This is a genomic window from Heyndrickxia sp. FSL W8-0496, from assembly GCF_038007825.1.
In the GTDB taxonomy this organism is placed as follows: domain Bacteria; phylum Bacillota; class Bacilli; order Bacillales; family Bacillaceae_C; genus Heyndrickxia; species Heyndrickxia oleronia.
In genome coordinates this window covers 4860001-4975343 of sequence record NZ_JBBOXX010000001.1, presented here as the reverse complement: position 1 = coordinate 4975343, position 115343 = coordinate 4860001, and the positions used below count along the sequence as shown (strand labels likewise).

The 115343-nt window shown below is 36.1% G+C and carries 105 protein-coding genes, 11 tRNA genes, 2 rRNA genes and 1 other annotated feature (2 of these 119 only partly in view); of the genes, 103 read left to right on the top strand and 15 right to left on the bottom strand.

What is annotated here, in order from left to right:
• The 3 genes from NST63_RS25230 to argS (NST63_RS25220) all read left to right on the top strand — a co-directional run.
• On the top strand, positions 1–310 hold the 3' end of the coding sequence (locus NST63_RS25230; RefSeq protein ID WP_341044028.1) for a sulfite exporter TauE/SafE family protein. Its footprint begins 437 nt before the window's first position; only the last 310 of its 747 coding nucleotides appear in the window; its start codon lies off the left edge, out of view; the stop codon is at positions 308–310.
• A gap of 82 nt (positions 311–392) precedes the next feature.
• Positions 393–827: a DUF1934 domain-containing protein gene (locus tag NST63_RS25225; RefSeq protein ID WP_242598261.1), complete on the top strand. Its 435-nt coding sequence runs from the start codon at positions 393–395 to the stop codon at positions 825–827.
• 6 nt (positions 828–833) lie between these two features.
• Complete coding sequence (argS, locus tag NST63_RS25220) at positions 834–2504, top strand: arginine--tRNA ligase (protein WP_341044027.1); 1671 nt, start codon at positions 834–836, stop codon at positions 2502–2504.
• Positions 2505–2747: 243 nt separating this feature from the next.
• Here the strand turns inward: argS (NST63_RS25220) and cls are convergent, their stop codons facing one another.
• Positions 2748–3944 (bottom strand): cardiolipin synthase, encoded by a 1197-nt coding sequence (cls, locus tag NST63_RS25215; RefSeq protein ID WP_341044026.1) that lies wholly within the window; start codon positions 3942–3944, stop codon positions 2748–2750.
• A 189-nt stretch (positions 3945–4133) separates the two neighbouring features.
• Here cls and NST63_RS25210 point away from each other — a divergent pair, with 189 nt between their 5' ends.
• The 9 genes from NST63_RS25210 (at position 4134) to NST63_RS25170 (ending at position 18022) form a co-directional block, all read left to right on the top strand.
• On the top strand, positions 4134–6248 hold the full coding sequence (locus tag NST63_RS25210) for a 4Fe-4S dicluster domain-containing protein (RefSeq protein WP_341044025.1): 2115 nt from the start codon (positions 4134–4136) through the stop codon (positions 6246–6248).
• A gap of 244 nt (positions 6249–6492) precedes the next feature.
• Positions 6493–7680: an acetyl-CoA C-acetyltransferase gene (locus NST63_RS25205; protein ID WP_212945078.1), complete on the top strand. Its 1188-nt coding sequence runs from the start codon at positions 6493–6495 to the stop codon at positions 7678–7680.
• 123 nt (positions 7681–7803) lie between these two features.
• The gene (locus tag NST63_RS25200; RefSeq protein ID WP_341044024.1) at positions 7804–8655 is read left to right on the top strand and encodes a 3-hydroxybutyryl-CoA dehydrogenase; all 852 of its coding nucleotides are present in this window, start codon (positions 7804–7806) and stop codon (positions 8653–8655) included.
• Between the two features lie 17 nt (positions 8656–8672).
• The gene (locus NST63_RS25195) at positions 8673–9803 is read left to right on the top strand and encodes an acyl-CoA dehydrogenase (protein ID WP_341044023.1); all 1131 of its coding nucleotides are present in this window, start codon (positions 8673–8675) and stop codon (positions 9801–9803) included.
• 27 nt (positions 9804–9830) lie between these two features.
• Entirely contained in the window at positions 9831–10970 is a 1140-nt protein-coding gene (locus tag NST63_RS25190; RefSeq protein ID WP_341044022.1) for an acyl-CoA dehydrogenase, read from the top strand.
• A gap of 61 nt (positions 10971–11031) precedes the next feature.
• Positions 11032–11667: a TetR/AcrR family transcriptional regulator gene (locus NST63_RS25185; protein ID WP_373312667.1), complete on the top strand. Its 636-nt coding sequence runs from the start codon at positions 11032–11034 to the stop codon at positions 11665–11667.
• A gap of 96 nt (positions 11668–11763) precedes the next feature.
• Positions 11764–15030: a fused isobutyryl-CoA mutase/GTPase IcmF gene (gene icmF / locus NST63_RS25180; RefSeq protein WP_341044021.1), complete on the top strand. Its 3267-nt coding sequence runs from the start codon at positions 11764–11766 to the stop codon at positions 15028–15030.
• 616 nt (positions 15031–15646) lie between these two features.
• The gene (gene rpoE, locus NST63_RS25175; protein ID WP_373312668.1) at positions 15647–16225 is read left to right on the top strand and encodes a DNA-directed RNA polymerase subunit delta; all 579 of its coding nucleotides are present in this window, start codon (positions 15647–15649) and stop codon (positions 16223–16225) included.
• A 198-nt stretch (positions 16226–16423) separates the two neighbouring features.
• A complete protein-coding gene (locus tag NST63_RS25170) occupies positions 16424–18022 on the top strand; it encodes a CTP synthase (RefSeq protein WP_058006760.1) in 1599 nt (532 codons plus the stop codon).
• A 159-nt stretch (positions 18023–18181) separates the two neighbouring features.
• Here NST63_RS25170 and NST63_RS25165 read toward each other — a convergent pair whose 3' ends face one another.
• Positions 18182–18697 carry a DUF2529 domain-containing protein gene (locus NST63_RS25165; RefSeq protein ID WP_212945084.1) on the bottom strand — a complete coding sequence of 172 codons (516 nt, stop codon included), beginning with the start codon at positions 18695–18697 and terminating at the stop codon, positions 18182–18184.
• Positions 18698–18929: 232 nt separating this feature from the next.
• On the opposite strand from NST63_RS25165, the gene NST63_RS25160 reads away from it, so the two are divergent.
• The 17 genes from NST63_RS25160 (at position 18930) to NST63_RS25080 (ending at position 36761) form a co-directional block, all read left to right on the top strand.
• On the top strand, positions 18930–19298 hold the full coding sequence (locus NST63_RS25160; RefSeq protein WP_058005247.1) for a response regulator: 369 nt from the start codon (positions 18930–18932) through the stop codon (positions 19296–19298).
• A gap of 212 nt (positions 19299–19510) precedes the next feature.
• The gene (locus tag NST63_RS25155) at positions 19511–20368 is read left to right on the top strand and encodes a class II fructose-bisphosphate aldolase (protein ID WP_058005248.1); all 858 of its coding nucleotides are present in this window, start codon (positions 19511–19513) and stop codon (positions 20366–20368) included.
• A gap of 111 nt (positions 20369–20479) precedes the next feature.
• Positions 20480–21127, top strand: coding sequence for a fructose-6-phosphate aldolase (gene fsa / locus NST63_RS25150; RefSeq protein ID WP_341044019.1), 648 nt, complete (start codon positions 20480–20482; stop codon positions 21125–21127).
• 223 nt (positions 21128–21350) lie between these two features.
• Positions 21351–22637 carry a UDP-N-acetylglucosamine 1-carboxyvinyltransferase gene (locus NST63_RS25145; protein WP_341044018.1) on the top strand — a complete coding sequence of 429 codons (1287 nt, stop codon included), beginning with the start codon at positions 21351–21353 and terminating at the stop codon, positions 22635–22637.
• A 133-nt stretch (positions 22638–22770) separates the two neighbouring features.
• Positions 22771–23733, top strand: a complete 963-nt coding sequence (gene glpX, locus NST63_RS25140; protein WP_078109478.1) for a class II fructose-bisphosphatase — start codon at positions 22771–22773, stop codon at positions 23731–23733.
• A gap of 455 nt (positions 23734–24188) precedes the next feature.
• Complete coding sequence (rho, locus tag NST63_RS25135) at positions 24189–25472, top strand: transcription termination factor Rho (RefSeq protein WP_212945153.1); 1284 nt, start codon at positions 24189–24191, stop codon at positions 25470–25472.
• A 210-nt stretch (positions 25473–25682) separates the two neighbouring features.
• Complete coding sequence (gene rpmE / locus NST63_RS25130) at positions 25683–25889, top strand: 50S ribosomal protein L31 (protein WP_058005253.1); 207 nt, start codon at positions 25683–25685, stop codon at positions 25887–25889.
• Positions 25890–25966: 77 nt separating this feature from the next.
• Complete coding sequence (locus NST63_RS25125) at positions 25967–26584, top strand: thymidine kinase (protein ID WP_058005254.1); 618 nt, start codon at positions 25967–25969, stop codon at positions 26582–26584.
• Between the two features lie 401 nt (positions 26585–26985).
• Positions 26986–28221 (top strand): aminotransferase class I/II-fold pyridoxal phosphate-dependent enzyme, encoded by a 1236-nt coding sequence (locus NST63_RS25120; protein WP_341044017.1) that lies wholly within the window; start codon positions 26986–26988, stop codon positions 28219–28221.
• Between the two features lie 912 nt (positions 28222–29133).
• The gene (locus NST63_RS25115) at positions 29134–29541 is read left to right on the top strand and encodes a hypothetical protein (protein WP_341044016.1); all 408 of its coding nucleotides are present in this window, start codon (positions 29134–29136) and stop codon (positions 29539–29541) included.
• 328 nt (positions 29542–29869) lie between these two features.
• Complete coding sequence (prfA, locus tag NST63_RS25110) at positions 29870–30940, top strand: peptide chain release factor 1 (protein WP_071977528.1); 1071 nt, start codon at positions 29870–29872, stop codon at positions 30938–30940.
• The gene (prmC, locus tag NST63_RS25105; protein WP_341044015.1) at positions 30940–31803 is read left to right on the top strand and encodes a peptide chain release factor N(5)-glutamine methyltransferase; all 864 of its coding nucleotides are present in this window, start codon (positions 30940–30942) and stop codon (positions 31801–31803) included. The genes prfA and prmC overlap by 1 nt, the downstream gene beginning before the upstream one ends.
• Positions 31804–32021: 218 nt before the next feature.
• Positions 32022–32816 carry a stage II sporulation protein R gene (gene spoIIR / locus NST63_RS25100; protein WP_341044014.1) on the top strand — a complete coding sequence of 265 codons (795 nt, stop codon included), beginning with the start codon at positions 32022–32024 and terminating at the stop codon, positions 32814–32816.
• Positions 32817–33068: 252 nt separating this feature from the next.
• Positions 33069–34115: an L-threonylcarbamoyladenylate synthase gene (locus NST63_RS25095; RefSeq protein ID WP_212945090.1), complete on the top strand. Its 1047-nt coding sequence runs from the start codon at positions 33069–33071 to the stop codon at positions 34113–34115.
• Positions 34116–34207: 92 nt separating this feature from the next.
• Positions 34208–34762, top strand: coding sequence for a manganese efflux pump MntP (locus NST63_RS25090; protein WP_341044012.1), 555 nt, complete (start codon positions 34208–34210; stop codon positions 34760–34762).
• Between the two features lie 191 nt (positions 34763–34953).
• Positions 34954–35391: a low molecular weight protein arginine phosphatase gene (locus NST63_RS25085; protein ID WP_341044011.1), complete on the top strand. Its 438-nt coding sequence runs from the start codon at positions 34954–34956 to the stop codon at positions 35389–35391.
• Between the two features lie 86 nt (positions 35392–35477).
• Positions 35478–36761, top strand: coding sequence for a methyl-accepting chemotaxis protein (locus NST63_RS25080; protein ID WP_212945092.1), 1284 nt, complete (start codon positions 35478–35480; stop codon positions 36759–36761).
• Positions 36762–36799: 38 nt separating this feature from the next.
• Here the strand turns inward: NST63_RS25080 and NST63_RS25075 are convergent, their stop codons facing one another.
• Positions 36800–38293 (bottom strand): DHA2 family efflux MFS transporter permease subunit, encoded by a 1494-nt coding sequence (locus NST63_RS25075; protein ID WP_058005261.1) that lies wholly within the window; start codon positions 38291–38293, stop codon positions 36800–36802.
• A 186-nt stretch (positions 38294–38479) separates the two neighbouring features.
• Here NST63_RS25075 and NST63_RS25070 point away from each other — a divergent pair, with 186 nt between their 5' ends.
• The 29 genes from NST63_RS25070 to NST63_RS24930 all read left to right on the top strand — a co-directional run bounded on the left by NST63_RS25070 (position 38480) and on the right by NST63_RS24930 (position 65302).
• Positions 38480–39376, top strand: coding sequence for a TetR/AcrR family transcriptional regulator (locus NST63_RS25070; RefSeq protein WP_341044010.1), 897 nt, complete (start codon positions 38480–38482; stop codon positions 39374–39376).
• Between the two features lie 94 nt (positions 39377–39470).
• Positions 39471–39917 carry a ribose 5-phosphate isomerase B gene (gene rpiB, locus NST63_RS25065; RefSeq protein WP_212945094.1) on the top strand — a complete coding sequence of 149 codons (447 nt, stop codon included), beginning with the start codon at positions 39471–39473 and terminating at the stop codon, positions 39915–39917.
• A 57-nt stretch (positions 39918–39974) separates the two neighbouring features.
• A complete protein-coding gene (locus tag NST63_RS25060; RefSeq protein WP_341044009.1) occupies positions 39975–40559 on the top strand; it encodes a TIGR01440 family protein in 585 nt (194 codons plus the stop codon).
• Positions 40560–40757: 198 nt separating this feature from the next.
• Entirely contained in the window at positions 40758–41999 is a 1242-nt protein-coding gene (gene glyA / locus NST63_RS25055; protein ID WP_341044008.1) for a serine hydroxymethyltransferase, read from the top strand.
• A gap of 130 nt (positions 42000–42129) precedes the next feature.
• The gene (gene upp / locus NST63_RS25050) at positions 42130–42759 is read left to right on the top strand and encodes a uracil phosphoribosyltransferase (RefSeq protein ID WP_071977532.1); all 630 of its coding nucleotides are present in this window, start codon (positions 42130–42132) and stop codon (positions 42757–42759) included.
• Positions 42760–42835: 76 nt separating this feature from the next.
• Complete coding sequence (gene wecB, locus NST63_RS25045; protein WP_212945097.1) at positions 42836–43984, top strand: non-hydrolyzing UDP-N-acetylglucosamine 2-epimerase; 1149 nt, start codon at positions 42836–42838, stop codon at positions 43982–43984.
• Between the two features lie 100 nt (positions 43985–44084).
• Positions 44085–46328 (top strand): S8 family serine peptidase, encoded by a 2244-nt coding sequence (locus tag NST63_RS25040; protein WP_341044007.1) that lies wholly within the window; start codon positions 44085–44087, stop codon positions 46326–46328.
• Between the two features lie 518 nt (positions 46329–46846).
• The gene (locus NST63_RS25035) at positions 46847–47224 is read left to right on the top strand and encodes an ATP synthase subunit I (RefSeq protein WP_071977535.1); all 378 of its coding nucleotides are present in this window, start codon (positions 46847–46849) and stop codon (positions 47222–47224) included.
• A 21-nt stretch (positions 47225–47245) separates the two neighbouring features.
• The gene (atpB, locus tag NST63_RS25030; protein WP_058005270.1) at positions 47246–47956 is read left to right on the top strand and encodes a F0F1 ATP synthase subunit A; all 711 of its coding nucleotides are present in this window, start codon (positions 47246–47248) and stop codon (positions 47954–47956) included.
• Positions 47957–48021: 65 nt separating this feature from the next.
• Positions 48022–48240, top strand: coding sequence for a F0F1 ATP synthase subunit C (atpE, locus tag NST63_RS25025; RefSeq protein ID WP_058005271.1), 219 nt, complete (start codon positions 48022–48024; stop codon positions 48238–48240).
• Positions 48241–48445: 205 nt separating this feature from the next.
• On the top strand, positions 48446–48970 hold the full coding sequence (gene atpF, locus NST63_RS25020; protein WP_071977536.1) for a F0F1 ATP synthase subunit B: 525 nt from the start codon (positions 48446–48448) through the stop codon (positions 48968–48970).
• Positions 48967–49503, top strand: a complete 537-nt coding sequence (locus NST63_RS25015) for a F0F1 ATP synthase subunit delta (protein ID WP_212945099.1) — start codon at positions 48967–48969, stop codon at positions 49501–49503. Before atpF ends, NST63_RS25015 begins: the two co-directional genes overlap by 4 nt.
• Before the next feature lie 156 nt (positions 49504–49659).
• Positions 49660–51168, top strand: a complete 1509-nt coding sequence (atpA, locus tag NST63_RS25010) for a F0F1 ATP synthase subunit alpha (RefSeq protein WP_058005274.1) — start codon at positions 49660–49662, stop codon at positions 51166–51168.
• 99 nt (positions 51169–51267) lie between these two features.
• Positions 51268–52125, top strand: a complete 858-nt coding sequence (locus NST63_RS25005; RefSeq protein WP_058005275.1) for a F0F1 ATP synthase subunit gamma — start codon at positions 51268–51270, stop codon at positions 52123–52125.
• A 69-nt stretch (positions 52126–52194) separates the two neighbouring features.
• The gene (gene atpD, locus NST63_RS25000; protein ID WP_058005276.1) at positions 52195–53616 is read left to right on the top strand and encodes a F0F1 ATP synthase subunit beta; all 1422 of its coding nucleotides are present in this window, start codon (positions 52195–52197) and stop codon (positions 53614–53616) included.
• Between the two features lie 22 nt (positions 53617–53638).
• Complete coding sequence (locus NST63_RS24995; protein WP_058005277.1) at positions 53639–54043, top strand: F0F1 ATP synthase subunit epsilon; 405 nt, start codon at positions 53639–53641, stop codon at positions 54041–54043.
• Positions 54044–54167: 124 nt separating this feature from the next.
• Entirely contained in the window at positions 54168–54419 is a 252-nt protein-coding gene (locus NST63_RS24990) for a DUF1146 family protein (protein WP_071977538.1), read from the top strand.
• Between the two features lie 276 nt (positions 54420–54695).
• Positions 54696–55439, top strand: a complete 744-nt coding sequence (locus NST63_RS24985) for a YwmB family TATA-box binding protein (protein WP_212945100.1) — start codon at positions 54696–54698, stop codon at positions 55437–55439.
• Positions 55440–55471: 32 nt separating this feature from the next.
• Positions 55472–56779, top strand: coding sequence for a UDP-N-acetylglucosamine 1-carboxyvinyltransferase (gene murA, locus NST63_RS24980; RefSeq protein ID WP_071977539.1), 1308 nt, complete (start codon positions 55472–55474; stop codon positions 56777–56779).
• Positions 56780–57118: 339 nt separating this feature from the next.
• Positions 57119–58129, top strand: a complete 1011-nt coding sequence (spoIID, locus tag NST63_RS24975; protein WP_212945101.1) for a stage II sporulation protein D — start codon at positions 57119–57121, stop codon at positions 58127–58129.
• A gap of 363 nt (positions 58130–58492) precedes the next feature.
• Positions 58493–59329: a M23 family metallopeptidase gene (locus NST63_RS24970; protein ID WP_341044005.1), complete on the top strand. Its 837-nt coding sequence runs from the start codon at positions 58493–58495 to the stop codon at positions 59327–59329.
• A 391-nt stretch (positions 59330–59720) separates the two neighbouring features.
• Positions 59721–59984, top strand: a complete 264-nt coding sequence (gene spoIIID / locus NST63_RS24965; RefSeq protein WP_058005282.1) for a sporulation transcriptional regulator SpoIIID — start codon at positions 59721–59723, stop codon at positions 59982–59984.
• 316 nt (positions 59985–60300) lie between these two features.
• On the top strand, positions 60301–61302 hold the full coding sequence (locus NST63_RS24960; protein ID WP_058005283.1) for a rod shape-determining protein: 1002 nt from the start codon (positions 60301–60303) through the stop codon (positions 61300–61302).
• Between the two features lie 33 nt (positions 61303–61335).
• Entirely contained in the window at positions 61336–62148 is an 813-nt protein-coding gene (locus tag NST63_RS24955; protein WP_278890818.1) for a flagellar hook-basal body protein, read from the top strand.
• Between the two features lie 27 nt (positions 62149–62175).
• Positions 62176–63009, top strand: a complete 834-nt coding sequence (locus tag NST63_RS24950; protein ID WP_212945104.1) for a flagellar hook-basal body protein — start codon at positions 62176–62178, stop codon at positions 63007–63009.
• 28 nt (positions 63010–63037) lie between these two features.
• A complete protein-coding gene (locus NST63_RS24945; RefSeq protein ID WP_058005286.1) occupies positions 63038–63310 on the top strand; it encodes a DNA-directed RNA polymerase subunit beta in 273 nt (90 codons plus the stop codon).
• A gap of 271 nt (positions 63311–63581) precedes the next feature.
• A complete protein-coding gene (gene fabZ, locus NST63_RS24940) occupies positions 63582–64007 on the top strand; it encodes a 3-hydroxyacyl-ACP dehydratase FabZ (RefSeq protein WP_058005287.1) in 426 nt (141 codons plus the stop codon).
• A gap of 341 nt (positions 64008–64348) precedes the next feature.
• On the top strand, positions 64349–64699 hold the full coding sequence (locus tag NST63_RS24935) for a hypothetical protein (protein ID WP_212945105.1): 351 nt from the start codon (positions 64349–64351) through the stop codon (positions 64697–64699).
• A 219-nt stretch (positions 64700–64918) separates the two neighbouring features.
• The gene (locus NST63_RS24930; protein WP_058005289.1) at positions 64919–65302 is read left to right on the top strand and encodes a hypothetical protein; all 384 of its coding nucleotides are present in this window, start codon (positions 64919–64921) and stop codon (positions 65300–65302) included.
• A 200-nt stretch (positions 65303–65502) separates the two neighbouring features.
• On the opposite strand, the gene NST63_RS24925 is transcribed toward NST63_RS24930, so the two are convergent.
• Entirely contained in the window at positions 65503–65937 is a 435-nt protein-coding gene (locus tag NST63_RS24925; protein WP_341044003.1) for a YwpF-like family protein, read from the bottom strand.
• A gap of 231 nt (positions 65938–66168) precedes the next feature.
• Here NST63_RS24925 and NST63_RS24920 point away from each other — a divergent pair, with 231 nt between their 5' ends.
• Positions 66169–66519 (top strand): single-stranded DNA-binding protein, encoded by a 351-nt coding sequence (locus tag NST63_RS24920; protein ID WP_058005291.1) that lies wholly within the window; start codon positions 66169–66171, stop codon positions 66517–66519.
• Positions 66520–66536: 17 nt separating this feature from the next.
• Positions 66537–66695: a hypothetical protein gene (locus NST63_RS24915; RefSeq protein ID WP_158022243.1), complete on the top strand. Its 159-nt coding sequence runs from the start codon at positions 66537–66539 to the stop codon at positions 66693–66695.
• A gap of 195 nt (positions 66696–66890) precedes the next feature.
• On the opposite strand, the gene NST63_RS24910 is transcribed toward NST63_RS24915, so the two are convergent.
• The 5 genes from NST63_RS24910 to NST63_RS24890 form a co-directional block, all read right to left on the bottom strand.
• The gene (locus tag NST63_RS24910) at positions 66891–69683 is read right to left on the bottom strand and encodes a DEAD/DEAH box helicase (RefSeq protein WP_341044002.1); all 2793 of its coding nucleotides are present in this window, start codon (positions 69681–69683) and stop codon (positions 66891–66893) included.
• Complete coding sequence (locus tag NST63_RS24905) at positions 69676–71241, bottom strand: SWIM zinc finger family protein (RefSeq protein ID WP_341044001.1); 1566 nt, start codon at positions 71239–71241, stop codon at positions 69676–69678. Before NST63_RS24905 ends, NST63_RS24910 begins: the two co-directional genes overlap by 8 nt.
• Before the next feature lie 43 nt (positions 71242–71284).
• Positions 71285–72946, bottom strand: a complete 1662-nt coding sequence (locus tag NST63_RS24900; protein WP_341044000.1) for an alkaline phosphatase — start codon at positions 72944–72946, stop codon at positions 71285–71287.
• Positions 72947–73062: 116 nt separating this feature from the next.
• A complete protein-coding gene (locus NST63_RS24895; protein WP_212945110.1) occupies positions 73063–74277 on the bottom strand; it encodes an efflux RND transporter periplasmic adaptor subunit in 1215 nt (404 codons plus the stop codon).
• Positions 74278–74291: 14 nt separating this feature from the next.
• Positions 74292–74951 carry a hypothetical protein gene (locus NST63_RS24890; protein ID WP_212945111.1) on the bottom strand — a complete coding sequence of 220 codons (660 nt, stop codon included), beginning with the start codon at positions 74949–74951 and terminating at the stop codon, positions 74292–74294.
• Between the two features lie 149 nt (positions 74952–75100).
• Here NST63_RS24890 and NST63_RS24885 point away from each other — a divergent pair, with 149 nt between their 5' ends.
• From NST63_RS24885 to argS (NST63_RS24845), 9 genes are all read left to right on the top strand, one after another.
• Entirely contained in the window at positions 75101–76144 is a 1044-nt protein-coding gene (locus tag NST63_RS24885) for a nitronate monooxygenase (protein WP_436580366.1), read from the top strand.
• A gap of 312 nt (positions 76145–76456) precedes the next feature.
• Positions 76457–77080: a YhbD family protein gene (locus NST63_RS24880; protein WP_212945113.1), complete on the top strand. Its 624-nt coding sequence runs from the start codon at positions 76457–76459 to the stop codon at positions 77078–77080.
• A gap of 15 nt (positions 77081–77095) precedes the next feature.
• Positions 77096–77812, top strand: coding sequence for a polymer-forming cytoskeletal protein (locus tag NST63_RS24875; protein ID WP_058005299.1), 717 nt, complete (start codon positions 77096–77098; stop codon positions 77810–77812).
• Between the two features lie 29 nt (positions 77813–77841).
• Positions 77842–78546, top strand: coding sequence for a hypothetical protein (locus tag NST63_RS24870; RefSeq protein WP_058005300.1), 705 nt, complete (start codon positions 77842–77844; stop codon positions 78544–78546).
• A gap of 18 nt (positions 78547–78564) precedes the next feature.
• On the top strand, positions 78565–80088 hold the full coding sequence (locus tag NST63_RS24865; RefSeq protein ID WP_341043998.1) for an MDR family MFS transporter: 1524 nt from the start codon (positions 78565–78567) through the stop codon (positions 80086–80088).
• 95 nt (positions 80089–80183) lie between these two features.
• Positions 80184–80333 carry an Lmo0850 family protein gene (locus tag NST63_RS24860; protein ID WP_169792996.1) on the top strand — a complete coding sequence of 50 codons (150 nt, stop codon included), beginning with the start codon at positions 80184–80186 and terminating at the stop codon, positions 80331–80333.
• 309 nt (positions 80334–80642) lie between these two features.
• Entirely contained in the window at positions 80643–81626 is a 984-nt protein-coding gene (locus NST63_RS24855; protein ID WP_341043997.1) for an ABC transporter ATP-binding protein, read from the top strand.
• A complete protein-coding gene (locus tag NST63_RS24850) occupies positions 81604–82377 on the top strand; it encodes an ABC transporter permease (RefSeq protein ID WP_212945116.1) in 774 nt (257 codons plus the stop codon). Before NST63_RS24855 ends, NST63_RS24850 begins: the two co-directional genes overlap by 23 nt.
• A gap of 65 nt (positions 82378–82442) precedes the next feature.
• Positions 82443–82656: a binding site (T-box leader), on the top strand.
• Positions 82657–82913: 257 nt separating this feature from the next.
• Positions 82914–84599, top strand: a complete 1686-nt coding sequence (gene argS / locus NST63_RS24845; protein WP_341043994.1) for an arginine--tRNA ligase — start codon at positions 82914–82916, stop codon at positions 84597–84599.
• A 35-nt stretch (positions 84600–84634) separates the two neighbouring features.
• Here argS (NST63_RS24845) and NST63_RS24840 read toward each other — a convergent pair whose 3' ends face one another.
• From NST63_RS24840 to NST63_RS24825, 4 genes are all read right to left on the bottom strand, one after another.
• Entirely contained in the window at positions 84635–85993 is a 1359-nt protein-coding gene (locus NST63_RS24840) for a hemolysin family protein (RefSeq protein ID WP_212945118.1), read from the bottom strand.
• Positions 85994–86038: 45 nt separating this feature from the next.
• Positions 86039–86440 (bottom strand): MerR family transcriptional regulator, encoded by a 402-nt coding sequence (locus NST63_RS24835; protein ID WP_212945156.1) that lies wholly within the window; start codon positions 86438–86440, stop codon positions 86039–86041.
• Positions 86441–87102: 662 nt separating this feature from the next.
• The gene (locus tag NST63_RS24830; RefSeq protein WP_212945119.1) at positions 87103–88284 is read right to left on the bottom strand and encodes an FtsW/RodA/SpoVE family cell cycle protein; all 1182 of its coding nucleotides are present in this window, start codon (positions 88282–88284) and stop codon (positions 87103–87105) included.
• Positions 88285–88401: 117 nt separating this feature from the next.
• On the bottom strand, positions 88402–89697 hold the full coding sequence (locus NST63_RS24825; protein ID WP_212945157.1) for a hemolysin family protein: 1296 nt from the start codon (positions 89695–89697) through the stop codon (positions 88402–88404).
• A 304-nt stretch (positions 89698–90001) separates the two neighbouring features.
• On the opposite strand from NST63_RS24825, the gene NST63_RS24820 reads away from it, so the two are divergent.
• The 6 genes from NST63_RS24820 (at position 90002) to NST63_RS24795 (ending at position 97912) form a co-directional block, all read left to right on the top strand.
• On the top strand, positions 90002–90769 hold the full coding sequence (locus tag NST63_RS24820) for a hypothetical protein (protein ID WP_212945120.1): 768 nt from the start codon (positions 90002–90004) through the stop codon (positions 90767–90769).
• 428 nt (positions 90770–91197) lie between these two features.
• Entirely contained in the window at positions 91198–92262 is a 1065-nt protein-coding gene (locus tag NST63_RS24815) for a D-alanine--D-alanine ligase (protein WP_212945121.1), read from the top strand.
• 132 nt (positions 92263–92394) lie between these two features.
• A complete protein-coding gene (locus NST63_RS24810; RefSeq protein ID WP_341043993.1) occupies positions 92395–93771 on the top strand; it encodes a UDP-N-acetylmuramoyl-tripeptide--D-alanyl-D-alanine ligase in 1377 nt (458 codons plus the stop codon).
• 429 nt (positions 93772–94200) lie between these two features.
• Positions 94201–95664, top strand: coding sequence for a DEAD/DEAH box helicase (locus NST63_RS24805; protein ID WP_212945123.1), 1464 nt, complete (start codon positions 94201–94203; stop codon positions 95662–95664).
• Positions 95665–96000: 336 nt separating this feature from the next.
• Entirely contained in the window at positions 96001–96483 is a 483-nt protein-coding gene (locus NST63_RS24800; protein ID WP_212945124.1) for a PH domain-containing protein, read from the top strand.
• Positions 96476–97912, top strand: a complete 1437-nt coding sequence (locus NST63_RS24795) for a PH domain-containing protein (protein WP_212945125.1) — start codon at positions 96476–96478, stop codon at positions 97910–97912. The genes NST63_RS24800 and NST63_RS24795 overlap by 8 nt, the downstream gene beginning before the upstream one ends.
• Positions 97913–97934: 22 nt before the next feature.
• Here NST63_RS24795 and NST63_RS24790 read toward each other — a convergent pair whose 3' ends face one another.
• Positions 97935–98525, bottom strand: coding sequence for a rhomboid family intramembrane serine protease (locus tag NST63_RS24790; RefSeq protein WP_212945126.1), 591 nt, complete (start codon positions 98523–98525; stop codon positions 97935–97937).
• A gap of 77 nt (positions 98526–98602) precedes the next feature.
• Between NST63_RS24790 and acpS the strand changes: the two genes are divergently transcribed.
• From acpS to NST63_RS24720, 14 genes are all read left to right on the top strand, one after another.
• The gene (acpS, locus tag NST63_RS24785; RefSeq protein WP_058005314.1) at positions 98603–98956 is read left to right on the top strand and encodes a holo-ACP synthase; all 354 of its coding nucleotides are present in this window, start codon (positions 98603–98605) and stop codon (positions 98954–98956) included.
• A 204-nt stretch (positions 98957–99160) separates the two neighbouring features.
• Positions 99161–100177, top strand: coding sequence for a LolA family protein (locus NST63_RS24780; protein ID WP_058005315.1), 1017 nt, complete (start codon positions 99161–99163; stop codon positions 100175–100177).
• Positions 100178–100544: 367 nt separating this feature from the next.
• Complete coding sequence (gene alr, locus NST63_RS24775; protein ID WP_341043992.1) at positions 100545–101720, top strand: alanine racemase; 1176 nt, start codon at positions 100545–100547, stop codon at positions 101718–101720.
• Positions 101721–101889: 169 nt separating this feature from the next.
• Positions 101890–102171 (top strand): CopG family ribbon-helix-helix protein, encoded by a 282-nt coding sequence (locus NST63_RS24770; RefSeq protein WP_058005316.1) that lies wholly within the window; start codon positions 101890–101892, stop codon positions 102169–102171.
• A gap of 4 nt (positions 102172–102175) precedes the next feature.
• Positions 102176–102526, top strand: a complete 351-nt coding sequence (gene ndoA, locus NST63_RS24765) for a type II toxin-antitoxin system endoribonuclease NdoA (protein WP_055741345.1) — start codon at positions 102176–102178, stop codon at positions 102524–102526.
• A 536-nt stretch (positions 102527–103062) separates the two neighbouring features.
• The gene (locus NST63_RS24760; protein ID WP_058005317.1) at positions 103063–103893 is read left to right on the top strand and encodes an RsbT co-antagonist protein RsbRA; all 831 of its coding nucleotides are present in this window, start codon (positions 103063–103065) and stop codon (positions 103891–103893) included.
• Complete coding sequence (locus NST63_RS24755; RefSeq protein WP_058005318.1) at positions 103890–104246, top strand: STAS domain-containing protein; 357 nt, start codon at positions 103890–103892, stop codon at positions 104244–104246. The genes NST63_RS24760 and NST63_RS24755 overlap by 4 nt, the downstream gene beginning before the upstream one ends.
• 4 nt (positions 104247–104250) lie before the next feature.
• Positions 104251–104652 carry an anti-sigma regulatory factor gene (locus NST63_RS24750; RefSeq protein WP_058005319.1) on the top strand — a complete coding sequence of 134 codons (402 nt, stop codon included), beginning with the start codon at positions 104251–104253 and terminating at the stop codon, positions 104650–104652.
• An 11-nt stretch (positions 104653–104663) separates the two neighbouring features.
• A complete protein-coding gene (locus NST63_RS24745; RefSeq protein WP_212945129.1) occupies positions 104664–105671 on the top strand; it encodes a PP2C family protein-serine/threonine phosphatase in 1008 nt (335 codons plus the stop codon).
• Positions 105672–105746: 75 nt separating this feature from the next.
• Complete coding sequence (locus NST63_RS24740; protein WP_058005321.1) at positions 105747–106076, top strand: anti-sigma factor antagonist; 330 nt, start codon at positions 105747–105749, stop codon at positions 106074–106076.
• On the top strand, positions 106076–106549 hold the full coding sequence (rsbW, locus tag NST63_RS24735) for an anti-sigma B factor RsbW (protein WP_212945130.1): 474 nt from the start codon (positions 106076–106078) through the stop codon (positions 106547–106549). The genes NST63_RS24740 and rsbW overlap by 1 nt, the downstream gene beginning before the upstream one ends.
• Positions 106527–107324, top strand: coding sequence for an RNA polymerase sigma factor SigB (sigB, locus tag NST63_RS24730; RefSeq protein ID WP_212945131.1), 798 nt, complete (start codon positions 106527–106529; stop codon positions 107322–107324). The genes rsbW and sigB overlap by 23 nt, the downstream gene beginning before the upstream one ends.
• Positions 107321–107917, top strand: a complete 597-nt coding sequence (locus NST63_RS24725) for a PP2C family serine/threonine-protein phosphatase (RefSeq protein ID WP_212945132.1) — start codon at positions 107321–107323, stop codon at positions 107915–107917. Before sigB ends, NST63_RS24725 begins: the two co-directional genes overlap by 4 nt.
• A gap of 90 nt (positions 107918–108007) precedes the next feature.
• Positions 108008–110179, top strand: a complete 2172-nt coding sequence (locus NST63_RS24720) for a Tex family protein (RefSeq protein WP_341043990.1) — start codon at positions 108008–108010, stop codon at positions 110177–110179.
• Positions 110180–110370: 191 nt separating this feature from the next.
• Here the strand turns inward: NST63_RS24720 and cmpA are convergent, their stop codons facing one another.
• Positions 110371–110484 carry a cortex morphogenetic protein CmpA gene (cmpA, locus tag NST63_RS24715; RefSeq protein ID WP_139254833.1) on the bottom strand — a complete coding sequence of 38 codons (114 nt, stop codon included), beginning with the start codon at positions 110482–110484 and terminating at the stop codon, positions 110371–110373.
• 91 nt (positions 110485–110575) lie between these two features.
• Here cmpA and NST63_RS24710 point away from each other — a divergent pair, with 91 nt between their 5' ends.
• The 14 genes from NST63_RS24710 to NST63_RS24645 form a co-directional block, all read left to right on the top strand.
• Entirely contained in the window at positions 110576–111043 is a 468-nt protein-coding gene (locus NST63_RS24710; RefSeq protein WP_212945134.1) for a SprT family protein, read from the top strand.
• A gap of 76 nt (positions 111044–111119) precedes the next feature.
• Positions 111120–111194 (top strand) — tRNA-Asn (locus tag NST63_RS24705).
• Between the two features lie 3 nt (positions 111195–111197).
• Positions 111198–111288, top strand: a tRNA-Ser gene (locus NST63_RS24700).
• 17 nt (positions 111289–111305) lie between these two features.
• Positions 111306–111377 (top strand) — tRNA-Glu (locus tag NST63_RS24695).
• 19 nt (positions 111378–111396) lie between these two features.
• Positions 111397–111473 (top strand) — tRNA-Asp (locus NST63_RS24690).
• Between the two features lie 35 nt (positions 111474–111508).
• A tRNA-Gln gene (locus NST63_RS24685) sits at positions 111509–111583 on the top strand.
• 207 nt (positions 111584–111790) lie between these two features.
• A tRNA-Lys gene (locus NST63_RS24680) sits at positions 111791–111866 on the top strand.
• A gap of 37 nt (positions 111867–111903) precedes the next feature.
• Positions 111904–111988, top strand: a tRNA-Leu gene (locus NST63_RS24675).
• A gap of 59 nt (positions 111989–112047) precedes the next feature.
• A tRNA-Leu gene (locus tag NST63_RS24670) sits at positions 112048–112133 on the top strand.
• A gap of 60 nt (positions 112134–112193) precedes the next feature.
• Positions 112194–112270: transfer RNA gene (locus NST63_RS24665), tRNA-Arg, on the top strand.
• 13 nt (positions 112271–112283) lie between these two features.
• Positions 112284–112360 (top strand) — tRNA-Pro (locus NST63_RS24660).
• A 19-nt stretch (positions 112361–112379) separates the two neighbouring features.
• A tRNA-Gly gene (locus NST63_RS24655) sits at positions 112380–112453 on the top strand.
• A gap of 135 nt (positions 112454–112588) precedes the next feature.
• Positions 112589–114141 (top strand): 16S ribosomal RNA (locus tag NST63_RS24650).
• Between the two features lie 422 nt (positions 114142–114563).
• A 23S ribosomal RNA gene (locus NST63_RS24645) occupies positions 114564–115343 on the top strand (it continues 2163 nt past the right edge of the window).
• Together the 16S and 23S rRNA genes with 11 tRNA genes alongside form the textbook arrangement of a ribosomal RNA operon.

Here is a 115343-nt window from a genome sequence, read left to right as displayed (position 1 = left end):
TATACTATCGGGTACGTTTGGTATTGGCTCAACGCCATTTATTCAATTAGGGCTGCTAACTTTTCTTGGACTTACTCTTCGTCAATCCATCGGTACCACAATGCTTGTAATTGTTCCTATCGCAGTTGGTGGAGGAGTCGGGTTTTCAACAGAAGGATTTTTAGATGTCACTTTATTAATTCAAGTTTTAATAGGCACGATGCTGGGAGCATATATTGGGGCTAAATTTACGAACCTTGTACCGAAGGTGGTCTTAAAAGCTGCAATGATCTTAACACCAATTACAAGTGGATTGATTCTTATGTTTTAAGGAAACACCAGTTTAATTTTTATTCCAATAAGGTTATAATGAGAAAATTAAAGATACATAAAAATTAAAGGATGTGGATCATTTGGCAGAGGAAATCGGTCATCAAATGCCTGTCAAAATTCACTTAAAGACAACAATCACACAAGATCGGGAAAACGAGAAGTATGAGTTAATGCTTTTAGGTGAGTATTACCAAAAGGGCGATGCAGCTTTTTTGAAATATAATGAAGAACTAGAAGAGGGAACTGTACAGACGATTGTAAAAATGTCGGAGGAAAGTGCAGTTATTTTACGTAGTGGGGCACTTAAGATGCGATTGGGTTTTCATAAGGATGTAGAAAAAAATGGGTCATATGAGAGCCCATACGGCACATTATTGCTATCCACGAAGACGAAAAAAATTGAACATAAAAATATAGGAAATAATGAAGGTCAATTTTTATTAGCATATGATCTGATGATGCAAGGAGCTTCTTCAGGTAAGTATGAAATGTTGATCACATATAAGGAGGCATAAATATTCATGAATATAGTCGAACAAATTCAAATGAATGTCAAAAATGAAATAAAAAATGCAATAATCAAAGCTGGCCTTGCAACAGAAGAACAAATTCCTGATATCATTCTTGAAACACCAAAGGATAAGGCTCATGGAGATTATGCAGCAAATATAGCGATGCAGCTTGCACGTGTTGCAAAAAAAGCACCTCGTATGATAGCAGAAGAGATTGTTGCTCATTTTGCCCCCTCTAAAGCTTCAATTGAGAAAATTGAAATTGCTGGCCCTGGATTCATTAACTTTTATATGAATAATAGCTATTTAACTGACTTAATTCCAACGGTGCTTTCTGCAGGAGATAAATACGGTCAATCTGATGCAGGAAAAGGCCAAAAAATACAAGTAGAATTTGTTTCTGCCAATCCAACGGGTGATCTTCACTTAGGACATGCACGTGGTGCTGCTGTAGGGGATTCTCTATGTAATATACTTGAATCGGCAGGGTATGAAGTGAGCCGTGAATATTATATTAATGATGCAGGAAATCAAATTAATAATTTGGCATTATCAGTAGAGGCACGCTATTATCAAGCACTTGGACAAGATAAAGAAATGCCTGCAGATGGCTATCACGGAAAAGATATCGTAGAAGTTGGTAAACAGCTTGCTAATGAATATGGTGAAAAGCTCCTTGAAAAAAGTGATGAAGAACGTTTTGAGTTCTTTCGCCAATATGGTTTAGAGTATGAAATGGCAAAATTGAAAACCGATTTAGAAAATTTCCGAGTTCCATTTGATGTCTGGTATTCTGAAACATCATTGTATAAAAACAATAAAATTGATGAAATGTTAAAGACCTTACGTGAACGTGGACATGTGTATGAATTGGACGGTGCCACATGGTTCCGCTCTACTGCTTTTGGTGATGATAAGGATCGCGTATTGATCAAAAATGATGGTTCGTATACGTATTTAACACCAGATATTGCTTATCACAATGATAAATTTGAACGTGGTTTTGAAAAGATAATTAATGTCTGGGGTGCTGATCATCATGGTTATATACCGCGTATGAAGGCGGCTATGGAGGCATTAGGCTATAATCCTGAAAATCTTGAAGTGGAAATCATTCAGCTTGTTCATTTATTTAAAGACGGGGAAAAAATGAAAATGAGCAAACGGACAGGAAAAGCTGTAACAATGCGTGACTTAATTGAGGAAGTAGGACTTGATGCCACTCGTTACTTTTTTGCAATGAGAAGTGCAGATACTCATCTTGACTTCGATTTAGATTTGGCTGTTTCGCAATCAAATGAAAACCCTGTTTATTATGCACAATATGCACATGCTCGAATTTGCAGTATCCTCCGCCAGGCAGAAGAACAAGGATTAACTGTAGATGAAACCGCTAATCTTAGTCTCATTAAGGCAGAAAAAGAAATAGAAGTATTGAAGAAAATAGGTGATTTCCCTGCAATAATAGCTGAGGCAGCTGAAAAACGAATTCCGCATCGCATTACTAACTATATCTATGATTTGGCATCAACATTCCATAGTTTTTATAATGCTGAAAAAGTATTAGATAAGGAAAATGCTGAATTAACAAAAGCACGTCTAGCCTTAATAAAGGCTGTTCAAATTACCTTGAAAAATGCACTAGCTTTAATTGGTGTTTCTGCACCTGAAAAAATGTAAAACAAAGGGTTGTCTGATATTCAGACAACCCTTTATTTTAGAAATGAGCTGTTTTCGTCTAGTTTATTGCTTGTGTAAAAGCCTAACCACGGCTTTATCATCCAATAAAGGATTCAGCGATTCTTATGGAGATTGCATCTAGCTCTATTCTCAGTGAAATGACAGATGTAGAAGTTTTTTAAAAGATATTTACTCGTTAAAACTCTACTTTAAAAGCAATAATCTTTGAGAAAAGAGCCTTTATTAAAGTATATCAGCAATAATTCTTGCGCCGATTTCCTTTGCCTTTGTTAGTAGAGAAGTACGAGCCAGCTCCTCCTTATAAAGCTTATGCGAGTCTAGTATATCCTGTTCTACCACTTTAATCATACGTTCAATAAAATCCTGATCATAAATATAACAATTTAATTCATGATTTAGAAATAAACTCCTTCGATCAAAATTTGCTGTTCCAATTTGGCAAACAGTGGTATCGATAATGATAACCTTAGCATGGTAAAAGCCATTTAAATATTGGTAGACATTTGCTCCCTGAGCTAACAATGTACGAAAATATCGAAAGGATGCTTCTTTTACTAATAAATGATCCGACTTTTTAGGAACAATAATTTTGATAGTAATGCCTCTATTTAACGCAGCAATAAGTCTTTTCATAACTTTAGCTGAAGGGATAAAATAAGGTGTACCAATATAAATGATATGTTGAGCTGAATCTATTAGTTGACATATTTGCTCCTCTAAGCGAATTCCTTCGGTCGGAAAGAGGCGATGCTTCATTGTTCCATTTATATTTTTTGGTTGGAGCTTTTCAGAGGATTCCCCTGTTGCCCTGTACCAATTAACAAAAAACTCTTCATGTAAATCCTGTAAACTTTCTCCTTTAATACGTAGGTGATAATCTCGCCATGGTGATAAGACTGGGTCATTATCAATATATTCCTTACCAACATTATATCCACCTAAATAACCGATTTCTCCATCGATAATGGCACATTTCCGGTGATTTCTTTGCTGCAAAGTGAAAAAAAAGAAGGGTAAACGCGGACGGTGACAAAAGGAAACTTCTACACCAGCTTGTTTAATTCGATAAATTAAGTCTTTCGATGTATTATGGCTACCTAACCAGTCAAGAAGCAAACGGACCTTAACCCCTTGGAGAGCTTTTTTTTCAAGAAGTTTTAAAAACTCCTTGCTTATTTGATCATTTTTTACAATATAAAAAAGAATATTGATACTCTTTGTTGCTTGATTAATATCTGAAAAAAATGATGAAAATAAATCCTTTCCACAATTGATAAGATGAATATCTCCTTGGCGTTTCGGATAGCTTCTTTTTCGGCAATGAAGTTGGTAATTTCTTTTACCCAAGAAATAATCTGCTGCACATAAAGCAATGATTATGAAAAGTACACTCAATGATATCCAAAGCCATGTCAGCATAGATTCCCTCTCCTATTTGAAAGAATGACGTTACAGTAGTATCTCCATAAATTAAGTAAACATGTAGGGGAAAACTTTTTAAAGAAAAACATTGACTGAATGCTCATTCATTATATAATGGTAAGTAAGCAACATTCAGAAAATTAGGGGTTTTTTAGACAAAGGGATCAATGGAGAGGAGTGTATATGATGTCGTGGTTACTATGGGTTAATTGGATAGCCTTTCTTTTTGTAACCGTTTACGGAGTATCGTTATTCGTATACGTGGTTAAAACGAGGATTAAATATATTAAACTTGGAAAAAAAGTAGAGTTTGACCATCGAGTAAAAGAAAGATTAAACAAAATTTGGGTGAACGTATTTGGGCAAAAAAAATTATTAAAGGATAAAAAGAGTGGGGCTATTCATGTCATGTTCTTCTATGGCTTTATTCTTGTTCAATTTGGTGCAATTGATTTTATTTGGAAAGGGCTTGCTCCTGAATCACATTTACCATTAGGACCACTCTATCCTGCATTTACATTCTTCCAGGAGATCGTCACCTTAATCATTTTAGTTGCAGTTGTTTGGGCATTTTATCGACGTTATATTGAAAAATTGGTACGTTTAAAAAGAGGATTTAAAGCAGGTCTCGTCCTTTTATTTATCGGCGGACTCATGATATCAGTACTGATTGGGAATGGAATGGGGATTATCTGGCATGGTGAGGAAGCAGCATGGACAGAGCCTGTTGCATCACTTATTTCATTGGCATTTGGTTGGATTGGTGAAACAGCCTCGATTGTTGTTTTTTATATGGCTTGGTGGATTCATCTCATCTTCTTATTATCTTTCTTAGTCTATGTTCCACAAGGAAAGCATGCTCACTTAATTGCTGGTCCTGCAAATGTTTACTTAAATCGTCTTGATGGAGTAGGGAAATTAAAAACAATTGATTTTGAGGATGAGTCACAAGAGTCCTTCGGTGTGGGGAAAATCGAGGATTTTAGTCAATTACAACTAGTTGATTTATATGCTTGTGTTGAATGTGGACGTTGTACCAATATGTGTCCTGCAACAGGTACTGGGAAAATGCTATCACCAATGGATTTGATTATTAAATTGAGAGATCATTTAACCAACTATGGAGCAGCAGTAACTTCGAAGCAACCATGGGTGCCGAAATTTGCCTTTTCAAATACAACAGGAAATCAATTAGCACTTGCTAGTGCGGGAAAAGGAGTAGAAGAGGCAGCGGCATCACTAGCATACAATCCAAGCTTAATCGGAGATGTTATCACTGAGGAAGAAATATGGGCTTGTACAACCTGCCGTAATTGTGAAGATCAATGTCCAGTAATGAATGAGCATGTAGATAAAATTATTGACTTGCGTCGTTATTTAGTATTAACAGAAGGTAAGATGGATGCAGATGCGCAACGTGCGATGCAGAATATTGAAAGGCAAGGAAATCCTTGGGGGTTAAACCGTAAAGAACGTGAAAACTGGCGTGACGCACGTGAAGACGTACATGTACCTACAGTTAAAGAGATGAAAAAATCAGGTGAAGAGTTTGAATATTTATTCTGGGTTGGATCAATGGGATCATTTGATAATCGCAGTCAGAAAATTGCCTTATCTTTTGCAAGACTTCTAAATGAGGCAGGCGTAAAATTTGCGATTTTAGGTAATAAAGAAAAGAACTCTGGGGATACCCCACGTCGATTAGGGAATGAATTTTTATTCCAGGAGCTTGCTGGTCAAAATATTGCAGAGTTTGAAAAGAATGAAGTGAAGAAGATTGTAACAATAGATCCGCATGCTTATAACATTTTTAAGAAGGAATATCCTGATTTTGGTTTAGAGGCAGAGGTTTTCCATCATACAGAACTCCTATATGAGTTAGTAAAGGAAGGGCGTTTAAAACCGAAATTTGATGTTAGAGAAAAAATAACATTCCATGATTCATGTTATTTAGGTAGATATAATGATGTATATGATCCGCCAAGGGAAATTTTAAAAGCTATTCCTGGTGTTCAACTTATTGAAATGGACAGAAATCGGGAAAAAGGGATGTGCTGTGGTGCAGGTGGCGGGCTCATGTGGATGGAAGAAGATACTGGCCACCGTATAAATGTATCACGAACTGAGCAGGCATTAGCAGTTAACCCATCTGTTATCAGTTCAGGATGTCCGTACTGCTTAACTATGCTATCTGACGGTACAAAGGCTAAGGAAGTCGAAGAGACAGTAAAAACGTATGATGTAGCAGAGTTATTAGAAAAAGCAGTATGTGGTGAACCAGAGCAAACAATAGCATCATAAAAGAAATGAATTAATTCAGTAAATAGCAGAGATTGAACATAAATATAATTTAGAATTTTTTATAAAATGTTTCAATTTCTGCTATTTTTAGTTTAAAATAAACTTAAAATTAAAAAGATTGAGTGTACTAGGGGACGATTGTCCCTATTTATGAAGTTAGTCATCGAGCGAGCGTTCAGTCAATATTCTGTAAGCGGTTTCTAATAGGTAGAAATCTTCGATTTTACTAAAGGAGAGGATAGAGATGACAAAAACAGTCATTGTTAGTGGGGCAAGAACACCGTTTGGAAAATTTGGAGGAGTGTTGAGCACTTTTTCAGCATCAGAGTTAGGTGGAATGGTGATCAAAGAGGCTTTGACCCGTGCAAATATTGAACCCAAGACAGTCGAGGAAGTTATTCTTGGCTCTGTACTGCAAGGTGGTCAAGGTCAATTGCCTTCAAGGCAGGCAGCTCGAAATGCTGGTATTCCTTGGGAAACGAAAACCGAAACAATCAATAAAGTTTGTGCTTCTGGAATGAGAAGTGTCACACTAGCAGATCAACTGATTCGTTTAGGTGAAGAAGAAATTATTGTCGCTGGTGGAATGGAATCAATGTCAAATTCTCCTTATTTTCTACCTAAGGCTCGTTGGGGTTTAAAAATGGGTGATACTGCTTTGAAAGATATGATGACACATGATGGTCTAACCTGTTCATTCACCGGTGTACACATGGGAACCTATGGAAATAATACTGCAGTAGAATTTGAGATTACTAGAGAAGAACAAGATCACTGGGCATTACGGAGCCATAGAAGGGCCGTTCAAGCAATGGATGATGGAAAATTTGCTGAAGAAATTGTGCCAGTATTCGTACCCCAGAAGAAAGGAGATCCAATTACTGTTACGAAGGATGAGGCACCAAGAGGTGATACAACATTCGAAAAGCTTTCTACACTGCCGTCAGTTTTTGATAAGGATGGAACAATTACAGCAGGAAATGCTCCAGGTGTCAATGATGGCGCTTGTGCCATGGTCTTGATGAGTGAGGAAAAGGCGAAATCATCAGGAGTTGAACCATTGGCATATATCCTTGGGCATACAGCTATTGCGGTTGAAGCAAAAGACTTCCCGCAAACTCCTGGCCTTGTCATTAATGAATTATTAAAGAAAACAGGGCGAGCCTTAGATGAAATAGATTTGTTTGAAATCAATGAAGCATTTGCAGCTGTATCCCTTGCTAGCAGTAAGATCGCAGGATTAGATCCAGAGAAGGTTAATGTTAATGGAGGAGCAATTGCACTTGGCCATCCTATTGGAGCGAGTGGGGCTCGAATTATTTTGACCTTAATTTATGAATTGAAGCGACGTGGTGGAGGCATCGGGATTGCTGCAATATGTTCGGGTGGTGGTCAAGGGGATGCCATCATGGTTGAAGTGAAAAGAAATTAGGTCGATTTCGTGCGAAACTTAGTAAATTTCGTGCGAATCACCTATGAATTTACGTGAATCGATCTAAGTTTCGTGCGGAATGACTCATTTTACACGGGTTCATTATACAAGGGGGTTTTTTTAATGGAAATTAAGTCAGTAATGATAATTGGGGCTGGGCAAATGGGATCAGGAATTGCTCAAGTTTGTGCTCAAGCAGGTTATACTGTGTATTTAAATGATTTAAAAGAGGAATTTATTGAAAAAGGAATGGCAGTTATTTCAAAAAATTTAACGAGACAAGTGGAAAAAGGACGAATGACAGAAGAAGAAAAGAATGAGATCCTCTCGAAATTTATTCACTCAACAACACTACAAGATTCGCAAAATGTAGATATTGTTATTGAAGCTGCTGTAGAAAATATGGAGATAAAAAGTAAGATTTTTAAAGAATTAAACGTGTATGCTCCTACCCACGCAATTTTAGCCTCTAATACTTCTTCATTGCCGATTACAGAGATTGCAGCTGCAACCAGTCGACCAGAGAAAGTGATTGGAATGCATTTTATGAATCCTGTGCCTGTAATGAAACTTGTTGAGATCATTCGTGGATTGGCAACTGCTGATGAAGTTTATCAGGCAGTAGAGGATATGACGAAGACTTTGAAAAAGGTTCCTGTAGAAGTGAATGATTTTCCAGGTTTCGTTTCAAACCGCGTATTAATGCCAATGATTAATGAAGCCATTTTTACTTTATATGAAGGCGTGGCAACAAAGGAAGCAATTGATGAGGTGATGAAACTCGGGATGAATCACCCGATGGGTCCGCTAACCTTGGCTGACTTTATTGGTTTAGATACGTGCTTGTATATTATGGAAACCTTACATGAAGGTTTTGGTGATGATAAATACCGCCCATGCCCATTACTAAGAAAATATGTAAAGGCCGGATGGCTTGGCAAGAAATCCGGTAGAGGATTTTACATCTACGAATAGTTTAAGGGGAGACTATGATGAATCTACTATTCAGCGAAGAGCATGCAATGATGCGTAAAATGGTTCGCGACTTTGCAGAAACGGAAATTACTCCGTATATAGGCAAAATGGAGGCAGGGATGTTTCCTAAGGAAGTACTTAAAAAAATGGCAGAGATAGGACTTATGGGCATAACCATTCCCGAGAAATATGGTGGGGCAGGGATGGATTTTACATCGTATATTATTGCCATTCACGAGCTATCAAGAGTGAGTGCAACGATTGGTGTTATTTTATCTGTTCATAGCTCAGTGGGAACCAATCCTATCCTGTATTTTGGATCGGAGGAACAAAAGCAAAAATATATTCCGAAGCTGGCAACGGGTAAATACTTAGGTGCATTTTGTTTGACTGAGCCGAGTGCTGGTTCCGATGCAGCAAATCAAAAGACAAAGGCGACTAGAAATAATGATCATTATGTCATAAATGGGTCAAAGGTGTTTATTACCAATGGTGGTGAAGCAGATACATATATAGTATTTGCTGTGACAAACCCAGAGGCTGGAAAAGAAGGTATTTCTGCCTTTATTGTTGAAAAGGACACGCCGGGATTAATCATAGGAAAAGATGAACAAAAGATGGGGCTGCATGGATCTAGGACCGTTCAACTAACGTTTGAAGATATGAAGGTACCTGCTGAAAACCTTTTAGGTAATGAAGGGCAAGGATTCAAAATTGCTATGGCAAATCTGGATGTTGGCAGGATAGGTATAGCCGCCCAAAGCTTAGGTATAGCCGAAGCTGCATTAGAAAAATCAGTTGAATACTCGAAACAACGGGTACAATTTGGAAAACCAATCGCTGCTCAGCAAGGTGTGGGTTTTAAACTTGCAGATATGGCAACTCAAGTTGAGGCTGCAAAGCTATTAGTTTATCGTTCTGCTAATTTACAAACAGAGGGGCTTCCTTGTAAGTCAGAAGCATCGATGGCTAAACTTTTTTCCTCACGAACAGCAGTCGAAACGACAACCGATGCCATTCAAATATTTGGAGGATACGGATACACCGAAGATTATCCTGTAGAAAGATATTTTCGAGATGCAAAAATAACGGAAATCTATGAAGGTACTAGTGAAATACAGAAATTAGTCATTAGTAAGCGGCTATAAATCAAACAATTATTGGGGGAAATGAGTATGAATTTCAAACTATCGGAAGAGCATGAAATGATACGTAAAATGGTTCGGGACTTTGCTGAAAATGAGGTGGCTCCTACAGCTGCAGAGCGTGATGAAGAAGAACGTTTTGATCGTGAAATTTTTGATAAGATGGCTGAATTAGGGCTTACAGGGATTCCTTGGCCAGAGGAATATGGCGGAATTGGTAGTGATTATTTGGCTTATTGCATAGCGGTGGAGGAATTATCAAGAGTATGTGCTTCGACAGGTGTCACCTTATCTGCTCATACGTCGCTTGCTGGATGGCCCATTTATAAATTTGGATCAGAGGCGCAAAAACAAAAATACTTACGTCCGATGGCACAAGGGGAAAAGATTGGTGGTTATGGCTTAACAGAGCCAGGTTCGGGATCTGATGCTGGCGGAATGCGAACCACTGCTCGATTAGAAGGGGATCATTACGTTTTAAATGGATCAAAGATATTTATTACAAATGGTGGTATAGCTGATATTTATGTAGTGTTTGCTTTAACTGATCCAGCAAGCAAACAAAAAGGCACTAGTGCTTTTATTATTGAAAAGGATTTTCCAGGTTTCTCTGTGGGGAAAAAGGAGAAAAAGCTTGGGATTCGTTCCTCACCAACTACAGAAATTATTTTTGAAGAATGTAAAGTCCCTAAAGAAAATTTACTAGGTGAAGAGGGGCAAGGATTTAAAATTGCAATGATGACACTTGATGGTGGAAGAAATGGGATAGCAGCTCAAGCCGTTGGCATTGCGCAAGGTGCTCTTGATGCATCTGTAGCTTATGCAAAAGAGCGTCAGCAATTTGGAAAACCTATTGTGGCAAATCAGGGGATTTCATTTAAATTAGCGGATATGGCGACAAGCATCGAAGCTTCGCGTCTGTTGACATATCAGGCTGCATGGTTAGAATCAAATGGCCTTCCATATGGAAAAGAATCGGCGATGTCTAAGCTTTTAGCAGGTGATACAGCAATGAAGGTTACGACAGAGGCTGTGCAAATCTTTGGAGGGTATGGTTACACCAAGGATTACCCTGTCGAAAGATATATGCGCGATGCTAAAATCACTCAAATCTATGAAGGTACACAAGAAATTCAACGTCTAGTCATTTCTAGAATGCTCACTAAATAAGATAGCCATTGAAAAGGGGATAGCTTGAATGGCTTAAAGGGTTTGGATGGGAGAGAAGGTGATGATTGTGAATAAGAAAAGAACAGTGCATGCTTCTGTGAAGGATGAACGGTTAATCAATATGCGTAGGACGCAAATGATACGAGGTGCAGTGGCTCTTTTTAAGGAGAAGGGGTTTCACCGCACAACTACAAGGGAGATTGCTCAGGCTGCGGGTTTTAGTATCGGTACATTGTATGAGTATATCCGAACGAAGGAAGATATTCTTTATCTTGTCTGTGATAGTATATATGACCAAGTACGTGATCGCTTACAGGGGATGGATGTAGAAAAGGGGACTCTTGAAAGTCTAAAACTGGGGATTGCCTATTATTTCAAGATTATGGACGAAATGCAAGATGAAGTGTTAGTCATGTACCAGGAGGCAAAGTCCTTATCCAAAGATGCGTTACCATATGTTCTAAAAAAAGAGATGGAAATGGTAGGAATGTTTGAAACATTGATCCGTCGTTGTATTGAAAATGGTGAATGGATGATGGATGATCCTCATATCGATTTATTAGCACATAATATTTTTGTTCAGGGACAGATGTGGGGATTTAGAAGGTGGGCTCTTAGAAAGAAATATTCTCTTGAAGAGTATATCGAACTACAAACGAATCTACTTTTAAAGGGAATTAGTGGTTTTAACATTTAGCTTATAAGTATAAATGAAAATCATCAATCTCATATGAGAGAGCTAACATCTAAAATGGAAAGACAAAACAAACAATGAAGAACAGGGGGAGAGAAATTGAGTACGGTCGAAATTTATAAGCCTAAACACTCTGTGCGCTTTGTTACTGCATCTAGCTTATTTGATGGACATGATGCGTCGATTAATATTATGAGAAGGATTATACAATCAAGTGGTGCTGAGGTGATACATCTTGGCCATAATCGTTCGGTTGAAGAGGTAGTCAATGCGGCCATACAGGAGGATGTACAAGGGATTGCGATATCATCCTATCAAGGTGGACATGTTGAATATTTTAAATATATGTACGATCTTCTTCAGGAAAAAGGTGCTTCCCATATACGTATTTATGGCGGTGGCGGCGGTGTTATTATCCCGAGAGAAATAAAGGAGCTCCATGATTATGGGATCGCCTGGATTTTTTCTCCTGATGATGGCCGAAAGTTTGGTCTCCAAGGAATGATTAATATTATGTTAAAAGAATGTGATCATCCAACAATTGAAGGGAATATTAATGATGAGGTGACCAAACTAAAAGAAGGAAATATTCGATCCATAGCTAAGATGATTACACTTGCAGAGAATCAAGTAGGGATAAAAGATGAAGTCGCATCGGCGGCTGAAATGGCTTTTCAAGAGATCAAAACGTTGAACTCAAATGCACCGGTCATTGGTATTACTGGTACAGGGGGAGCAGGGAAAAGTTCTTTAACTGATGAGTTAATTCGTCGATTTTTGAATGAAATACCCGAAAAGAAGGTTGCTATATTATCTATTGACCCTACAAAGCAAAAAACTGGTGGAGCACTTTTAGGGGATCGAATTCGGATGAATGCCATCTTTGATTCACGTGTGTATATGCGAAGCTTAGCAACAAGGGGATCGAGATCAGAGCTAAGCTTAGCAATCCGTGATGCAATTAATGTAGTAAAGGCTGCAGGGTATGATTTAATCATCGTTGAAACGAGTGGTATTGGTCAAGGGGATGCAGAAATTGCAGAGATTAGTGATATTGCGATGTATGTCATGACTAGTGAGTTCGGGGCTCCATCTCAGCTAGAGAAAATTGACATGATTGATTACGCTGATCTTATTGTGATTAACAAGTTTGAACGGAAGGGCTCAGAAGATGCAAAGAGTCAAGTACAAAAGCAATATCAACGCAGTCATCTATTATTTGATCAAGAACTTGGGAATATGCCCGTTTATGGTACAATTGCAAGTCAATTTAATGACCCAGGTACGAATGCGTTGTTTGCTGCATTGATTGAAAAAATTAATGAGAAGATGGGAACCGATTGGGAGGTTTCTTTTTCAAAAAATGCTAAAGTAGAAAAGCAAAATGTCATTATTCCAAATAGTCGTCGCTATTATTTACGTGAAATATCAGAAACAGTCAGAAATTATCATAAAAATGCTGAAAAACAGGTTCAATTAGCAAGAAGGCTTTTCCAATTAGAAGGTGCAATTCAGGCAGTAACCGATAAAAAAGCAAATGAAGAGGTACTAAATTCGCTACAAACTATTAAAGATGAGATCTATGAAAACCTTACTAACGAATCAAAACGTATCATCCAAACTTGGGAACAGACTAAGGAAAAATATACTTCCAAGCAATTTGTAACAAAAATTCGGGACAAAGAAATTATTACGGAATTAACAACTAAGAGTTTGTCAGGATTAGATATACCAAAGGTTGCTCTACCGAAATACGAGGATTATGGAGAAATTCTTCGTTGGGTTTATAAAGAAAATGTTCCTGGTTCATTTCCTTATACAGCTGGGGTTTTCCCTTTTAAACGAGAAGGTGAGGATCCGAAACGTCAATTTGCTGGTGAAGGAACACCTGAAAGAACAAATCGCCGCTTCCATTATTTGTCTGAAAATGATCCTGCCAAGCGGCTAAGTACAGCCTTTGATTCTGTCACTCTTTATGGTGAGGATCCAGATTATCGCCCTGATATTTATGGAAAGGTTGGAGAATCTGGTGTAAGTATTTGTACCTTGGATGATATGAAAAAATTATATGCAGGTTTTGATTTATGTCACCCATCAACATCTGTTTCAATGACTATCAATGGTCCTGCACCTATTATTTTAGCTATGTATATGAATACTGCCATCGATCAACAAGTGCAGTTAAAGGAAAAAGAGCTTGGTAGAGTGCTATCTGTAGAAGAATTTACACAGGTGAAAGAACAGACCTTACAAGTGGTAAGAGGAACGGTTCAAGCAGATATTTTGAAAGAGGATCAAGGTCAGAATACATGCATCTTCTCAACGGAATTCGCATTACGAATGATGGGAGATATACAACAATATTTTATTGATCATAAAGTACGAAATTATTACTCAGTATCCATATCTGGCTACCATATAGCAGAAGCAGGTGCTAACCCAATATCCCAATTAGCCTTTACATTAGCAAATGGCTTCACATATGTTGAATACTATTTAAGTCGTGGAATGGATATTAACGCTTTCGCACCTAATCTATCCTTTTTCTTTTCTAATGGTTTAGATCCGGAATATAGTGTTATTGGTCGTGTGGCACGTCGAATTTGGGCTACAGTCATGAGGGATAAATATGGAGCGAATGAAAGAAGTCAAAAGTTAAAATATCATATTCAAACTTCTGGGCGTTCGCTGCATGCGCAGGAAATTGATTTTAATGATATACGAACCACATTACAAGCATTAATGGCTCTACATGATAATTGTAACTCCCTTCATACGAATGCATATGATGAAGCGATAACAACGCCGACTGAGGAATCAGTAAGAAGAGCAATGGCTATTCAAATGATTATTACGAAGGAACATGGATTAACGAAAAATGAAAATCCGTTACAAGGATCATTTATCATTGAAGAATTAACCGATTTGGTTGAGGAGGCAGTCCTTGCTGAATTTGATCGCTTAAATGATCGCGGTGGGGTACTAGGTGCAATGGAAACGCAATATCAACGTGGAAAAATCCAAGAGGAGTCCATGTTTTATGAAATGAAAAAGCATAGTGGAGAATTACCTATTATTGGTGTGAATACGTATTTAAATCCAAACCCACCTTCAGAAGAGGAAATGAATAGCATTGAACTAGCCCGTGCAACAAAGGAAGAGAAGGAATCGCAAATCCAACATTTAAACCAATTTAAGGAAAGAAATTCAGATAATATTGAGCAAGCATTGCTGAGATTGAAAGAAACAGCTGTAAGTGGTGGAAATATATTTGCTGAATTAATGGAAACAGTTAAAGTGGCAAGTCTTGGCCAGATTACAAAAGCCCTATATGAAGTAGGAGGGCAATATCGTAGAAATATGTAAGTTGTTGTTTTAGGGACCAACAACATTATATATTCAAATAAAGAAAATAGGTAAAACCAAAGAAATTAATGCTGGCGATAAAAGCCAGTTTCTTTGGTTTACGAAGAAAGCTTTGAAAACTGTATTAGGATTGTTTTGACTTAGAAGAGAAGTGACATTGACGATTCATTCTTGTTGGGAATTTGAGGGAAAAATTTATTTAGACTTGAATTTATTGAATGGTAGGGCAAAATAAAGGTAGAATCAAATAAGAGGTTCATTCTTTAGTATGAGAGTGCCTAAATAGGATGTGTAAACATGTCATTTAAAGCCTTGTTGAAATATATAGGTTTTATCCTTTTTGTGATAATTGGATATGTATTGTATACAAAACAGTTAGGTGCTATCCCTTTATTGCTTTTGTCATTCATTCTTTTCTATTTAGGGTTTCGCTATTTAAAACGTTCTAATGAATGAATTAATTTTATTTGTAATTAAAAAACGTTGAAAAAGGGATATTAAAGCTAGCATAAATGTTTTAGATTTGTTTATAATGATAAATATGTATTTTGCTATTATTTATTGATTTCTGCCCTTTTCACTCCAAAAATTTAGGAGTGTGAAATAGTGAAAGGAAGTGCGAAATTTGAGTTTACAGCAATTATCAAAAGAAGATTTACGTGAGATGTCTCTTATCGAGTTAGCGCATCAATATCTAGAAGAAAGTAAACAAGCAATCTCATTTTCTGATTTAGTAGATGAATTAGCAAAGCTTCTAGATCTATCTACAGAAGAAATAAAAGCAAGAATGGTGCAATTTTACACAGATCTAAATATTGATGGCCGATTTATTAGTCTTGGTGAAAATAGATGGGGGCTACGTACGTGGTATCCTTATGATCAAATTGATGAGGAAGTAACTGCACCAACTAAGTCCAAGAAGAAAAAGGCGAAAAAAGTCGTTGATGAAGACGAAGACGATCTATTAGAAGATGACGATCTTGATTATGATGACCTTGATGACTTTGAAGATGAAGATGATCTCCTTGATGAAGATGAAGATGAAATTGATGAAGACGATTTCGAGGATCTTGATGATGAAGAAGATGATGATGAAGTCTTTGAAGAGGATGATTTAATTGGTGAAGATGAGTATGATCTAGACGAAGATGATGATGAAGAACTAGATGTGGAAGAGGAAGAAGAGGATAAATAATCCGCTTGACTTCTTTTCGTTAGGCAGGTAGTATTTTATTTGGGCTCCTTTAAAAAGGAACGAATAAGTATACGATGCTCCCCTTTGTTATTTGAGGGGGAGCTTTTTTATTTTTATATACGAAAATCCCAATCGTTTTTCAGACTAACTGAATCTATATTGTGTAACAATAACTGTATGTTGAAGGGGGAAAAAATTGTGACAAAATACATTTTTGTAACTGGTGGAGTTGTATCTTCACTTGGAAAAGGAATTATCGCAGCATCCTTAGGGAGATTATTGAAAAACCGAGGATTAAAAGTAACTACACAAAAGTTCGATCCTTATATCAATGTGGATCCTGGAACAATGAGTCCATATCAACATGGTGAGGTTTTTGTAACAGATGATGGTGCTGAAACGGATTTAGATTTAGGACACTATGAACGTTTTATTGATATTAACGTAACAAAATACAGTAGTGTGACAACAGGTAAAGTGTATTCGGAAGTTCTTAGAAAAGAGAGACGTGGCGAGTATCTTGGTGGTACCGTTCAAGTTATCCCACATATTACAAATGAAATTAAAAGTAGAGTATTCCGAGCAGGTGAAGTGACTGATTCTGACGTAGTCATTACGGAAATAGGTGGAACTGTCGGAGATATCGAGTCTTTACCGTTTCTAGAAGCCATTCGCCAAATTAAAAGTGATGTTGGTCGTGACAATGTTATGTACATCCATTGTACACTTGTACCATACATTAAAGTTGCTGGCGAAATGAAAACTAAACCAACTCAACATAGCGTAAAAGAATTACGAAGCCTAGGAATTCAACCAAATATTATTGTGGTTCGTACAGAAATGCCAATATCTCAAGATATGAAGGATAAAATTGCACTGTTCTGTGACATTGATGAAAAGTCAGTTATTGAATCAAGAGATGCAGATACATTATATTCCATTCCATTATCCTTAAGAGATCAAAATCTTGATCAAATTGTTTGTGATCATTTAAAACTTCAATGTCATGAACCTGATATGACAGAATGGATGGGCTTAGTTGAAAAGGTACGAAACTTATCTAAAGTCACAAAGATCGCTTTAGTAGGGAAGTATGTTGAATTACCTGATGCCTATCTTTCTGTTGTCGAAGCACTAAAACATGCAGGCTATGCATATGATTCAGATATTGATATTAATTGGATCAATGCTGAGAATGTTACAGAGGAAAATGTGAAAGATCTTCTAATGGATGCAGACGGTATTTTAGTGCCTGGTGGATTTGGAGATCGTGGTGTTGAAGGTAAAATTCTTGCTATTCAATATGCTCGAGAAAACAAGGTACCTTTCCTTGGAATTTGTCTAGGTATGCAGTTGGCATCTGTTGAATATGCTCGAAATGTTCTTGGACTTAAAGGAGCACATTCTTCTGAATTAGATCCGAATACTCCGTATCCAATTATCGATCTTCTTCCTGAGCAAAAGGAAATTGAAGATTTAGGTGGTACATTACGCTTAGGTTTATACCCATGTAAAATTGAAAAGGGATCAAAAGCATTTGATGTATATCAAAATGACATGATTGAAGAACGCCATCGTCATCGTTATGAATTTAATAATGAGTATCGCGAACAAATGGAAGCAGCTGGATTTGTTTTCTCTGGTACAAGCCCAGACGGAAGACTTGTCGAAGTGATTGAAATTGAGGATCATCCTTGGTTTGTTGCTGCACAATTCCATCCAGAATTCACATCAAGACCTACTCGTCCACAACCACTATTCCGTGGATTTATTGAATCAGCTTTAAATAATAAATAAAATAATGACACAGTGACTGGTTGTTATACATTATTTTCTTTAATAAATAAACCCCCTAGCAATAAAATTCGCTAAGGGGTTTATTTTATTTTGCGCTATAAGCTGTGAATGGGCGTTTACAAAAGCAATAAACTATATGAAAACAGCGTGAATGTGTTTCTAGTATTCCTCCATGATGTCATCAAAGGCAAGCTTTATACAATGGTAAATAAATAGAGCAGTCATTGAAGAAGGGAAACAGACTCTATCACCAGTTTCTGTAGGCAGCATCGGTTTGAGTAGAGATGTATGGATATGTACATCTGCTAAATTTTGCAGATCATTGGTTTCACTCTTCAATTTTCCTGAAATTGCAGCAAAAGGGATATGGGATGCTACTAATTTTTCGGCAAGATTTATTGCTTCTTTATCATTGGAAAATCTTGTGATTAATAATACTCGATCCGCATCAGTAACTTCGTTTATGTCTGTTAAGAGTTGGGCATTTAAAAATGGTTCTGCACCATATAATGCTTCAATGGTCACTGACTCCATCTCATTAAAACCTTTAATATATATGTTTCCTTCCCCGACAGCAGCTTGTGCCAATAATCTTGCACAATCTTCAATGGAGAATTGTTCTTGTTCGTAAATTCTAGAAAATAAACCGTTTGTTTGGGTTAAAAACATTTTCATTAGTTTGCACTCCTTCAAAATTTAGGTAGATTGATTCAATATTCTGCTTAATAAAACGATATGGCAGGAAAATAGTATGGAAAAATAGAATATATTTCAAGGTGGAATTAAAAACTTTATATATAGTAGTCTATAATAAGATCAGTAACATTCATTTTATCCTAATACATATTTTACATAATATAAGAAAGTTAGAAAAAAGCACAAGACATATACTTTGGGGGGAAAAAAGATGGAAGAAAAAATATTAATTGTTGATGATCAATTTGGAATTCGAATCCTTTTAAATGAAGTACTACAAAAGGAAGGATATCATACATTCCAGGCAGCAAATGGCGTTCAAGCATTGGAAATCACAAAGAAGCATTCTCCAGATCTCGTCTTGTTAGATATGAAAATACCAGGAATGGATGGTATCGAAATTTTAAAAAGAATGAAAAGTATTGATCCAGATATTCGAGTGATTATTATGACTGCGTATGGAGAATTGGACATGATCCAAGAGGCGAAAGATTTGGGTGCACTTACACATTTTGCTAAGCCCTTCGATATAGACGACATTAGAAAAGCTGTGAGAGAGCATTTACCAGTAAAAGGGTAGAAGGTAAAATTTTTTAAAAAATTTTATTATTTTTATCCGATTATGTTCATTGGTAAAAGAAAAGCGAATTTGATATGATGAAAATGTTATTTTAACCTGTATGATGTTAAATTGTTTGTTTAATCTATAAGGGAAAGGATTGTAGAATACGTCCTAACTTTTGTACTTGAAATACGGACAATTTGACTGTAATTAAAGGAGGAAATTGTATCATGCCATTAGTCTCTATGACTGAAATGCTCAATAAAGCTAAAGAAGGCCATTATGCTGTTGGTCAATTCAATATTAATAATTTAGAATTTACACAAGCGATTCTTCTTGCCGCAGAAGAAGAAAAGTCACCAGTTATCCTTGGGGTTTCTGAAGGTGCTGGTCGCTATATTGGTGGTTTTAAGACAGTAGTAAAAATGGTAGAAGGTTTAATGGAAGACTATAAGATTACAGTACCAGTCGCTATTCATTTGGATCACGGTTCAAGCTATGATAAATGTAAAGAAGCTATTGATGCTGGATTTACTTCAGTGATGATTGATGCTTCACACCATCCATTTGAAGAAAATGTGGCGATTACATCTAAAGTAGTTGAATATGCACATGCTAAAGATGTTTCTGTAGAAGCAGAACTTGGAACAGTTGGTGGACAAGAAGACGATGTGGTTGCAAATGGTGTCATTTATGCAGATCCGAATGAATGTCAAGAACTAGTGAAGCGTACAGGTATTGATACACTTGCTCCAGCATTGGGTTCTGTTCATGGTCCTTACAAAGGTGAACCAAATCTTGGTTTCAAGGAAATGGAAGAGATAGGTAAAGCTACAGGTCTTCCTTTAGTTTTACATGGAGGAACAGGTATCCCAACAAAAGATATTCAAAAGGCGATTTCTTTAGGAACAGCTAAAATTAATGTAAATACAGAAAACCAAATTGCATCAGCAAAAAAAGTGCGTGAAGTACTTGCTGCAGACGCAGAAATGTATGATCCTAGAAAATATTTAGGACCTGCTCGTGATGCCATAAAAGAAACTGTAATTGGTAAAATACGCGAATTTGGTTCTTCTAATAAAGCTTAATATAATTACTACTATAATTTTTAAACAACTTAGACATACAACTTGTGAAACCGCCTTATCCTAGGCGGTTTCGGTGTATATATATAAATTATTTATGCAGAGGTGAGTAAAATGAAATTTTTTATTGATACGGCAAATTTGGAAGAAATTAAACAAGCATTTGAACTTGGTATTATAGCAGGTGTAACAACTAATCCGTCACTAGTAGCAAAAGAGAATGTTTCTTTTCCTGAACGCTTAAAGGAAATCACTAGTTTCGTTACAGGTTCTGTTAGCGCTGAGGTAATTGCCTTAGATACAGAAGGTATGGTTAAAGAAGGACGCGAACTTGCTAAAATTGCCCCAAATATTACGATAAAGGTTCCAATGACCCCAGAAGGCTTAAAAGCTGTACATATTTTCTCGAAAGAGGGAATAAAAACCAATGTAACGTTAATTTTTAGTGCAAATCAAGCATTGATGGCTGCCCGTGCTGGAGCATCATATGTATCTCCATTCTTAGGAAGACTAGATGATATCGGTCATAATGGAATTGAGCTTGTATCTACGATAGCAGAAATTTTTGAAACTCATCAAATTAATACAGAAATTATTGCTGCATCTATTAGGCACCCCCAACATATCACGGATGCTGCATTAGCGGGTGCACATATTGCAACGGTTCCTTTTAAAGTAATCATGCAATTATTTAAACATCCACTAACGGACAAAGGAATTGAACAATTTTTGCAAGATTGGGATTCACATCTGCAAAAATAAGAGAAAACAATTTACAGAATGGTAAAAAGGTATGAATTAGGAAGGCATATGGTAAAACTTAATGATATTGACATCATTCTCTATTTAACCTCAATGATGAAAGTGGTATCGTAGAGGATATGAGTATGTAGAAAAGCATAATTTCTATATACAGCCCATTCATCTGGTTGATTGTATAAAGCTGTTTTTGGTCAAAACCCAGATCTACGGAAGGGAGTATAAAATGGAAAAACTAAAGATTGCAGGGGGATATTCATTAAAAGGAACAATTAAAGTAAGTGGCGCTAAAAACAGTGCGGTTGCTTTAATACCTGCCACGATCCTAGCAGAAACCCCTGTGACGATAGAAGGTTTACCCAATATTTCAGATGTTGGAATTTTGAAAACTTTATTGGAAGAAATCGGCGGGGCGGTTACATTTGAAGACGGTGAAATGGTAGTAGATCCAACACAAATGGTTTCGATGCCACTACCAAATGGAAAGGTCAAAAAACTTCGTGCATCCTATTATTTAATGGGAGCTATGCTTGGAAGATTTAAAAAAGCTGTGATCGGATTGCCTGGTGGTTGTCATTTAGGTCCAAGACCTATTGATCAGCACATTAAAGGATTTGAGGCTTTAGGTGCAAAGGTGACAAATGAGCAAGGTGCAATATACTTACGAGCAGATGAATTGCATGGTGCAAGAATTTATCTGGATGTTGTTAGTGTAGGTGCGACCATTAATATAATGTTGGCTGCAGTCAAAGCAAAAGGGAAAACTGTCATTGAAAACGCTGCAAAGGAACCAGAAATTATTGATGTAGCGACCTTACTTACAAATATGGGAGCAAAAATAAAGGGAGCCGGAACCGATGTCATACGAATCGAAGGTGTAGAATCATTAAATGGTTGTCGCCATACAATTATTCCCGATCGTATTGAAGCAGGGACATTTATGTTACTAGGTGCAGCTGCTGGTGATGGTGTATTAATTGATAATGTAATCCCGCATCACTTAGAATCATTGACTGCAAAGCTTCGTGAAATGGGCGTACCAATAGAGGTCGGCGATGAGCAAATCTTCATTGGCAAAGGCGAACATTTGAAAGCAGTTGATATAAAAACCTTGGTATATCCTGGTTTTCCAACTGATTTGCAACAACCTTTTACTTCACTTCTTACTAAGGCAGAAGGAACTTCTGTAGTAACAGATACGATTTATTCTGCACGATTTAAGCATATTGATGAATTAAGAAGAATGAATGCGAACATCAAGGTTGAAGGTCGTTCCGCAATCATTAATGGAGCTACTACTCTACAAGGAGCAAAGGTAAAAGCAAGTGACCTACGGGCTGGTGCTGCCCTTGTAATTGCCGGTTTAATGGCAGAAGGAATTACTGAAGTAACTGGTTTAGAACATATTGACCGGGGATATAGTAATTTAGTTGAAAAACTAGAAGGTTTAGGGGCCACTATTTGGCGTGAAAAAATGACTGAAGAAGAATTGGAACAGCAAAAGAGCCTGTGAGAAATCAACCTAAATGTGAAATCGATAAATAGTAAACACAATTTTCGTTAATTGTGCTACAATATAAAAGAAATGTGTTATACCATTTATGGATTAGTCAACAATATATGTTGATCACATAGGGGGAAGAAAGATGGAAAGAAGTTTATCGATGGAATTGGTCCGTGTAACGGAGGCTGCTGCTCTTGCTTCTGCTCGATTAATGGGAAGAGGGAAAAAGCCAGAAGCAGATGATGCAGCTACTTCAGCAATGCGTGATGTATTTGATACCATTCCAATGAAAGGTACAGTAGTCATTGGAGAGGGAGAGATGGACGAGGCTCCAATGTTATATATCGGTGAAAAACTTGGTACAGGATATGGACCACGTGTCGACGTAGCTGTGGATCCTCTTGAAGGAACAAATATTGTTGCATCTGGGGGTTGGAACGCATTAGCTGTGTTAGCGGTTGCAGATCATGGAAATTTATTACATGCTCCCGATATGTATATGGATAAAATTGCTGTTGGTCCAGAAGCTGTTGGCCAAATCGATATTAATGCTTCTGTTCTAGATAATTTAAAAGCTGTAGCGAAAGCAAAAAACAAAGATGTAGAGGATGTTGTAGCAACAGTTTTAAATAGACCAAGACATGAGCATATTATTGCGCAACTTCGTGAAGCAGGAGCAAGAATTAAGCTTATCAACGATGGGGATGTAGCAGGAGCAATAAATACGGCTTTTGATCATACAGGTGTTGATATTCTATTCGGATCTGGCGGTGCACCAGAAGGTGTGATTGCTGCGGTTGCCTTGAAATGTCTTGGTGGAGAGTTACAGGGAAGATTGTTACCACAAAATGATGCCGAACTTGAACGCTGTATTAAAATGGGATTGGATACGAATAAAATTTTATTAATGGAAGACTTAGTCCGTGGTGATGATGCAATCTTCTCGGCAACAGGTGTTACAGATGGAGAACTTTTAAAAGGGGTTCAATTTAAAGGCTCCTACGGTTCTACTCACTCGGTGGTTATGCGAGCTAAATCGGGAACTGTTCGGTTTATTGATGGACGACATAGCCTAAAAAAGAAACCAAATTTAGTAATCAAATAAGATTTTTTGAAGATCTATGAGAATAGTGTTTTAAATAGATGATAAAAAGATATGAATAATTTCCTATCAACTCAATAAATTTGTACAGGTCAATTGCCTGTACAAATTTATTTCCTTCCTTCTTATTGATTCTTTCTCGAAAATATGGTTAAAATAGATATTGTTTTTGCTTTCTTTATTTTTAAAGTTCTTCCGAGGCTTCTGAATCTTCAATATTTTAAATATTCTTTTCTTCGGCGCCCTTAATACTATTTTGGTGCTAAAAGTACTCTTATCGACAGAGATATACCTCTTTCAATGATCTTTTTTAAAGAAAGATTAAATACCACTTTCTTTAAAGAAATTCTTTCCTCAGAACACGATAGTACTTTCATGAAGATCTGATTAGAAATGAAAAAAACAATTTTAATAATAATAATAATTTAGCATTGAAAAAAACAAAGTGTGGTGTAGATATGGAAGGTTTATCAATTTCAAGTCTTGATAATATGACGCTTAAGGAGCTCTATGCTTTAGCACGAGAGTATAAAGTTTCATACTATAGTAAATTAACAAAAAAAGAACTTATTTTTGCGATTTTAAAAGCACGTGCTGAACAAGAAGGCTATTTCTTCATGGAAGGTGTTCTTGAAATCATCCAATCGGAAGGTTTTGGTTTCTTAAGACCAATAAATTATTCCCCAAGTTCAGAGGATATTTATATTTCAGCTTCCCAAATTCGACGTTTTGATTTAAGAAATGGTGATAAGGTTTCAGGTAAAGTTCGTCCTCCTAAGGAAAATGAACGCTATTATGGATTACTTCATGTTGAAGCAGTAAATGGGGATAATCCAGAATCTGCAAAGGAACGTGTGCATTTCCCTGCACTAACACCATTATATCCAGACAGACAAATAAAATTAGAAACAGCTCCCAATAAATTATCCACAAGGATTATGGATCTAATTGCCCCTGTTGGTTTTGGTCAACGTGGTTTAATTGTCGCTCCTCCTAAAGCAGGAAAAACGATGCTTTTAAAGGAGATAGCTAATTCCATAACAACGAATAACCCTGATGCCGAGCTAATTGTTCTATTAATTGACGAGCGTCCTGAAGAGGTAACCGATATCGAGCGCTCAGTTAATGCAGAGGTTGTAAGTTCAACTTTTGATGAGGTACCAGAAAATCATATTAAAGTAGCAGAATTAGTACTGGAAAGAGCCATGCGTTTAGTTGAGCATAAGCGTGATGTTGTTATTCTGATGGATAGCATTACTCGTCTAGCCCGTGCATACAACTTAGTCATTCCCCCAAGTGGACGAACTCTTTCAGGTGGTATTGATCCAGCTGCATTCCACCGTCCTAAGCGTTTCTTTGGTGCAGCTAGAAATATTGAAGAAGGTGGTAGCTTAACTATATTGGCGACTGCACTTGTTGAAACTGGCTCACGGATGGACGATGTTATTTATGAAGAATTTAAAGGAACCGGTAATATGGAACTCCATCTTGACCGTTCACTATCAGAAAAACGAATCTTCCCTGCTATCGATATTCGTCGATCAGGAACGCGTAAAGAAGAATTACTTATTCCGAAGGAGCATTTAGACAAACTATGGGCAATAAGAAAGTCAATGTCTGATACACCTGATTTTGTAGAAAGATTTTTACGCAAATTAAAGAAAACGAAAACGAATGAGGAATTTTTTGAGGTTTTAACTGCTGAAATGAAAAGCAGTACAACTGGAAGAAGAACGGTTTAATATAAGGGAAAAAGTGGATAGTAAATATTAAACTGTAATATTGCATTTCAAAAAATAGCTTGTTATAATATACCCATGTGTTTGTAAATTCTAATGGAGAAAATCAGAAATCAAGATTTTCTAAAGATCGTTATTATTATAACTTTCTTTGAACCCATAGAAATATATAACTCTGTTTCGAAATGACTCAGGGCAAAGGAGATGAAAAGAATGAAAGCAGGTATTCATCCAGGATACAAAAAAGCAATGGTTAAATGCGCTTGCGGTAACGAATTCGAGAGTGGTTCAGTAAAAGAAGAGATTCGTGTTGAGGTATGCTCAGAATGTCATCCATTCTATACTGGTCGCCAAAAATTCGCTTCTGCTGATGGACGTGTTGACCGATTCAATAAAAAATACGGTTTTAAACAACAATAATGATAAAAAACAGGCAAGAAAGCTTGCCTGTTTTTTATTTCTGTAAATTTTAAAATCGGAGGGAGGATGCTCAATCAATGTATGTAATGGAACACTCAGGTTGGATAGAAGTAATTTGTGGCAGTATGTTTTCAGGAAAGTCTGAAGAACTGATCAGACGTGTACGTCGTGCACAGTTTGCTAAACAGGAAATTGCTGTATTTAAACCTAAGTTGGATGACCGCTACAGCAAAGAATCAGTTGTTTCTCATAACGGTACCTCGGTTATTGCCCTTCCGATAGAAAAAGCACGTGATATCTTTGAAAACATACATAGAAATATTGATATCATTGCCATAGATGAGGCACAGTTTTTTGATGAAGAAATTGTTGAGGTTGTTCAAGAATTGGCGAATAATGGACATCGGGTTATTTTGGCAGGACTTGATCAAGATTTCAGAGGGGTTCCTTTCGGGCCGATGCCAAAACTTATGGCTATTGCAGAATTAGTAACAAAACTCCAGGCAGTATGTACAGTTTGTGGATCCCCTGCAAGTAGAACTCAACGGTTAATTAATGGTAAACCAGCTTGTGCGGATGATCCAATCATCCTTGTGGGTGCTTCGGAAGCTTATGAAGCTCGCTGTCGTCATCATCATGAAGTCCCAGAGGGAATTAGTATACCTCTAAAACAAATTGTTACTAGCGTAGAATAAGTCTCTTTTTAGAGGCTTTTTTTGATGTCTAATTTAAAAGATTAACTTTCGAATCTACGTTTTAAACCCCATTTGATTCCAGTAAGGTTACAAATTTTAGATAATATCTAAAATTTTTCACTATTTTTCCATAAATAGTGAAAAAGAACTAAAAATCATTGTTTTTCTATACATACTTCTATATAATAAAATAAATTTCGACAAGTTTATTGATTTCGAAAATTTATAATATCTTCGCTTTCGTCCAATAAAATGGACATACAACAAGACTCCTTATTTCCCCATAGTCCTTTTCGGAGGAAAAATCACTTAGTGTAGTATGATTCTGATTTTTATCTTATTTAGAACAAGGAAGTTCTATAAAGTGGAATTGTTAAATATTTGATGAGGAGGAATTTGCTGTGAATCCAAAAAATGAACTTGATATGTCCTCTAGTATTGATTGTTTTCCTGAGGTTACGAGCTTTTCTGAGTATTTTATGGAAAAAGGAACTGTACCGTACTTTAGAGTGAATGATGGAATTGCATCGAATACGATAATCATTGATGGGAAAGAAATGATTAATTACTCAACTTATAATTATTTAGGAATGAATGGTCGTGAGGAAATAAATAAGCAAGTATATAAAGCTATACAACAATATGGAACAAGCGTATCTGGAAGTAGATTATTAAGCGGAGAAATTGAGCTTCACTCCAAATTAGAAAAAAAGATTGCATCTTTTATTGGAACAGAAGATGCAATTGTACAAGTAGGTGGCCATAGTACAAATGTAAATACGATTGGAAATCTTGTAAATGGAGAGGATTTAATTCTATATGATGCATTAGCACATAATAGTATTATTCAAGGAGCTATTCTATCGAAGGCCAAAAGAAGGCCATTTAAACATAATGATATGGAAAGTCTTGAAAGTAAGCTGAAAAAATTAAGATACAAATACCGACGTGTTCTAATTGTTGTAGAAGGTGTTTATAGTATGGATGGAGATATTTGCAAACTACCTGAGTTGATCAAATTAAAAAACAAATATAACGCACTCTTAATGGTAGACGAAGCACACTCAATTGGTACAATTGGTGAAAATGGTCGTGGTGTGACAAGTTATTACAATATTGATCCAAAAGAGGTAGATGTATTAATGGGTACATTAAGTAAATCACTTAACAGCTGTGGGGGATATATCGCGGGTAGTAAAAGATTCATTCATTATTTAAGATACAATTCTCCGGGATTTATTTTTAGTGTTGGTATAACTCCTGCCAATGCTGCAGCTGCGTATGCATCATTAGAAATATGTGAGAGAGAAGAGCATTTATTTGAAAGGCTAAAGAAGAATTCAACTTACTTCCTTTCAAAGTTAAAGTCATTGAATGTAAATACTGGAGATAGTTATGATACACCTATCATTCCAATGATTATCGGAAATACTGATAAGGCTCTTATGTTTGCTGAAAAGCTTTATCAAAGAGGTGTGAATGCAATGCCTATTGTTTATCCAGCAGTTAAGGAAAGCCAAGCAAGAATTAGGTTTTTTATGTCATCTGCGCATACGAAGGAAAATATTGATCAAACCATCCAAATAATTAAAGAAGAATTAATAAATCAGAAGGAAGAAGCATTACAATACAGTTGATTAAGGATACTTTATGTAGGAATGAAGGAGAATGTCGACCTCCAACCTATTTTTAAAGTAAAACATTAACTAAAATCAACAATGTTTGAGAAAAGAGCCTTGATATTTCATGAAAAATATTTTTGCATTTGTAAAGGCCCAACTTCCGGCTTTTACACCTAATAAAGGGTTCAGCATTCTTTTAAAGTTTGCAGCTCTTTTCTCAGAGGAATGCAGGATGTCGACCTCCAACCTATTTTTGTAGTAAAACATTAACTAAAATCAACAATGTTTGAGAAAAGAGCCTTGATATTTCATGTAAAATATTTTTGCATTTGTAAAAGCCCAACTTCCGGCTTTTACACCTAATAAAGGGTTTAGCATTCTTTTAAAGTTTGCAGCTCTTTTCTCAGAGGAATGCAGGATGTCGACCTCCAACCTATTTTTGTAGTAAAACATTAACTAAAATCAACAATGTTTGAGAAAAGAGCCTTGATATTTCATGGAAAATATTTTTGCATTTGTAAAAGCCCAACTTCCTGCTTTTACACCTAACAAAGGGTTCAGCATTCTTTTAAAATTTGCAGCTCTTTTCTCAGAGGAATGCAGGATGTCGACCTCCAACCTATTTTGTAGTAAAACAATACTTGAATAACAACAATGTTTGAGAAAAGAGCCTTGATATTTCATGGAAAATATTTTTGTATTTGTAAAAGCCTAACTTCCGGCTTTTACACCTAATAAAGGGTTCAGCATTCTTTTAAAGTTTGCAGCTCTTTTCTCAGAGGAATGCAGGATGTCGACCTCCAACCTATTTTTGTAGTAAAACAATACTTGAATAATAACAATGTTTGAGAAAAGAGCCTTTTTAAGTTGTAGTTCTACATAAACATTCTTCATCAGGAAAAGCTATTCGTATGGAGGTGCATGTTTATGTGGAAATTGACAATTAGCTTTCTATTCTTATTAGGTCTATTATCAGGTTGTGGGAGCAATCAGTTAAACGATGATGCACTTACAAATAATGGGACTAAGGATAATAAGTATAGAGAGATTTCTACTAGTCAAACGAATGAAAATCCAAATATGATTGATTTAAAAAAGGGTGACCCTCAACCTACAGTAGGTTCTGAAGTGGATAAGGCGAAGGATGTCGTAAGAAGCCAAAAAGGGTATGTACCTTCTTCTGTTTGGATTAATGGAAATAATATGTGGGTGAATGTTCATACGAATAAACGTTTAACCCATCATGAACGCATGAAAGAGGAATCAAAGCTTCATCAGAAGCTCATTCAAGCTTTACCGAAATATGATATTAATGTAAAGATTGATGAACAATAAAAAATGGGCTGTCTGAGACACACTTATTCAGACAGTCTTTTTATATGGATTTGAAGATTATAGAATCCTTAATGAGCAGAAATCATTAGGGAAATGAAAAAATCGAATGCTCAACGATTCTTGTCATAGATGGAAAGATGTATGAACTTTATTTACAGAAGGTTAGTTTGAAAGAGCGAACAAAGGGCTTTCCCTATTTACGAGGGTAGTCGAGTATACTATAATAGTACTGTTACGGACATAATTGATATTGAGATCCATTAAGACTTTAGATAGAATCATTTATAATTTTTTAAGCGTAAGCTTATGATAATAGAGGTGAAATGCCATGTTTGATCGATTACAAATTGTAGAAGATCGTTATGAGAAGCTCAATGAACTTTTAAGCGATCCTGAAATTATTAACGATACAAAAAAATTAAGAGAATATTCGAAGGAACAGTCTGATATTCAGGAAACAGTAATGGTGTATCGTGAATATAAAGAAGTTCAACAGCAATTTAAAGATGCAAAAGCAATGTTAGAAGAAAAGCTTGATAATGAAATGCGTGAAATGGTTAAAGAAGAAATACATGAATTAGAAGAACAAATTGAAGGCTTTGAAGAGCGTTTAAAAATATTACTTTTACCAAAAGATCCTAATGATGATAAGAACGTTATTATGGAGATTCGCGGAGCAGCAGGTGGAGATGAGGCAGCTCTTTTTGCAGGTGATCTTTATCGAATGTATAGTCGTTATGCAGAGGCTCAAGGTTGGAAAACTGAAGTGATTGAGGCTAGTACAACCGGTGTAGGCGGCTATAAAGAAATTATTTTCATGATTAATGGGAAGGGAGCATTTTCAAAACTAAAATTTGAAAATGGAGCTCATCGTGTTCAACGTGTACCAGAGACAGAATCAGGTGGTCGTATTCATACGTCTACTGCGACGGTAGCGGTTCTACCCGAAGCTGAAGAGGTTGAAGTGGAAATACATGAAAAGGATATTCGTGTAGATACGTTTGCGAGTAGTGGACCAGGTGGACAAAGTGTCAACACGACCATGTCAGCAGTTCGTTTAACACATATTCCGACTGGAACCGTAGTTTCTTGCCAAGATGAGAAATCACAAATAAAGAATAAGGAAAAGGCAATGAAAGTATTACGTGCACGTGTCTATGATAAATTTCAACAAGAAGCACAAGCAGAATATGATGCCAATCGTAAGTCTGCTGTAGGGACTGGTGATCGCTCAGAACGTATTCGTACGTATAATTTCCCGCAAAATCGTGTCACTGATCACCGTATCGGATTAACTATTCAAAAATTGGATCAAATTCTTCAAGGAAAAATGGATGATATTATAGATGCGCTTATTTTGGAAGATCAATCCCATAAACTTGAAAGTGTGAATGACTAATGGTTCAAGGCCAAAAAGTGTTTGAAGCTCTGCAATGGGCTTCTTCTTTTTTAGTGGAACATCAACGGGACTCGAATGCAGGTGAAATACTGCTGAGACATTATCTACAGATGAGTAGATCTCAGTTATTTGCAAACCAACAATTGGTTCTTCCAAAGCAAGTACAGGATGATTTTTATGGAGCTGTTAGAATGCATGCAAGTGGGGTTCCTATTCAGCATATAATGGGCTATGAAGAGTTCTATGGCAGGGAGTTTATCGTTAATCAGGATGTACTTATCCCTCGTCCAGAGACAGAGGAATTAATTGTTGAAGCCATTACTAGAACTAAGCGAATGTTTCCAGACCAAAAGGATTTGAAAATGGTCGATATAGGTACTGGTAGTGGAATTATTGCTATTACAATGAAACTTGAATGCCCATATCTTTTTACTTCAGCCATAGACATATCTGGAAGTGCGTTGGAAATAGCGAAAAAAAATGCAGCCCAGTATAAAGCGGATATTTCTTTTATACAAGGTGATTTATTAATCCCTATTATTAAGGCAAAGGAAAAAGTAGATATTATATTATCCAATCCTCCCTATATTCCGAACAGAGATATTGAAGTATTATCTGATGTGGTGAAGGATCACGAACCACATCAGGCACTATTCGGAGGATTTGACGGGCTCGATTATTATAGAAGATTAATGGAACAGATTCCTGAAGTTATTAGGGAGAAGGCATTAATTGGATTTGAAATTGGAATGGGTCAAGGGGAACAAGTCGCTGAAATCCTTAGAAAGTCTTTTCCACAAAGTGTCATTGAAATAGTAAATGACATAAATGGAAAGGATCGTATGGTTTTTTGTGAAATATAAAATAATTCATGGGCTACCTGGCTTTACTTTTTTAGGTAGTCTTTTTTTATAGGCTCATTTCTAAATTACCAATAAATATAGGTGTTAATAACGAATGCGAAAAGTACATTAAAAGTAAATCGGTCTTATGAGAATTACTTCTATAAAAAAATTTAAGTTTACTAGTTTAAGATTTCAACATTTTGTCCACAATATCTTAGTAAGGGATGGTGGAGAAAATGAATAAAAAAAATTTAGCATGGATTTATATTATGATGTTATCAATTGGAACAATTTTAAGTTTATATATACCAAAGCAAGAAAGTGTTGCGGATGAAACCATTGTTATACCACAAGAGGCGGTTCGTCTGCGGATTTTAGCCAATAGTGATACGCAAAAGGATCAAGCGATAAAGCGAAAAGTACGTGATGAAGTAAATAAAGAAATCACAAGATGGGTGGAAAGTCTGACGTCTATTGAGGATGCAAGAGAAGTCATCCAATCTCATTTAGCTGATATTCAAATGATAGCAGAACGTGTTGTAAAGGAAGAAAACAGTAAACAATCCGTCAAAGTGGAGTTTGGTCAAGTTCAATTTCCTACTAAGTTATATGGACAATTTTTATATCCAGCAGGTAAATATGAGGCAGTACTAATTACACTTGGTAAAGGCGATGGAGCCAACTGGTGGTGTGTTCTGTACCCTCCATTATGCTTCCTAGATTTTTCTAATGGTGTAGCAGTAAGTCCGGGATTTGATAGTAGTAATGAAGAAAAAAAGGAATCAACGGAGCGTAATAAAGAAAATGCTGAAACACAAATGAAAGAGAATAATCAACAAAAGAATGTAGAAAATGTGGATATTCAGAAGGATGATAGTAAGAATAACAATAATGAGGATAAGTCTAAGGAAATAAGTAAAAAGAAAGGCAGGAATTCTTCAATGGAACCTTTATATGTAAAAGATAATGAGGATGAAGATGATGTAAAGGTTAAGTTTTTTATAGTAGAATTATTTGAGAAGGTATTCTAGCAGGAGTCGCAAGACTTCTTTTTTGTTTTTTGTGGATATTTAATTATTAAAATCGTTATTCACATTTTTCTAAAAAGTTATCCACTTTATTTATGGAATTATCCACATATTGTGGATAATACTTGTTTTCATTACTTCTTTTTAATATACTTTCAAAGGAGAAATGAATCGATAACTGACAAAATAAGATAAAACTCGACATTGTTCATTTTTGAGGATTAATTTTCAACATAGAAGAAGAGGTGATATGCTATGAAAACTATTCAGTGGTTTGTGGATAAAAATGTGGATATTTCTCCAAGTAATCCACAATTAGAAAAAGCAGCAAATTTATTAAAACAAAATGAAGTTGTTGCATTCCCTACAGAGACTGTTTATGGTCTTGGGGCAAACGCGTTATCAGACAATGCGGTAGAGAAAATATTTGAAGCGAAGGGAAGACCGAGTGATAATCCACTAATTGTCCACATAGCAGAGCTTAGTCAATTAGAGGAAATTGTAACGTTTATACCTGAAAAGGCAAAAATTCTTATGAATACGTTTTGGCCTGGTCCATTAACTATTATTTTTAATCGTAAACCGAATGTTCTTTCAGAGAAAGTAACTGCTGGAATGGAAACAGTAGGGATACGCATGCCAGATCATCCGATTGCTCTTCAAATTATCCATCAATCTAAGTTACCAATTGCTGCGCCGAGCGCAAATCGTTCCGGAAGACCAAGTCCAACCATTGCTGAGCATGTACTAGAGGATTTAGATGGTAGAATAGCAGGTATTGTTAATGGGGGAGATACCGGTGTAGGTGTAGAATCAACTGTTATCGATTGTACACAGGAAATACCGATGATTCTTCGCCCAGGGGGTATTTCAAAGGAAGAAATAGAACAGGTAATTGGTGAAATTGCACTCGATCCAGGTCTTGAAAATAAAAATATCATTCGCCCCAAATCACCTGGGATGAAATATACTCATTATGCTCCTGATGCACCTGTTTATTTAGTTGATGGTACAACTAATTTTCTCCAGGAATTAGTTCGAAATAAGCAAAATGATGGCATGAAAGTAGGTGTCATAGCGACAGAGGAAACACAAAAAGAGTATGTTGCGGATGCCGTCATTTCCTGTGGAAAAAGAGGCGATTTACATTCTGTTGCACATTCATTATATGATACGTTAAGAGCCTTTAATAACCTTGATGTTGATATTATTTTTGCTGAGACCTTCCCACTTGATGGGATTGGCCTGGCGATCATGAATCGTTTGGAAAAGGCCGCAGGACATCGGTGGATTCATCAATAATGATTTTCTAGAGAAGACCAGTTAAAAATACATTCTAATCCTCTAAGGACATGCATATGTTGTCTGTAGGCACGTCCAAAGGAGGAAATGGAATGGAAGCAATCATCGCAGAATTATTTACATTAATGCTAATGGCGTTTGCATTAGGTATGGATGCCTTTTCAATTGGTATTGGCATGGGGATGTTTCAACTACGCTATAAACAAATTTTTTATATAGGATTAACGATTGGATTTTTTCATGTTTGGATGCCTCTTCTTGGGATTATTGCTGGACATTTTATATCTGATAAGTTCGGAATGATCGCACAGTATATTGGTGGTATTTTATTAATTATTTTAGGAATACAAATGATACTTTCTAGCCTAAAAAAGGAAGAGCGCATTGTTATAAAACCATTTGGGTGGGGTTTAATGGTTTTTGCATTAAGTGTTAGTTTAGATAGCTTTTCAGTGGGCCTATCCCTAGGTATATTTGGTGCCAGGTCAGCAGCTGTTGTGATTTGTTTTGGAGTGGTTGCAACGTTATTGACATGGATAGGATTATTATTAGGGAGAAAGTTTCAAGGATATATCGGCTCATACAGTGAAGCTCTAGGTGGAAGTATATTATTGGCATTCGGTATCAAATTATTATTAGTCTTCTAAAATGGTATAATTTTTAATGGTGGTAAGCAAAACAATCTGCTTGCCTTTTTTATATGGAAAGTATCAAGGATGCTATTTCTTAATTCACATTATTTTTAAAAACGCCACTATTTAATCTGAGTCTTTTAGACTATAATAAGGGAAAGAAGTCTACTTAACATATATGGTGATTTTTGGAGGGATATATCAATTTGAATATTCTATTCATTTGTACGGGAAACACATGTCGAAGTCCAATGGCTGAGGCTATTTTGAAAAATAAAAGGATAAAGGGAATATCGGTAAGGTCTGCTGGAATTTTTGCTATGGATGGACAGCATGCTTCAATTCAAACACAGCAGGTTCTCGATGAAAATAGTATAAAACATAATCATGTTTCGAAAAAATTAAGTGTAGAAGATATTGAATGGGCAACAAAAATTATAACAATGACAATGGACCATAAACGATTTATTCTAGATACCTACCCATCTGCTTCGGAAAAAGTATTTACATTAAAAGAGGCGGCTAATGGTCACTTAGAGGATATGGATGTAATGGATCCTTTCGGGGGAAGTATTGAAGTTTATAGAGAAACCTATAATGAATTAACAAAACTCATTGAAAATCTAATCATGAATGATCGATGATCAATTTTTAGAAAAAGGCACTTCAAAAAAACTTGGGGAATATCAAAAAAGCCTATATAAAAACACAGCTTGGGGGAGAGGGGAAAATGAAAAGAAAATATAAGTTTGGTTTGCGAAAAAAATTAGTTTTATTTGTTACTTTATTAGCATTAATTACTTATTCGACAAGTTTCTTCTTTATTAGTATCGTTCATTCTAAATTCGCTACCAATATTGATGATTCACTGTTTAATAGTATTACTCTATTATTAGGGATATTTTGGACAGGCCTACTTGCTTATTTTGTAGCAGGTGTTATAACGAAACCACTGCAGCGTTTAGAACATGCAGCTATAAATGCAAGTCAAGGAAATATTAAAGAGGATGTTATGATACCTAAGTCGGATGATGAAATTCGTTCATTAGGAATGGCGTTTAACCAAATGCTCTCTAATTTAAGAGTTATGGTACATAGTATTGAAGATAACTTCCAACAAACAAATGGTAATGTCCTCTCTATTTCAGAAAAAACTACAAGGGCAACCCAGCAAGCGGAAAGTATTGCTCAGACAATAAATGAAATATCTGCAGGTGCTGAGAGCTCTGCAATTGCAATTCAATCAACAGCTGAATCGGTAGAGGATATCATTCATATTGCGAATAAAGTACAAGAAAATGCCAAGTCTTCTAAACAAGTTTCCGAAGAAATGGTAAAGGAGCTACAAGATAGTAAAGAGGTAATTAATTCTCTTATAACTGGAATAGATCGATTAGCCAAGGAGAACCAAGAATCGTTACAAGTGGTTCATCATCTTGAGGAGGATGCAAAGAAGGTTGAGCAAATCATATTATTAGTTGGTGATATTGCGGCTCAAACCAATTTGTTAGCTTTGAATGCTTCAATTGAGGCGGCACGTGCAGGTGAGCATGGAAAAGGATTTGCTGTTGTAGCTGAAGAGGTACGTAAATTGGCAGATGAAAGTGCAAAAGCGGTACAAGGAATTTCGGAGCTGATCCAAAACATCCAAAGTGGTGTAGAAAGTGTTGTTAAACAAATCTCAGAACAGGTAAAAACGGCTAATCATGAGGCTTCAAAAGGCGCTAAAACAAATGAAGTTATTGGATCGATGACGAATACCATTCATATTGTTGCAAATAAGGTGCAAAGTATTTCTGCCCTAGTTGATAGTCAAATGGAAAGCATCCAATTAACTTCCCAACAATCACAAGAAGTAGCAGCAATTGCTGAACAAACTTCTGCTGGCGCAGAAGAAGTAACTGAAGCAACGAAAGAGCAGGCAGAAGTTATGGAAAATGTGGAAAGTCTCGTTTTCCAATTAAAAGATCATGCAGAAAAATTAAAAGGAACCATATCACAATTCCATTTATAAACAAAAAAAATCCAACGACATGTTGGATTTTTTTGTACTTAGCTTTCTTGCTTTTGTCCTTGGGTTACACGTTTTAAGAAGAATGCTAGAATAAAAGCTACAGCTGCAATAAGGACGGAAACGAAAAATGAATCATTAATTCCTTTAATTGTTCCTTCCATAATTAAATGTTCTTGCATTTTAGCTATTGCTTCTTGAGTAGGTTGCTGTGTCATATGCGCCATTTTGCTTGTAGCTTCAGCGACCATATCTTCAATATGATGTTTTGTACGTGAACTCATTACGGTTACAAGTAACCCGGTACCGATAGCACCTGAAACTTGAGATAGTGTACTATTCATGGCAGTTCCATGTGGATTTAATCTTTGTGGTAATTGATTCAATCCATTTGTCATTACCGGCATCATAACCATAGACATCCCGAACATCCGAAGAGAATACATAACAATTAATGTAGAATATGATGTAGAGTCAGAAAGCTGACTGAATGAATATGTTGTCCCTACAGTGATTGCTAATCCGATGAGAGCAAGAATTTTTGCGCCATATTTATCGAATAGTTTCCCTGTAATAGGAGACATAATCCCCATAATAATTGCCCCTGGCAACATTAACAGACCTGAATGCATTGGAGATATACCACGAATTTGTTGTAAATAGATAGGCATTAAAATCATTGCTGAGAACATAGCCATATTTACTACGATTGAAATAGCAGATGCTAATGCAAACATAGGGTATTTATACACGCGAAAATCGAGCATTGGTTTTTCCAATCGAAATTGGCGTAAGATAAGTAAAAATAGACCAAGTACACCGGCAATTAAAGTGATATAAACCTCTGGACTACTCCAGCCTTTTGAACCAGCTGTACTACATCCGTATAGGATGCCCCCGAATCCGATGCTTGAAAGAATAACGGATAGAATGTCAATTTTTATATCCACTTTGTCTTTTTTATCTTTTAATTTAAAGAAGGCTAGGATCAATACAATCAATGCGAAAGGAATGATCATATAAAATAGCGTTCTCCAATTGTAATGCTCTATAATCCAACCTGATAAAGTCGGACCAATTGCTGGAGCAAAGATCATAACTAAACCGAGAATCCCCATTGCTCCTCCACGTTTTTCAATTGGGAAGCTAGTAAGCAAGACATTCATTAATAGCGGCATCATTACAGCCGAACCAGCAGCTTGAATCATCCTTGCGATTAATAAAAGGGTAAATGAATCTGCAAGACTGGCTGTCACTGTACCGACAGTAAAAAATAGCATCGCTGCTATGAACAGACGACGTACAGAAAACTTTTGAATTAAAAATGCAGTCGTTGGGATAAGAATCCCGTTTACTAGCATGTATCCTGTAGCTAACCACTGGATTGTTGTTTCTTTTACCTTCAAATCTTCCATCATCGAAGGTAAGGCGACATTGAGTAATGTTGAATTAAGTATCGAAACGAAAGCACCTGCTAATAGTATCGCTATGATTCCATAAGGTGGACGTTTCGTCGCTTCTTTTGTAGCACTCATAGGCTTCCTCCTCTATTTAAACCATTAGTTCATTTTTTTATACAAGTATTATACAAAGAACTATATTACTCTCGTATTTTGTTTTTGGCAATAAAAAAATATCGGAAATTTAATGGATTGTTATCACAACAGAAATAAGTTAGGATACTTTGTAGAACTACAGTCCAATTTAGAGGGGGATACAAAATGTACGAACGAAAGAAGCATGTGATAGTAAAAGCACATCAGCTATTTATTGAAAAGGGTTTCAGAGCTACCTCGATACAAGATATTTTGGATCATAGTGGAATATCTAAAGGTACATTTTATAACTATTTCCCTTCTAAAAGTGAACTGTTTAAGGCTGTTCTTCTAAATATTCAGGAGAATTATGAAAAGGAAAGAAATGAATTACTGCTTGGAGAAAGTCCAGAAGATATAGAGATATTTGTAAAACAATTGGATTTAATGATGCAATCCAATCGAAAAAATAAATTATTAATCCTAATTGAAGAAGTTATTTTTTCGAACGACCAAGATTTAAAGAAATTTATTCAGGAAATACAAATGATGTATGTAAACTGGATACATAATCGTTTTGTTGATTTATTTGGCAAAGAAAAAAGCCCATATTTATTGGACTGTACTATTCTTTTTTTTGGCATGCTCCATCAAATGCTTCGCTATAATTTCATGGATAATGGACCAAAATATCAAGGGATAGAGATAATCCGATATTGTATGGATAGAGTGCAGCAAATTGTTAAGGACGTAAGTAAATCAGATGTGCAATTATTGAATCCAGATATATTAAAAGAGTGGTTATCGCAGACAACTGATCATACCAATGATTTTTTTGATGAACTGGTGCACCTATCGGAGGAATTGAAGAAAGAGATCGTGCAAATGATTCACAAAGAAACGGATAAAATAAAATACATTCAGACGGTTGATTTTATTCTAGATGAGATAAGGGGAAGCAAAGTTCCGCGTTTGTTTTTAATTGAGAGTTTACTTGTTTTTTTAAAGAAATGTTCGGAGCTAAAGAAAACGAAGGTGTTTGAGGATTATCAACGGCTTATAGAGAAGTATGTACTAGTATAAGAAGGAGCTTTCACGTGTACTGGAAGCTTTATATATTCTATTAAGTGTGTAACAATATTATCAAGAAAATATTCTATATAATGGAGGTTTTAAAATGAAGGTTGCATTAGCGTCTGATCATGGTGGTATTCATATTCGTGAGGAAATACGAAAGTTATTAGAAGAGCTAGGCATTGAGTATGAAGATTTTGGTTGTGATTGTGAAGGATCTGTTGATTATCCGGACTATGCTTTACCTGTGGCAACTAAAGTAGCAAATGGGGAATTTGATCGTGGGATATTAATTTGCGGAACAGGTATCGGAATGAGTATTGCCGCTAATAAGGTAAAAGGGATCCGCTGCGCATTGGTTCATGATGTATTTAGTGCAAAGGCGACTCGTCAACACAATGATACGAATGTTTTGGCTATGGGTGAAAGGGTTATAGGTCCAGGTCTTGCTTTAGAAATTGCTAAAGTATGGTTAACTACTGAATTTGAGGGTGGAAGACATTCACGCCGAATTGAAAAAGTAACAAATTATGAAGAACAAAATTTATAATTGTTCCTATAGATCTTCTTTTAATAGCAAAGGCGCTACTTATAGTGAGGTGTTAGGATGGATAAGGATTTATTGCAGTGGGAAAAACAATTGGAGCAAATCTTAAGTGATTTCTCATCTCAGGTTACTTTTAAAAAGGGGCAGGTATTAGTTGTTGGATGTTCCACTTCAGAAGTGATTGGCGAAAGAATCGGAACTGCAGGAAGTGATGATGTTGCTGCGATTATCTACAAGCATGTGATGAGATTTGCAACCCAACATAGTCTATTTCTAGCATTTCAGTGCTGTGAGCATTTAAATAGGAGCCTGGTGATTGAACGGGAGATTGCTGAACGTAGAGGTTGGGAAGAAGTTAATGTGATTCCGGTTAAAACAGCTGGTGGTGCTATGGCAACCTATGCTTATCAGCATTTTAATGATCCAATGATAGTGGAATTTATTCAAGCTGATGCAGGTATAGATATTGGTGATACATTTATAGGTATGCATTTAAAGCATGTAGTTGTGCCTATAAGGGTAGTACAAAAATCAATTGGATCAGCCCATGTTACTCTTGCTACAACTCGACCTAAATTAATTGGTGGAGCAAGGGCAGTCTATAACAAATCCCTTTCCTCTAACGATGGAAAGTCATGCTCATAAAAAAATATTTTTACAACCATTTCGAATACATATTATATAGTGGAAATTTTATAATGAGCATATTTGTAGCATCGCAATGAACTTTTAAAAAAGCTTTCTTAAATAATTTAAGTTTTAAGAATTAAATAACTTGCCTGCAAGAAACTATGTTAAAATAGGTACGTATTTGACTATTTGTTGACGCAGGAGGGGACCAATATGAGTAAGATAGCAGGGCAGGACAAAGAAGTATATCTAGCAATTCAAGATGAACTAAAACGTCAGCAATCGAAAATTGAGTTGATTGCATCTGAGAACTTTGTAAGTGAAGCTGTAATGGAGGCACAAGGATCTGTATTAACAAATAAATATGCAGAAGGATATCCAGGGCGCCGTTATTATGGTGGCTGTGAATATGTAGATGTAGTTGAGGATTTAGCTAGAGATCGTGCAAAGGAAATTTTTGGTGCAGAACATGTAAATGTACAACCTCATTCAGGTGCACAGGCGAATATGGCTGTTTATTTTACCGTCCTTGAACCAGGTGATACTGTTCTAGGTATGAATCTTTCTCATGGGGGTCATTTAACACATGGTAGTCCCGTTAACTTCAGTGGTGTACAGTATAACTTCGTGGAGTATGGCGTTAATGAACAAACCCATATGATTGATTATGAGGATGTATTGAGAAAGGCACGTGAGCATAAACCGAAATTAATCGTAGCTGGTGCAAGTGCGTATCCTAGAGTAATCGATTTTAAAAAGTTTCGTGAGATAGCAGATGAAATTGGTGCTTATTTAATGGTTGACATGGCGCATATTGCAGGTTTAGTTGCTGCAGGATTACACCCAAGCCCAGTGCCACATGCAGATTTTGTTACAACAACAACACATAAAACATTACGTGGACCACGTGGCGGAATGATTTTATGTAAAGAAGAATTTGCCAAAAAAATTGATAAATCAATATTTCCTGGAATTCAAGGTGGTCCATTAATGCATGTAATTGCTGCGAAAGCAGTTGCTTTTGGAGAAGCTCTTCAGGACAGCTTTAAAGAATACTCTCAACAGGTAATTGATAATTCGAAACAACTTGGAGATTCTTTAATGAAAGAAGGGTTAAATCTTGTTTCTAACGGAACAGATAACCATTTATTATTGGTTGACTTACGTTCTTTAGGCTTAACAGGAAAAGTAGCAGAAAAGGTTTTAGATGATATCGGAATTACTGTTAATAAAAACACTATTCCTTTTGATCCAGAAAGCCCTTTTGTAACGAGTGGAATTCGTATTGGAACAGCTGCTGTAACTTCTCGTGGATTTGGAAGTGACGAAATGGATGAAATAGCTTCCATTATTGGAGATACGTTGAAGAATTATGAAAATGGTGGGAAATTAGAAGAAGCACGCAAGCGTGTTGCTGCACTAACAGAGAAGTTCCCGCTCTATCCAGAAAAATAATAATATTATAATAGATAAAAAGGAGTTTATTCAATAAGGTCTTACCTTGAGAAGAGACTCCTTTTTCGTGTAGAATGGGAATGGTAAATCTGTCATGACGATAAAAGATAATAATAAAGGAGAGAACGAAATGGGAAACGTTTATGTAATTGACCATCCTCTAATTCAACATAAGTTAACTTATATAAGGGATAAAAATACTGGAACAAAGGAATTTCGCGAACTTGTAGATGAAGTAGCAACACTCATGGCATTCGAGATCACAAGAGATATGCCATTACAAGAAATTGAAATTGATACACCTGTAAGTAAGGCAAAAGCTAAAATCTTGTCAGGTAAGAAAATTGGTATTGTCCCTATTCTTCGAGCTGGGATTGGTATGGTAGATGGTGTCTTGAAATTAATTCCTGCTGCTAAGGTTGGTCATATTGGTTTATATCGTGACCCAAAAACATTAAAGCCAGTTGAATACTATGCTAAGCTTCCGAACGATGTAGAAGAAAGAGACTTTATCTTAGTTGATCCAATGCTGGCAACTGGTGGATCTGCAGTTGAAGCGATTAATTCACTAAAAACACGTGGAGCTAAAAATATAAAATTTATGTGTCTAATTGCTGCGCCAGAAGGTGTTGATGCAATTAAAGAAGCTCATCCAGATGTTGATATCTATATTGCTGGATTAGATGAAAAATTAAATGAAAAAGGCTATATTGTTCCAGGCTTAGGAGATGCAGGAGATCGTTTATTCGGAACTAAATAGTAATGCCATGATACTCTATTCTAAAAAGGGGAAGGGATACATATATAGAATCTTCCCCTAAAAAGGAGAAAATGACATGACAAAACCAATTAAAGTAATGACCATATTTGGCACAAGGCCGGAAGCGATCAAAATGGCACCTCTTGTATTAGAATTACAAAAGCATCCAGATTCCATTGAATCGATCGTAACTGTCACTGCGCAGCATCGACAAATGTTAGATCAAGTATTGGAAATATTTAATATTAAACCAAACTACGATTTAAATATAATGAAAGACCGTCAAACCTTAAAAGATATAACAATAAAGGCTTTGGAGGGCCTTGATCGTGTCATGAAAGAGGCAAAGCCTGATATTGTTCTTGTACATGGGGACACAACAACTACTTTTGTTGCAAGTCTCTCAGCCTATTATAATCAGATTGTTGTTGGACATGTAGAAGCAGGATTAAGAACATGGAATAAATATTCCCCATTCCCTGAGGAGTTAAATCGTCAATTAACCGGTGTAATAGCTGATATACACTTTGCTCCAACTGATAAAGCAGCGAATAATTTACTAGATGAGAATAAAAAATCCGAAAGTATTTATATTACGGGAAATACGGCAATTGATGCATTAAAAACTACCATCAAAAAAGATTATACTCATGATGTACTTGAAAAGCTTGGAGATGACCGATTAATTCTACTAACAGCCCATCGAAGAGAAAATCATGGAGAACCAATGCGAAACATGTTTCGTGCAGTTAAGCGGTTAGTAGAAGAAAATTCGAATATTCAAGTGGTCTACCCGGTACATTTAAATCCTGTTGTACGGGAAGTAGCATCTGATATCTTGGGAAATGATCCGAGAATTCATTTAATCGAACCTTTGGATGTTATAGATTTTCACAATTTTGCTGAACGTGCACATTTAATATTAACGGATTCAGGAGGAGTTCAAGAGGAAGCACCATCATTAGGTGTTCCAGTTCTTGTTCTGCGCGATACAACTGAGCGTCCTGAAGGGATTGAGGCAGGAACGTTAAAATTAGCAGGGGTAAATGAGGAAACTATTTACCAATTAGCTACGGAATTACTAACAGACCCTGTGGCATATGAGAAAATGTCTAAAGCAACCAATCCATATGGGGATGGACAAGCTTCTAAAAGAATTGTTGAGGCCATTCAATATCATTTTCATCAAAGGGAAAATAAACCTGAATCATTTAAGCCACTGTAAAAGACGGAGTAATCCGTCTTTTTTTCTTTTATCATCTAGTTTCGTGTATATCACTTTCAGGGTGAGAGATGATAATGGAAAAAGATGAGGGGGAATTTTTTTGTTGCGACGTTTATTTCTGCTTACTATCGTTTTACTTTGTTTGATTCCGCAAAAGGGTTTTGCCCAAAAATGGGTCTTTCCTTCCCTCCCTTCTCCTTCTCCCGAAGAGAAAGCTATTATGATTTTTGCTACAAAGGGTCCACCTAATATTTCAGAAATAAAGACGGTTCTTAATCAATACCCTTCATCAAGTTTAAGAATGATATTTACACAAACTTTTGAGGGTTTTTCAGTCAGTGGGAAAAGAAAAGAATTACTCCAATTAGCGCGCATGTATCAACCAAGATATACTATGTTTGAAAACTCCATTTACACTGTAGATGATGAGGTTAGCTCCCCTTTAGAAATCATTGGAGCGAAAAATGCGGCATCTTATACAGATTCAAAAGGAAATCGTTTAACTGGTAAAGGAATCAGGATCGGTGTAATCGATACAGGAATTGATTATACCCATCCAGATTTAAAAGCGAATTATGGTGGTGGATTTGATTTAGTCGATAATGACAATAATCCGATGGAAACATTAAATTACCAAGGGAAACCTACTATTCATGGGACACATGTGGCAGGAATTATTGCTGCAAATGGTCAAATGAAGGGTGTGGCACCTGAAGCAAAAATATTTGCATATAGAGCATTGGGGGCAGGGGGAAGCGGAACAACTGAGCAAGTGCTTTCAGCGATAGAACGGGCGGTTAAGGACAAGATGGATATTATTAATCTTTCATTGGGTTCAAATGTTAATGGACCTGATTTACCTATTAGCTTAGCACTTAATAAGGTTGTTGAGGAGGGGATTGTTGCTGTAACTTCTAATGGTAATTCTGGTCCTCATATGTGGACGGTTGGCACTCCTGGAACTTCCTCTAAGGCAATATCTGTGGGTGCATCAACGCCAACATTGAGAATTCCCTTTCTAACGACGATTCGTTCTAATAAACCTATAAAAATTAATTCTTTAGTAGGAAGTAAAATGTGGAGCCTTGATAGGTCATATCTAATTGAAGAAGTTGGTCTGGGAAATAAAGATGAAATGAAACAGCTGCGTGGGAAGATTGCATTAATACAACGTGGTGGAATGACATTTACGGAGAAAGCTAAAAATGCTGAAAAGGCAGGAGCAGTTGGGGTGCTTATTTACAATAATACAAAAGGCGATTTTATGGGTAAAATTGAAGGAAGCCTCTCCATTCCTGTTGGTGCTATTTCAAAAAAGGATGGTGAAAGTTTAATTAAGCAAGTAAACAAAACCAAAATTCTTGCCAAAACAATTTATAAAGAGGAAAAGGATCTATTAGCTGATTTTAGTTCGCGTGGTCCAGTTACTTCAAATTGGTCGATTAAACCGGATATTATTGCTCCAGGGGTGTCCATTAAGAGCACGGTCCCTAATAACCGATATTTGGAACTTCAAGGAACAAGTATGGCTGCCCCTTATATTGCAGGAGCAGCTGCTTTAATTAAGCAAGCACATCCAAAATGGACACCAACGGAAATTAAGGCGGCTTTGATGAATACGGCCACACCCCTATACAATAATGGAGGTGCACGTTATAAAGTATTCGAGCAAGGAGCAGGAAGGGTAAATATTGATAAAGCAATTCATACGGAAACACTCGTAATCCCTGGCAGCCTATCATTCGGATTACTAACGAATCAATTTGATGAACGCCGTAAGGAAGTTGTTGTACAAAATATGAGTCAAACAACGAAGAAATACCGATTTCAGATTCCTCCAAGTAATCTTTATGTAGATTGGAAGCTTCCATTATCATTTGAGCTAAAGCCAGGGGAAAAGAAAAAAATATTGATTAATGCATTTATTAAAAGAGAGTTTGAAAATAGGAAGGAAATTATGGAAGGGGAACTTTCATTATTAGAAGCCAATGAAGAAATTAAGATACCTTATATATTTATTAAAGAAGAACCATCGTATCCAAGGTTGATGGGCTTGACAATTGTACAAGGAGATCGTCCCAATACTTATCGTTACGAAGTATACCTACCCATGGGAGCAGACGAATTTGGTATGGCACTTTTTGATCCTAAAACGTTGGCTTTTAAGGGTTATTTAGATGTTGGGAATAACATTAGTCCGGGAATAAAAGAGAATCAAATAACTATACCGAATCAAGAAGGAGTTCGGCAATTGGTTGTTGTGGCCTTTGCTAGAAAAAATGGTTTTGAGGATAAAATATCTCAAACATTAAAATTTAAGACAGACTTGGATGGAAAAAAATAAATATGGAAAAGTGGTGGAAGAACAACTAAAATATAAGAGTATGAATAAGGACATGCAGTGATCCTTTTATTAATTGAAAAACTAACTATTTCAAAATTTGATGATTTTGTGACAAATTTTGAATAGACCCTAGAGTACATGCGGTTTTTCATAGAAACCAATTGACATTGGTAATACCCTATTGTATGCTAACAGAGGGTGTTAAATGATAGGGTTTACAGTGTTTTTTCGACAATAAAAGACGCTTGTTTACTCATCTTTAAACAAGGCAACTCTACGAGAAATCAAATGGAAAATTGTAAGTGTGATAAGAGTTAGAAGATTAGCTTTTTCCTATATGGTCGATTGAAGTCTACCATTCTTACTTTTACGGGATTTTTGGAGACCTTGGCTGTAGTTGAGTTGATCCTCTTTAATGCTGAACCACTATTTTCATCGGACTACTCCTGGCTAACATGCTTCATGTTAAGCCTGCTTCATTCAGTCTGACATTTCTTTTCGGGAGAGATTAGAAAGATATGCCGGAACTCCAACTAATGTTTAATAGGCATCGTAAATACATGCTTTATCTTTTATCCCTATATATCTTAGGTTGGGGATTTACCCAATATCAATCTGTATTTTTAGGATTATTTTTTGGCACGACTATTAGCCTTTATAATCATTGGCTTATGGTTAGGCGAACTAAGAGATTTGGCGAAGCAGTAGAGACTGGAGGTAAATTTCGGTCTTTTGGAACTGTGACAAGAATGGTGGCAGCGGTCCTTGCTGTCATGGTAGCCACTCGTTATCCAGATTATTTTAATTTCTTATGTGTTATTTTGGGATTAATGACTTCATATGTCGTCATTATGATAGATTTTATTATTCATCATATTATACAATCACATAAATAGCAGGAAGTGAGGTGAATTTGATTGGAACATGAAGCGCCGTTATGGGAATTTATGGGGCTTACTTTTAACTTAGCAAACGTTTTAATGATTACAGTTGCCTCATTAATTGTATTTATTATTGCGCTGATCTCAACAAGGAAGTTAGCGATGAAGCCAACAGGTATGCAAAACTTCTTTGAATGGATTATGGATTTTGTTAAAGGCATTATTAAGAGTAACATGGATTGGAAAACAGGTGGAGCTTTTCACGTGTTAGGTATTACAGTTATTATGTATATCTTTGTTTCCAATATGCTAGGTCTTCCATTTTCAGTTGTGATAAATGGGGAGCTTTGGTGGAAATCACCAACTGCAGATCCAACTGTTGCTTTAACGCTAGCCATAATGATTGTGGGATTAACTCATTTTTATGGTGTTAGGCAAAAAGGATTTGGTGGGTATTTAAAAGGTTTTAAAGAACCATTTGCGTTTATGATTCCTTTCAAAATTATTGAGGAATTTTCAAACACATTAACTTTAGGTCTCCGTCTTTACGGAAACATCTATGCAGGTGAGATTTTATTATCACTTCTAGCAGGTGGACTTGCAACTGGAGTAGGTGGAACAATAGCCGCTATTATTCCAACACTTGCATGGCAAGGGTTTTCAATCTTTATCGGTTCAATTCAAGCATTTATTTTCACAATGTTAACGATGGTTTATATGGCCCACAAAGTGAGTCACGACCATTAATATATTTTTTTCGTAATTCATTATCTTATAAAAACTTTTTATACAATTAAAGGAGGAACTTTATAATGAGTTTGGGTGTAATCGCAGCAGCAATTGCTATCGGTTTAGGTGCACTAGGTGCAGGTATTGGTAACGGTCTTATTGTATCTCGTACAGTTGAGGGGATTGCTCGTCAACCTGAAGCACGTGGTATGCTTCAAACAACTATGTTTATCGGGGTTGCATTAGTTGAAGCCCTTCCGATTATCGCAGCGGTAATCGCGTTCATGGTTGTTAATAAATAGTTTTAACATTCCTAAATGGCGAAGATCATTCTGATAGAACCTTCGCCATTGCTTTATGTTAGACTACCGAATGATATTCTACTGTACTTAGGGTAACAAGTATAGCAGATATACGAGAATAAATACGAATAATATGCATGTTTCTATAGAAAGCTTATCCATCTCAACTGGATAGGTATTGACTCTTTGAAGGGAGTGAATAACGGTGACAACAAGTAGTTTTGTACTTGGATCAGCTGATCATCCGTTTTTAAATACGGGAGATATTGTGTTCCAGCTGGTCATGTTTATCATACTGTTAATCTTATTAAAGATATTTGCTTGGGGCCCATTAATGGGAATCATGAAGCAACGTGAAGAACATGTTGCAAATGAAATTGAGACAGCAGAAAAAAGTCGTGCTGAAGCAAGCAAATTACTAGATGAACAACGTGAATTACTAAAAGAAGCTCGCCATGAAGCACAAGGATTAATTGAAAATGCTAAAAAACAAGGTGATCTTCAACGTGAAGAAATTATAAATACTGCAAGAGCTGAAGCCAATCGCTTAAAAGAAAGTGCGAAAATTGAAATTGAACAACAAAAGGAACAAGCAGTTTCTGCATTACGTGAACAAGTAGCATCCCTTTCTGTTCTAATTGCTTCTAAAGTGATTGAAAAGGAAATTACTGTTGACGATCAAGAAAAGCTTATTAATGACTATATTCAAGAGGCAGGAGAAAAACGATGAGTAACAACGCAGTTGCAAAACGTTATGCTACCGCGCTTTTTGAGCTTGCAAATGAGCAAAATCTTTTAGAACTTATCCAAGGAGAACTTCGTGAAATAAAGAAGTCAATTAAGGATAACCCAGAATTGATTAATCTTTTAAAATTACCCAAGCTTTCTTCAGATAAAAAGAAACAGGTTATTAGAGAGATTTTTCAATCTACTTCACCGCTGGTTGTAAATACACTAATGTTATTGTCTGACCGACATCGCGTGGACGAAATAACTAGTGTTGCAGATGAGTTTATTGAACTTGCTAATAGCAATCGTGGGATTGCAGAGGCAACTGTATATTCAATTAGACCGTTAACGGCTAATGAAAGTGCTGCAATATCATCTGTTTTTGCACAAAAAGTTGGTAGAGTTTCATTAAATATTGAAAATATCATAGATACGGAATTACTTGGTGGAGTGAAAATTCGTATTGGTAATAAAATATTTGACGGCAGTCTTCGTGGCAAATTAGACCGTCTAGAACGTAGTTTAATAAGTTAAGCTCTTTTTAAACCTTTATTCCTGTACAAGATAAAGTTTTAAATGGGTAATCGCTTTCCATACTCTGGTATGTAGTTAAGAGCTTGAAATCAAATCTATTAAAGTAATATCTATGCGAAAAGTCGTTATTAAATTTTAACATGAGGGGTGAAATTCATGAGCATTAAAGCTGAAGAAATCAGCGCGCTGATAAAAAAGCAAATTGAAAACTATCAGTCTGAAATGAAGGTTAGCGATGTTGGTACTGTTATTTCGATCGGTGACGGTATCGCTCGTGCTCATGGTCTCGACAATGCTATGTCTGGTGAGCTTGTAGAGTTTTCAAACGGAGTTATGGGCCTTGCTCAAAACTTGGAAGAGAACAATGTAGGTATCATTATTTTAGGACCATATACTGATATTCGTGAAGGTGACGAAGTTCGTCGTACAGGTAGAATTATGGAAGTACCTGTTGGTGAAGAATTAATTGGCCGTGTTGTTAACTCATTGGGGCAACCTGTTGATGGATTGGGGCCAATAAATACCTCAAAAACACGTCCGATTGAAAAGAAAGCTCCGGGAGTAATGGCTCGTAAATCTGTACATGAACCATTACAAACAGGTATTAAAGCGATTGACGCACTTGTTCCAATTGGACGCGGTCAACGTGAATTAATCATTGGTGACCGTCAAACTGGTAAAACAACAGTTGCAATCGATGCAATTATTAACCAACGCGATCAAGATATGATTTGTATCTATGTAGCGATTGGTCAAAAAGAATCTACAGTTCGTAGTACTGTAGAAACTCTTCGTAAGCACGGTGCATTAGATTATACAATTGTTGTAACAGCTTCGGCGTCACAACCATCTCCATTGCTATACTTAGCGCCTTATACTGGGGTAACAATGGGAGAAGAATTCATGTACAACGGCAAGCATGTTTTAATTATTTATGATGATCTTTCAAAACAAGCTGCTGCTTATCGTGAACTTTCCTTGTTATTACGTCGTCCTCCAGGTCGTGAGGCATATCCAGGGGATGTATTCTACTTGCATTCACGTTTATTAGAGCGTGCTGCAAAGCTGAATGATGAATTAGGTGGAGGTTCAATTACTGCCCTACCATTTGTTGAAACACAAGCAGGGGATATCTCTGCATATATTCCGACAAACGTTATTTCAATTACAGATGGTCAAATCTTCTTACAATCAGACTTATTCTTCTCTGGTGTACGTCCTGCGATCAATGCGGGTCTATCTGTATCTCGTGTAGGAGGATCAGCGCAAATTAAGGCAATGAAAAAGGTATCTGGTACATTACGTCTAGACCTTGCATCATTCCGTGAACTTGAATCCTTTGCACAGTTCGGTTCGGATTTAGATGCAGCTACACAAGCTAAATTAGCTCGTGGACAACGTACAGTTGAAGTATTGAAACAAGATTTGAATAAACCAATTAAAGTAGAAAAACAGGTAATGATTCTTTATGCATTAACTAAAGGCTTCTTAGATGACATTCCTGTTCAAGATATTGTTCGTTTTGAGTTGGAATTCTACACTTGGTTAGATGCAAACCGTGCGGAATTATTAAGTCAAATTCGTACCACAGGTGGATTACCTGCTGATGAAGATATGGCTTCGGCGATTAATGAATTTAAAAAGACTTTTTCTAAATCTGAATAATACTGTTTGAAAATAGATGTAACCTTTTAGCCTTCGCTGTTAATTAGGATGAAATCCTTAATCGTGAAGGCCTACTTAAAACAAGGGTGGTGAGATTTAGTGGCATCCTTACGTGATTTAAAATCTCGTATTAATTCGACGAAAAAAACTAGCCAAATAACAAAGGCAATGCAAATGGTATCTGCATCTGCTTTAAATAGAGCTGAAATGAATGCAAAATCTTTCGTTCCATATATGGAAAAAATCCAAGAGGTAGTTGCAAGTATTGCTCTTGGAAGTAAAGATGCAACTCATCCAATGCTCCTAACTCGTCCCGTCAAAAAAACTTGTTATTTGGTAATTACCTCCGATCGTGGTTTGGCAGGAGCGTATAACAGTAGTGTATTGAAGTTAGTTCATAATAAAATTCTCGAAAGACATCGTTCTAAGGATGAATATGTCATTGTAGCAATTGGACGTGTAGGTACTGATTATTTCAGAAATCGTGATATGAACGTAGTACTAGATGTAATTGGTCTTCCTGATCATCCATCATTTGCAGATATTGTAAAAATAACAAATAAAACAGTTAGCATGTTTGCAGATGGTACGTATGATGAACTTTACATGTATTACAACCATTTCGTAAATGCAATCAGTCAAGAAGTCACAGAGAAGAAGCTATTGCCACTTACTGATATTGCATCATCTAATAAGTTGATTTCGTATGAGTTTGAACCATCTGCTGAAGAAATTCTTGAAACTTTACTTCCTCAGTATGCAGAGAGTCTTATATACGGAGCATTGTTAGACGGAAAGGCAAGTGAGCATGCAGCTCGTATGACTGCAATGAAAAATGCAACTGATAATGCAAAGGAACTAATTGATTCATTAACACTTTCTTATAACCGTGCACGTCAAGCAGCCATCACACAAGAAATAACTGAGATTGTTGGTGGAGCAGCTGCACTTGAATAGACTGAAAAATGATTGTTTAAAAGAGGCTTTTACTAAAGCTTTCTCTAATGCAAGATAGGAGGGAAAATGATGAACACTGGACGCGTTCTTCAAGTAATGGGTCCGGTTGTTGACGTCAAGTTTGATAACGGTCAACTTCCAGATATTTATAATGCGTTAAAAATTCAATATAAAGCCCAAACTGCAACTGAGGTTGATATTGATTTAACTTTAGAAGTTGCACTTCACTTAGGTGATGATTCTGTACGTACGATTGCTATGGATTCGACAGACGGTGTCCAACGTGGAATGGATGTACTTGACAGTGGTGCACCAATTTCTGTTCCAGTAGGTGACGTAACTCTTGGTCGTGTATTCAACGTATTAGGTGAAGCAATTGATTTAAATGGTGAAGTTCCTGCAGATGCTCGTCGTGATCCGATTCATCGTACAGCACCAAGTTTTGAACAGCTTTCAACAGAAGTTGAAATTCTCGAAACAGGTATTAAAGTAGTTGACTTACTTGCTCCATATATTAAAGGTGGTAAGATTGGTCTCTTTGGTGGTGCCGGTGTAGGTAAGACTGTATTAATTCAAGAGTTAATTAATAATATTGCCCAAGAACATGGTGGTATTTCTGTATTCGCTGGTGTAGGAGAGCGTACTCGTGAGGGGAATGACCTTTACTGGGAAATGACAGATTCAGGCGTTATTAAGAAAACAGCAATGGTCTTTGGTCAAATGAATGAGCCACCAGGTGCACGTATGCGTGTTGCTTTAACTGGCTTAACTATGGCGGAATATTTCCGTGATGTACAAGGTCAAGACGTGCTTCTATTTATTGATAATATTTTCCGTTTCACGCAAGCTGGTTCAGAGGTATCTGCCCTTTTAGGACGTATGCCTTCTGCGGTTGGTTATCAACCAACACTTGCAACTGAAATGGGTCAATTACAAGAACGTATTACATCTACAAATGTAGGTTCAGTAACATCGATTCAAGCAATTTACGTTCCTGCCGATGACTATACAGATCCGGCTCCAGCAACAACATTTGCTCACTTAGATGCAACAACAAACTTAGAGCGTAAACTTTCTGAAATGGGTATTTACCCTGCGGTAGATCCACTTGCATCTACATCCCGTGCACTTTCACCTGAGATTGTAGGTGAAGAGCATTATAATGTAGCTCGTCAAGTTCAACAAACATTACAACGCTATAGAGAATTACAAGATATTATCGCTATTTTAGGTATGGATGAGTTAAGTGATGATGACAAACTTATTGTTGCTCGTGCTCGTCGTATCCAGTTCTTCTTATCCCAGAACTTCCATGTAGCTGAACAATTTACAGGTCAAAAAGGATCTTATGTACCTGTAAAAGAAACAGTTAAAGGATTCAAAGAAGTACTTGAAGGTAAATACGACCATCTTCCAGAGGATGCTTTCCGTCTTGTTGGTTCCATTGAAGATGTTATCAAACAAGCTAAAGAGATGGGCGTAGAGGTATAATAAGGGACCAGGAGGATCAAAAATGAAGACATTAAAAGTCAGTATTGTCACTCCAGACGGCCCAGTGTATGATTCTAATGTTGAAATGGTAAGTACAAAAGCCCAAAGTGGTGAATTGGGTATTTTGCCGGGACATATTCCAATGGTTGCACCACTTCAAATCGGTGCTGTACGACTAAAAAACGGCAATAACACTGAGCTAGTAGCAGTAAGCGGTGGGTTTCTTGAAGTACGTCCAGAGCAAGTAACCATTTTAGCTCAATCAGCTGAAAAGGAAGAAAGCATTGATATTGAACGTGCGAAAGAAGCTAAGTCACGTGCAGAAAGTCGCATTCAATCAAACCAAGCAGATATTGATCAAGTGCGAGCAGAATTAGCATTGAGACGTGCAGTCAATCGGATTAATGTTTACGAACATCGCTTCTAAATTGCTTAAAACACCTTCTGATAGTTTCTGTCAGAAGGTGTTTTTAAAAAAGTATTTATTTCTTGTTGCTTGCAATGTTTACAAGAAATAGATTGCTTTGAAAATGAAAGGATGTAAAAAAATAATGGATGTAAGCTTTGGTCAACAAGCATTAACTAATATTATTTCACATTTGTTTTTTATATGCCTTACATTTTGGGCATTAGGCGCATTAAATTTTGAAAAGCTACTAAAGCCTAATCGTGTATTGCAGGCTAGACTCTTATATATTTTCATCACTATTGCAATAGGTTCTTCAATTAGTAATTTCTTTTTAGACTATCTACTTTGGTCCAGGCAGCTTCCTCTTATTCTTGATTTCGTCATTAATTTGTAATAAATAGACCAACTTTCCTATTTTCAAATGAATAAATATTGATTATGATTTGATTTAATGTTGTCATTTTAGTGTTACTTTTTCAGTGGAAAAACGTCTAAATAGTGATGCTAAAAAATAGCTGTATGGCAACCATTAAGGGACTTAAAATGTCCACCTTTTCAGCTGAGTTTACTAAATAAGAGCTTATAACCATTGTCAAAAGATGACGACTTTTCCCAAGTATGTACTCTTCTCTACTGGTAAAGACTTTTACTAAGGAGAGGGGAATTTAATATGAAAAAAAATAAGACTTACTTTCTAGTTATTGGAATTATTATTTGTTTTGTATTTATCATTATTGGGAATAAGATGGTATCTGCTACAGTTACTACCGATTTAGAAAAATTGGCTGAAGCGATTAAAAATGAAAAAGGGAAGATAACTGGATGGTCTCTATATACAAGAGAAACCATTGATATTTCCTCTAATGAGGAGTGGTTAGCTCAGGTTCAAAGAGTAAAAAAACAATATCCCGCTTATGATTGGAAGTTAAGTACTGAAAATGATGAATTAATAGCAATTGGTTTTTCAAAAAAAAGGGATTATGTCGAAACAATAAAAATATTGTCGACCCCAACAAAAAATCAACCGCAATCGTATTTAATATATGAGGTTAAAGGAACTGTTTGGAATAATCAAATTGGGATAAAAATCAATAAAAGAACCAGTGAAAAAATGGAAGTTTTATTTAAACAGAAACCTGTAGTTTTCTCTTGTATTAAAGGCGAATTCAGTGATAAAATTGATAAGGTTTTATCCTCAAAATTATCTAATTTAATGACAAGCTTAAAAGCTAAAGAAGAAGAAGCATTAATGGAAAAAGATTTTTATTCTATTTCTGCCTATTCATCAAAATTAGAGCAATCAATTCCTACTAGGAATCATTCGATGAATATGCAAATTGGTTTAAGAAAAAAAGGATTGGGCGCCAATACGAGCATTGTAATTGGCACACCTATCATAACGATTGAATATTAATATAGAGAAAATGGACGCGGAGGGGAATACTTTTGGAAAAAATCATCGTCCGCGGCGGAAAAAGGCTTAACGGTACGGTTCAAGTTGAAGGTGCAAAAAATGCTGTACTGCCTGTTATCGCTGCATCATTGTTAGCTAGTGAAGGAATAAGTGTTATTCGTGATGTACCATCACTCTCCGATGTATATACAATTAGTGAAGTGTTACGCTATTTGAATGCCGAAGTAACGTTTCAAGAAAATAAAATTACTGTAGATGCATCAAGAGAGTTATTAATTGAGGCTCCATTTGAGTATGTACGTAAAATGCGTGCTTCTGTACTTGTTATGGGACCATTATTAGCAAGAACAGGAAGAGCTCGTGTAGCATTACCTGGTGGTTGTGCAATAGGATCAAGACCGATTGATTTACATCTTAAAGGTTTTGAGGCTATGGGTGCTAAAGTAAAGGTAGGAAATGGTTTTATAGAGGCTGAATCAGAAGGGCGTTTACGCGGGGCTAAAATTTATTTAGATTTCCCAAGTGTTGGTGCTACGCAAAATATTATGATGGCTGCAACTTTAGCTAATGGAGTAACTACTCTTGAAAACTGTGCAAAGGAACCAGAAATCGTAGATTTAGCTAATTATCTAAATAAAATGGGTGCGGTCGTTAAGGGAGCAGGAACTGGTACCATTCGTATTGAAGGTGTAGAACGACTATATGCTGCTGATCACACGATTATCCCTGATCGAATTGAAGCAGGTACATTTATGATCGCTGCTGCTATTACAGGAGGGAATGTACTTGTAAAAGGAGCAGTTCCAGAGCACTTAACATCATTGATTGCTAAGCTTGAGGAAATGGGTGTAGTGATCATTGAAGAAGATCAAGGTCTACGAGTTATTGGTCCAGAGAAGCTCAAAGCAGTAGATATTAAAACAATGCCACATCCAGGATTTCCAACAGATATGCAATCACAGATGATGTCTTTACTAGTCGTTGCAGAAGGTACTGGAATGATAACGGAAACGGTATTTGAAAACAGATTTATGCATGTTGAAGAGTTTCGTCGGATGAATTCTGATATTAAAATAGAAGGACGTTCTGTAATAATCAATGGTCCGTGTCAGCTTCAAGGTGCAGAAGTATCAGCTACTGATTTACGCGCTGCAGCAGCACTAATTATTGCTGGCCTAAGGGCAGAAGGTTATACAAGAGTGACAGAACTTAAACATTTAGATCGAGGTTATTTAAATTTCCATAATAAATTAGCTGCATTAGGAGCAGATATTGAACGTGTTAATGATGAAGTAGAAATTTCAAATGACTCGAAACAATTTCTTTCAGAACAGATTTAAACCAATAGAAGATTTTCATAATGGTTATTGACCTCTTGAAGGAGCAAAGATTATTTGCATAGTGCAAAATAATCTTTGCTCTTTTTTGTTGTCCACTAAATGATAAAATTTTTCGTTGTAGTGTATAAAAACTGTGTGTACCACACAAAAAGCAGAAAATGATGTAAAGATTTTGAACCGAATTAAAAATAGATCATCCTTATTCTTGCCGAGACAGAATAAATGGTTTTCCGCAAGTGTTTGTTTTAGCCTTCAAAGTACGAGAATTACTTGTCATAAAAGCTTGTCCATCTCCATATGAATGGAATGTAGTGTATAAAAATATAGGAGGCATCAAGCATGAAGCAATATAAACTCATTATACTTATTACAGTCCTTGTTCTAGTCGTATCCTTCACCATTCCAACCCTACTTGTACTTCCCTACTCTTCCGGAAAAGCAAGTGGCAAGCTTGATGACAATGTAAAAAAGCCAAAATCAAATATTGTTACACCATCCATAGAGGTGTCAGTATATCGGGATCAAAGTCAAAAAGTTGAAACATTGCCTCTTGAAGAATATGTTGTAGGCGTTGTAGCCTCAGAGATGAATGCTGACTTTGAAGAAGAAGCGTTAAAGGCCCAAGCTTTAGCTGCAAGGACGTTTATTATTAGGCATCTGTTATTAGGTGGGAATAGTGACCTTCCTGAAGGGGCTAATATTACAGACACGATCAGTGATCAAGTCTTCAAAAATAAAACTGAGCTAAAAAAACAATGGGGAGATGAATATAATTGGCGATTAAAAAAGATTACAGATGCAGTAAAAGCAACATCTGGTGAAATATTAACATATAACGGAACGCCAATTGATGCCGTATTTTTCTCAACAAGTAATGGGTTTACTGAAAACTCTGAGGAGTATTGGTCTAGTGCTATCCCTTATTTAAAAAGTGTAGAAAGCCCTTGGGATAAAAATTCACCAAAATTTCAAAGCCAAAAAACCATTAGTGTCACTGATTTTGAAAGTCAGTTGGGTGTCAAACTTAATGGAACTGATATTGGGGCTATTACATCATTAACAAAAGGGAAACGAGTCAGCACGGTTATGATAGGGGGAAAGAAGTTTACTGGAAGAGAAGTTCGTAGTAAGTTAAACCTGCGATCATCTGATTTTCAATGGATTAGAAAAGGGGATAATATAATTATAACAACGAAGGGTTACGGACATGGAGTGGGAATGAGCCAATATGGAGCAAATGGAATGGCTGAAAAGGGGATGAACTATAAAGAAATTGTAAAGCATTATTACCAAGGTGTTCAAATTGATTCTACTAAACCGTTTTTAGAAAAAGTAACAGCGAAAAAATAATAGAAATGAAAAATAGCTTGTAAAGTCTACAAGCTATTTTTTTGTTGTCAAAATGACCATTTTATTAAGGGACTTTTCTCAAACAATGTTGCAAAATAGGTAAAGTTATTACTAATAAATATCTGCTAAGAACGCTAATCTCCTTCATTTCACTGAGATAAGAGCTACAAACCCTCCGATACTTTATTAGGTCTAAAAGCCCGCAGGAGGCATTTACAAAAGCCACAAACTATATGAAAAAGCCTTTAATAAAAAATGCATATTTTTAATAACTATGTCGAATACTAAAGACTTTAAAATTTTTTTCGAAATAATGTATATATTTGCTCATTTGTGTTCAAAATGGTTGCTGAGGTGATGAAAATGAGAGAGGAAGAAAAGAAACTAACTTCTCGAAAAAAAGGTACAAAAAACTTTTTTAAAAAGCGTTGGGTTTATCCTGCTATTTATCTAGCAAGTGCTGCATTAATCATTACAGCAATCTTTTGGTACCAATCAGCAGGAAATCAATCAGCAAAGGATGAATTTGGCTATCAAGGGGATAAACTAGGCAAAGATGGATATAAAAATCCTGCGGTTGAAGTAAACAAATCTGTAGAAAACTTCAAGTGGCCAGTAAAAAATGAAAAGCAGGCCCAAATTGAAAAAGAATTCTATGACGCAAATGCATCAGAAGAGAAGCAAGAGGCTGCGATGATAGTTTATGGATCTACTTATGAACCAAATCGTGGTATTGATATTACGATGAAGGACAAAAAGGAATTCCAAGTAGCAGCTGCATTAAGCGGTACAGTTTCTAATATACAAAATGATGATTTATTAGGAAATGTAATAGAAATTAAGCATGATGATGGTGTTGTGACTCAATATCAATCGGTTAAAGACATTAAAGTAAGTGTAGGAGATAAAGTAAAGCAAGGTCAAGTAATTGCTACCTCCAATACTAGTCAATTAAACCAAGAGGCTGGAACACACTTGCATTTCGAAATTAGAAAAGATAATGTTCCGGTAAATCCTGTATCTTATTTTGGAGAACCACTTTCTTCCATTAAAGAAGTCATGAAGGAAAATGTGAAGGAAGAGCAAAATAATGAAAATGTAAATGGAGAAGCCGACGAAAGCAAATCCAATTCATCAGATGGCGAAAATAAGAAAAATGATGCATTGGATCAAACAGAAAACAAAGATTCACAAGGTTAACAACTACAAAAAAGGGGATATACCCCTTTTTTTATTTGGAAATAAAACTACATAATATAAATTGTTTTATTATATTTTTCAGAAATATTTACATTAGTCTTGTCCTTATTATTGTTTTTGTGCATATATTTTTATCCAAGCTAATAAAATGTTACAAACTTGACAAAAACAAAGAGAGGTTTGAGGTGAGGAATCGTTAACCCATTTCCTATAGATATAGTTGCGTACTTGATTAGTCATTGTAAAATGGAAAGTTATTAATAACTTTCTGCCGCTTTTGAGAATTTCTTTATAAAATTGCAAATCTCACACGCGGAAACTAGCATATTCATTATAAGAGCGAGTCTCATTTCACACTTCTCACACATCCAATTTAGGGAGGGCGAGCGGTGTGCACGATTACATCAAAGAGAGAACTATCAAGATTGGAAAGTATATCGTGGAGACGAGAAAAACAGTTCGCGTCATTGCGAAGGAGTTTGGCGTGTCCAAAAGTACTGTCCACAAAGATTTAACTGAACGATTACCAGAAATAAATCCTGAACTAGCTAATGAGGTAAAAGAAATATTAGATTATCATAAATCAATTCGCCATCTTCGTGGTGGAGAAGCCACGAAACAAAAATATAAAAAGGAAGAATTACAAAGTAATTAATAAATTAAGAAGCAATCTAATAAGGTTGCTTCTTAATTTATATAGTGGACTCTGTAGAACTAGTAGATAATCCATATTATCAATAATGATGTAAAATTATTTCGAAAAAATATAGAATAGGTGCATTTTCCTATTGATAAAGGAAAAGTTTCATAAAAATTTTCCAAATTTTAAACATAAATTTATGACAATTCATTCCTAATATCGACAAAAATATGCTAGAATATTAACTTAGGGAAATAAAAAATTTTGTACATATAAAACTTTACATAAATAAAAAAAATCGCAGGAAAGATGATGGAAGGAGCTTCATTTCATGTTTGCAAAGGATATTGGAATTGACTTAGGAACGGCAAATGTATTGATCCACGTAAAAGGGCAAGGAATTGTATTAAATGAGCCATCTGTAGTAGCTATCGATAAAAATATTAATAAAGTTTTGGCAGTTGGAGAAGAAGCACGTAGGATGGTCGGAAGAACACCAGGAAATATTGTTGCCATTCGTCCATTGAAAGATGGAGTTATTGCAGATTTTGATGTAACCGAAACCATGCTAAGACATTTTATCAATAAGTTAAATGTGAAGGGGTTCTTATCAAAACCAAGAATTCTTATTTGCTGCCCAACGAATATCACAAGTGTTGAGCAAAAGGCAATTAGAGAAGCTGCTGAAAAAAGTGGCGGTAAAAAGGTTTACTTGGAAGAGGAACCAAAAGTAGCAGCCATTGGTGCAGGAATGGATATATTTCAGCCTAGCGGGAATATGGTCGTAGACATCGGTGGTGGTACGACAGATGTTGCGGTACTTTCTATGGGGGATATTGTTACGTCAGCATCTATTAAGATGGCAGGGGATAAATTTGATAATGAGATTCTTCAATATATTAAAAAGGAATACAAGCTCTTAATCGGTGAGCGCACAGCGGAAAATATAAAGATAAATATTGGAACTGTCTTTCCTGGTTCTAGACATGAAGAGATGGAGATTCGCGGTCGTGATATGGTAACTGGTCTTCCGAGAACAATTACTGTTAATTCAAAAGAGGTTGAGTTAGCCCTACGAGAATCCATATCTGTAATTGTTCAGGCAGCTAAAAATGTATTAGAGAAAACTCCTCCTGAGCTATCAGCTGATATTATTGATCGTGGTGTCATTTTAACTGGTGGTGGAGCCTTACTACACGGTATTGATCAATTACTTTCAGAAGAGTTAAAAGTGCCTGTATTAGTTGCTGAAGAGCCTATGGATTCTGTTGCAATTGGTACTGGTATTATGCTTGAGAACATGGATAAAATTGCAAAAGGAAGAATCATTTAATATACAGTAGATGAATGAAGAGGTGTAACTAATATGCTAAGGGGTTTTTATACTGCTGCATCAGGGATGATTACACAGCAAAGAAAAACAGATTTACTTACTAATAATATGGCTAATGCAAATACACCTGGATATAAGAGTGATCAATCAATGATTCGAGCATTTCCTGAAATGCTTTTGCAAAGACTTGATTCAAAAAGCTTACCAGTAAATGACTCGTTATCACTATCTAAGTTTCAACCAATTGGTGGGCTAAATACCGGGGTTTACATGCAGGAAACGATTCCTAAGTTTTTACAAGGTGATTTAAAAGAGACGGAATTAAAAACAGATTTAGCACTTATAGATTTAAATGGGAATACAAGCTCATCATTTTTTAAAGTTCAGGATGCTAGTGGACAAGTAAAATATACACGGAATGGGAATTTTACAATTGATTCTGATGGCTTTTTAACTACAGCTAGCGGCCTTTATGTATTAAATGACCAGAACAGACCCATTCAACTACCTGATGATCAATTTACTGTGAGTAATAACGGGGTAATAACTTCTAATGGTAACCAAGTAGGTCGATTAGGGATTGCATATACCAATAATCCAGATGCCCTTATGAAAGAAGGCGATGGATTATATCGTACAGAGAACGAGGAGCAACTTCCAAACGCTGTAGATAATCAATTCCGTATTCAACAAGGATATATAGAGAGATCGAATGTTGATGTATCACAAACAATGACAGAAATGCTCTCTGCTTACCGGTCTTTTGAAGCCAATCAGAAGGTATTACAGGCATATGACCGGAGTATGGAGAAAACGGTAAATGAAATAGGAAGAGTGAATGGCTAATAGAATGCAATGTGAGGGAATATAACTGTGAATAGATCAATGATTGTCGCATCGAATACAATGAACCAATTGCAAAAACAACTTGACATCATTAGTAATAATCTTGCTAATATTGATACAAATGGCTTCAAAAAAAGAGAAGCTACATTTACCGACCTTTTAGCTCAATCATTTAATAATCAACCGAATAAGAATGAGGAAATAGGGAGATTAACTCCTAATGAAATACGTGTAGGTGTGGGAGCTAAGCTTGCACAGTCACAAATGGTGACAAAACAGGGAAGCTTAAAACAAACGGGTAGACCTTTAGATATTGCCTTTACTAATGAGAGTCAATATATGAAAGTATTAGTTGATAATAATGGAGAAGGTAATATTCGTTATACACGTGACGGTGCACTATATTTGTCACCGATAAATCAAAATGAGATGCTTTTAGTTAATAGTGAGGGCTATCCAGTTTTAGACGAAAATAACCAAATGATTTCGATTAGTGGGAATAGTAGTCAATATACATTTTCATCTGACGGAAGGTTTGAAGTGACCTTAACGAATGGACAAAAGCAGGAATTTAATCTTGGCATTGTATCTGTTAAGAAGCCTCAGTTTCTAGAACAGATGGGCGAGAATTTACTTGGAGTACCTGCAAATGCTGGGGCAACGGTTAATGAGATCCTAACCGAACTAGTTGGACCATTGAGAAATCAAGTTTCGATTCAACAAGGAGCTTTAGAAGGCTCTAATGTTAATTTAAGTAAAGAAATGACAGACTTGATTAATGTTCAACGATCCTATCAATTTCAATCTAAAGCAATTTCGTTATCTGATCAGATGATGGGTCTAGTTAACGGAATTCGTTAAAGAGGTTCAGTTTAAAGGGGTTTTTTCAATGATGGAAAAGGAAATCCACGAAAGTCCGAAAACTCGTGAACAATTAAAAAAAGAAAAGTTAAAAAACAAGCCATCAATGAAGGAAAAGCGAAAAATTCGTATTCGCCTTATCCCTATTTGGTTAAGAATAATAATTGTTGTCATAGCTTTGGTTGCTAGTTTACTTGCGGGTGTTGTTGTTGGCTATGGGGTGATTGGTGATGGAAATCCGATGGATGCATTGAAAAAGTCAACCTGGACCCATATAATTGATTTAGTGAAAAAAAAGTAGGAAAGGATGATTCCTTTCCTTTTTAGGTTTACCTAAAAAAAATGGCTGTTTTCGAATAGTTTGGCATTTGGAAAAATCCTAACTGGTGGCTTCTACATTCTATAAAGGATTCAGTTCAGCGATTCTTATGGAGTTTGTAGCTCTTTCCTCAAAGAAATGAAAGGTATCGCAGTCTATAGCCAATAGTTATTTAGGTAATACTTTACTTAATTAGTTAAATGTTTGTGAAAAGAGCTTAAAAATCTAAACATGAATAAAGGAGATTATTGTAATGTTAGATATTAAACAAATAAAAGAGATTATACCGCATCGTTATCCATTTTTACTAGTTGATCGGATTTTAGAAGTTGAAGAAGGAAAGAGTGCGGTAGGGATTAAAAATGTAACAGGCAATGAGGATTTTTTTAATGGACATTTTCCGGAATATCCAGTTATGCCGGGTGTTTTAATTGTAGAGGCACTTGCACAAGTAGGTGGAGTTGCGATGTTAAAAAAAGAAGAAAATCGTGGAAAACTTGCTTTCTTTACAGGTATAGATAAATGCCGATTTAAGCGCCAGGTTAAGCCTGGTGATCAATTAAGACTAGAGGTAGAGATGATCCGTTTTAAAGGGCCAATTGGCAAGGGAAAGGGCATTGCAACTGTAAACGGCGAGCTTGTTTGTGAAGCAGAAATGATGTTTGCATTAGAGAAATAATTGAAAGGAGAGATCTGTTTTGAGGTAGATCTCTCTTTTTATATTGTTTTTTTATTTATAGAGGCTATTTAGGTAAAGTTTTTGACTATACATATAGGTTGCGTATCGTTAATCCCTTCATTTTAATGAAACAAGAGCTGCAAACTTTTATAAGAATCGCTGAAGCCTTTATTAGGTGTAAAAGCTGGTTGTAGATTTTTATAAAGCAACAAACTATACGAAGTTAGCACCATTTGTATTTTGCTACTAAAGTATTGAATGGAGTTATGACAATTGGGAATAGTAATATCAGGTCATAAATTAAATTCATAATGAAGAACATTTGGAAGGGGATTAGCGAAATGACAAAGTTCATAAAACTATTTGGTGCAACAGTACTTACTGCACTTATGCTTGTAGGGTGTGCAAATAATGATAATCAAAATCCTCCACCGCCCAACGATAATAATGGGGTAAATGATGTTGATAAAAATGATGTAAATGATCATAATACCCCTGATGTTAATGATGACAATAACGATACTGGCGATGGTACTGATGTGGATGATAATAAGTTACATGACAGTGATTTAAACGATAAATCGAATGACCTTAATGATACTGATACAAATGATACTGATAATAAAATTGATAAAGATGATACAGATATAAATATGAATAACAATAAAGATAAAGATAATAATAAGAAATAAAAAGCAGGGGTGTCCCTGCTTTTTATTGTAAATAATGCAGTAATTTATAAATAGTTGCTCAATATTAAAAAATAGAGTAAAATTCATAAATAGTGTTCCTTTTCTATTTACCAAGATTTACAATAATGTTAATGTGATTATGCCTGTTGCAAGGTGTTTAATTATGATATAGTAGAAAATGGTCTAAATAATCTATTATTTAGGGGGTATTTTACATAGATGTTACATTCATTACCATCAGGATTGAAGATAAGTATCTCTCGATCTATTTCAACCGTTTTTGAACAATATATGGAGAAAATTGGTTGGGATGAAAAAAAGTATAATATAGAGGATTTTATTAAACAATGGCAAGTGTATATAAATGAACATGCCTCTTGGTACGATAAGTTGAGTGATGATATTAAAAAGGATCCTTCCTTCCATGAGGAATTAGCTGCCAAGATTAACGAAACCATTCAGAAAATCCTTTCAGAAGCACCAACAGATGAACAAATGAAAACCATTGAAAACCTTCAACGGAAGCATAACAATAAGGACTCCTATTCTTGCAAGATGGAAGCGAAGTTTTTAATTAATTCTCTGAAAAGCAAAACCAAATAGATATAACTTGTGAGCTTTTTTATAAAGGCTCTTTTCGCATGGCTGTTAAGAACCTTATTAGGATATTAGAATATTCCTAAATGATTTTTTTAAAGTAACATATAGTAGAAAAGAGCCTTTTGACATTCATTTTTAAGATAGTGAAACATTATAAAAAGCTCAACGGCAGGAGCTGATAGAGCTTTTTATATAATCCGATATCAATTATTTTTTGATACTGGATATTTAGTCTTTTTACGCATTCGATTTTTAAATTCTGTTAATAAATTGTCACCCGCAAAGCCCTCTTGCACCAACTCGTTTAATAATAACTCCGCATATTCGTTTCTCTTTACATTTAAATGGCCTTCAAGTAACACACTCATATTTTTTTCAAATAGTTTTATACAGCGGATGTGGGTTCTAAATGGAGCTGGATCATTCGCTTCATTTGTTATAATGACTTGTACCTTTAAATCATTGGTCATTTGTTGAGCTGTCCGGAAAAAATCGTAATATTTTTTATCTGTATATGCTTCGATTAGCCAAGTCATTTTTCCATCCTCTTTATTAATAATTAATCCATCTTCTAATACGATGTCTATTATATTTTCATTATCAATGACCTGTAATGAAACAATTTTGAAGGTCTTCATTGAAATTCCTCCTAAGTTATTTGTCAAAATTATACCATAATATATTAAGAACCTGAAAAGGCATGAATAAAAGTATTTTATTACATTCATGTAATTAAAAATGGACTTTTCGCGTTCAAATTTCACCATTTTATAACAAATTCTAACTGCATAACTATATTTCCATCATTTTACCAATTGAATAAATCTAGATATGATAAGGTCAAATAAAGAAAAGGAGATGATTGATGTTTGTTAAATCAAGTGACATTAGTAGGTAGATTAACAAAAAATCCGGAGCTGCGCTATACAATGGAGGGGAAAGCTGTATCAAATGTAACACTTGCCTTAAATCGTCAATATAAAAATAGTTCCGGTGAATATGATGCGGATTTTGTCCTTTGTACGCTATGGAATAAAGCTGCAGAAAATACAGTTAAATATTGTTCTAAGGGTTCTATTTTAGGACTTGTTGGGAAGATTCAAACGAGAAACTATGAAAATCAAGAAGGAAAGAGGGTGTATGTAACAGAGGTTGTTGCAAATTCAGTACAATTTCTAGGTGGTAAACCGTCAGAAGATAGGGAACTGCACACATCATAAATAGAAAGGACATTGGGATGGATGAATTAAAGTTGAGAATAGAAAAATTAGAGAAAGTGGTAGAAGACCTAATCCTTATTTTAGGAAAAGTCAATCAACGTGCTGTTAATCTTTCAATACAAACTAATTATCTAGAGAAACAACTAAATGATGCTAATCAAAATATTACTATCTAAACAAAAGATATTCTCCAATTTCCTCCTCATCAGATAAAAAGAAAAAATAGAACCTCCGATGCCTCCTCATAAAATATGGGGCTGTCTGAAAAAAGGAGTCATACACCACCATTCATTAAATTAAGAAAGCAGACAAAATTTTGATTCAATTGGTGTATGATGATCCCCCTTTTCAGGTTGCCCCAATTATTTGTTTTATGAAAGGGAAAGTAATTGTTGTAATTCTACATTTGAAAGTTCTGTAATCCAATTATCACTTTGGATGATCTCATCATTTAGCGCTTGTTTCTTTTCGAGCATGGCATCAATCTTTTCCTCTAGTGTACCGGTTGTAATAAATTTATGAACGTGAACAAAACGGTTTTGACCTATCCGATAAGCACGGTCAGTTGCTTGATTTTCTACTGCTGGGTTCCACCACCGATCATAATGAATGACATGATTGGCTGCAGTAAGGTTTAACCCTGTACCTCCCGCTTTTAATGATATAAGGAAGATTGGAAATTCGCCATTTTGAAACGCCTGTACATATTCGTCTCGTTTTGCTTTCGGCATACTTCCATTTAAAAATGGGACATTTAGTTGGAAATGCCGTTTTAGTGTTTGTTGAATAATTTTCCCCATCCCAATATATTGGGTGAAAATTAAACAGCCTTCCTGCGCCTCTAAAATTGTTGAAAGAAGCTCGATAAGCTTTTCAATTTTGTGGGAACGTTTTTCAATATGCTTAGGTTCCTCTTCTTTTAAATATAAAGCTGGGTGGTTACATAATTGTTTTAGATGGCCTAACATTTTTAAAATGAGCCCTTTCCTTTCAAAGCTTGATAATTTGTCAATTTCATCAAAAGTATCGCGAATAAGCTGTTCATAGAGAGAGGCTTGTTCGGTCGTTAACGGACAGTACTCTTTCTCCTCAATTTTATCTGGTAAATTGAGTTCGACTTCAGGATCTTTCTTTGTCCTTCTTAGTAGGAACGGTCGAATGATTGTTTGTAGTTCACGTATTTTTTCTACAGAGCCATCCTTCTCAATTGGTAAAATATATTTTTTTTGAAATTGAGAGAATGTCCCAAGGAATCCGTGGTTCGTGAAGTCAAATATCGACCATAATTCGGATAAACGATTCTCCATGGGTGTTCCGGTTAATGCGATTTTGTGACTGCCTTTTAATTTACGGATAGCTCGTGATTGCTTTGTCCCTGCATTTTTAATATTCTGGGCCTCATCAATGGCAATCGTACTCCATTCAATAAGTGATAAATCTTCAAAATCAAGATGGGATAAGCCATAGGTTGTTAAAATGATATCAACATTATGAAGTGACTGAATAAATCCATCTCCTTTAAAACGGTTAGGACCATAATGCAATACTACATTCATATTTGGGGCAAATCGCTCAAACTCTTTTTGCCAATTTCCAAGCACTGATGTTGGACAAATAATTAGTGCGGGTCCATTTGCAGGAGTGGTTTGCTTCACATGTAATAAGTATGTAAGTAACTGAACCGTCTTCCCAAGACCCATGTCATCAGCTAAAATTGCCCCAAATTGGTATTTTCTTAAAAAGGTTAACCAACTAAATCCTTGAACTTGATATGGACGTAATTCGCCTTGAAAATCCTGAGGAATAGAGGTCTCAGGGATATTATTCATATCGGTCAGTTGATTTATAAGTGTTTTAATAGACCGGTTTAGTTCAATTTGTATTTTAGCAAATGCTTTTGGGTCATAATCCTCCACTGCTTCCTCATCATTTTCTATGAATTCTTGTTCAAGAATGTCACGAACTCTTAATCCTTCTTTCTGAGCACGTTGCATGAGCTCTTGTAACTGTCTAATCATTTTAGGGTCTAATCTTACCCATTCCCCATTGACTTTGATTAATCTCCGTTTACTTTCAATCATTTGCTGAAATTCTGCCTCGGATAGTTCCGAACCGTTAACAGATAAACGCCAATCAAAATCTACCACTGCATTTAGTCCGACAAATGACGGTCGGTAGCTAGCGCTTGATTGTTTTACTTTTGCTTTGAGAGTGATTTGTGCATCCTTCATAGCTATCCACCAAGATGGTAGTAAGATTTCAACACCTAGTACTAGAAGTTTCTCACTGACATCGGTTAAAAAACTCCATGCCTGATCCTCGTCTAGCTGGTCTGTTAATCCGTTTCCATCTTTTAGCCAAGGAAAAAGCTTGATCCACCTAAGCTGTTCTTCTATTATATCTTCTTGAAATTTTCTCCACTTATCAGGATAATTTGTTATTGGATATAAACGATCCGTTATTTTACGATCGCGGAGAATTGTTTCTAATTTCCAAGGCTCATCTTCCATTTCGGGCTCTGTTAAGCGTAATCCGATATGGAAGGGTAACTTATTTTCTAATGCCACCCACTGTTGAAAACTCTGGTCACTAAAATAGGAAGTAAGCTCCTCTGGTAATAAGTTTGAATGGATTAAAGAGGATACTTTCTGCTTTAATTTTGGGTTTGATAAATAATAGTTTTCAACTGCAGATTGAAACCAATGTTCGACCATTTTTAATACAGTTGTGTCATTTATTGTCTGAGTCCAGAACGATTCATGGAAGTCCTCCTTCACATAAGGGGGTAGTGGCCACTGGATGACCGGATCAGTTTTAGAAAAAAGCGGGGAAAAGGACCCAGAGCGTATAGCTTCATACATTGTATAAGCAACACCAAGAAACATTTGTCCTACTTCATCCCAGTCCCATTGAATAATGGAGCTGAAATTTTCATTTGCTAATAAAGTTAAAAGCTCCCAGCTATTTAATGTAATGCCATCTACACCTTGTAATGTTTCAATATCCAAGGAAGTTCCAAAATAGCTTTCTTTATGCCATATAAATAATTGTTTTCTCCAATCATTAGGGTGAACAAAGGATTGATTTATATCTTTGACATAGATAAAGAACCGTCCATCTTCTAAAGGTTTGATTTGAACCTTTAGCATCATTGTTTTAAGCATCGATCAATTTGCCCCTTTTGCATTCTTCATGAAACGCACGTAGTCTCTTCGTCTTAAGTAATAAATTTTCAAGATAAGTATCCCAAAAATCCGTCATTTTTTCCTTTTTATAGATAGTCCTAAGTTTTTTTAAATATTTTACCGCTTTTTTATATGAGTCCCTATTACGATTTGAAATGGAAAATTCCACTGCATCGTGATAAAGTGGCATAAGTAAACTAGGATTATTTTTGGAGATAATATCCAATTTGCCACGATCGATAAATTCTAACTCGATCCCTTTATACTGCTGTAATTCAACCCATTCCTTATATTTTTCTTGTCGAAATAAATGATCACTAAATTGATAATAAGTATGGGGTAATGCTTGGATATAGATTTTTTCTAATAAGAGTGGGTTCTGATCTGCTAAGGAACCCTCATCAATGTTTTGAAAAAATGAGCGAATAAAGACAAGACGGTCATATTCATTTTCCGTTTCTAAATACTCCGGAATAAATGCAGATATTGTATTTACGTATTGGTAAAATCGGTCCTGAGGTTTTTGTTCACTTAAATACTTAAGCCAGTATGATGAGAAATATGAGATTTCTGATCCGTATTTTTGTATCTCATCTAATGCGAGATTGTCATAACCACATAGAATCGAAATATGTATGTAGCCAATTTTAACACGTTTGGATTGATCGTCTTCCATAATGTCATTTAAGCGTTTATGCTCTAATTTGCGCCAAATGGATTGTTTAAATAATAATGTCCATAACAATTGATATAATTCAACAAGTTCTAATTCATAATATGTAGGTTCTTGTAGTAAAAAAATACAGTCCTCACGCAAATACCTTAAATACTCATCAAATGCGAAAGGTGCTGCCGCTACAGAGAGAACTTTTAACGCTTCATCTGCTTCATCCAGCATATAATCAAAATATCGCTTGAATGTTCGTATATGCTGAGAAGAGCAAATGCTATTTACGATTTTTATTGACTCATACGCTGCAAATAGCTGGAATAGTGGTTTCCATTCTCGTAGAGAAGGGCTCGATTCAATCAAACTTCGATATTTATTCTTACACGAAACCTCCAATACAAATTCATTGTTTATATCAATTCCTTGATAGGCTTGTTGGAAACGGTTTAACCAGCTTTCTACACCATCATCTACTCCAGCAGGAGTTTTTGCTTTTAATAAGTCACTCCCTCTTTTCATTCCTTGTAAAATCTGTTTGGATGAATCGTTCTTTTTCCAATCCTGTACCCATTCAAAAACACTGCCAGTTTCACTATAGGTAGAAAAGAAAAGTGCCAGCTGATGGCGGCAGATCCCTTCTATAGGGCAAGAGCAGTGGCTAGAATTTAAATCATTTTGCAAGACAACCTCTACAGGGGTTACATCTTGTACTTTAGCAGTTATTGACGATTGAGATGTTTTCTTTTGATATACAAGCTGTTGCCGGTATAACAGCAATCCTTTTTGGATAAGTTTCTGATGATTTTCATTGTTAGGATCTAATGCTTTTTGCAATTCTTCTCCTATTAGTTTGATATCTACTGGCAAATAAAACACCTCCTTATTAAGTTAATGTGACAATACATTCCCTTTATGGTATAGGATGAGGGAGTGGACCCGCACCTTTTTGCTTTTCTAAAATACTGATCCAGAACTTATTTCCGTTACAAATAGTAATTCCATCTAATTCTACAACATTTTCATTGAAAACTTTAATATTTTTGTTTGCAGGGTATTTGATTGTTTCATTGTTTTTTTTAGCAATAAATACTGGATTTTCTTTATTAGAGCGATCGATTTTAGTAAGATATCCCTTTTTTTCATAATAGTCCGCGGCATCAACAAAAAGAAGTTTGTTTAGTTTTTGAAAGGACTCAACCTGTAAGAAAGAAGCGATTATTTTGGGAATTTTTGTATTGTTAATTAATCCTGTGGGTTTATTTGGTCCATAAGCATATAAGAATACATCTTCACCGGTATGTCCCTTAGTAGTAAAGCCTAAATTTGCCCGTTTGGCTAATTGGTTAGCCATTTCATCTTCTAGATTCTTGGCTGTTTTTAATCGCTTATAATCTTGCTTTGAAAGTGGGTTTAAGCCATAATCTTGTGCTATTTTCTTTAAGTTTGATTTATCCTTTTTTAATCGGGAAATGGAGCCTGCTAAAGTAAATTTAGCTTTTTTTAATGGATCAATAAATTTTGATACAGGCATTTTATAATAAGAATGATTCGTATTAGTGTTTCCCATCGTTAGCCCGCTATTTCCGTGATCCGTTACAGCGATTAAAAGGGTATTCTGATCTCTTTTTGCAAAATCCAAAGCTTCTTTAACTGCTGAATCAAAGGATAGAACTTCACTTATCATCCCAACTGGATCATTTTTATGAGCTGCCCAGTCTATTTTACTCCCTTCTATAAAGAGAAAGAAGCCGTTGGGATTTTTTGATAATACATTGATTGCTTTTTTCGTCATTTGTGCTAACGAAGGTTGCTGAGGAGCTAAACGTTTGCGGTCAAACTCATATGCAATATCCTCTGTAGCAAAAGTACCCCAAATTTTAGAACTGGATACAGAATTGAGCTGTTTTTTTGTTTCGATGTATTGATATCCTTTCTTTTTGAGTATTTGAATTAAATTTTCTCCATCTTTTCGATACAGTGGAAGTGTTGACCCTATTCCAGATAAGTGTTGTGGTAAACTACTCGGGTTCGTTGATTTTGGAAGAAGGGCCATTTTGCCCCCACCTAATACAACATCCATGTCTTGATAAACCTGTTGTTCTGCAATGTCATCATAATCATTTCTTGAGTTAGAATGCGCCGAAAATGCTGCAGGTGTTGCATGTTGAATAGGGGATGTAGCAACAATTCCTGTGGCCATTCCTTTCTGTTTCGCTGCTTCCAGTATAGTGGATGTTGGACGTGCAATAGAGCCTATTTCTCGATCCATATAAGGAATCATACCAATCATATCCTCGACAGTTTTTTTACTTGTGGCCATTGCAGTTGCGGCAGCAGCTGAGTCAGTAATTCCGGATCGTAAGGAGTACGTCTGTACACCGCCTACAAGAATACTGTCAAGCGCAAGTGGATGACCTTTAAACCAGCGAGATAATGTAATTACATCTGAATTAGTTCCATCCATGACCATAAATATCACTTTTTTAGGAGTTTGTTCACTTGCTCTTGCGAAGAATGGTGATGAATAGAAGAGTAACGATAATAAAGATAATACCGATAGCAATATTTTCATAAGGTGCCACCTCATCCGTTTTATTCTTTAGCTTTTGAGGTTGGCGCTAAAATATTCTTTTATGATGCCATATGTTAAAAAGAATAAGAGCGCCATCTTTTTCAGCGCTCTTATTCTTATTTTTGCATTAAACCAATCAGTATATATTTAATCGAGGATTTTAATCCAACTGTTTTTATTGCTTGCTTATCTATTTTAGTGATGTTTAGAGACGTAATAAATTCCCCAGGTTTCTTAATTTGATGGGGTTTTGTGATATATAAGTCACCAATATTTGCTCCATCTTTAATTTGTTGCTTTTTATCAACTTGCAATCCTTTTTGAATTTCCTTTTTCTTGATTAGACCATGGTCTAATGACCAAATAAATTCTTTATTTTTCTGATGGACGACGCTATTTTTTTGTATAACCTTAGCATCTTTTATTTCTTTTGTAATAATGTTCGACTTTACATGGTAGCCAACCTGTAATTTAGAATTGGGTTTATCTAAAGCTATTTCGTAAGGATAAACTGATTGTTTATCAACTTCTGGATCATTCTTTGGAGTAGTTCCTACTTTTTCTATGACGCCCTTCATTTTACCTTTTATAAGATGGGTGGTAGTTAGCGTCTGCATCCCACTTTTCACTTTTGACTGCTGTTGTTCTGATAAATACCCTTGAATAATAGGTTGCGATGAAACGATAGTAATGACCGGATTATTTAAATCGTAGGCTACTTTTTTAACGATCCCTGCTGTATCACTAACGATAGTTAAATTCGATGCTTCATCATTATAACCTGATTTTTGATCATTGTATTGATCGATACGCTGTTCGAGCTTTTCTTTTGTAAGTTCCTTATCGTTTATCTCCAGTTTAATGGAGTAGGACGCAGTTTTGGGTACTACTTGAATTTGATCATCCTTGTTTTCTAAGGCTTTTTCGTCTGTTTCAGCAGAAGATAGCATTGCCTCTAGGTTCTGGATAGATGCATCAATACTTTCTATTTCCTTCTCTAAGCGTTCAATTTCTGCATCAAGCAATTTTTGCTGCTTTTCTATAGTAGAAGTAGAGTATTCGAACAAAGGGGTTCCTGTCTCTACTACGTCGCCTTCCTTTACTAAAAACTGATTAAAACCTACCTCTTTATCTATATATACATGATGTGTTTCAGAAGGGATAACTACTCCATTACTTGAGAATGATTGTACTAAACTCTCTTTTTTTACCATATCCCACTTTGGAACGAAGTGTAATTGAGCTACTTTACTATCTTTCTTTTCTAGTAAAAAAAGGTTTATCCCTATGAAAATAATTGCAAGAGCAAGAAGATATGGCCATTTTTTCATGATCTTCACCAACCTTATAATAAGCGATAGAAATCGATATAAGTAAGTAATGCAGAAATTCCCCAAAATAATAGATTGATAATGAATACTATTGCGAATAACGGTAAACGTTTCATTTCAGACAGGACTCTCAATCCCGTAAATTGAATATACATTCCCCAGATTTTAAAGATAGAAATACAGCCAAATAAGGCAATGAGAAAAGGTATCTTCGTGATATATTGTCCAATGATCCCGAAAGAAAGTGGAGAGGAATACCAATCCAAATGAAGCAATAGTAACAAGGGGATGTAGGTTATTTGCTCAATTAAGAGGATGAACAGGACAAATACCTGTAGAACAACTAGCTTATAAAATGATACTTCTGTCATCATATTGAATAATAATGCTGGTACAAATAATATGCAGGAGGCATATGCTATTCCTGATAGTAATTTTCCTATAATAAATAGAGCTTTATGCCATTCGTAAATATTTCTAGGATCTAATGTTAATGTGGTCGAAATTGAAGAAGAACCGATTCCATAGTATCCTTGAACGGCGAAAATGACTGTACTAAGGAAAAACAGTAATAGTATTCTCCATTTTAGGCTATAAATGGTTTCAGCTTTTTGGAGTTGATAGAAAGTCGTAGCTGGTTTGAATAAATGAAAAATTCGAGATTGATAGACCATAAATGAACCTCCGATAGGTAGAATATCTACCATTATTCTAGCTTACTTTACATAAATATTCCATTACTTCTAAAAAATAAGCTAAAAGAAGGAGAAAATGCTCGAAAAGTGTAAGATATGTAATAAACTCAATACTTTTAAATAAGGGGATGGACGTGATGCATGAGTGGATGCAAAGAATATCTGTTAAATATCCTATTGTACAAGCACCAATGGCAGGAGGAATAACAACACCACAATTAGTTGCTGCTGTATCGAATGAAGGTGCTTTAGGAATGATAGGAGCGGGTTATTTGAATGCGGATCAGACAAGGCAAATAATACGTGAAGTAAAAAGTTTAACTACTAATCCATTTGGAATCAATTTATTTGTTCCGGAACAATGTGTTGCTACCGATGAAGAAATACGGATGGCGGATAAGCAATTGCGAATCTATCGAGAGGAATTAAAGATTCACGATTTGGGCAAATTCACCAAGCCTAAACAAGCATATGAAGAACAGATAAGGATTATCATAGAGGAGGAGGTACCTGTATGCAGCTTTACATTTGGTCTTCCAACTGAATCTATAGTTAAGAAATTAAAAGAAAAGGATATCTTGTTAATCGGTACGGCTACTACAGTGAAAGAGGCACAAGCCATTGAAGCTGTTGGATTAGATATTGTGGTAGCTCAAGGAAGCGAAGCAGGAGGTCATCGTGGTTCGTTTTTAGAAAGCCCAGAGAAAAGTGGAATTGGACTTATGTCTTTAATCCCTCAAATTAATGATCATGTGACTATTCCAGTGATTGCTGCTGGAGGAATTATGGATAAAAGAGGTTTGAAGGCAGCTACATGTCTAGGTGCTCAAGGAGTACAAATGGGTACAGCATTTCTTACTTGTAAGGAAAGTGGCGCTCATCCACAGCATAAAAAAGCGATTATTCAAGCTACAGAGGATGAAACAGTCCTTACCTCTGTTTTTTCTGGAAAGTATGCAAGAGGAGTAAACAACCATTTTATTCAAGAAATGAGCAAGAAAAAAGATGCACTATTATGTTATCCTTATCAAAATGAACTAACAAAGGATATCCGAAGAGCTGCTGGGGAACAAAACAATCCGGAATTTATGTCACTTTGGTCAGGGCAAAGCCCGAGACTAAGCAAGGAAGAAACTGTTGCAGAGCTTATTCAGAGAATGGTAAATGACTAAACATAATATAAAGGTAATAGAATAAAACAGTGTAACAGTCTTTTATGAAGGCTGTTTTTCTTTGGCTTTATTTGTATAGTCTGTTGCTTGTGTAAAAGTCCAATTGTTGGCTTTTATACTCAATAAAGAATCCAGAGATATTATGGAGTCTTCAGGTATTTTCTAGGATTGTTGAGTTAAGTATACATAGTTAGATTCATTTAACCATGCGATATACCTGAATTTAAATTAGGTTAAAAATTTATATAAAAAATTATTGTCAAACGTAACAGTGTTATGTTACATTATTTTCATGAAAGGAGTCGTTAAACAATGAGTCAAGATTTAATTTCAAAAAAGGACTTATTAGACATGACTGGAATATCTTATGGACAGTTATACAGATGGAAGCGGAAAAATCTAATCCCAGAGGAATGGTTTATTCGAAAATCAACCTTTACTGGGCAGGAAACCTTTTTTCCGAAGGAGAGAATTCTTGAAAGAATTGAAAAAATTCAACTGATGAAGGAAAATCTTTCTCTAGATGAGCTGGCAGATGTATTTTCTCCTGATCTCACAAAGTTAAGTCTTGATGAAGATGAAATGATTAAACGAGGTATTGCTTCAAAACTAGTCATAGACTTTTTTATAGATAACATGGGTCAAATGAAGGAGTTTTCATTTGAACATACGCTAACTATTTATATTCTTGAAAAGCTATTGGAATCTGGAGAGATTAATCTTGACGAAGGGAAAATCGTTTTGCAGGTATTAACAGATTATTATTTAAAAGTAGATCCTAAAACTGCAGAGCTCATATTTATTCGCAAATTTGGAATGTCTTCATGCTTTTTAGCTTCAAATAGTGATGCACTTTACTTTGAAAGTGGGACCAAAATGGTATCTCGCCTTTCGTTATCTAGTTGTTTAGAGGAATTAAAATCAAAATGGATCTAACTGGAGGGGCAAAAGATGGGTGTTGAAAAAAAGGATTTAATCATTAATGGTTTTGGAAGTTCAAGCGGGGGGAGCTTTGATGAGGTTAGTGTAAATGGAAAGGGGACCGTTGTAGGTGATATTGAGTGCAATAAATACGATTGTAATGGTCTTGGCAATGTAAATGGAAACGTAACTGCTGATCGAGTACAAATAAATGGTAAAGGTAAAATCAATGGAAATTTAGTGGGCAGAGATATAACGGTAGATGGTCATAGCACTTTAGGTGGAGATGTTACTTACGAATCTTTTAGGATCTCTGGAAGCTGTTCAATCGGTGGGATGGTTAAAGGAGAACGTCTTAAAATAAATGGAAAGGCTACTATTGGAGGAGATTGTGAGACGGAGGAATTCGTATCGGAAGGAATTTTTAAAATTGGTGGCCTATTAAATGCAGAAGATATTGACATTACTTTATATGGAGAATGTATGGCAAAAGAAATAGGCGGACAATCGATAAGGGTTAGGCAGAAATCGTATGGTTTGATAAAAATCTTTAAAACTCTCTTTCCCTCACGATTAGTGGCAACAGTCATCGAAGGAGATGACATTTATCTAGAAGGTGTTCGAGCGAAAATAGTAAGGGGTAATAATGTTGTGATAGGGAAGGACTGTGAGATTGATTTAGTTGAATATTTCGAGGACTTTACCAATACAAAAGGGTCCAAAGTGAAAGAACATACGAAGCTGTAATCAATGAAAATAGGAAGTGGGGAGAAGAAATGGAACAAAGGAACATCAATATATTTGGATCAGGAAGTAGTGGAGGCGGACATTTTGACAAGGTCAAGATTAAAGGCGATGGATCGATTACTGATGATATAGAATGCCTGCAATTTAAAGTTCATGGCAATGGTTCATTATTAGGTAACGTGAAGGCACAAGCATTTGCAGCATATGGCACTGTTGAACTGCATCAAAATATAAAATCAGAGATTATTAAAGTTTATGGATCGATGGATGTAGCTGGAGATATTTCTGGTGTAAAAATTTCCATTCGTGGGACTGGGGATGTAGCTGGAAATATACTTGGTGAACAGCTCGATGTAAAAGGAGGCATATCAGTTAAAGGTAACTGTGAGGTAGAAAACCTACAATTGGATGGTGGGTTTGAAATTGATGGTCTATTAAATGCTGAAAAAGTCAATATTGGTATGAAATTTGGAGACAATCGAGTGTCAGAAATAGGCGGTGAAACGATTTCTATAAAGAGAAGGTCAACGTTTCTTGGGATAGGAAAAGGTGAGGGGACTCTATCAACTGAATTAGTAGAAGGTGATCATATTTATCTAGAGTACACAACTGCCAAAGTTGTGAGGGGGAAAAGTGTCGAATTAGGACCCGGCTGTAATATTGAATTGGTTGAGTATAAAGAAAGTCTTAAACAGCATAAATCAACAGAAGTAAAAGAGAACAGATTGCTATAAAAACAAGGAGTTGAATGTATGGTAAATAAAAATAGTAAATTAGGATTTGTCGTAGCAGGTCTATTATTAGGTATACTCATGGCTTCGATGGATAATACAATAGTTGTTACTGCAATGGGAACCATTGTCGGTGATTTAGATGGTATAGACAGTTTTGTATGGGTGGTATCTGCTTATATGGTAGCTGAGATGGCGGGAATGCCTATTTTTGGAAAGCTATCAGACATGTTTGGTAGGAAACGATTCTTTATTATGGGCTTAATAATATTTATGTTAGGTTCCATTCTGTGTGCAACAGCTGGAAGCATTACGCAATTAAGCATTTATCGTGCTATTCAAGGGATAGGTGGAGGTGCATTGGTGCCCATTGCCTTTACGATCGTCTTTGATATATTTCCACCAGAAAAACGGGGGAAAATGGGAGGTTTATTTGGTGCAGTTTTTGGCCTTTCCAGCATTTTTGGTCCATTAATTGGTGCTTATATTACAGATTATATTAGCTGGCATTGGGTGTTTCTGATTAACCTTCCCTTAGGTATCTTAGCTTTAGTATTTGTCATAGTATTTTATCAGGAATCAAAGCTACATGTACAACAAAAAATAGACTGGTGGGGTGCCATTACCCTTGTTGGTGCAGTTGTTTGCTTGATGTTTGCCCTAGAACTTGGTGGTAAAAAGTATGACTGGGATTCATCGACGATTATAAGCTTGTTTGCGGGGTTTGTTATATTAGCATCCATCTTTATCTTGATTGAAAGAAAGGCATCTGAACCGATTATATCTTTTCCGATGTTTCAAAAAAGATTGTTTGCTGGTAGTACAATCGTAGCCTTATTTTATGGTGCAGCATTTATGGCCGCAACTGTGTATATTCCCATTTTCGTGCAAGGTGTGTACGGTGGAAGTGCAACCAATTCAGGCTTAATTCTCCTTCCAATGATGCTGGGTTCTGTTGTTACAGCCCAAATAGGGGGATTTCTAACAACAAAAATGCGTTATAGAAATATTATGTTCCTTTCAGGGGCGATTATGATCATTGGTATTTTATTATTAACAACCTTAACACCGGAGACAAAAAGATACATGTTAACTCTTTATATGATTATTCTAGGATTAGGTGTTGGCTTTTCTTTCTCTGTCCTACAAATGGCTGCCATTCATAGCTTTGGAATGGAGCAACGGGGTTCGGCAACATCGACAAGTAACTTTGTTCGTTCGTTAGGAATGACGATCGGAATAACGGTTTTTGGTATGATACAAAATCATGTATTTACGAATAAAATGGAAGTTGCATTCGGAAATATGGGTCCAATGCCTACTGGTACTTCAATAGATCCTAATGCAATTCTAGCAGCAGATGCAAGGAGCCAGATGCCAGCAGAGATTCTTGAGAAAATAACAACCAGTCTATCGTCATCAATTGTTCAAACCTTTATGTGGGCATTAGTCCCTGCTGTTCTTGCTTTTATTTTCATTTTCCTAATGAGTAAAGAAAAGATGGTGTATCATACAAAATCAGATGTAGAAATGGTTAAGAATTAAACAAAAAAATATTAAAATTTTTTGAAATCAATATACATCGCAGTTTGTTTAGGGTAAAATATGAGGAGATGTTATATTTGAAGAGGTGATCTTCCTTGAAAAGAGATCATGATCAATTAAAGAAAGTCATTGCAAACTTTGCGGAAATTGGGGTAAAGCTTTCAAAAACGAAATCCCGACTAGAAATCTTCAAAGTGCTGGGCGAAGTTAAAAACATCCCTAAATATCCGAAATTACATCATTAAGATAAGATAAACTAGACAAGATTGTCTAGTTTATTTTTTTGTTCTTAATTCATTCATTTAGCTTGCAGACTGTTCCCACTCATTTCACTAAAAACTTCATAATGACTGCTACCTTTATTGAAACAATAAATGAGAACAGCATTTTTTAATTAAGTCATTCTAAGCGTGTTAGTCCTTGAGAAAATGATAGTTTGGCTGGCTTTTATAAATGTAAAGAAGGTCTGATGGAAATTCCGCCTCTGGATGGAAAACATTTGAAAATAATATTGTATAATAAATACAGAAAATTCAATCTAAAGGGGTGCGGGAATGGAATATATTATCGATATTCAAAATCTTAAAAAGAGTTATAAGAAGAGAAAGTCGAATGAAATTATTGAGGCTGTGAAGGGTATATCTTTACAGGTTAAGAAGGGAGAAGTTATTGGCCTATTAGGACCAAATGGAGCAGGAAAAACAACGACGATCAAAATGATGTGTGGTCTGTTATTACCGAATGAAGGATCAGTAATTATTAATGGAATAAATATGGCAAAGAATCGTTTGAAAGCACTTCGACATATTTCAGCTGTATTAGAAGGAAATAGAAATTTATATTGGCGATTAACGGTACGAGAAAACATGGAATATTTCTCGGGAAATCGAGGAATGTCGAAAAAGGAGATATCAGCACGGATTGATGACTTGTTAGATCGACTAAATTTAACAGAAAAGTCGAATGAAATGGTTAATACATTATCAAGAGGGATGCAACAGAAACTATCTATTGCGATTGCAATTTTATCAGATACAGAAATTATTTTTCTTGATGAACCAACATTAGGATTAGATGTTGAAATTAGTTATGAAATTAGAAAATTATTAAAGGAAATCGCAAAGGAATATAATAAAACAATTCTACTTAGCTCACATGATATGCCTGTTGTACAGGAGATTTGTGAAAGAGTAATTATTATTAACAAAGGTAGAATTGTTACGGATGATAGTGTAAACAATTTACTCTCATTATTTGATACGAAGGCATATTCATTTACATTAGGAGCTACATTACCTGAAGAAGATCTTAATAAAATGAAAGAGCAATTTATTGTACATATAGATACAAATGAAAATGGTCAATCAATTATTACGGTAACCATTCAACACAGTGATGATTTTTACAAGGTGATTGAAATATTTAAAAACAGAAATATAGCGATAGAAAAAATTGACCGTTCTATCATCGACTTTGAACAGGTCTTTATGAAAATTGTTAAGGGGGAGTTCAGTGATGAAGTGGCTGTATCTGTTTAAAGCGAATTTCCGAAGGGAGTATATTTATTTAAAAAGATATTTACCGAATACAATTAGTGAATTAATTACTTTTTATGCGATATTCTTATTTTTGTTTTTTGGTATACAAATTGTAGGTGATCCATCCACTGTAGAAGTGAATGTACAAAATACAATTGTTAACTATTTATTTTGGTTTTTAGCTATGATGGTGATGCAGGGAATTGGTTGGAGTATTATGAATGAAGCACAATTAGGAACTCTTGAACAGCTTTATATGTCGCCGATGGGAGCATGGAAAATTTTACTTTCACGGATTGTTTCAACAACAATCATTCAGTTGATCATGATTATTATTCTCCTGTATTTATCGATGTTAACGACAAATACATGGCTGAACGTAGATGTATTATCGATTATTCCGATATTGATCTTGACATTGGTAAGTATGATCGGCGTAAGCTTTATGATTGCTGGATTAGCGATCATTTTTAAGCAAATTGGTTCCTTTCTGCAAATTTTTCAATTTATCTTAATGGGACTAACCTTTGCTCCAGTTTCAAGTATGCCATTTTTAGTCTTTCTGCCAGTAGTTAAGGGAGTAGATATGTCGAGAGGAATAATGATCCATAATTATGGATTAGGAGATTTTTCATTAGGAGACTATACAGCTTTAATTGTTAACGCAGTAGTCTATCTAATTATTGGTATCACAGTTTTCAAACGATGTGAAAGAACAGCTATGATAAAAGGAGTATTGGGGCAGCATTAATTCAATAAATTTAAAAAACTTCTTGCATTATAAGTATTAACCATGTAATATTTAATAAAATTTCAAAAAAATCAGTGATGAAGAGAGTAGTTTATCGCAATTCAATTAGCGAGCTGGGGATGGTGGGAGCCTAGTATGAATCGATAAATGAAGCGCACTTCTGAGATGCTAATTCGAATACGTATTAAAGTAGAGTTAGTCGGGAGCTCCCGTTATAAGGTAAAGTGGTCGGTAATTTGAACAAGTAGAGTGGTACCGCGGGTTTAGCTCGTCTCTTATTTTATAAGAGGCGAGCTTTTTTATCGTTAATATTTTCTATCCCGAGAAAAAGTCCGTGCGGAACGGGCGGTAATCAAAGAGAGTGAATGAAACCCGAGAGCGTGGGCAACACCGATTCATATTAGGTTGCCTCCTTCAAATCACTGAGAAATGAGCTGTAAATTTCAAAGGAAGCCTATATTAGGTGTAAAAGCCTGCAGTAGATCTTCTTTTACAAAAGCAACAATTAAAAGCCCTAAGAAAAAGGAGGAATCTTTATGGATTTAAAAGCATTATTCTCAACTAAGTTAAGTGAAATTTTAAAAGGAAGTTTAACTACTAAAGAAATCTATAGCCTGATAGAAACTCCAAAAAATGATGAGCATGGAGATCTGGCCTTTCCCTGTTTTCAACTGGCTAAAATACAAAAGATCTCACCGATTGAAATCGCCAAACAACTAGCTTCTCGAATAAATGATTCAGTGTTTTCAAAAATCCATGCTGTAGGGCCTTATGTAAATATATTTTTCTCTAAAAAAGAGTTAGGGAAAGCTATAATAAACCCGATTCTTCATCAAGACCAGAATTATGGCAGTAGTGAAATTGGTAAAGAAAAGACGGTTGTACTCGATTTGTCATCGCCAAATATTGCTAAGCCATTTTCAATGGGCCATTTGCGGTCAACTGTTATTGGCAATGCTATCGCAAATCTAGCAAAAAAGTGTGGATACCGAACGGTGAAAATTAATCATATCGGAGACTGGGGAACTCAATTTGGAAAATTGATTGTGGCGTATCATAGGTGGGGTAATGAGGAGGCAGTTGCTGCTAATCCTATTGGTGAATTGTTTCATCTATATGTGCGATTCCATCAAGAAGCTGAGAAGAATCCATACCTAGAGGATGAGGGTAGAGCGGCTTTCAAAAAGTTAGAAAATGGAGATAGTGTATATTTAAAGCTTTGGGAATCATTTCGTAATGAATCCCTACGTGCCTTTAAATCGATTTATGATTTACTAGGGATAGAATTTGATTCTTTTCAAGGAGAAGCCTTCTATAATGACAAGATGGATGAAATTGTTCAAATGTTAAAGGAACAAAACTTGCTTGAATTGTCTGAAGGGGCAGAAGTAGTACGACTTGATGAACAACAAATACCGCCATGCCTTATCAAAAAATCAGATGGAGCTACACTTTATGCGACAAGAGATTTAGCCGCTGCTCTTTTTCGTCAAAGGGAATATAAATTTGATGAGGCCTTGTATATCGTTGGACAGGAACAGACTATTCATTTTCAACAAGTAAAAGGTGTGTTGAAAAAGCTAGGTTATGTTTGGGCAGAGCAAATGGAGCATATCCCCTTTGGATTAATCCTGCAACATGGAAAGAAAATGTCAACTAGAAAGGGGAGAGTGATTCTACTAGAGGATGTATTGAATGAGGCAATTAAGCTGGCTAAAAAGAATATAGTAGAGAAAAATCCCGGAATTCATGATCCAGATGAGGTAGCAAATGCAGTGGGAGTTGGTGCGGTTATTTTCCATGACCTTAAGAACGATCGGATGAATAATATAGAGTTCTCCCTTAGAGATATGCTTACATTCGAAGGGGAAACAGGTCCATATGTACAGTATACAAACGCGAGAGCTCATTCTATTTTAAGAAAATATAATGGTACAGATGTTTGTTTCGAAGGTTTAGATGATCATGAAAGCTGGGATGTTCTAAAATTGTTAAACGAATTTCCAAGAATCATTGAAAGGTCCTATAAACAGCACGCTCCATCTATTTTAGCCAAATATTTAATTCATGTAAGTCAAGCCTTTAATAAATACTACGGGAAGATTCGAATATTAGCAGAGGATAATCATTTACAATCTAGAGTATCGATCGTTAAGGCTGTTACCATAGTTTTAACAGAAGGTCTACAATTATTAGGTATGAAAGCACCGAAAGAAATGTAAAAAAAAAGAGGGTGACAATTAGTCACCCTAAACTTTTATATTGATGCTGCTTCAGAATTTGTAATCGGAAGCTGTGTTGGAAGCTTCATGTCTTGTGTGAGCTTTTTTTTCACCTCAACATATTTAACATGTAAATCTTCCATCTCTTTGATGATAAAATCAAAGTTCTCATATTCGATGATGTCCCCTTGTTTGGCTTCGTAATTCTCTGTTAATACCCATCCGCCAATTGTATCAATATCTTCATCATTTATATTCGTACCAAGGAGATCATTAACTTCTGAGACTAATACTTTTGAATCAATAATATAGTGATTTTCTTTTATTTTACGAACAAGTGGTACCTCATCCATATCGAATTCATCGCGGATTTCACCAACAATTTCTTCGATGATATCTTCTACCGTAACAAGTCCTGAAGTCCCACCATATTCATCGATTAATACGGCCATATGAATGCGTTCTTTTTGCATCATTAATAGTAACTCTTGAATAGGAATTGTATCAATTACACGTATAATTGGGCGAATATATGAATTAAGCGTCGCCTTATTTCGATCCGACTCACTAAGTAAATCCGTTAGTAATTCCTTCGCATTCACCATTCCAATTATATGATCCTTATCCCCATCAATGACAGGGTAGCGTGTAAAGCGTTCCTCACGAATTGTTTGTAGCAGCTCATCAAAAGAATCTTCTTTTGAAAGAGATGTAATTTCTGTACGTGGGACCATAATTTCCTTCGCAATTCGATTATCGAATTCAAATATTTTATTTACATATTTAAACTCAGATTGGTTAATCTCACCGCTCTTGTAGCTCTCAGAAACAATTATTCTTAATTCTTCTTCAGTATGGGCTAACTCATTCTCGTTAACTATTTTAAGACCAAATAATCTTGTTACAAGTCTAGAAGAAGTATTTAAAAGCCATACGAATGGGTAAAGAATACGATGAATTAAGATAAGTGGTCGAGACGTTAATAAACTAATGGTTTCAGCCTTCTGAATCGCCACTGTTTTAGGTGCTAATTCACCTACGACTACATGAACAAACGTAATTAGTAGAAATGCGAGAATAGTTGAAATTACATGTACAGATGGGCCGGTAATATGAATAAAGGAAAATACTGGCATTAACAGATGAGAAACCGTTTTCTCCCCAATCCATCCTAAAACTAAGGAAAGGATTGTAATTCCTAGCTGAACGGTAGATAAGTATTCATCTAAGTTAGATAGTATTTTCTTAGCTGCAAGAGCCCTCTTGTTTCCTTCTTCAACAAGCTGATCAATTCGTGTACTTCTTACCTTTACAATTGCAAATTCCGATGCAACAAAGAATGCGGAAAGTGCTATGATTATAAAAACAAGCACAAGCCTAAATATGTCGTCCAAATAAGTTTACCTATCCCGTAAGTAAAACGAGATAGGAGTCACCTCCTATTTTGTTAATAGATTTATAGATTGTTGTAAACATGTACTTTCTGATAGAAGTCTTTTGTAAAAAGATTCCTTTTCCTCTTGGCTCAATTTTTCAAGCACTGAAATTAAATCGGATAAGTCACTATTTAATTGTTTCATTTGATGATAGACAAAATCAAGGCGCTGTGTAAGCAACTTCTCATCTAGTGTCCTTCCCTTTTTTATTTCAAGTTTTTTTCGAATCGTATCAAGGGGTAGGGACAGCTTCTTACAATCTTCTATAAACTTTAAGTCATCTAGTGCTTCTGTTTCATAAATTCGATAATTAGACTTCGAGCGATTCGCCCGCAAAAGACCAATACTAGTATAATAATCGATTGTTCTTTTTGAAACATTTGCTAAAGATGCTAATTCGCCAATACGATATACAGCCCCATCCGATCACCCCTTCATATAAGTAATTAATACTATTATAAAAAAAACAAACCGTACAGTCAAACGTGATACTTTTTTTTGAAGTCTTATCATACTTTATTTTATGGGGGGAATTTGTACAGTATTCTTGCTTCTTTCCTATTTACATAGTTACTGTTTTGTAAAAATCCAACTGCCAGCTTCTACGCCCAATAAAGGATTTAGAGCGGTCTTATGAAATTTGCCGTTCTTTTCTCGGTGAAATGAAAGGGGCCCACCTAGATGTATCGGTGTTTTTCTCCTTCAAGGTAATCAAAGGCTTATAAAGGTACCCGTGCCGCCGGGATTTTCTTCTTTAGGGTAATCAAAGGCTTATAAAGGTACCCGTGCCGCCGGGAATTCCTTCTTTAGGGTAATTAATGGCTCATAAAGGTTCCCGTGCCGCCGGGAATTCCTTCTTTAGGGTAATCAAAGGCTCATAAAGGTTCCCGTACTGCCGTGAATTCTTTCTTTAGGGTAATTAATCGCCCCCAAAGGTACCCGTGCCGCCGCCATTTCCTTCTTTAAGGTAATCAATCGTCCTCTTTCAGTACCACTTATTGATACAAACTGTCCCCTTAAATAGCAACAATGTTTTAAAATAGCCCCTTCTATCAAGAAGGTAACATTTAGTTATCCGATGAAAACATATATTCTCTATGATAAAAACGAATACTAAAAATTAATCCAATTGCCAGCATATTCCCCATTAATGAGCTTCCTCCATAGCTAATAAAAGGAAGAGGAATTCCTGTGATAGGGAGCACCTGAATGCTCATACCAATATTTTCAAATACGTGAAAGGCAATCATACAAATGATCCCTGCACAAACATATGAATTAAATGGATCTTTTGTTTGTAATGCTGTTTTTGTTAAATGATAAATTAGAACGAAAAATAAACAGATAACAACACTTGCACCTACAAAGCCAAATTCCTCTGCTACGATACTAAATACAAAATCTGTATGCCTTTCTGGTAAATAGACCTCTTTTCCTAAAAAGCCCTTTCCGGTAATTTCTCCTGAACCAATTGCTGTCATCGCTCGAATCAAATGATATCCGTCTCCTTCAGGATCAATTGAGGGGTCGAGCCAAATATAAATGCGACTAAATTGATAGGCTTTGACACCTAAATATTTTTTTAACAAATCCGGTGCAAATACAACTAAGTATAAAATCGTTCCTCCAATAGATATAACAGAGGCGTATAGTGGGACAATAATCTTCCATGTTATTCCTGAGATTAAGATTAGACCTGAGGCGATTGCCATCATTACTAGGCTTGTACCGAGGTCATTATGTAAAACTAATCCAATTGGAAGAAGGGAGGCTATGCCGATCTTTAGTAGTAGGTAGAAATCAGTTTTAGCTGTTTTTATCGTATTTTTTTCATGGTGAGATGCGATGATATTACTCAGTGTTAAAATCAAAAAGATTTTCATGAATTCTGAAGGCTGAATTAAGCCTAATTTAGGAATTTGATACCAGCTGGCTGCACCGTTTCGTTCCGCAACTATACAGCCTTGCTGACAATGGGGAAGAACAATAAGTCCCAAAAGTAACATAATCCCAAAACCATACAAAATCCAAGATAATTTTCTATATTGACTTGGATCGAATAATAATGAAAAACCAATTACTCCAGCTCCAATGACATACCACATAGCCTGTGATTTAACAAAGTTTGCCCCATATTGATTATCTGTTTGTGCACTGTAAATTGACACAGAACTGACGATAAAAAATAGGAATAAAAGCAATACTAATGTCCAATCAATTTTATCTATTAATTTTTGTTGATTCTTCAAATTAATTTCACCTAATTTCTCCTAACACATCCATTTATTATTAAGACGATTAAATAGAGAAAAGGTTTCCTTTTTCTTTATAGATATAAAAGGATAAGCTTATTTAAGAAAATAACTTTATTGATTTTTTACAACTTCTACATATTGAACATGAGATTCCTCCATATCTGATACGATAAATTGAAAGTTCTCTAGCTCAATGATGTCTCCTTTGCGTAAATCATATTTTTTTGTCAATAGCCATCCACCGATAGTATCAATTTCTTCATCATATATATGTGTCCCTAGAAGGTCGTTAACATCCTCTACTAATACTTTTGCATCAAAAATAAAATGGTTTTCATTAATTTTTCGGATAACTGGAATTTCGTCTGAATCAAACTCATCACGAATTTCACCAACAATTTCTTCAAGAATATCCTCCACGGTTACTAGGCCAGCTGTTCCTCCATATTCATCTAGAAGAATAACCATATGTGTACGGTCTTTTTGTATTTTTGCTAAAAGCCCCTTGATTGGAACAGTTTCGATGACCCTTGGTACTGGTTTTATGTATTTTTCAATCGGATTATTTTCAAGACATTCGTTGAAAATACAATCTGTTAAGATTTCCTTAATATTAACAATCCCAATAATGTTATCTTTGTCCCCATTTGTCACAGGATACCTTGTGAATTTTTCAATTTTGACGATCTCTAATATTTCATCTATTGTAGAATCCTTTTCCAATGTGACCATTTCAGTCCGAGGTACCATAATTTCTTTTGCAATTCGATTATCAAACTCAAAAATATTATTGACATACTTATATTCGGATTGGTTTATTTCTCCACTTTTGAGACTTTCAGAGAGTATGATTCTTAATTCTTCTTCAGATGGAGCTAATTCATTTCCTGAAGCTGGTTCTAAACCAACTAATTTCGTAACTAAGCGAGAAGATTGATTTAATGCCCAAATAAACGGGAACATAATACGGTTGAACCAAACCAATGGTTTAGCAACGATTAAGGTTATTGCTTCAGTTTTTTGAATAGCATACGATTTTGGAGCTAATTCTCCTAAAACTACATGAAAAAATGTAATAAGTGCAAAGGAAAGAATAAATGAAAGAACGTTGGCTAGAGAAGCTGGGATTTTGATTGTTTCAAATATCGGCTTTAGTAACACTTGAACAGTAGGTTCACCAAGCCATCCTAAGATTAGGGAAGTAACTGTAATCCCTAATTGAATAGCTGAAAGATAACTGTCTAAATTTGATATCACCTTTTTAACTGTAAGGGCGGAAATGTTGCCCTCTGCAACTAATTGATCAATTCTTGATGTACGCACACGAACGATAGCGAATTCGGAGGCGACAAAGAAAGCTGTAATTGCGATGAGAATAATAATGATAATAAGATTTAGTATAGGCATAATATGAGGATTCCGTAACATGCGGTAGCCTCATTTCACCTCCTAGTTTGGCGTATATTAGACTTTTATCCTGTTATGGTTTGATTAAAACCTTTGCTTTTCTATGTAATATTCCCGAAATATTAAAGAATACTATAAATGATAAAGAACTGATCCAAAGAAAATTTCAAAAATATGAGGATTTATTTTATGAATTTGGTAAAATAAGAATATAAAAATGGATGGAAGAACAGTTTCAACATTGAAGCTGTTTTTTTACGTATCCCTAGGTGATGAGGAGATACATTTTTCGGAGGGAACCCAATTGAAAAATCATATTGCGAATCTGGGAGTCATCTATGCACATATGAATCATGTCGATCATTATGTTTTAACATATGGAATCGAATTTCATGAATTTTGCCAAGCTTTTCCGGATCTATCCAACCTTCTTTTGCTTCGTCATCGTTATGAGGACGGAAACTTTAATCTTCATACATTACTTGAATATGTAGATGCTGATTCCATTAAGCGGCTTATAGAAGATAATGTAGCTGCATATGGTGATTTCTGTTGGATTGATTTTGATGATGAGGAAGCCTTGAATAGGTTAGATGGACAGGAAATAGCTGAATTACTTTATTTAGGACATATTAAAAATCATTTGCGCATTCCATTTTACCGTAAGTTGAACAATCGTTTTGCTTATTTGTCTCATGAGGACGGCTGGCTTAATAAAACATATTATCGCACGATGGATGATTTTTATATAACTTTAGGAAGTTCAATTTCCATGAAGTTAAATGATAAAGGAGAAAAGACGTTTTTTGGGCGAAGAAAAAGGAAGGAAACTCCTGAGATTCCAGTAGAAATTCTTTATCCTTTCATTGAAGAAATGAAAGAAGGAATGATTATTTCGATTGAAAAAGCTGTACATACTAGAACCTCTGTAGAGATCCCAATCTGGGTTATCGGTGATTTTTATGATATGGAAGAAATGTATGAAGAGTATAAGGAAATACACGATCGCCCATTAGATGGAAAAATTGTTTTTGATCGCAAGGAGAAAGAATGGAAAGCTTATGTTAAATAAGAGCTGCCATTTTCTTTTAACGTATAAATGTTTAAGCATTAACATTATCTAAAATCATTTACTAGTTTAGACTTTGCTAGCTCTAGCGACTATCGACTAAAGTATCTACGCATGCTTCCTACGATAAGTCAACATCGATTCTTCGCTGTATTTCCTTTATCTTTTATCGAGAATACGAAGGTGAAATTGGCACTCCAAATTTTACTTATCGTACGTCGATGAACAAGGCGTCTTCTGCTTTTTTGCCCATTGACTATAATTTGGTCAATGGGTTTACTTATTTTTTTCTTTAAGCTAATATTATTACCGTCTAATACGGTTTTAGGCACAGATAAAGACTTTTTTCATAAGATGAAATAGGCATTTATCATGAATTTTTATAAAATTAGCCTTTATAATATAGTATCTAATGATGATGGGGGATTAACATGAAAACCAAACTTTGTTTACTTTATGGTGGTAAGTCAGCGGAACATGAAGTGTCATTACAAACAGCTAAGGCAGTCATTCAAGCTCTGGATCTCGAGAAATTTGAGATTGATCCAATTTTTATTAATGCAGAAGGGAACTGGATTAAGGGACCACAAATTGTTGGACCTGTAGAAAACGTAAAAGCTTTAGCATTTTCTAATGGTCAAGAAATGGTTCCAAACGCCCTATCTACATCATTAGGAGAAAATACTGGATATGACGTTATCTTTCCTTTACTACATGGACCTAATGGAGAGGATGGTACAGTACAAGGAATGCTAGAATTATTGAACCTCCCATATGTAGGGAATGGAGTACTTGCATCCGCTGCAGGTATGGATAAGGTCATTATGAAGAACTTATTCGCTCAAGCAGGACTCGATCAAGTGAAATATGTTTCTTTTATTCGAAGCTCTTGGGATCATAATAATGAGGAAGCTTACAAAAAAGTTGAAGCAGAATTAGGGTATCCGTGTTTTGTTAAACCGGCTAACCTAGGTTCAAGTGTTGGAATTAGTAAATGTACGAATCGTAAGGAGCTAGAAAATGCATTCATTGAAGCATTTCAATTTGATAGAAAAGTGATCGTGGAGGAAGGCATTGTTGCAAGGGAAATTGAATTAGGTGTTCTTGGCAATGATAACCCTGAATGCTCGGTGCCGGGAGAAATTGTTGCTAAAAAGGATTTTTATGATTATAAGGCGAAGTACGGCGATGAAGAAACAGCCTTGATTATACCTGCAGAGGTTTCTGCTCATGTGTATGAAGAGTTAAAGAGTATGGCGATAACAGCTTTTAAAGCACTAGATTGTTCAGGTTTAGTCCGTGCAGATTTCTTTGTTACGAGAGAGAATAGAGTTCTAATAAATGAAGTAAATACGATGCCAGGATTTACACCTTTTAGTATGTTCCCTTTATTATGGAAACATACAGGAGTAGACTATCCAGAGCTAATTGAACGTTTAATACAGCTTGCTATAGAACGCCATGAGGATAAACAAAAGATTAAACATAGCTTTTAAAAAAGAAAGTAGGATACCCTTAAAATATAGAGTTATTTAAGTTAGCTTACCCTTCTTAAAGTTTTTTTCAAAAAGTAAAATCTCTTTAAGAAGGGTAACTTGAAAATGGTCTTTTTATTTGGAGGAAAAAGCATGATTCAAAGAACGATTGGACAATTAGCAACAATGATCCATGTAGAAAATGATGTATCAAATTATTCTGAGATCGAAGTAACTGGAGTATGTATTGATACGCGTAAATTGAAGAGAGGAAACCTCTTTATTCCATTTAAAGGTAATAATGTTGACGGCCACCAATATGTGGAAGACGCAATTAAAAACGGTGCTAGTGCTGCATTATGGCAAAAGGATGTGCCTAATCCCCCCTACCATTTACCTATTCTAGTTGTTGAAAATACGGAGCATTCTTTACAGAATGTTGCAAGAAGTTATAGAGATCAACTTAACATTAAGGTTATTGGAGTTACTGGTAGTAATGGAAAAACGACTACAAAGGATATGGTAACAGCTGTATTAAGTGAAAAGTTTAATGTTCAAAAAACTGAGGGGAATTTTAATAATCACTTAGGGCTACCAATAACAATTCTCTCTTTAAGAGAAGATACTGATGTGGCTGTATTAGAGATGGGAATGAGTGCTAAAGGTGAAATTGACTTTTTAACAAAGCTCGCGAAACCAGATATTGCTATTATTACAAATATTGGTGAAGCCCATCTTCAAGATCTTGGTTCTAGAGAAGGCATTGCTGAGGCAAAACTCGAGATTACAAATGGTTTGAAAAAAGATGGACTATTTATTTTTATCGGGGATGAACCGCTTCTTCGAGAACGTGTAGATCAATATAAGAATTTTCGAATCCAAACATTTGGCAGGTCCAAAATGAATGATCTATATCCTATTTCTATTGAGCAGCAAAATAATGGAAGTGTTTATAGTATCAACAAAGCTCCAGAAAGAAAACTTTATCTTCCAGTTCTCGGCGAATATAATGTATTAAATTCATTATCAGCCATTTTATCAGCACTTGAATTAGGATTATCAATGGATGAGATTGAATTAGGTCTAAAAGCACTTAAATTATCTTCGATGCGTATGGAAAAGCATACAGGTATAAAAGGTACAAAGATTATTAATGATGCATATAATGCCAGTCCAACTTCAATGAAAGCAGCTATTCATATGTTGGAAACTTTAGCTGATGCAGATGATAAAATCGTTGTATTGGGCGACATGTTGGAACTTGGGGATAGCGAGGTGGAGTTTCATCGTGAAGTAGGAAGAGAATTGAAAGAAAGTAAAATAAAATATGTGTTTACCTACGGAAAATTGGGTAATTATATAGCTGAGAGTGCAAAATTAACTTTTCCTGAATCAAGAGTTTTTGCCTTTATGGACAAACAAGAGCTTGTCCAGCATTTGAAATCTGTCATTAATGGGAATGAGTGGATTTTGGTTAAAGGTTCAAGAGGAATGAAATTAGAAGAAGTTGTGCAAGAACTGGCAGAGTAAAATAATTTCCTTATGTTAAAAAAAGAAAATTATTTTTCCCATCTAAAAAGGGAATACTTTATGATAGTTTCCTTATAATGATGATAATTTGGAATATCTTGCGCGTTGAAATCCAAGCTTATTAATGGTACCATAACCGTACATCGTTTACACTTTTTGCCGGAACTCTTTATTTTTACAAAGGCTCTTTTCTTAAACTTGATATATGTAAGAAAATAACATGAGCTGTATTCTACTTTCTTTAGAAAATGATCTACTATATGTGACAATCCTACTATTTAGAGAGTAATGTATACATTTTACTTGTAGCATAGATTATAACAATGTTTAATAAAGAGTGTCTATTTTTTGTATGGTATCGGGGAAACGAACCTTAATCGTATGTAGGTTTACTTGGCCCTGTTAAGTTATAAAGGAGAATGAGAAGCATTGACGAATTTTTCAGAGTTAGATTTAAGCCCCTCAATTTTAAAATCATTAAAAAGAATGGGCTTTGAAGAAGCATCACCAATTCAAGCAAAAACAATCCCATTAAGTACCCAAGGAAAGGATATTATTGGGCAAGCGCAGACTGGTACTGGTAAAACAGCTGCTTTTGGGATTCCGCTTATTGAAAAGATTGATACAAAAAACCAAAATGTTCAAAGTATTATTATTGCCCCTACCCGTGAATTAGCTATCCAAGTATCAGAAGAATTATATAAAATTGGTTACGATGCAAGAGCGCGTGTATTAGCTGTTTATGGCGGGCAAGATATTCAACGTCAAATTAAAGCGTTGAAAAAAGGCCCACAAATTATTGTCGGTACTCCAGGGCGGATTCTCGATCACATCAAGCGCCGCACATTAAAACTTGACCAAGTAACTACTTTAGTACTTGATGAAGCAGATGAAATGTTAAATATGGGATTCATTGATGATATTGAAAGCATTTTATCTAGTGTGCCGGAGGAAAGACAAACATTACTTTTCTCAGCAACTATGCCTGACCCTATTAGAAGAATTGCTGAAAGATTTATGAATGATCCGGAATTAGTCCGTGTGAAAGCAAAAGAAATGACGGTTCCTTTAATTGAACAATATTATGTAAAAGTGCAGGAAAGAGAAAAATTCGATGTGCTTTCACGTTTAATTGATGTTCAATCACCAGAACTTGCAATTGTATTTGGTCGTACAAAGCGTCGTGTTGATGAACTGGCAAATGCTTTAAACCTAAGAGGATATATGGCTGAAGGAATTCATGGCGACTTAAGTCAAGCAAAGCGCTTATCCGTATTAAGAAAATTTAAAGATGGAAAAGTAGATGTTCTTGTTGCGACAGATGTTGCTGCTCGTGGATTAGATATTTCAGGTGTTACACATGTATATAATTATGATATTCCACAAGATCCTGAAAGCTATGTTCACCGTATTGGAAGAACTGGCCGTGCAGGTAAAGAAGGAATGGCTATTACATTTGTAAATCCTCGTGAAATGAGCTATTTAAAAATTGTTGAGCAAACAACGAAAAAAAGAATGATGCCAATGCGTCCGCCAAGTTGGGATGAAGCATTAGAAGGTCAAATTCGCGTTTCAATGGAAAAGCTTTCTGATATAGTAAAAGAAGGAAATCTAAACGATTATCTTTCAGTAGCAAAGGAATTACTAGAGGAAAATGATGCGACCCATATTATTGCTGCATCACTTAAATTAATGACTAAAGAACCGGATAAAACACCTGTTCATATTACAGAAGAACGCCCTCTACCAATGAAAAAAGATGGGCATAGATCTTCTTCAAGACGTGGTAAACCTTCCTATAGCGGGAATAAAGGTGGTCACGGAGGAAGTGGCAGAAAGCCGAGAAGATCAGGAAGAAGAGATTATCAACATAACAAAGATCAAAGATCTTAATTAATTTATCATAATTAAAAATTAGTGATACGGGGCCAAAAAAGAGTAAGCGATCATGACGCTGGCTGAATAGAGGAGAATGCTATTTCTCCTCTTATTGCATAAAAGCTTGCAATAAAAAGCAATCAGAGCGATGTCTGATTGCTTTTTTTATACGAAAATTTAAGTAAAAGGTCAAATTATAAAAATAGCGGTTTGATGTTTTGTAAGTTTAACGTTCTTTTTGAGGAAACTGAAAATTAAATTTCCTTTGGGAAATTAAAGATCATTCGTATGTGAAACTAAACAAAGGATTGATTCGTACATATATTATATTCAACTAATTGGGGGATTTGTATGGAGATATATGTACCAAATAAGCGTATCTCAAAAAGTGCGTTAGCGGTTTGGAGGATAACAGGAAGCATCCATTCACTTTGTATTTGGGTTTTAAGTATAATTGGAACGTATTTTTTAATAAAGTATGATTGGAATCGATGGTTTATTGTATTGGCAATTTTGATTGCATTTTTATATTCAGTTTTATTTATTTTTATCATTCCAAATATTAGGTGGAAAAGATGGCGATATGAAATTAGGGAAAAGGAAATTGAATTGCAACATGGAGTTTTTATTATTAAAAGGACACTTGTTCCAATGATACGAGTTCAGCATGTAGATACTGTTCAAGGACCTCTTCTAAGAAAATATCGTTTAGCTACGATTACGATTTCAACTGCAGCTACCGTGCATCATATTCCTACAATCGATGTAATAGAAGCAGAAACTGTACGGCAGTCCATATCAGCACTTGCAAGGGTGGATGAAGAGGATGTCTAATCATAAAAGGCTGCATCCAATTACTGCTATATCAAATTTTCTAAATGAACTAAAACAATTGATCGTTCCATTTCTTATTTCTTTCTTTATTGGAAGAGGAGACAATAAAGAAGGTTTTTGGGATTACACTCCTCAAATCATCATGACATTAATTATTGTTTATGTTTTGATTTCAGGGATTGTTAAATGGTTACGATTTACTTATCGTCTAGAGGAAGGCGAGCTTCGTATAGAGTATGGATTATTCGTAAAGAAAAAACGATATATTCCTTTTGAAAGAATACAAAGCTTAGATTATTCAGAAGGCATTCTACATCGTCCTTTTGGATTAGTAAGGGTGAAAATTGAAACTGCTGGCAATAGCTTAAAGGAAGCTGAGGCAGAATTAACAGCAATTAAGAAAAAAGATGCAGAAGAAATCCAAAAAATAATAACTGGTGCTAAAAAAACACCTGAAAAGCTGAAGGAAGTAACAGAAGAATTTTCTTCAACCAAGATCATTTATCGAATTACGAACCGAGAAATGTTTATTATGGCTTCAACCTCAGGTGGTGCAGGAGCAGTATTTTCCGCACTAATTGCGTTTTCGACACAATTGGATGAGATTATTCCGTATAAAAAAATATTTAACGAGTTGGGTCATATTATACAAAGTGGTGTATTCATTGTAAGTCTTCTAGTGTTTATTTGCTTATTACTTGTTTGGCTGTTCTCTATAATTGTTACTCTCCTAAAGTATAATGGTTTTACGACGAAGTTTGCAGATAATAATATAATTATTACAAGAGGATTGCTAGAAAAAAGGCAAACGACTATCCCGTTACACCGAATACAAGCAATACGTATTACCGAAAATCCGTTAAGGCAATTATGGGGCTATGCGACCGTTTATATTGAAAGTGCAGGTGGCTCGGTAACAGATGCAGAGAGTATGAATGTCATTCTTCTTCCAATGGTGAAAAAGAGTAGGATAAATAATCTTATTAGTGATATTTTTAATGATTATCAATTAGATGTTCCTTTAAAGAAGGCACCAAAGCGTGCAAAAAATCGTTATATTATTAGAGAAATATGTAAGATACTTCCTATCTCTGTGATTGTAGCCATTCTTTTTTGGCCATTTGGTCTTTTAGGGATACTATTGCTTCTTCCGATGATTCTGTTTGGGATTTTACGATATCGTGCTGCGGGATGGAATGTTGAAGGAAAGCAGATTGTGATGAGATACCGTGGTTTTTTAAAGCACACCATTTATATTAGGAAGAATAGGATTCAGAGTTTGGGAATTAGGGAAAGTTGGTTACAAAGGAAAAGAAACCTTGCGTCTATCGTGTCAACAGTAAAATCATCTGGAGCAGGAAAGACATCTAAAGTAAGACATCTAGACGTAAAGGATGTAAAAACAATTTATCTATGGTTTAAAAACTAGTGAAAAAGAGTTTAGCTCTTTTTCATTTCTTTTTAAGAAGAAAATAAACAAGACTAAAGAGGAATCCAGACAATAAACCGAAAATATGGGCGATGATATTGACATTTGATTCCAAAAAAGTCATGATGAACGCAATTGCAATGAGAGGAATAATGATCTGAGTTGATTTAGCTACTTCTATTTTCTTTAAAACAATCAATGCTAAATAGATTCCAAATAGCCCAAATATCGATCCACTGGCCCCAACATGTCCATAAGTTAGTGGTAAAAATAAATATGTTGCGATATTGGCCATTAAGCCACAACCGAGATAAAAAAGGATGAACAATTTTTTTTCGAGAGTTGTTTCCAAGAAAGGGCCAAAAATAAGAAGGGAAAATGAATTAAAAAAAAGATGTGTAAAGTCTCTATGAACAAAGATAGGGGTAATTAAACGCCAATATTCACCGTTTGCAATATAGATGTTTACCCCAGATAAATAATGTAATATGAATTTATGCGGAATCATGGGGATAAAGTTTATAATAAACAATAATATTTGTAAAAGGATAATGGTACTTATTACTGGATAATTTCTTACATATTGAGAAAAGCTTTCGTGACGAGTAAACATAATTTTGAACTCCTTTCGCCATAAGGTCTTGTACTAATTCATATGCGAAGCGGTTCTATGATAGAAGGTGTTAAAAAATGATTCAAGGTATTGGACTAGATATTGTTGAAATCGAACGGATTCATCAAATACGGACACGACAATCTCGATTTCCAGAAAAGGTATTAACTAAATCTGAATTAGAGGATTATCAGGGGCTGAAAGAGACTCGAAAATCTGAATTTCTAGCTGGTCGTTTTGCGGCGAAAGAGGCTTTTTCTAAAGCACTCGGTACAGGGATTGGCAAAGAATTAAGCTTTCATGAAATGGAGATTATGGTTGATGAGAGGGGAAAGCCTTATTTTAAAAAACCTAAAGAAACGGGTGTACATCTCTCTATTACACATAGTCGAGACTATGCAGCTGCACAAGTTATTATTGAATCTACCTGAAAATTAATTTACCTTTTGCATATTCCTAAAGGTTGTCTCATATATTCATAGTGCGATAGGAGAGACAAGGCTTATTTAAACATTGCTATAAGTTCGAAGCAAATCTCAAGGAAGGGATTAAAGTATCGAGGAACTTTTGGTATATGATTGAAACATGCCTTTCTCTTCACCAACGATTAATCACACTATGAAGGGGTTGAAGGGATGAAAAGAAAGGTTTGGATGCTTGTTGTGGCTCTTGCAGCAATCTTAGTACTGTCAGCTTGTGGATCCAAGTCGCAAGAAGATGTTGTGAAGAAATTGGATGAACAGATGGGAGAATTAAAGGGATACAAAGCTAATGCCAAAATGACTCTGCAAATGGGAAATGAACCACAAACATATGATATTGAAATTTGGTACAGTAAACCCAATTATTATCGAGTTCACTTGAAAAATGATAAGAAAGAGCAGAGTCAAATGATTCTTAGAAATAAAGAAGGTGTTTATGTTCTAACACCTGCACTTAACAAAAGTTATAAATTTCAGAGTGATTGGCCAAAGAATAGTAGCCAAGCTTATCTATATGAATCACTTGTAAAGGATATTTTAAGTGATAAAGATGCAACTTTTAAGGCAACAGACGATCAATATGTTTTTGAAACGAAAACACGTTATCAGAACAATAAAATGTTGCCTTATCAAGAGATTACATTTAATAAAAAGAATCTATCTCCAAAAAGTGTAAAGGTGATGGATACTGATCGAAAAACATTAGTGGCTGTACAGTTTACTAAAGTTGAATTTAATGCGAAATTTGATAAAAATGCTTTTAATACGAATAAAAATCTAACAGGGGCTAAACTTGATATCCCGGTAAATGCTAAACCTGATGAAGATGAATTTATTGTAAAGTATCCAACTGTAAAAATTGGTGATACAGCTTTACTAGATGAAAAGGAAATAAATACCGAGGATGGAAAACGTGTGGTTTTAACTTATACAGGTGAAAAATCATTTACGATGACTCAAGAAAAGGCGGAAGTACTACAAACGGCTATTATGGCGCCTACACCAATGAGTGGGGAGATGGTCGATTTAGGATTTGCGGTAGGAACATTAACTGATCAGTCTATTGCATGGACACAGGATGGCGTTGATTACATGATTGCTTCTAATGATTTAACAGATAATGAGTTAATTGAAGTCGCTCAATCTGTACAAGAGGAGCCGGTTAAGTAACAGTGCAACTTCTTATTGAAAGTGAATGGCTTTCGATACTAAAAAAAAGGCTGTTTTCGTATTGTTAGTTGTTTTTGTAAAAGCCCCACTGCCGGCTTTTACACTTAATAAAGGATTTAGCGATTCTTATGGAGCTTGCAGCACATTTCTCAGTGAAATGAAAGATGTAGTGGTCTTCAGCCGATAGTTATTCGTTAAAACTTTACTTAAATTGCAACAATGTTTGAGAAAAGAGCCTTTAAAAAAATATATAAACCATTAAGTTTCCTAGCAGGTTCTATTAGAACCTGTTTTCTTTTTGGTAAATAATATGATTAAATTGATGTGGAGATATAAAGAAACTTAAGGAATTTGGGAAGTGGTTATGATGAGGAATGAAATTTCGTTTTATCGAGATACTTGGGTGGAAATCAATTTAGATCATTTAACTACAAACATCACATTAATGAAGAACCATTTACCGAATGGAATAAAATTATTCGCAGTAGTGAAGGCGAATGCTTATGGACATGGGGATATACAAATTGCCAAAGCGGCCTTAGAAGCGGGAGCATATGGGCTAGCTGTTGCCATTTTAGATGAAGCCATCTCATTACGAAATCAAGGAATTGAAGCACCTATCCTTGTGTTAGGCGCAAGTCGAGCTAGTGATGCACCATTGGCTGCTAAGCTTGGGATTGCTTTGACTGTTTTCCGAAAGGAGTGGTTGGAAGACGCTGCGAGTCAACTAGGGCAAGAAGAAAATAAGCTAATTGTTCATGTAAAATGTGACACAGGAATGGGAAGAATCGGAGTAAGAGAAATAGATGAGCTTAAGGAAGTTGAACAATTTCTATCTGCTCATTCAAAAGTCTTTTTATTTGAGGGATTATTTACCCATTTTGCTACAGCCGATGAAGTAAATACAAGCTATTTTGAGAAGCAATTGGAAGCTTTTAAAAAAATGGTTGCAGCATTAAATGTGAAACCATCCCTTATTCATTGTGCTAACAGTGCCACATCGCTGCGATTTAATCAATCTGAGTTTAATGCAGTGAGATATGGAATTGCAATGTATGGCCTGTCGCCATCAGAAGAAATGAAGGCACTACTGCCATTTGAGCTACATCAGGTATTCTCCTTGCATACAAAAATTACAAATGTTAAAAAAGTTCTAAAGGGCGATTCAATAAGTTATGGAGCGGTTTATAAGGCAGAAAAAGAAGAGTGGATTGCTACATTACCGATAGGGTATGCAGATGGATGGATTCGTAAATTACAGGGTCAGGAAGTTTTAGTTGACGGGATTAGGGTACCTATTGTCGGCCGTATTTGTATGGATCAATGTATGATTAAACTGCCGCATTATATCCCTGTTGGCACGCAGGTTACATTAATTGGTAGTCAAGGTGAAGAGAATATCACGATGGACGAGATTGCAAGGAAACTTGATACGATTAATTATGAAGTTCCATGCTTGACATCTATTAGAATACCGAGAATTTATAAACGTTCTAATCAAATTGTAGAGGTGGATAACCGTTTATTAAAGGGATTATTTTAATGATAAATATTAAATTTATCTATTGATTCTATATAGAATGCATAATTTCTAGTTTTTTTTGGCGATAATAGTTAGGAATGTTCAATTAGTCTTTGCATATAGTGAATTTGGTGGTATTATTAAATTGGTATTTAGAATCGGTGTGTAGTGATTGGTGGAGGTGTAGTTTGTGTCTGAATCCAGCGCAACAACAGAAATATTAATTCGGTTACCAGTACATTTATTATCAGAACTTGATGGATTTGCTGAGCAAGAAAATGTGAATCGAAATGAATTTATTTATCGAGCTACAAAGATGTATCTTCGTGAGCGTAAAAAAAGACAGATTCGCGAATCTATGAGACGCGGCTACATGGAAATGGCTAAAATTAATTTAGCAATAGCATCTGAGGCGATTCAAGCAGAGTACGAAGCAGAACATACAGTAGAACGCTTAGTAAGCGGGGGTTAGTCCTTTGATTGTTAAGCGTGGTGACGTGTATTTTGCTGACCTTTCCCCAGTTGTCGGATCTGAACAAGGTGGAGTCCGCCCTGTTTTGGTCATTCAAAACGACATTGGGAATCGGTTTAGTCCCACTGTAATTGTTGCTGCTATTACAGCGCAAATCCAAAAAGCAAAACTTCCTACACATGTTGAAATTGATGCAAAGCGTTATGGCTTTGAACGCGATTCTGTTATTTTGCTTGAACAAATTCGCACCATTGATAAACAACGCTTAACAGACAAAATCACACATTTAGACGAAGAAATGATGGAAAAAGTGGACGATGCACTGCAAATTAGTTTAGGACTTATTGAATTTTAATCTAGAAACGCTCATGAAATTGAGGGTTTCTTTATTTTTTGAACCTTCTTCATAATGAGGAAGGTTTTTTTATTTAAGAGCTTTGCTCAAATGTTGGAGACCGCTAATCTCCTTCATTTCACTAAGAAAAGAACTGCAAATCTTTTTAATGACTGTTGAGTTGCTGCCTTTATTTTGTGTAAAAGCCGGTAAAAGAACTTTTACAAAAACAACCTTTATTTGTATTTTTCTATATATGTAAAGGATGAGATAAATGATCGAACTATTTTATAGGTAATATTACCTATTTTTGTATAAGTGGGAAGATAAAAATTTTTTCGTTATTTATTTTTTGCTAACATGAATATAGATCACTAGATAGAATTTATATTAAGTGCTTTTATAGCAACTTGTTGCAAAAAGTAAAATTCCTATCAGGATTTTTACTGTTGTTTTCTTCCTCATTACGATAAGGGCCTCAATTATTAGTATCTAAGCAAATATGTATGAGGCAACAAACCAAGAGTAAAGAAGATTTATAGATAGGAGAGATTATTATGTACAATTTTTTATTAGAATATATTCCAAACCATAAAGATGAAATTTTAACTGAATGGATGGAAAGAATGAAGCAAAACGGTGATGAACGGTTTATTAATGTGGTTTCTGACCAGGTATATGTGAATACTAGCAGTGAATTTGTAGATGTAATTTTGTCCCGATTAGATACGAGCGAAAACTATAACGAGAAGTTATCTGAATTTGCTGAAAAAATCGTTCGACTAGGTTGGCCGTTAACTTTCGTCACTTCAGGATTGTCTACAATGGGGAAAATTATTTTTGATAAAATTAATGAAACAACCGATCTTCCGAAGGAAAAACATTCTGAATACTTCTTGGTTTATGATAAATGGATGACACCTATGTACAATGAAATTATAAGCGCATACACAGCAACATGGGAAAGAACAGTATCGTTACAAAAAATCGCTCTTCAGGAACTTTCTGCACCACTTATTCCAGTTTTTGAGAAAATATCAGTTATGCCGTTAGTGGGCACCATTGATACGGAAAGGGCAAAGCTAATTATGGAGAACCTCTTAAATGGGGTTGTAAAGCATCGAGCTGAGGTTGTATTAATTGACATTACAGGAGTTCCTGTTGTTGACACAATGGTTGCACATCATATTATTCAAGCAGCAGATGCAGTCCGTTTAGTTGGGGCAAAGTGTATGTTAGTAGGCATTCGTCCTGAGATTGCTCAAACTATAGTTAATCTAGGTATTAATTTAAATCAAGTCATAACAACAAGTACGTTAAGAAAAGGAATCGAACAAGCTTTGGAAATCACTAACAGGAAAATAGTGAAACTGGAGGGATCCTTGTGAGAATACCCATTTTAAAATTACATGATTGTTTGGTTGTCTCCATTCAATGGGAATTAGATGATCAGACAGCACTTCAATTTCAAGAGGACCTTTTACATAAAATACATGCAACAAGTGCTAGAGGTGTGGTAATAGATATTACCTCTATTGATTTTATTGATTCGTTTATTGCAAAAGTATTGGGTGATGTCATTAATATGTCTAAATTAATGGGTGCACAAGTGGTAGTCACTGGCATAAAACCTGCTGTAGCCATAACATTAATTGAACTCGGTATTCGTTTAGAAGATGTCCTAACCGCAATTGACCTCGAAAATGGTTTGGAGAAATTACAACAGGAACTGGGGGAATAGCGTTATGGAGTTCCGATCCTGCGTAAAGATTTTAAACGAGTGGGACATCGTCGCCGTTCGTCAATTAGGGAGAAATGTTGCAAAGGAATTAAACTTTGGAATTGTAGATCAGGCAAGAATTACAACTGCAATCAGTGAGTTGGCGAGAAATATCTTTCTTTATGCTGGTCAAGGACAAATATGCATAGAGAAGATATTTAAAGATGGAAAATCAGGTGTAAAGATTATTGCAGAAGACAATGGACCTGGAATTCAGGACGTAAGAAAGGTAATGGAAGATGGCTTTTCAACCTCTGGTGGACTAGGTGCTGGATTGCCTGGCGTTAAACGACTAATGGATGATTTCGATATTGATTCAAAACCGAATGAAGGAACAACCATTATTGTAACGAAATGGCTCCGATAGGAGGAGTAACTATGGACAGTAGATCGTTATTGGAGCAAAAATATAGAGAGATTATTAACAATTATTTAAGTAACCAAAATGAACAGCTGCTTTACCAAGGGCAAAAATTAAGTAGGAAATTGATAGAGTATAGTACAACTCCAGAGGAAATTATTAATTTACATCGCTCGATTTTGATTGAATTAGAACCGAATTTGTCACAATCAGTGCTTTCATCCTTTGATATACTTCTTGAAGTCATGATGGGATATGGATTAGCCTATCGTGAACATCAAAGTTTAAGAAACCAACAGCAACAGCTTAAAACAGAAATTGAGATAGCAAGGAATATGCAAAAAACATTATTAGGAACCAAAATTCCACAAATGAAAAGTCTTGATATTGGAGCAATTAGTGTACCTGCTAAGCATATGAGCGGAGATTATTATCATTTTGTAGAAGATGAAAATGGATGTATGGGTGTTGCTATTGCCGATATTATTGGAAAAGGAATTCCTGCAGCTCTATGTATGTCTATGATTAAATATGCGATGGATAGTTTACAAGAAAATGTCCAACCTCATGCAATTTTAGAGAGTCTAAATCGCGTCGTTGAACAAAATGTTGATCCGAATATGTTTATTTCAATGTTTTACGGAATGTATAACCCAATCGATCATCAATTTCTATTTTCTTCTGCTGGGCATGAACCAGGATTTTTTTATGATTCCAAGCATCAACAATTTACTGATTTGTGTGCCGAAGGATTATTATTAGGAATTGAGAAAAAAACAAAGTACAAACAATATGATATATCTCTACAAAAGAATGATTTGGTCATTTTACTTTCTGATGGAGTAACAGAGTGTCGAACCAAAGAGGGGTTTATTGAACGAGAAATACTTACTGAAATAATTAAAAAATATATTGATTTGACTGCACAAGAAATGGTAGATCATGTGTATAAGGAATTAGAAAGAATTCAGGCTTTTCAGTTACGTGACGATTTTACTTTGATCATTTTAAAAAGAGTGGATTAAAAAAGTTTATAAATATCTTATTAGGGGTAAAGAAAGTATATCAAAGAGAAAAAGATTTAAAATGAGGTGAACGTGATGAATATTTCCATCGATATACAAGAAATAGATAACCACGTTTTTGCGAAAATTAATGGTGAAATCGATGCGTATACTGCGCCAAAGCTTAGAGAAGCACTTATACCGTTTAACGATAAACATGGGATCGAAATGTCGATAGATTTATCGGGAGTTTCCTATATGGATAGTACAGGCCTGGGAGTTTTTGTTGGCTTGTTTAAAGGTCTCCGAACGAATGAAGGCAAACTAAGTTTAAATGGATTAACAAGCAGGATCGAACGATTATTTGATATTACTGGTTTATCAAAGATTATGGATATTAATACCGAGGTAGAAGGTGGCGTTTAATGGTGGAGGCATTCGATTGCATCGAAATGAAAATTCCTGCAAAACCTGAATATATAGGTGTTATTCGATTAACAATTTCAGGTATTGCTAGTCGTATGGGTTTTGCTTATGAGATGATCGAAGACTTAAAGATTGCAACTAGTGAAGCAATTACAAACGCAGTTCAACATGCATATAAAGGAAATCCAGGTAAAGAAATTATTATAGGTTTTAGTGTGTATGAAGACAAATTAGAAATTAAAGTTGCTGATCAAGGAAAAAGCTTCGATGTAGGAAAGACAAAGGAAAAGACCGGACCATATTTAGAAAGTGAAACCGTGGAGTTTATGCGTGAAGGAGGTCTTGGTCTTTATCTAATTGAAAGTCTTATGGATGAAGTGAAAATTCACTATAAGGAAGGGGTAACGGTCATAATGACCAAATACCTCGAGGGAGAGCAGGTGGAGACTGATGCCCAAATTGTCTCAACCTAGTCAGTTTGGAAAAGAAAATATAAATCATTTAATTAAATTATTTCAAGAGAATGAAGATCAAAACGCACAGAATGACCTTGTATTACACTATGAAAAATTAGTGGACTCCATTGCACGAAAATATTCAAAAGGAAGGTCTTATCACGAGGATATTTTTCAGGTTGGAATATTAGGATTACTAGGTGCAATTCGACGTTATGATGAATCCTATGGAAAAAGCTTTGAATCATTTGCCATTCCGACGATTATTGGTGAAATAAAACGATTCCTTCGTGACAAAACATGGAGTGTTCATGTTCCACGACGTATTAAAGAAATCGGACCGAAAATTAAGGTAACCATTGAGGAATTAACAACAGAATTACAGCGGTCTCCGAAAATTGCAGAGATAGCTGCTAAATTAAATGTATCCGAAGAAGAAATTTTAGAAGCGATGGAGATGGGGAAAAGCTACCAAGCATTATCTGTTGATCACTCTATCGAAGCGGATTCAGATGGAAGTACTGTCACATTATTAGACATTGTCGGAAATGAGGACGCTGGATACGAGAAAGTAAATCAACGCCTTGTTCTTGATAAGGTATTACATGTTTTAAATGAAAGAGAGAGACAAATTATTCAATATACTTACCTCGATAACCTAAGTCAAAAGGAAACAGGAGAAAAATTAGGAATTTCCCAAATGCATGTTTCACGTTTGCAGAGAAAGGCGATAAAAAAATTAAAAATGGCCATAAGTGGTGACTCTTTGATGAAGGAGAGTCCATCGTTATGAAACATTTCCAACAGGATTTGGTTGAGGTTTATGCATATCAGCTAGCAAAGGAAGGAAAATCCTATTGTGGTGATAGCTATTACTATACAGCTACAGATGAGTACTTTTTATGTGTATTAGCTGATGGATTAGGGAGTGGGCAATATGCATTCGAAGCCTCATTTGCAGTTGCAGAAGCAGTAAAAAATAATGCAGATAAAGATGTTGATTCGTTAATGAAGCATTGCAATGAGGTTCTTGTTCAAAAAAGAGGAGCGGCGGTAGCGGTTTTAAAAGTTAATTTAAAGGAAAAGGAGTTCGCATATAGTTGTGTTGGAAATATACGCTTCTATTTGTATACTCCTTCTGGAAAACTTACCTATCCTATTCCTGTAACAGGGTATTTATCGGGACGTCCTCAAACTTTTCGAACTCAATGTTTTCCGTATGAGCCTGGATCAAAATTTTTACTTCATTCAGATGGATTAAGAACTTCCAATTCTAAAGCGTTATTAAGAAGCTGTTGTTCGATTGAAATGATTGCAAATGAACTCAAGAATGAAGAACATCTGAATGAAGATGATTCTACATTCATTATTGGGAGCTTGCACTAATATGCAAGCTTTTTCCTTTTGGTAAAGTAATGTTAAAATAAGATTATTGGAAACGCATGTTATAAATTATGAGAAGTAGGTGTGTGCGGATTGGAACAAACGATTGAAAGAAAAGAAGAATTGCAGCAACGTCTATCGAAAGAGCTTAATTTTTCTAATAAACAAATAAAAAATGTAATCGCCCTTCTAGAAGAAGGTAATACGGTTCCTTTTATTGCCCGGTACCGAAAAGAAATGACAGGTGCTCTGGATGAAGTTCAAATTAGATCAATTATGGATAGATGGAGTTATATTCAAAATTTAGAGCAGAGAAAAGAAGAAGTTATTCGTTTAATCGATGAGCAAGGAAAGCTCACTGAGGAACTTCAACAAAGCATCATTCAAGCAGACAAATTACAAACGCTTGAAGATTTATATAGACCATACAAACAAAAAAGACGGACGAAGGCAACAATAGCAAAAGAAAAAGGATTGGAACCGTTAGCTGAGTGGATCATGACATTTCCATTGAATGAGGACGTTAATAAGAAAGCAGGACTATTCCTTTCAGAAGAAAAAGATATTCATACAGTAGAAGATGCTCTTGCGGGGGCGAAGGATATTATAGCGGAATGGATTTCAGATGATGCTGCAAATCGTGACTGGATACGAAAAGAAACGTTTAAAACAGGAACGATAGCTTCATCGGTAAAAAAAGAGGAAATTGATTCTAAAAAAGTCTTTGAAATGTATTATGAATATGAAGAACCAATTCGTAAAATTGTACCGCATCGCATTTTAGCCTTAAATCGTGGTGAGAAGGAAGAAGTTCTTCGAGTGTCTATTCATCCGGAAACGGAGAAAATTGTTAATCACCTTTATCAAAAGGTGATAAAAAAAGCACAGTCAAGTGTGACTTCACTAGTAAAAGAAGCGATTGAAGACAGTTATAAACGTTTAATCCAACCTTCTATTGAAAGAGAAATAAGAAATGATTTAACAGAAAAAGCGGAAAATCAGGCCATTCATATTTTCTCTGAAAACTTAAGAAACCTTTTGCTTCAGCCACCGTTAAAAGGAAAGATCGTGCTGGGGGTCGATCCTGCTTATCGAACAGGGTGTAAATTAGCTGTTGTTAATGAAACAGGTAAAGTATTATCGATAGGTGTGATCTATCCTCACCCACCAAAAGCAAAACCAGAGGAAGCAAGGCAGAAGCTTATTGAGGTTATTAGAGATTCCAATGTAGAAGTGATTGCGATTGGTAATGGGACCGCTTCACAGGAAACGGAACAATTTGTAGCAGAAATTTTAAGGGAAATAGATGAAGAAATATCTTACATTATTGTCAATGAAGCCGGTGCAAGTGTTTATTCAGCTTCGGATCTTGCCCGAGAAGAATTCCCTGATTTTCAAGTTGAAGAAAGAAGTGCAGTCTCTATAGCGAGAAGATTACAGGATCCACTAGCCGAATTAGTAAAAATAGACCCGAAATCTGTCGGTGTGGGCCAGTATCAGCACGATGTTTCTCAAAAAAATCTAAATGAATCTCTTACTTTTGTTGTAGAAACAGCGGTTAACCAAGTAGGAGTTAATGTAAACACGGCTTCCTCCTCCCTATTACAATATGTATCAGGATTGAGTAAATCAGTTGCCAATAATATAGTTAAATTCAGAAATGAAGCGGGGAAAATTAATAATAGAAATCAATTAAAGTCGATTCCACGTCTAGGTGCGAAAACCTACGAACAATGCATTGGTTTCTTGCGAATTATTGATGGTGATGATCCATTAGATAAAACACCTATCCATCCTGAAAACTACGATGCTGTGAAAAAGCTATTAAACAAAATCGATTGTACAGTGGCAGATATAGGTGGGGAGAAGTTAAAGACTGCTCTTGAATCGATTTCATTAAGTAGCCTATCCGATGAATTAGGTATTGGTGAACTGACATTGAAAGATATTATCGATGCCTTAAACCGTCCAGGACGTGATCCGCGTGATGAGTTGCCTCAACCGTTACTTAAGAAGGATATATTGAAATTAGAAGATTTAAAAGTAGGTACTGAAATGCAAGGTACTGTTCGAAATGTAGTTGATTTTGGGGCATTTGTCGATGTAGGTGTAAAAGAAGACGGCCTTGTTCATATATCAAAGCTAAGTAATAAATTTGTTAAGCATCCATTAGATGTAGTTGCTTTAGGAGATATAGTAACTGTATGGGTAGAGAATGTGGATGTACAAAAAGGAAGATTATCATTAACGATGCTACCAAAATAAAAGGCGTGTTGTCACACGCCTTTCTTTATTGGCGTAGTAATAAAGATTCGAATCATATATTTAGTTGAACTTCAGGTAAATTCCTACTCCTCGAATTTATCAATGTAGGAATCTGAAAATGTAAGGGTGTAAAGTACCTTTTTGTCATTTCATTAATAATAAGTGAGGATTGTCTAGAAAGTGTTTCAGCTTTAATTTTGAAGTTTATTTTGATAGAAGAACCAACATTGGTTAAGTAGTTTGATTTGGTAATGATCTTTTTCTGAAAAGGCTTTTCGAATTTGGTTTTGGAACCATGTCGGCATAACATCAAGTCCTTCCTTAATAAAAAGTAGGTTAATACCTAGTATATGCTATAATAGGTTGTCTTGTTCGTTCGAAAAAGGGGTGAAAAAAATGAACAATGATCAGCTTCAAGATTTGGTTGAAAGATTATCATTGCAATTATTTGGAAAGACATTTAAACATAAGGCATTATTTAATCCAAGGCTTCGAACAACAGGAGGAAGATACTTATTAAGCTCCCATAATATTGAAATCAATAAAAAATATTATGAGGAATTTGGAGAAGCGGAGCTAATTGGGATAATCAAGCATGAGCTCTGTCATTACCATCTTCATTTAGAGGGAAGGGGCTACCAACATAGGGATTCAGATTTTAAGAAGCTACTTTCAGCTGTCGATGCTCCAAGATTTTGTACCCCATTATTAACGAAGAGTGTTAAAAAAACAACTCTAGACTATGTATATATTTGTACTGATTGTCATACACTATTCAAACGTAAAAAGCGGATGAATATTAACCGATATGTATGTGGGAAATGCCGTGGAAAGTTAATGTTAATTAGTGAAAAAAGATCATAAAATAAATTTTAAAAAACTAGTTGACATTGTGATTGATTCTAATTATAATTTTAAGAGTCGACAAGATGATTGTCGTTCCGCAGTAGCTCAGTGGTAGAGCTATCGGCTGTTAACCGATCGGTCGTAGGTTCGAATCCTACCTGCGGAGCCATATGGGGAAGTACTCAAGTGGCTGAAGAGGCGCCCCTGCTAAGGGTGTAGGTCGCGTAAGCGGCGCGAGGGTTCAAATCCCTCCTTCTCCGCCAGTAAAACTATTGAATGTGGCCCGTTGGTCAAGCGGTTAAGACACCGCCCTTTCACGGCGGTAACACGGGTTCGAATCCCGTACGGGTCATTTTTGAAAAAATATATTTGGTCCGGTAGTTCAGTTGGTTAGAATGCCTGCCTGTCACGCAGGAGGTCGCGGGTTCGAGTCCCGTCCGGACCGCCATTTAAAAACAAAAATGGTTTTTGATAAATACATATTGGGCTATAGCCAAGTGGTAAGGCAACGGACTTTGACTCCGTCACTCGTTGGTTCGAATCCAGCTAGCCCAGCCATTTTTTTATTTTGGTAAGGAAATAAAGAAGTATAAAAATAGTAAGAGCCATTAGCTCAGTTGGTAGAGCACGATCGAGTAATCTGCGTAGCAATACAACAGCGTACCAATCGAGTTGCATCTTGAATAAACTTTCTGAGATTGGGACGTCGTAGATGCACAACCTGTTCTAAGGTGCATATCTAAAATAGTTTGAATATCATAGTAAGAGCCATTAGCTCAGTTGGTAGAGCATCTGACTTTTAATCAGAGGGTCGAAGGTTCGAGTCCTTCATGGCTCACCATTGTTTTTGTGAAGTAAAGTAACTTAACTTTCATAACGCGGGTGTGGCGGAATTGGCAGACGCACCAGACTTAGGATCTGGCGCCGCAAGGCGTGGGGGTTCGACTCCCTTCACCCGCACCAAAAAAATCTTGACTTTTATCTAGCAGTTTGTTATCATATCTTATGTCGCTTTTTTAAATGCGGTCGTGGCGGAATGGCAGACGCGCTAGGTTGAGGGCCTAGTGGTGGCAACACCGTGGAGGTTCAAGTCCTCTCGGCCGCACCAAAGATTATATACAGGCAAAAGAACTGAAGTTTTTGCAAAGCAAAATATCTTTCCGTGATTGCGCCCGTAGCTCAATTGGATAGAGCGTCTGACTACGGATCAGAAGGTTATGGGTTCGACTCCTATCGGGCGCGCCATTATATATCCTAACGGGAAGTAGCTCAGCTTGGTAGAGCACATGGTTTGGGACCATGGGGTCGCAGGTTCGAATCCTGTCTTCCCGACCATTACAAATTTGAATATTATGCGGGTGTAGTTTAGTGGTAAAACTACAGCCTTCCAAGCTGTTGTCGTGGGTTCGATTCCCATCACCCGCTCCAAAAAAAGTTGTTGACATCAACTTAAAAAGATGTTAAGATATAAAAGTTGTTAAAGAAATAGATTGATCTTTGAAAACTGAACAAAACGAAACGTCAATGAATTACTTTTATTTATAAAGAGCTATATCAAACATCTTTTTGGAGAGTTTGATCCTGGCTCAGGACGAACGCTGGCGGCGTGCCTAATACATGCAAGTCGAGCGAATCTGATGGGAGCTTGCTCCCTGATGATTAGCGGCGGACGGGTGAGTAACACGTGGGTAACCTGCCTGTAAGACTGGGATAACTCCGGGAAACCGGGGCTAATACCGGATAACTTTTTCCTTCGCATGAAGGAGAATTGAAAGATGGCTCCGGCTATCACTTACAGATGGACCCGCGGCGCATTAGCTAGTTGGTGAGGTAATGGCTCACCAAGGCGACGATGCGTAGCCGACTTGAGAGGGTGATCGGCCACACTGGGACTGAGACACGGCCCAGACTCCTACGGGAGGCAGCAGTAGGGAATCTTCCGCAATGGACGAAAGTCTGACGGAGCAACGCCGCGTGAGTGATGAAGGTTTTCGGATCGTAAAACTCTGTTGTTAGGGAAGAACAAGTATCGTTCGAATAGGGCGGTACCTTGACGGTACCTAACCAGAAAGCCACGGCTAACTACGTGCCAGCAGCCGCGGTAATACGTAGGTGGCAAGCGTTGTCCGGAATTATTGGGCGTAAAGCGCGCGCAGGCGGTTTCTTAAGTCTGATGTGAAATCTTGCGGCTCAACCGCAAGCGGCCATTGGAAACTGGGAGACTTGAGTGCAGAAGAGGAGAGTGGAATTCCACGTGTAGCGGTGAAATGCGTAGAGATGTGGAGGAACACCAGTGGCGAAGGCGACTCTCTGGTCTGTAACTGACGCTGAGGCGCGAAAGCGTGGGGAGCGAACAGGATTAGATACCCTGGTAGTCCACGCCGTAAACGATGAGTGCTAAGTGTTAGAGGGTTTCCGCCCTTTAGTGCTGCAGCTAACGCATTAAGCACTCCGCCTGGGGAGTACGGCCGCAAGGCTGAAACTCAAAGGAATTGACGGGGGCCCGCACAAGCGGTGGAGCATGTGGTTTAATTCGAAGCAACGCGAAGAACCTTACCAGGTCTTGACATCCTCTTGACCTCCCTAGAGATAGGGATTTCCCTTCGGGGACAGGAGTGACAGGTGGTGCATGGTTGTCGTCAGCTCGTGTCGTGAGATGTTGGGTTAAGTCCCGCAACGAGCGCAACCCTTGACCTTAGTTGCCAGCATTTAGTTGGGCACTCTAAGGTGACTGCCGGTGACAAACCGGAGGAAGGTGGGGATGACGTCAAATCATCATGCCCCTTATGACCTGGGCTACACACGTGCTACAATGGATGGTACAAAGGGCTGCAAGACCGCGAGGTTTAGCCAATCCCATAAAACCATTCTCAGTTCGGATTGTAGGCTGCAACTCGCCTACATGAAGCCGGAATCGCTAGTAATCGCGGATCAGCATGCCGCGGTGAATACGTTCCCGGGCCTTGTACACACCGCCCGTCACACCACGAGAGTTTGTAACACCCGAAGTCGGTGAGGTAACCTTTTGGAGCCAGCCGCCGAAGGTGGGACAGATGATTGGGGTGAAGTCGTAACAAGGTAGCCGTATCGGAAGGTGCGGCTGGATCACCTCCTTTCTAAGGAATATGGAAAACCACTTACGTGGTTCAGACGTCTTCTGTTTTGTTCAGTTTTGAAAGGTTAATCCTTTCATTTTAATAGAGGTGAATTAGAAGCGAGAAGGTCGAGGAAGCAAGCGAACGAGCACCGGAACGTATTAAACATACGTGAGGATGTGAGTGAGTGCGCTGACGAAGAGATTGGAAGCTTATCATTCGCCGGATTGTTCTTTGAAAACTAGATATGTAAGAAGTAACCAAGTAATAACCGAGAATCGCCACTTTATGGATGAATCCATTAAGTAGTTTTTAAACTGAAAGGGCAAGGAGAAGCGAGAAGATCGAGGAAACGAACGAAGGAGCACCGCAGCGTATTACACATACGTGAGGATGCGAATGAGTGAGTTGACGAAGAGATTCGAAGCTTATCATTGGCCGTAGGTTAAGTTAGTAAGGGCGCACGGTGAATGCCTTGGCACTAGGAGCCGATGAAGGACGGGACTAACACCGATATGCTTCGGGGAGCTGTAAGCGAGCTTTGATCCGGAGATTTCCGAATGGGGGAACCCACTGCCCGTAATGGGGTAGTATCCTTACTTGAATACATAGAGTAAGGAAGGCAGACCCGGGGAACTGAAACATCTAAGTACCCGGAGGAAGAGAAAGCAATTGCGATTTCCTGAGTAGCGGCGAGCGAAACGGAAGAAGCCCAAACCAAGAGGCTTGCCTCTTGGGGTTGTAGGACACTCTATACGGAGTTACAAAGGAACGGAGTAAATGAAGAGGTCTGGAAAGGCCCGTCAAAGAAGGTAACAACCCTGTAGTTGAAACTTCGTTCCCTCCAGAGTGGATCCTGAGTACGGCGGGACACGTGAAATCCCGTCGGAAGCAGGGAGGACCATCTCCCAAGGCTAAATACTCCCTAGTGACCGATAGTGAACCAGTACCGTGAGGGAAAGGTGAAAAGCACCCCGGGAGGGGAGTGAAAGAGAACCTGAAACCGTGTGCCTACAAGTAGTTAGAGCTCTATGCTTTATGCAGAGTGATAGCGTGCCTTTTGTAGAATGAACCGGCGAGTTACGATTTCATGCAAGGTTAAGCTGAAGAGGCGGAGCCGCAGCGAAAGCGAGTCTGAATAGGGCGATTAAGTATGAGGTCGTAGACCCGAAACCAGGTGATCTACCCATGTCCAGGGTGAAGGTAAGGTAACACTTACTGGA

Bases quoted from the DNA above. Each gene is read 5' to 3' on its own strand.
- fsa (WP_341044019.1), top strand. From the start codon at position 20,480: ATGAAATTTTTTATTGATACGGCAAATTTGGAAGAAATTAAACAAGCA.
- NST63_RS24970 (WP_341044005.1), top strand. From the start codon at position 58,493: ATGAGAGAGGAAGAAAAGAAACTAACTTCTCGAAAAAAAGGTACAAAA.
- NST63_RS24815 (WP_212945121.1), top strand. From the start codon at position 91,198: ATGAAAACCAAACTTTGTTTACTTTATGGTGGTAAGTCAGCGGAACAT.
- NST63_RS25160 (WP_058005247.1), top strand. From the start codon at position 18,930: ATGGAAGAAAAAATATTAATTGTTGATGATCAATTTGGAATTCGAATC.
- NST63_RS25070 (WP_341044010.1), top strand. From the start codon at position 38,480: ATGTACGAACGAAAGAAGCATGTGATAGTAAAAGCACATCAGCTATTT.
- spoIIR (WP_341044014.1), top strand. From the start codon at position 32,022: ATGAATAAAAAAAATTTAGCATGGATTTATATTATGATGTTATCAATT.
- NST63_RS24760 (WP_058005317.1), top strand. From the start codon at position 103,063: ATGTACAATTTTTTATTAGAATATATTCCAAACCATAAAGATGAAATT.
- NST63_RS24850 (WP_212945116.1), top strand. From the start codon at position 81,604: ATGAAGTGGCTGTATCTGTTTAAAGCGAATTTCCGAAGGGAGTATATT.
- NST63_RS24810 (WP_341043993.1), top strand. From the start codon at position 92,395: ATGATTCAAAGAACGATTGGACAATTAGCAACAATGATCCATGTAGAA.
- NST63_RS25115 (WP_341044016.1), top strand. From the start codon at position 29,134: ATGTGGAAATTGACAATTAGCTTTCTATTCTTATTAGGTCTATTATCA.
- NST63_RS24725 (WP_212945132.1), top strand. From the start codon at position 107,321: ATGAAACATTTCCAACAGGATTTGGTTGAGGTTTATGCATATCAGCTA.
- atpE (WP_058005271.1), top strand. From the start codon at position 48,022: ATGAGTTTGGGTGTAATCGCAGCAGCAATTGCTATCGGTTTAGGTGCA.
- NST63_RS25205 (WP_212945078.1), top strand. From the start codon at position 6,493: ATGACAAAAACAGTCATTGTTAGTGGGGCAAGAACACCGTTTGGAAAA.
- NST63_RS25060 (WP_341044009.1), top strand. From the start codon at position 39,975: ATGGATAAGGATTTATTGCAGTGGGAAAAACAATTGGAGCAAATCTTA.
- NST63_RS24915 (WP_158022243.1), top strand. From the start codon at position 66,537: ATGGATGAATTAAAGTTGAGAATAGAAAAATTAGAGAAAGTGGTAGAA.
- glpX (WP_078109478.1), top strand. From the start codon at position 22,771: ATGGAAAGAAGTTTATCGATGGAATTGGTCCGTGTAACGGAGGCTGCT.
- NST63_RS24780 (WP_058005315.1), top strand. From the start codon at position 99,161: ATGAAAAGAAAGGTTTGGATGCTTGTTGTGGCTCTTGCAGCAATCTTA.
- NST63_RS25195 (WP_341044023.1), top strand. From the start codon at position 8,673: ATGAATCTACTATTCAGCGAAGAGCATGCAATGATGCGTAAAATGGTT.
- NST63_RS24925 (WP_341044003.1), bottom strand. From the start codon at position 65,937: ATGAAGACCTTCAAAATTGTTTCATTACAGGTCATTGATAATGAAAAT.
- NST63_RS24935 (WP_212945105.1), top strand. From the start codon at position 64,349: ATGACAAAGTTCATAAAACTATTTGGTGCAACAGTACTTACTGCACTT.
- prfA (WP_071977528.1), top strand. From the start codon at position 29,870: ATGTTTGATCGATTACAAATTGTAGAAGATCGTTATGAGAAGCTCAAT.
- NST63_RS25185 (WP_373312667.1), top strand. From the start codon at position 11,032: ATGATTGTGAATAAGAAAAGAACAGTGCATGCTTCTGTGAAGGATGAA.
- NST63_RS25080 (WP_212945092.1), top strand. From the start codon at position 35,478: ATGAAAAGAAAATATAAGTTTGGTTTGCGAAAAAAATTAGTTTTATTT.
- cmpA (WP_139254833.1), bottom strand. From the start codon at position 110,484: ATGCCGACATGGTTCCAAAACCAAATTCGAAAAGCCTTTTCAGAAAAA.
- NST63_RS25165 (WP_212945084.1), bottom strand. From the start codon at position 18,697: ATGAAAATGTTTTTAACCCAAACAAACGGTTTATTTTCTAGAATTTAC.
- atpA (WP_058005274.1), top strand. From the start codon at position 49,660: ATGAGCATTAAAGCTGAAGAAATCAGCGCGCTGATAAAAAAGCAAATT.
- NST63_RS25210 (WP_341044025.1), top strand. From the start codon at position 4,134: ATGTCGTGGTTACTATGGGTTAATTGGATAGCCTTTCTTTTTGTAACC.
- sigB (WP_212945131.1), top strand. From the start codon at position 106,527: ATGCCCAAATTGTCTCAACCTAGTCAGTTTGGAAAAGAAAATATAAAT.
- atpD (WP_058005276.1), top strand. From the start codon at position 52,195: ATGAACACTGGACGCGTTCTTCAAGTAATGGGTCCGGTTGTTGACGTC.
- NST63_RS24885 (WP_436580366.1), top strand. From the start codon at position 75,101: ATGGACGTGATGCATGAGTGGATGCAAAGAATATCTGTTAAATATCCT.
- rpmE (WP_058005253.1), top strand. From the start codon at position 25,683: ATGAAAGCAGGTATTCATCCAGGATACAAAAAAGCAATGGTTAAATGC.
- NST63_RS24750 (WP_058005319.1), top strand. From the start codon at position 104,251: ATGGAGTTCCGATCCTGCGTAAAGATTTTAAACGAGTGGGACATCGTC.
- argS (WP_341044027.1), top strand. From the start codon at position 834: ATGAATATAGTCGAACAAATTCAAATGAATGTCAAAAATGAAATAAAA.
- NST63_RS24865 (WP_341043998.1), top strand. From the start codon at position 78,565: ATGGTAAATAAAAATAGTAAATTAGGATTTGTCGTAGCAGGTCTATTA.
- argS (WP_341043994.1), top strand. From the start codon at position 82,914: ATGGATTTAAAAGCATTATTCTCAACTAAGTTAAGTGAAATTTTAAAA.
- NST63_RS25015 (WP_212945099.1), top strand. From the start codon at position 48,967: ATGAGTAACAACGCAGTTGCAAAACGTTATGCTACCGCGCTTTTTGAG.
- NST63_RS25035 (WP_071977535.1), top strand. From the start codon at position 46,847: ATGCCGGAACTCCAACTAATGTTTAATAGGCATCGTAAATACATGCTT.
- NST63_RS24800 (WP_212945124.1), top strand. From the start codon at position 96,001: ATGGAGATATATGTACCAAATAAGCGTATCTCAAAAAGTGCGTTAGCG.
- NST63_RS24900 (WP_341044000.1), bottom strand. From the start codon at position 72,946: ATGAAAATATTGCTATCGGTATTATCTTTATTATCGTTACTCTTCTAT.
- NST63_RS24870 (WP_058005300.1), top strand. From the start codon at position 77,842: ATGGAACAAAGGAACATCAATATATTTGGATCAGGAAGTAGTGGAGGC.
- NST63_RS24995 (WP_058005277.1), top strand. From the start codon at position 53,639: ATGAAGACATTAAAAGTCAGTATTGTCACTCCAGACGGCCCAGTGTAT.
- NST63_RS24795 (WP_212945125.1), top strand. From the start codon at position 96,476: ATGTCTAATCATAAAAGGCTGCATCCAATTACTGCTATATCAAATTTT.
- NST63_RS24740 (WP_058005321.1), top strand. From the start codon at position 105,747: ATGAATATTTCCATCGATATACAAGAAATAGATAACCACGTTTTTGCG.
- NST63_RS24890 (WP_212945111.1), bottom strand. From the start codon at position 74,951: ATGGTCTATCAATCTCGAATTTTTCATTTATTCAAACCAGCTACGACT.
- NST63_RS25200 (WP_341044024.1), top strand. From the start codon at position 7,804: ATGGAAATTAAGTCAGTAATGATAATTGGGGCTGGGCAAATGGGATCA.
- NST63_RS25075 (WP_058005261.1), bottom strand. From the start codon at position 38,293: ATGAGTGCTACAAAAGAAGCGACGAAACGTCCACCTTATGGAATCATA.
- NST63_RS24985 (WP_212945100.1), top strand. From the start codon at position 54,696: ATGAAAAAAAATAAGACTTACTTTCTAGTTATTGGAATTATTATTTGT.
- wecB (WP_212945097.1), top strand. From the start codon at position 42,836: ATGACAAAACCAATTAAAGTAATGACCATATTTGGCACAAGGCCGGAA.
- fabZ (WP_058005287.1), top strand. From the start codon at position 63,582: ATGTTAGATATTAAACAAATAAAAGAGATTATACCGCATCGTTATCCA.
- rsbW (WP_212945130.1), top strand. From the start codon at position 106,076: ATGGTGGAGGCATTCGATTGCATCGAAATGAAAATTCCTGCAAAACCT.
- NST63_RS24960 (WP_058005283.1), top strand. From the start codon at position 60,301: ATGTTTGCAAAGGATATTGGAATTGACTTAGGAACGGCAAATGTATTG.
- rho (WP_212945153.1), top strand. From the start codon at position 24,189: ATGGAAGGTTTATCAATTTCAAGTCTTGATAATATGACGCTTAAGGAG.
- NST63_RS24955 (WP_278890818.1), top strand. From the start codon at position 61,336: ATGCTAAGGGGTTTTTATACTGCTGCATCAGGGATGATTACACAGCAA.
- NST63_RS24875 (WP_058005299.1), top strand. From the start codon at position 77,096: ATGGGTGTTGAAAAAAAGGATTTAATCATTAATGGTTTTGGAAGTTCA.
- NST63_RS24945 (WP_058005286.1), top strand. From the start codon at position 63,038: ATGATGGAAAAGGAAATCCACGAAAGTCCGAAAACTCGTGAACAATTA.
- NST63_RS24710 (WP_212945134.1), top strand. From the start codon at position 110,576: ATGAACAATGATCAGCTTCAAGATTTGGTTGAAAGATTATCATTGCAA.
- spoIID (WP_212945101.1), top strand. From the start codon at position 57,119: ATGAAGCAATATAAACTCATTATACTTATTACAGTCCTTGTTCTAGTC.
- NST63_RS25125 (WP_058005254.1), top strand. From the start codon at position 25,967: ATGTATGTAATGGAACACTCAGGTTGGATAGAAGTAATTTGTGGCAGT.
- acpS (WP_058005314.1), top strand. From the start codon at position 98,603: ATGATTCAAGGTATTGGACTAGATATTGTTGAAATCGAACGGATTCAT.
- NST63_RS24910 (WP_341044002.1), bottom strand. From the start codon at position 69,683: ATGCTTAAAACAATGATGCTAAAGGTTCAAATCAAACCTTTAGAAGAT.
- NST63_RS24990 (WP_071977538.1), top strand. From the start codon at position 54,168: ATGGATGTAAGCTTTGGTCAACAAGCATTAACTAATATTATTTCACAT.
- NST63_RS24790 (WP_212945126.1), bottom strand. From the start codon at position 98,525: ATGTTTACTCGTCACGAAAGCTTTTCTCAATATGTAAGAAATTATCCA.
- upp (WP_071977532.1), top strand. From the start codon at position 42,130: ATGGGAAACGTTTATGTAATTGACCATCCTCTAATTCAACATAAGTTA.
- NST63_RS24825 (WP_212945157.1), bottom strand. From the start codon at position 89,697: ATGCCTATACTAAATCTTATTATCATTATTATTCTCATCGCAATTACA.
- NST63_RS24745 (WP_212945129.1), top strand. From the start codon at position 104,664: ATGGACAGTAGATCGTTATTGGAGCAAAAATATAGAGAGATTATTAAC.
- rpiB (WP_212945094.1), top strand. From the start codon at position 39,471: ATGAAGGTTGCATTAGCGTCTGATCATGGTGGTATTCATATTCGTGAG.
- cls (WP_341044026.1), bottom strand. From the start codon at position 3,944: ATGCTGACATGGCTTTGGATATCATTGAGTGTACTTTTCATAATCATT.
- NST63_RS24880 (WP_212945113.1), top strand. From the start codon at position 76,457: ATGAGTCAAGATTTAATTTCAAAAAAGGACTTATTAGACATGACTGGA.
- NST63_RS24895 (WP_212945110.1), bottom strand. From the start codon at position 74,277: ATGAAAAAATGGCCATATCTTCTTGCTCTTGCAATTATTTTCATAGGG.
- NST63_RS25145 (WP_341044018.1), top strand. From the start codon at position 21,351: ATGGAAAAACTAAAGATTGCAGGGGGATATTCATTAAAAGGAACAATT.
- NST63_RS25155 (WP_058005248.1), top strand. From the start codon at position 19,511: ATGCCATTAGTCTCTATGACTGAAATGCTCAATAAAGCTAAAGAAGGC.
- NST63_RS25095 (WP_212945090.1), top strand. From the start codon at position 33,069: ATGAAAACTATTCAGTGGTTTGTGGATAAAAATGTGGATATTTCTCCA.
- NST63_RS24855 (WP_341043997.1), top strand. From the start codon at position 80,643: ATGGAATATATTATCGATATTCAAAATCTTAAAAAGAGTTATAAGAAG.
- NST63_RS25190 (WP_341044022.1), top strand. From the start codon at position 9,831: ATGAATTTCAAACTATCGGAAGAGCATGAAATGATACGTAAAATGGTT.
- NST63_RS24930 (WP_058005289.1), top strand. From the start codon at position 64,919: ATGTTACATTCATTACCATCAGGATTGAAGATAAGTATCTCTCGATCT.
- prmC (WP_341044015.1), top strand. From the start codon at position 30,940: ATGGTTCAAGGCCAAAAAGTGTTTGAAGCTCTGCAATGGGCTTCTTCT.
- glyA (WP_341044008.1), top strand. From the start codon at position 40,758: ATGAGTAAGATAGCAGGGCAGGACAAAGAAGTATATCTAGCAATTCAA.
- NST63_RS25090 (WP_341044012.1), top strand. From the start codon at position 34,208: ATGGAAGCAATCATCGCAGAATTATTTACATTAATGCTAATGGCGTTT.
- alr (WP_341043992.1), top strand. From the start codon at position 100,545: ATGAGGAATGAAATTTCGTTTTATCGAGATACTTGGGTGGAAATCAAT.